Source organism: Actinomadura sp. 9N407, assembly GCF_044326315.1.
In the GTDB taxonomy this organism is placed as follows: Bacteria; Actinomycetota; Actinomycetes; order Streptosporangiales; family Streptosporangiaceae; genus Spirillospora.
Window position 1 is genome coordinate 1 of record NZ_JBIRAW010000041.1, and the last position, 84,130, is coordinate 84,130.

The 84,130-nt window shown below is 70.0% G+C and carries 77 protein-coding genes and 4 pseudogenes; 50 read left to right on the forward strand and 31 right to left on the reverse strand.

What is annotated here, in order from left to right; all coding sequences use genetic code 11:
- Nucleotides 1-337: 337 nt before the first annotated feature.
- Nucleotides 338-745 (forward strand): hypothetical protein, encoded by a 408-nt coding sequence (locus tag ACH34Q_RS40900; RefSeq protein WP_395988582.1) that lies wholly within the window; start codon nt 338-340, stop codon nt 743-745.
- A 139-nt stretch (nt 746-884) separates the two neighbouring features.
- Here the strand turns inward: ACH34Q_RS40900 and ACH34Q_RS40905 are convergent, their stop codons facing one another.
- Complete coding sequence (locus tag ACH34Q_RS40905; protein WP_395988583.1) at nt 885-1,262, reverse strand: YybH family protein; 378 nt, start codon at nt 1,260-1,262, stop codon at nt 885-887.
- A 222-nt stretch (nt 1,263-1,484) separates the two neighbouring features.
- Here ACH34Q_RS40905 and ACH34Q_RS40910 point away from each other — a divergent pair, with 222 nt between their 5' ends.
- Nucleotides 1,485-3,038, forward strand: coding sequence for an FAD-dependent monooxygenase (locus ACH34Q_RS40910; protein WP_395988584.1), 1,554 nt, complete (start codon nt 1,485-1,487; stop codon nt 3,036-3,038).
- 64 nt (nt 3,039-3,102) lie between these two features.
- On the opposite strand, the gene ACH34Q_RS40915 is transcribed toward ACH34Q_RS40910, so the two are convergent.
- Nucleotides 3,103-3,513 (reverse strand): DUF2795 domain-containing protein, encoded by a 411-nt coding sequence (locus ACH34Q_RS40915; protein WP_395988585.1) that lies wholly within the window; start codon nt 3,511-3,513, stop codon nt 3,103-3,105.
- A 127-nt stretch (nt 3,514-3,640) separates the two neighbouring features.
- On the opposite strand from ACH34Q_RS40915, the gene ACH34Q_RS40920 reads away from it, so the two are divergent.
- The 3 genes from ACH34Q_RS40920 to ACH34Q_RS40930 all read left to right on the forward strand — a co-directional run bounded on the left by ACH34Q_RS40920 (nt 3,641) and on the right by ACH34Q_RS40930 (nt 6,520).
- Nucleotides 3,641-4,564 (forward strand): endonuclease/exonuclease/phosphatase family protein, encoded by a 924-nt coding sequence (locus ACH34Q_RS40920; RefSeq protein ID WP_395988586.1) that lies wholly within the window; start codon nt 3,641-3,643, stop codon nt 4,562-4,564.
- A 175-nt stretch (nt 4,565-4,739) separates the two neighbouring features.
- On the forward strand, nt 4,740-6,236 hold the full coding sequence (locus ACH34Q_RS40925; RefSeq protein ID WP_395988587.1) for a pyridoxal phosphate-dependent decarboxylase family protein: 1,497 nt from the start codon (nt 4,740-4,742) through the stop codon (nt 6,234-6,236).
- 95 nt (nt 6,237-6,331) lie between these two features.
- On the forward strand, nt 6,332-6,520 hold the full coding sequence (locus ACH34Q_RS40930) for a DUF5302 domain-containing protein (RefSeq protein WP_395988588.1): 189 nt from the start codon (nt 6,332-6,334) through the stop codon (nt 6,518-6,520).
- Between the two features lie 54 nt (nt 6,521-6,574).
- Here the strand turns inward: ACH34Q_RS40930 and ACH34Q_RS40935 are convergent, their stop codons facing one another.
- Nucleotides 6,575-7,198 (reverse strand): pyridoxamine 5'-phosphate oxidase family protein, encoded by a 624-nt coding sequence (locus tag ACH34Q_RS40935; RefSeq protein WP_395988658.1) that lies wholly within the window; start codon nt 7,196-7,198, stop codon nt 6,575-6,577.
- Between the two features lie 295 nt (nt 7,199-7,493).
- On the opposite strand from ACH34Q_RS40935, the gene ACH34Q_RS40940 reads away from it, so the two are divergent.
- Nucleotides 7,494-8,972 (forward strand): aldehyde dehydrogenase, encoded by a 1,479-nt coding sequence (locus tag ACH34Q_RS40940; RefSeq protein ID WP_395988659.1) that lies wholly within the window; start codon nt 7,494-7,496, stop codon nt 8,970-8,972.
- An 18-nt stretch (nt 8,973-8,990) separates the two neighbouring features.
- Here the strand turns inward: ACH34Q_RS40940 and ACH34Q_RS40945 are convergent, their stop codons facing one another.
- Nucleotides 8,991-9,668 carry a MarR family transcriptional regulator gene (locus tag ACH34Q_RS40945; RefSeq protein ID WP_395988589.1) on the reverse strand — a complete coding sequence of 226 codons (678 nt, stop codon included), beginning with the start codon at nt 9,666-9,668 and terminating at the stop codon, nt 8,991-8,993.
- A gap of 298 nt (nt 9,669-9,966) precedes the next feature.
- Here ACH34Q_RS40945 and ACH34Q_RS40950 point away from each other — a divergent pair, with 298 nt between their 5' ends.
- The 11 genes from ACH34Q_RS40950 to ACH34Q_RS41000 all read left to right on the forward strand — a co-directional run bounded on the left by ACH34Q_RS40950 (nt 9,967) and on the right by ACH34Q_RS41000 (nt 23,196).
- The gene (locus ACH34Q_RS40950; protein ID WP_395988590.1) at nt 9,967-10,464 is read left to right on the forward strand and encodes a cupin domain-containing protein; all 498 of its coding nucleotides are present in this window, start codon (nt 9,967-9,969) and stop codon (nt 10,462-10,464) included.
- A gap of 3 nt (nt 10,465-10,467) precedes the next feature.
- On the forward strand, nt 10,468-11,415 hold the full coding sequence (locus tag ACH34Q_RS40955; RefSeq protein WP_395988591.1) for a PDR/VanB family oxidoreductase: 948 nt from the start codon (nt 10,468-10,470) through the stop codon (nt 11,413-11,415).
- An 84-nt stretch (nt 11,416-11,499) separates the two neighbouring features.
- Complete coding sequence (locus tag ACH34Q_RS40960; protein ID WP_395988592.1) at nt 11,500-12,891, forward strand: recombinase-like helix-turn-helix domain-containing protein; 1,392 nt, start codon at nt 11,500-11,502, stop codon at nt 12,889-12,891.
- A complete protein-coding gene (locus ACH34Q_RS40965) occupies nt 12,888-13,811 on the forward strand; it encodes a VOC family protein (protein WP_395988593.1) in 924 nt (307 codons plus the stop codon). Before ACH34Q_RS40960 ends, ACH34Q_RS40965 begins: the two co-directional genes overlap by 4 nt.
- Nucleotides 13,808-14,587, forward strand: coding sequence for a 3-oxoacyl-ACP reductase family protein (locus ACH34Q_RS40970; RefSeq protein ID WP_395988594.1), 780 nt, complete (start codon nt 13,808-13,810; stop codon nt 14,585-14,587). Before ACH34Q_RS40965 ends, ACH34Q_RS40970 begins: the two co-directional genes overlap by 4 nt.
- Nucleotides 14,588-14,719: 132 nt before the next feature.
- Complete coding sequence (locus tag ACH34Q_RS40975; RefSeq protein ID WP_395988595.1) at nt 14,720-15,502, forward strand: SDR family oxidoreductase; 783 nt, start codon at nt 14,720-14,722, stop codon at nt 15,500-15,502.
- Nucleotides 15,495-17,294, forward strand: a complete 1,800-nt coding sequence (locus ACH34Q_RS40980) for a thiamine pyrophosphate-binding protein (protein ID WP_395988596.1) — start codon at nt 15,495-15,497, stop codon at nt 17,292-17,294. Before ACH34Q_RS40975 ends, ACH34Q_RS40980 begins: the two co-directional genes overlap by 8 nt.
- Nucleotides 17,295-17,404: 110 nt before the next feature.
- On the forward strand, nt 17,405-18,082 hold the full coding sequence (locus ACH34Q_RS40985) for a dienelactone hydrolase family protein (RefSeq protein ID WP_395988597.1): 678 nt from the start codon (nt 17,405-17,407) through the stop codon (nt 18,080-18,082).
- Nucleotides 18,083-18,374: 292 nt separating this feature from the next.
- Nucleotides 18,375-19,907, forward strand: coding sequence for an MFS transporter (locus ACH34Q_RS40990; RefSeq protein WP_395988598.1), 1,533 nt, complete (start codon nt 18,375-18,377; stop codon nt 19,905-19,907).
- Between the two features lie 429 nt (nt 19,908-20,336).
- Nucleotides 20,337-21,908, forward strand: a complete 1,572-nt coding sequence (locus tag ACH34Q_RS40995) for a substrate-binding and VWA domain-containing protein (RefSeq protein WP_395988599.1) — start codon at nt 20,337-20,339, stop codon at nt 21,906-21,908.
- 445 nt (nt 21,909-22,353) lie between these two features.
- Entirely contained in the window at nt 22,354-23,196 is an 843-nt protein-coding gene (locus ACH34Q_RS41000; protein ID WP_395988600.1) for an amidohydrolase family protein, read from the forward strand.
- A gap of 177 nt (nt 23,197-23,373) precedes the next feature.
- Here the strand turns inward: ACH34Q_RS41000 and ACH34Q_RS41005 are convergent, their stop codons facing one another.
- The 3 genes from ACH34Q_RS41005 to ACH34Q_RS41015 all read right to left on the reverse strand — a co-directional run bounded on the left by ACH34Q_RS41005 (nt 23,374) and on the right by ACH34Q_RS41015 (nt 26,534).
- Nucleotides 23,374-24,651, reverse strand: coding sequence for a VOC family protein (locus tag ACH34Q_RS41005; protein WP_395988601.1), 1,278 nt, complete (start codon nt 24,649-24,651; stop codon nt 23,374-23,376).
- A complete protein-coding gene (locus tag ACH34Q_RS41010; RefSeq protein ID WP_395988602.1) occupies nt 24,644-25,216 on the reverse strand; it encodes an RNA polymerase sigma factor in 573 nt (190 codons plus the stop codon). The genes ACH34Q_RS41005 and ACH34Q_RS41010 overlap by 8 nt, the downstream gene beginning before the upstream one ends.
- Before the next feature lie 304 nt (nt 25,217-25,520).
- Nucleotides 25,521-26,534, reverse strand: coding sequence for a sulfite exporter TauE/SafE family protein (locus tag ACH34Q_RS41015; protein WP_395988603.1), 1,014 nt, complete (start codon nt 26,532-26,534; stop codon nt 25,521-25,523).
- Nucleotides 26,535-26,928: 394 nt separating this feature from the next.
- On the opposite strand from ACH34Q_RS41015, the gene ACH34Q_RS41020 reads away from it, so the two are divergent.
- A complete protein-coding gene (locus ACH34Q_RS41020; RefSeq protein WP_395988604.1) occupies nt 26,929-27,552 on the forward strand; it encodes a TIGR03086 family metal-binding protein in 624 nt (207 codons plus the stop codon).
- Nucleotides 27,553-27,673: 121 nt separating this feature from the next.
- Here the strand turns inward: ACH34Q_RS41020 and ACH34Q_RS41025 are convergent, their stop codons facing one another.
- The 3 genes from ACH34Q_RS41025 to ACH34Q_RS41035 form a co-directional block, all read right to left on the reverse strand.
- Entirely contained in the window at nt 27,674-28,714 is a 1,041-nt protein-coding gene (locus ACH34Q_RS41025) for an MBL fold metallo-hydrolase (protein ID WP_395988605.1), read from the reverse strand.
- A 107-nt stretch (nt 28,715-28,821) separates the two neighbouring features.
- Nucleotides 28,822-29,766, reverse strand: coding sequence for a hypothetical protein (locus ACH34Q_RS41030; RefSeq protein WP_395988606.1), 945 nt, complete (start codon nt 29,764-29,766; stop codon nt 28,822-28,824).
- Nucleotides 29,767-29,775: 9 nt separating this feature from the next.
- Nucleotides 29,776-30,357: a TetR/AcrR family transcriptional regulator gene (locus ACH34Q_RS41035; RefSeq protein WP_395988607.1), complete on the reverse strand. Its 582-nt coding sequence runs from the start codon at nt 30,355-30,357 to the stop codon at nt 29,776-29,778.
- 278 nt (nt 30,358-30,635) lie between these two features.
- Here ACH34Q_RS41035 and ACH34Q_RS41040 point away from each other — a divergent pair, with 278 nt between their 5' ends.
- The 4 genes from ACH34Q_RS41040 (at nt 30,636) to ACH34Q_RS41055 (ending at nt 35,041) form a co-directional block, all read left to right on the forward strand.
- Complete coding sequence (locus ACH34Q_RS41040) at nt 30,636-31,022, forward strand: LLM class flavin-dependent oxidoreductase (RefSeq protein ID WP_395988608.1); 387 nt, start codon at nt 30,636-30,638, stop codon at nt 31,020-31,022.
- Nucleotides 31,019-31,546 (forward strand): hypothetical protein, encoded by a 528-nt coding sequence (locus ACH34Q_RS41045; RefSeq protein ID WP_395988609.1) that lies wholly within the window; start codon nt 31,019-31,021, stop codon nt 31,544-31,546. Before ACH34Q_RS41040 ends, ACH34Q_RS41045 begins: the two co-directional genes overlap by 4 nt.
- Before the next feature lie 105 nt (nt 31,547-31,651).
- A complete protein-coding gene (locus ACH34Q_RS41050) occupies nt 31,652-32,485 on the forward strand; it encodes an ABC transporter ATP-binding protein (protein WP_395988610.1) in 834 nt (277 codons plus the stop codon).
- Between the two features lie 6 nt (nt 32,486-32,491).
- A complete protein-coding gene (locus ACH34Q_RS41055) occupies nt 32,492-35,041 on the forward strand; it encodes an ABC transporter permease (protein WP_395988611.1) in 2,550 nt (849 codons plus the stop codon).
- Nucleotides 35,042-35,294: 253 nt separating this feature from the next.
- Here the strand turns inward: ACH34Q_RS41055 and ACH34Q_RS41060 are convergent, their stop codons facing one another.
- Entirely contained in the window at nt 35,295-35,771 is a 477-nt protein-coding gene (locus ACH34Q_RS41060; protein WP_395988612.1) for a GNAT family N-acetyltransferase, read from the reverse strand.
- Nucleotides 35,772-35,862: 91 nt separating this feature from the next.
- On the opposite strand from ACH34Q_RS41060, the gene ACH34Q_RS41065 reads away from it, so the two are divergent.
- On the forward strand, nt 35,863-36,498 hold the full coding sequence (locus ACH34Q_RS41065) for a TetR/AcrR family transcriptional regulator (protein WP_395988613.1): 636 nt from the start codon (nt 35,863-35,865) through the stop codon (nt 36,496-36,498).
- Nucleotides 36,499-36,951: 453 nt separating this feature from the next.
- Nucleotides 36,952-38,268 carry a DUF222 domain-containing protein gene (locus ACH34Q_RS41070; protein WP_395988614.1) on the forward strand — a complete coding sequence of 439 codons (1,317 nt, stop codon included), beginning with the start codon at nt 36,952-36,954 and terminating at the stop codon, nt 38,266-38,268.
- A 24-nt stretch (nt 38,269-38,292) separates the two neighbouring features.
- Here the strand turns inward: ACH34Q_RS41070 and ACH34Q_RS41075 are convergent, their stop codons facing one another.
- A complete protein-coding gene (locus ACH34Q_RS41075) occupies nt 38,293-38,733 on the reverse strand; it encodes a VOC family protein (RefSeq protein ID WP_395988615.1) in 441 nt (146 codons plus the stop codon).
- Nucleotides 38,734-38,810: 77 nt separating this feature from the next.
- Nucleotides 38,811-39,431 (reverse strand): MepB family protein, encoded by a 621-nt coding sequence (locus ACH34Q_RS41080; RefSeq protein WP_395988616.1) that lies wholly within the window; start codon nt 39,429-39,431, stop codon nt 38,811-38,813.
- A 125-nt stretch (nt 39,432-39,556) separates the two neighbouring features.
- Here ACH34Q_RS41080 and ACH34Q_RS41085 point away from each other — a divergent pair.
- Nucleotides 39,557-40,451, forward strand: a pseudogene (locus tag ACH34Q_RS41085) (IS982 family transposase).
- A gap of 153 nt (nt 40,452-40,604) precedes the next feature.
- On the opposite strand, the gene ACH34Q_RS41090 reads toward ACH34Q_RS41085, so the two are convergent.
- Nucleotides 40,605-41,105, reverse strand: coding sequence for a DUF1348 family protein (locus tag ACH34Q_RS41090; RefSeq protein WP_395988617.1), 501 nt, complete (start codon nt 41,103-41,105; stop codon nt 40,605-40,607).
- A gap of 93 nt (nt 41,106-41,198) precedes the next feature.
- Between ACH34Q_RS41090 and ACH34Q_RS41095 the strand changes: the two genes are divergently transcribed.
- The 3 genes from ACH34Q_RS41095 (at nt 41,199) to ACH34Q_RS41105 (ending at nt 43,940) form a co-directional block, all read left to right on the forward strand.
- Nucleotides 41,199-42,236, forward strand: coding sequence for a GlxA family transcriptional regulator (locus ACH34Q_RS41095; RefSeq protein WP_395988618.1), 1,038 nt, complete (start codon nt 41,199-41,201; stop codon nt 42,234-42,236).
- Between the two features lie 273 nt (nt 42,237-42,509).
- On the forward strand, nt 42,510-42,827 hold the full coding sequence (locus tag ACH34Q_RS41100) for a hypothetical protein (protein WP_395988619.1): 318 nt from the start codon (nt 42,510-42,512) through the stop codon (nt 42,825-42,827).
- Nucleotides 42,828-43,334: 507 nt separating this feature from the next.
- Nucleotides 43,335-43,940, forward strand: a complete 606-nt coding sequence (locus ACH34Q_RS41105; protein ID WP_395988620.1) for a hypothetical protein — start codon at nt 43,335-43,337, stop codon at nt 43,938-43,940.
- A gap of 321 nt (nt 43,941-44,261) precedes the next feature.
- Here the strand turns inward: ACH34Q_RS41105 and ACH34Q_RS41110 are convergent, their stop codons facing one another.
- Together ACH34Q_RS41110 and ACH34Q_RS41115 are read right to left on the reverse strand one after the other, a co-directional pair.
- Entirely contained in the window at nt 44,262-44,609 is a 348-nt protein-coding gene (locus ACH34Q_RS41110; protein WP_395988621.1) for a hypothetical protein, read from the reverse strand.
- The gene (locus ACH34Q_RS41115; protein ID WP_395988622.1) at nt 44,588-45,019 is read right to left on the reverse strand and encodes an ATP-binding protein; all 432 of its coding nucleotides are present in this window, start codon (nt 45,017-45,019) and stop codon (nt 44,588-44,590) included. The genes ACH34Q_RS41110 and ACH34Q_RS41115 overlap by 22 nt, the downstream gene beginning before the upstream one ends.
- A 235-nt stretch (nt 45,020-45,254) precedes the next feature.
- Between ACH34Q_RS41115 and ACH34Q_RS41120 the strand changes: the two genes are divergently transcribed.
- Nucleotides 45,255-45,998: a Scr1 family TA system antitoxin-like transcriptional regulator gene (locus tag ACH34Q_RS41120; RefSeq protein ID WP_395988623.1), complete on the forward strand. Its 744-nt coding sequence runs from the start codon at nt 45,255-45,257 to the stop codon at nt 45,996-45,998.
- Nucleotides 45,989-46,174, forward strand: a complete 186-nt coding sequence (locus tag ACH34Q_RS41125; protein ID WP_395988624.1) for a DUF397 domain-containing protein — start codon at nt 45,989-45,991, stop codon at nt 46,172-46,174. The genes ACH34Q_RS41120 and ACH34Q_RS41125 overlap by 10 nt, the downstream gene beginning before the upstream one ends.
- Before the next feature lie 859 nt (nt 46,175-47,033).
- On the opposite strand, the gene ACH34Q_RS41130 is transcribed toward ACH34Q_RS41125, so the two are convergent.
- The gene (locus ACH34Q_RS41130) at nt 47,034-47,501 is read right to left on the reverse strand and encodes a hypothetical protein (RefSeq protein ID WP_395988625.1); all 468 of its coding nucleotides are present in this window, start codon (nt 47,499-47,501) and stop codon (nt 47,034-47,036) included.
- Between the two features lie 176 nt (nt 47,502-47,677).
- A pseudogene (locus ACH34Q_RS41135) lies at nt 47,678-48,219 on the reverse strand (transposase); the annotation flags it as partial.
- 62 nt (nt 48,220-48,281) lie between these two features.
- Between ACH34Q_RS41135 and ACH34Q_RS41140 the strand changes: the two are divergent.
- The gene (locus ACH34Q_RS41140; RefSeq protein ID WP_395988626.1) at nt 48,282-48,854 is read left to right on the forward strand and encodes a PadR family transcriptional regulator; all 573 of its coding nucleotides are present in this window, start codon (nt 48,282-48,284) and stop codon (nt 48,852-48,854) included.
- Nucleotides 48,855-49,110: 256 nt separating this feature from the next.
- The gene (locus ACH34Q_RS41145; protein WP_395988627.1) at nt 49,111-50,268 is read left to right on the forward strand and encodes an epoxide hydrolase family protein; all 1,158 of its coding nucleotides are present in this window, start codon (nt 49,111-49,113) and stop codon (nt 50,266-50,268) included.
- Nucleotides 50,269-50,742: 474 nt separating this feature from the next.
- Here ACH34Q_RS41145 and ACH34Q_RS41150 read toward each other — a convergent pair whose 3' ends face one another.
- The gene (locus tag ACH34Q_RS41150; RefSeq protein WP_395988628.1) at nt 50,743-51,405 is read right to left on the reverse strand and encodes a DinB family protein; all 663 of its coding nucleotides are present in this window, start codon (nt 51,403-51,405) and stop codon (nt 50,743-50,745) included.
- Nucleotides 51,406-51,516: 111 nt separating this feature from the next.
- Between ACH34Q_RS41150 and ACH34Q_RS41155 the strand changes: the two genes are divergently transcribed.
- Nucleotides 51,517-52,101: a hypothetical protein gene (locus tag ACH34Q_RS41155; RefSeq protein ID WP_395988629.1), complete on the forward strand. Its 585-nt coding sequence runs from the start codon at nt 51,517-51,519 to the stop codon at nt 52,099-52,101.
- Between the two features lie 492 nt (nt 52,102-52,593).
- Here ACH34Q_RS41155 and ACH34Q_RS41160 read toward each other — a convergent pair whose 3' ends face one another.
- From ACH34Q_RS41160 to ACH34Q_RS41175, 4 genes and pseudogenes are all read right to left on the reverse strand, one after another.
- Nucleotides 52,594-54,066, reverse strand: coding sequence for a peptidoglycan D,D-transpeptidase FtsI family protein (locus ACH34Q_RS41160; protein WP_395988660.1), 1,473 nt, complete (start codon nt 54,064-54,066; stop codon nt 52,594-52,596).
- A gap of 100 nt (nt 54,067-54,166) precedes the next feature.
- On the reverse strand, nt 54,167-54,391 hold the full coding sequence (locus tag ACH34Q_RS41165; RefSeq protein ID WP_395988630.1) for a hypothetical protein: 225 nt from the start codon (nt 54,389-54,391) through the stop codon (nt 54,167-54,169).
- 102 nt (nt 54,392-54,493) lie between these two features.
- Nucleotides 54,494-54,997 (reverse strand): annotated as a pseudogene (locus ACH34Q_RS41170) (DUF6596 domain-containing protein); the annotation flags it as partial.
- A gap of 287 nt (nt 54,998-55,284) precedes the next feature.
- Nucleotides 55,285-55,698, reverse strand: a complete 414-nt coding sequence (locus ACH34Q_RS41175) for a DUF664 domain-containing protein (RefSeq protein ID WP_395988631.1) — start codon at nt 55,696-55,698, stop codon at nt 55,285-55,287.
- Between the two features lie 225 nt (nt 55,699-55,923).
- On the opposite strand from ACH34Q_RS41175, the gene ACH34Q_RS41180 reads away from it, so the two are divergent.
- The 3 genes from ACH34Q_RS41180 (at nt 55,924) to ACH34Q_RS41190 (ending at nt 57,464) form a co-directional block, all read left to right on the forward strand.
- Nucleotides 55,924-56,598 (forward strand): HAD family hydrolase, encoded by a 675-nt coding sequence (locus tag ACH34Q_RS41180; protein ID WP_395988632.1) that lies wholly within the window; start codon nt 55,924-55,926, stop codon nt 56,596-56,598.
- 177 nt (nt 56,599-56,775) lie between these two features.
- Complete coding sequence (locus ACH34Q_RS41185) at nt 56,776-57,273, forward strand: hypothetical protein (RefSeq protein WP_395988633.1); 498 nt, start codon at nt 56,776-56,778, stop codon at nt 57,271-57,273.
- Nucleotides 57,258-57,464, forward strand: a complete 207-nt coding sequence (locus ACH34Q_RS41190; RefSeq protein ID WP_395988634.1) for a DUF5988 family protein — start codon at nt 57,258-57,260, stop codon at nt 57,462-57,464. The genes ACH34Q_RS41185 and ACH34Q_RS41190 overlap by 16 nt, the downstream gene beginning before the upstream one ends.
- Before the next feature lie 176 nt (nt 57,465-57,640).
- Here ACH34Q_RS41190 and ACH34Q_RS41195 read toward each other — a convergent pair whose 3' ends face one another.
- Nucleotides 57,641-58,969, reverse strand: coding sequence for a M20/M25/M40 family metallo-hydrolase (locus ACH34Q_RS41195; protein WP_395988635.1), 1,329 nt, complete (start codon nt 58,967-58,969; stop codon nt 57,641-57,643).
- A gap of 446 nt (nt 58,970-59,415) precedes the next feature.
- Between ACH34Q_RS41195 and ACH34Q_RS41200 the strand changes: the two genes are divergently transcribed.
- The 8 genes from ACH34Q_RS41200 (at nt 59,416) to ACH34Q_RS41235 (ending at nt 68,881) form a co-directional block, all read left to right on the forward strand.
- On the forward strand, nt 59,416-61,035 hold the full coding sequence (locus ACH34Q_RS41200; RefSeq protein ID WP_395988636.1) for an ABC transporter substrate-binding protein: 1,620 nt from the start codon (nt 59,416-59,418) through the stop codon (nt 61,033-61,035).
- A gap of 6 nt (nt 61,036-61,041) precedes the next feature.
- Nucleotides 61,042-61,968: an ABC transporter permease gene (locus tag ACH34Q_RS41205; RefSeq protein ID WP_395988637.1), complete on the forward strand. Its 927-nt coding sequence runs from the start codon at nt 61,042-61,044 to the stop codon at nt 61,966-61,968.
- Between the two features lie 118 nt (nt 61,969-62,086).
- A complete protein-coding gene (locus ACH34Q_RS41210; protein WP_395988638.1) occupies nt 62,087-62,998 on the forward strand; it encodes an ABC transporter permease in 912 nt (303 codons plus the stop codon).
- A gap of 140 nt (nt 62,999-63,138) precedes the next feature.
- Nucleotides 63,139-64,149 carry an ABC transporter ATP-binding protein gene (locus ACH34Q_RS41215; RefSeq protein ID WP_395988639.1) on the forward strand — a complete coding sequence of 337 codons (1,011 nt, stop codon included), beginning with the start codon at nt 63,139-63,141 and terminating at the stop codon, nt 64,147-64,149.
- A gap of 22 nt (nt 64,150-64,171) precedes the next feature.
- Nucleotides 64,172-65,203, forward strand: coding sequence for an ABC transporter ATP-binding protein (locus ACH34Q_RS41220; protein ID WP_395988640.1), 1,032 nt, complete (start codon nt 64,172-64,174; stop codon nt 65,201-65,203).
- An 88-nt stretch (nt 65,204-65,291) separates the two neighbouring features.
- Nucleotides 65,292-66,155 (forward strand): spermidine synthase, encoded by an 864-nt coding sequence (locus ACH34Q_RS41225; protein ID WP_395988641.1) that lies wholly within the window; start codon nt 65,292-65,294, stop codon nt 66,153-66,155.
- Between the two features lie 157 nt (nt 66,156-66,312).
- Nucleotides 66,313-66,510, forward strand: a complete 198-nt coding sequence (locus ACH34Q_RS41230; protein WP_395988643.1) for a hypothetical protein — start codon at nt 66,313-66,315, stop codon at nt 66,508-66,510.
- A gap of 397 nt (nt 66,511-66,907) precedes the next feature.
- A complete protein-coding gene (locus tag ACH34Q_RS41235) occupies nt 66,908-68,881 on the forward strand; it encodes a SpoIIE family protein phosphatase (protein ID WP_395988645.1) in 1,974 nt (657 codons plus the stop codon).
- A 116-nt stretch (nt 68,882-68,997) separates the two neighbouring features.
- On the opposite strand, the gene ACH34Q_RS41240 is transcribed toward ACH34Q_RS41235, so the two are convergent.
- Nucleotides 68,998-70,134 carry a hypothetical protein gene (locus ACH34Q_RS41240; protein ID WP_395988646.1) on the reverse strand — a complete coding sequence of 379 codons (1,137 nt, stop codon included), beginning with the start codon at nt 70,132-70,134 and terminating at the stop codon, nt 68,998-69,000.
- A gap of 366 nt (nt 70,135-70,500) precedes the next feature.
- Nucleotides 70,501-71,646, reverse strand: a complete 1,146-nt coding sequence (locus ACH34Q_RS41245) for an acyl-CoA dehydrogenase family protein (RefSeq protein ID WP_395988647.1) — start codon at nt 71,644-71,646, stop codon at nt 70,501-70,503.
- A 57-nt stretch (nt 71,647-71,703) separates the two neighbouring features.
- On the opposite strand from ACH34Q_RS41245, the gene ACH34Q_RS41250 reads away from it, so the two are divergent.
- Complete coding sequence (locus tag ACH34Q_RS41250) at nt 71,704-72,387, forward strand: TetR family transcriptional regulator (RefSeq protein ID WP_395988648.1); 684 nt, start codon at nt 71,704-71,706, stop codon at nt 72,385-72,387.
- 11 nt (nt 72,388-72,398) lie between these two features.
- Here ACH34Q_RS41250 and ACH34Q_RS41255 read toward each other — a convergent pair whose 3' ends face one another.
- The 3 genes from ACH34Q_RS41255 to ACH34Q_RS41265 form a co-directional block, all read right to left on the reverse strand.
- The gene (locus ACH34Q_RS41255; RefSeq protein WP_395988649.1) at nt 72,399-73,229 is read right to left on the reverse strand and encodes a DUF4253 domain-containing protein; all 831 of its coding nucleotides are present in this window, start codon (nt 73,227-73,229) and stop codon (nt 72,399-72,401) included.
- A 142-nt stretch (nt 73,230-73,371) separates the two neighbouring features.
- Nucleotides 73,372-73,542 (reverse strand): hypothetical protein, encoded by a 171-nt coding sequence (locus tag ACH34Q_RS41260; protein WP_395988650.1) that lies wholly within the window; start codon nt 73,540-73,542, stop codon nt 73,372-73,374.
- A gap of 52 nt (nt 73,543-73,594) precedes the next feature.
- Nucleotides 73,595-75,973 (reverse strand): FtsX-like permease family protein, encoded by a 2,379-nt coding sequence (locus ACH34Q_RS41265; protein ID WP_395988651.1) that lies wholly within the window; start codon nt 75,971-75,973, stop codon nt 73,595-73,597.
- A 9-nt stretch (nt 75,974-75,982) separates the two neighbouring features.
- Between ACH34Q_RS41265 and ACH34Q_RS41270 the strand changes: the two genes are divergently transcribed.
- Together ACH34Q_RS41270 and ACH34Q_RS41275 are read left to right on the forward strand one after the other, a co-directional pair.
- Nucleotides 75,983-76,477 (forward strand): response regulator transcription factor, encoded by a 495-nt coding sequence (locus ACH34Q_RS41270; protein WP_395988652.1) that lies wholly within the window; start codon nt 75,983-75,985, stop codon nt 76,475-76,477.
- A 97-nt stretch (nt 76,478-76,574) separates the two neighbouring features.
- Nucleotides 76,575-78,956, forward strand: a complete 2,382-nt coding sequence (locus ACH34Q_RS41275) for a penicillin acylase family protein (protein ID WP_395988653.1) — start codon at nt 76,575-76,577, stop codon at nt 78,954-78,956.
- Here ACH34Q_RS41275 and ACH34Q_RS41280 read toward each other — a convergent pair.
- Nucleotides 78,937-79,626, reverse strand: a complete 690-nt coding sequence (locus ACH34Q_RS41280; protein ID WP_395988654.1) for a TetR/AcrR family transcriptional regulator — start codon at nt 79,624-79,626, stop codon at nt 78,937-78,939. The genes ACH34Q_RS41275 and ACH34Q_RS41280 overlap by 20 nt on opposite strands.
- 98 nt (nt 79,627-79,724) lie before the next feature.
- On the opposite strand from ACH34Q_RS41280, the gene ACH34Q_RS41285 reads away from it, so the two are divergent.
- Both ACH34Q_RS41285 and ACH34Q_RS41290 read left to right on the forward strand, forming a co-directional pair.
- Entirely contained in the window at nt 79,725-81,308 is a 1,584-nt protein-coding gene (locus ACH34Q_RS41285) for an ABC-F family ATP-binding cassette domain-containing protein (protein WP_395988655.1), read from the forward strand.
- A 33-nt stretch (nt 81,309-81,341) separates the two neighbouring features.
- On the forward strand, nt 81,342-82,262 hold the full coding sequence (locus ACH34Q_RS41290; RefSeq protein WP_395988656.1) for an alpha/beta hydrolase: 921 nt from the start codon (nt 81,342-81,344) through the stop codon (nt 82,260-82,262).
- On the opposite strand, the gene ACH34Q_RS41295 is transcribed toward ACH34Q_RS41290, so the two are convergent.
- Nucleotides 82,254-83,285 carry a LysR substrate-binding domain-containing protein gene (locus ACH34Q_RS41295; protein WP_395988657.1) on the reverse strand — a complete coding sequence of 344 codons (1,032 nt, stop codon included), beginning with the start codon at nt 83,283-83,285 and terminating at the stop codon, nt 82,254-82,256. The genes ACH34Q_RS41290 and ACH34Q_RS41295 overlap by 9 nt on opposite strands.
- 485 nt (nt 83,286-83,770) lie before the next feature.
- Between ACH34Q_RS41295 and ACH34Q_RS41300 the strand changes: the two are divergent.
- Nucleotides 83,771-84,130, forward strand: a pseudogene (locus ACH34Q_RS41300) (RNA-guided endonuclease TnpB family protein); the annotation flags it as partial.

Sequence of the window (84,130 nt, forward strand, 5' to 3'; positions counted from 1 at the left end):
CTGCGGAAACGATCGGCCCGCACCGAACAACACCTCGATCTGCGCACGCTCGGCACTGGTAAGACGACGTCCTGGCACAACAAGATCCTTTCAAAGACCTCGTTGCAACAGACACTAGAGACCACCCCAGGGCCAGAGGCGAACACGCCACGAGTCAACGGAAGCCAGCGGTACGGCTCACTCCGACAAGTACACTCATCACCGGTGCCGATCACCCCGGCGAGTGCCTGGTCCGGACGAGCCACTTTTGCGAAACGGATTGTCGTTGACTTCGGGGAGTTTCTCGCAGAGACCGCCGCGGGGCGCGACGGGTTTCTGGGGCCCTGAGTCCGCGCCGTTGCCCGAGACCGATCGCCGGACATTCGCGCAGGTCTGCCACGCCGCGGCACGGCAGTTGCATGCTCGGGTGGACAGCATCAGAGAACCGGGCGCGACTCTCAATTTCCACATCGCGGTCCTCGTCCGTGATGAGTACCGGATCGCGATCCTCTGCCATCAGCACCTGCCGCTCCTCGCACTCGCCGTTCCGCCCGCGGACCGCGACATGGAGATCACCTTCATCGACGATGCGGATGCCGCGGCGGCCCTGAGATCACTGACCTCGTTCAGCCTGCTGAGCCGAGCGGAACTCGGCACGCCGCTGGCCCGAACCGACCTCTCCGCCCTGGCCGACGCTGAGCTCGAGCAGGTCGCTTACTGGAAGCCCCACACCATGGGCGGACTCCTCTTCAACTACTGGGATTGACGTCCACGCCTGAGGGCCCCCATGGCCGCAGTGCCAAGGGGGCGGGTGGCCTTCGGATGTGACCGAGCCCACGCGCCCCTTGTCGGCCCGCTGCGATGGTGGACTAGCCGCCTCTGGTCGGTGGTGGCTTTGGAGTGGGCTAGTGCCCGTCGGGCTGGTCCGGGGCGAAGGGCCACTCCTCGAACCGGATGCAGCGGCCGTCGGCGTCGAACCGCAGGATCCATAGGTCACGCCAGCGCGCGGGGGCGTCGGCCAGGTAGTCGACCTCGATCCGCACCACCGCCGTGTCGCCGTCGACGGCCACGATCTCGCTCGTGATCGTGAACGGCTCGTCGGGGCCGTCCCGCTCGGCGTCCCACCACGGGCGGAGCCGGGACAGGCCCACGATCGGGTGCGCCCACGGTGACGGCAGGTACGACACGTCCGGCGAGAAGAGTTCGGCGAGCGGCTCGGTGCCGGACGTGCGCCACGCCCGCTCGTACCCGGCGACCCACCGTTCGACGGCATTTCTGTCCATGCCCGCCATGGTGCCAGCCGATCGCCCCGGCCTCCCGATGGGTTCCCTGCGGACGGTCGGTGATGTGCGATCACATCGCCGGCTTCCGTTGAACGGCGCGCCGGGGCATTGCGGAACGGGTCCCGCCGGGGAAGATTGAGATCTCGAGCCGATCGGACCCGAGACGACCGTGCGCGGCCACCGGCAGGTGCGAAACGCGGCTTCGTGGGAAGGGACCCGACCATGGCCGTCGAGAGGGAGAGCGATATGGCGCCCGCCGGTGACGTGCTGATCGTTGGAGCGGGGCCCACCGGGCTCCTGCTGGCCGGAGACCTGGCGGCCGCCGGGGTCCGCTGTACGGTGCTGGAACGGCGCACCGCCGAACTCAACCTGACCCGGGCGTTCGCCGTGCACGCCCGCACGCTGGAGCAGCTGGACGCCCGGGGTGTGGCGACGGAACTGGTCCGTACGGGCAGGCGGGTACCGGTGCTGCGGGTGTTCGGCTCCATCACGCTCAACCTGTCCCGGCTGCCGGGGCGCTTCCCGTACGTGCTGATCACGCCGCAGTACGAGACCGAGCGGGTCCTGGAGGAACGGGCCCTGGACGCCGGCGCGCGGATCGCCTGGGGGACCGAGCTGGTCGGCCTCAAGCAGGACGCCGGCGGCGTGGACGTCCAGGTCAAGGACGCCGACGGTGCCGAGCGGACGCTGCGTGCCGCCTACCTCGTCGGTGCCGACGGGGCGCGCAGCACGGTACGGCGGCTGCTGGGCATGCCGTTCCCCGGCCGTTCGGTGGTGCGTTCGGTGATGCTGGCCGATGTCCGGCTGAACGACGCGCCCCGCGAGGTGCTCACCGTGGGGGCCGTCGGTGACGCGTTCGCGTTCGTGGCGCCGTTCGGGGACGGCTGGTACCGGGTGATCGCCTGGAACCGGCATCACCAGGCGCCCGACTCCGAGCCGGTGCACATGGACGAGATCCGCGAGGTCACCCGGCGCGCCCTCGGTACCGACCACGGGATGCACGACCCGCGCTGGACCTCGCGCTTCCACAGCGACGAGCGGCAGGTCCCCGCGTACCGGAAGGGCCGGGTGCTGCTGGCGGGCGACGCCGCGCACGTGCACTCGCCGGCGGGCGGGCAGGGCATGAACACCGGCCTGCAGGACGCGGCGAACCTGGGCTGGAAGCTGGCCGCCGACCTGCACGGCTGGGCACCGCCGGGCCTGCTGGACAGCTACCACGACGAGCGCCATCCGGTCGGCCAGATGGTGCTGCGCGGCAGCGGTGCGCTGCTGCGTGCCGCCCTGCTCGAGCCGCGCGCGCTGCGGGCGGTCCGTGTCGCCGTCGCGCGCGTGGCGACCGGGATCGGGCCGGTCGAACGGCGCCTGGCCGGGGCCGTCTCGGGCATCGACATCCGGTATCCGGCACCGCCGGGGGCGCACCGGATGACCGGCCGCCGCGCACCGGACGTCCGGCTCGCGGGCAAGCGTCCGCGCCTGTACGAGGCGTTGCGGGACGGGCGGTTCGTCCTGGTCGTGGCGGCCAACGACCCTGCCGTGACGTACCTGGCGACCAAGCGCTGGGCCGATCGGGTGCACTGCGCGGTGGCGGGTGGCGCGACCCGTACGACCGCGCTGGTCAGGCCCGACGGCTACATCGCGTGGGCCACCGACGAGACCGCTCCCGACCGGAGGGCCGCGGCCATCAGGGAGGCCCTCACCCGCTGGTGCGGCCCTCCGGCCGAGCTGCCGTCCCATCTGGCTTCTCGGGAGAGTCCCTCCAAAGAGCAGCGGACCTGAGCGGGCTCCTTCCCTGCGAGCGCTCTGCTCCTTCCCTTGCGAGCGTTCCAGGAAAGGGAACGTCCTAGTAGCGGCGTTCCTCGCGGCCGTAGCCGAGTTCTTCGGCGACGTCGGCCAGGTTCTCGTATTCGCGGTCGGGCAGGCTTTCCAGCGCGGAGACGGCGGTTTCGGGTGCCTCGCCACCGGCCAGGTGCTCGATCAGGTCGTTCGGCCGGGCGGGGTAGCGGACGCCCGCCAGGGAACGCGCCAGCGCGCTGCGCTCATCGACGTCCCGCGTGCTCATCCCGGGTGGCGAGCCCTCCCGGCCCGCGCCCTCGGCCCTGGCCGGGTCCCACACCGGCTCGTCGGTGGTGGGCTCGGGCTCCTTCCACTCCTGGGCGTGCGTGGAGTGGCCGCCCTGGACCATGCCCTTGGTCTCGTGCCCCAGTTCGTCGTCCACCTTGGGGCCGTGCTTATCGCTGCGTTCCTGATCCATATGTCCGTCCCCCTCTGGTGTCTGCCCCTTGCGATGTGGTCGTTCCCGCGCGGCGGGGGATAAACAGAACCGAGATCGGCTCGGTGTCGCGCGGACGTCCGGTGCGCGTTCCGGTGAGGAGGCCGTCATGTCCCTGCGGGAACGGCTGGTCGCGCGCCGCCGGCTCCCGCCGGTGCTGCTGTCCCTCGCCGTGCTGTCCCTGGCCGTCCTGGCGTCCGGCGCGATCGCCGTGTCCGACGGGACACCGCCGCCGGACACCGGTGACACCCGGGTGCGCGTCATGACCTACAACCTCCGCCAGGACATCGATCCGCCGCCCCGGGACTGGCCGTCCCGGCTGCCCCTGGTGGAACGGGTCGTGCGCAGGCACGCCCCCGACCTGCTGGGTGTCCAGGAGGTGCTGTGGGAGCAGGTTCGCGGGCTGGACGGCGCGCTGCCCGGCTACGACTGGATCGGCATGGGACGCAGGGGCGGCACCCGGGACGAGTTCGCGGCGATCCTCTACCGAGCGGACCGTTTCGAGGTCATGGACTTCGACCATTTCTGGCTGTCCGCGACGCCGGCCGTGATCGGCTCGTCCACCTGGGGCAACACCTATCCCCGCATGGTCACCTGGGCGCGGTTCCGCGACCGCCGCGACGGGACGGTCTTCTACCACCTCAACACCCATCTGGATCATCACTCCGGCTACGCGCGGGTGAAGAGCGCGCAGCTGATCCTGGACCGGGTCCGCGGCTTCCAACCCGGGGTACCGGTGCTGCTCACCGGTGACTTCAACACGGCGGCGGGCGAGAGCGAGACGTACCGCATCCTGACGGGGACGGACGCGTTCACCGACACCTGGAGGACGGCGGGCAGGCAGGGCCCGGTCCACAACACCTTCGGCGGCTGGCGGACGCCGGTGCCCGGGGGCGACCGCATCGACTGGATCCTGTCCCGGGGCGCCGTGACGGCGAGCTGGACCGGGATCGACCCGTACCAGAGGGACGGGCTGTATCCGTCCGACCACTACCCGGTGATCGCGCACCTGACGATCGGCGATGGACGCTGATCGCCGTATGTCCTGCTATTGATATACGAGCCCGTGGATGGACGGGCCCGTGGACGGACGAGGTCGTCGATGGGTGAGCTCATTGACATGCGAGCCCATTGACATACGAGCTCATCGACAATGCGAGCCCATCGACAATGGGCGGGCGGCGTGGCGGACGAGGCGGGGAGACGGCGTGAGCGGGCACATGACGCCGGAGGAGTTCCGGCGGTACGGCAAGCAGGTCATCGACTGGATCGCCGACTACCAGGAGAAGATCGAGTCGTATCCGGTGTTGTCGCGGGCACGGCCTGGCGAGGTGCTGGCCGGCCTGCCCGAGCATCCGCCGGAACGGGGCGAGGGCTTCGAGGGCGTGCTGGCCGATCTGGACCAGGTGATCATGCCGGGGATCACGCACTGGCAGCATCCGGGGTTCTTCGCCTACTTCCCGGCCAATGCCAGCGGCCCCGCGATCCTGGGTGACCTGCTGTCGTCCGGGCTGGGCGTCCAGGGGATGCTCTGGGCCACCAGCCCCGCCTGCACCGAACTGGAGACGCGGGTCGCCGACTGGCTCGCCGAGCTGCTCGGCCTGCCCGAGGCGTTCCGCGGGAACGGCGTCATCCAGGACTCGGCGTCCAGCGCCTGCCTGGTGGCGGTCCTGGCGGCGCTGCACCGTGCCGGAGGCGGGACTCCGCCCGCGCAAGGCGGGCTGGTGGGGAGGCACACCCTCTACATCAGCTCCCAGACCCATTCGGCGCTGGAGAAGGCGGCCCGGATCACCGGGATCGGGGCGGACAACGTCCGCGTCGTGGACACCGACCCGGACACGCTGGCGATGGATCCGGCGCATCTGGACGCGCTGATCGCCGAGGACCGGGCGGCCGGAGCCGTGCCGGTGCTGGTGTGCGCGACGATCGGGACCACGTCCACGACCGCGATCGACCCGGTACGCGCGATCGGTGAGGTGTGCGACCGGCACGGGGTCTGGCTGCACGTGGACGCCGCGTACGCGGGAGTGGCGGCGGTCTGCCCCGAGCTGCGGTGGATCAACGACGGGCTCGGCGAGCACGTCGATTCCTACTCCACCAACCCGCACAAGTGGATGCTCACCAACTTCGACTGCAACCTGCTCTATCTGGCCGACCGCGGGCCGATGGTCGACGCGCTGTCGATCCTTCCCGAGTACCTGCGCAACCAGGCGACCGCGTCAGGGGAGGTCATCGACTACCGTGACTGGCAGATCTCGCTGGGCCGGCGGTTCCGCGCGCTGAAGCTCTGGTCGGTCATCCGCTGGTACGGGGCGGAGGGCCTGCGCGAGCACATCCGTACCGGCGTAAGGCTCGCCCAGGAGCTGGCCTCGTGGATCGACGCCGATCCGGGCTTCGAGGTGCTGGATCACCACCCGTTCGGGCTGGTGTGCTTCCGGCCACGGTGGGAGGGGCTGCCGGACGGTGAGGCCGACGCGGCGACACTGCGGATGATGGAGCGACTCAACGCGTCCGGAGCGCTTTACCTGACCCATGCCAAGCTTCCCGGCGGCACCCGTGCAGGGCTTCCGGACGGCAAGGCGGGCGGGCGCGTCCTGCTGCGGATGGCGATCGGGGGGCCTGCCACGACGGAGTCCCATGTGAGGGACGCCTGGCGGCGGATCCGGGACGAGGCGTCCGGCTCCGCCGCCGTCGCGGCCACATGATCGAAATATGGACCGATCTCACAAAGATCATGATGCGCGCTCCCTGGCCCGGCATGCGAGGCTAGGGAGTGTCCCAAGGAGAGCGGGAGGTTGACATGGCCGACTCGGCAGGAGAGCCAGAAGGTACCGAGGACGACGTGAAGCGCAGGTTCAAGGAGGCCCTGGAGCGCAAGCAGGGGGCCGCCAAGGACAAGAGCGCGGGCGGGGCCGGCAAGACCTCGAAGGTCCGGGGGACGCACGACCGCGCCGACCATCAGCGCCAGTTCCGCCGCAAGAGCGGCTGACCGGGCGATCCGCCGTCCGGGCCCCCGCGTCTCGTACGCGGGGGCCGGGCGGCGTCAGCCTTTGTAGAGCTTCTTGGCGTACTCGGTGCCGTAGTAGCGCTCCAGGTCCTCCAGGCTCTCCTCGACCTGCTGCATCTCCTTGACCAGGCGGGCGTGCGAGGGCATCGCGTCGGGATCCCAGGTCTCGGGCTTCCAGACGGCCGAGCGCATGAGCGCCTTGGCGCAGTGGAAGAAGATCTGCTCGATCTCCACCACCAGGGCCAGGATCGGCCGGTGTCCCTTGACGACCATGTCCTCGAAGAACGGCGCCTCGCGGACGAGCCGGGCCCGGCCGTTGATCCGCAGCGTCTCGCCGCGTCCCGGAATCAGGTAGAGCAGGCCGACGTGCGGATTGGCCAGGACGTTGTGGTACCCGTCGGCCCGCCGGTTGCCGGGGCGCTCGGGGACGGCGATGGTCGTGTCGTCCAGGACGACCGTGAACCCGGGCGGGTCGCCCTTGGGCGAGACGTCGCAGTTGCCCTCGGCGTCGCTGGTGGCGATCAGGCAGAGCGGCGAGAGGGACAGCCACTCGCGGTCCCGGTCGTGCAGGCGTACCCGCTCCTTGGTCAGCGCCCGTGGCATGGGCTCACCGAGCAACTCCCGCAACTCGGTCGCCGACGTGATCTCCGTGATCTCCATGGACTCCGGCGGCCCCGTGAATTCCGCCGATGCCGATCCCTTCGACTTCATGGGATCTGCCGTCTCCGTGGGCTCCGTGGGCTCCGTGAACTCGTGTGCAAGCGTCACCGGGTTCCTCCGCGCTCGGGGCGGCCAGATTATCGCGGGCTCGGCTGGACAGCGGGCCACGGGTCCCGATAAATCTTAGTTATAAGATAAATTGCCCTGCTACGTGCGGTTCTGAGATGCGGCACCACTGAGACAGCGGCACCACTGGGACAGCGACGTGGCTGGGACATGGAGAGGTGAGGTGGCGATGACCGGAGTGTTCGCCGATGAGATCCTGGTGGGCGGCCGATGGCGGCCCGGATCGGGCGCGCTCATAGAGTCCAGAAGCCCGGCCACCGGCGAGGTGCTGGCCCGGCTGCACGGCGCCGATCCGTCCGATGTGGACGAGGCCGTACGGGCCGGGGCCGCCGCCGCGGCCGACCCCGGCTGGCGCGATCTGCCGCCGCATGAGCGGGCCCGGTACCTGGTCCGGATCGCCGATCTGATCGCCGAGCGGGCGGACGAGCTGGCCGCGCTGCAGACCGCCGACACCGGCAAGTCGATCAACGAGACCCGGGCGCTGGTGGCCAGCGCGCAGGGCACGTTCCGCTACGTCGCCGCCGCGCTGGAGACGATGGAGGACGCCCTCACCCCGCCGCGCGGCCCGTACCTCACGATGAGCGTGCACGAGCCGATCGGTGTGGTCGGGGCGATCACGCCGTGGAACTCGCCGATCGCCAGCGACGCGCAGAAGATCGCGCCCGCGCTGGCGGCCGGGAACGCGGTGGTGCTCAAGCCGGCCGAGTGGACTTCGCTGGTCTCGCTGGCGCTGGGACGGCTGATCGGCGACGCCGGGCTGCCGCCGGGCCTGCTGTCGGTGCTGCCCGGCCCGGGCCGTACGGTCGGGGACGCCATCGTCCGCCATCCAGGCGTCGGCAAGGTGTCGTTCACGGGCGGCACCGCGACCGGGCGCGGTATCGGCGCGGCCGCGGCCGAGAAGATCATGCCGGTGTCGCTGGAACTGGGCGGCAAGTCCCCGACGATCGTGTTCCCCGACGCCGACCGGGAGCAGGCGATCGCCGGGCTGCTGTTCGGGATCTTCTCCTCGTCCGGGCAGAGCTGCATCGCCGGTTCACGGGTCTTCGTCCATGCGTCCGTCTACGACGAGGTGCTGGATGAACTTGTGGCCCGGACCGAGAAGCTGCGCGTGGGCCCCGGCACCGACCCGGCGACCCAGGTCGCGCCGATGGTCGCGCACGCGCACCGCGACAAGGTGGCCGCGATGGTGGAGCGCGCCGTGGCGGCCGGCGCGCGGCTGCGCTGCGGCGGGCGGATCCCCGAGGGCGACCCGTACGAGAAGGGCGCCTACTACCTGCCCACGATCCTGGACGGCGTGCCCAACGACGCCGCGATCTGCCAGGAAGAGATCTTCGGCCCGGTGCTGGTCGCGCTGCCGTTCGAGGACGAGGCCGACCTGGTGGTCCAGGCCAACGCGTCGGTGTACGGGCTGGCCTGCGGTATCTGGACCGGCGACTACCGGCGGGCCTGGCGGGTGGCGCGCCGGATCGACGCGGGCACCGTCTGGATCAATACCTACAAGCAGTTCAGCATCTCCACCCCGTTCGGCGGCTTCAAGGAGAGCGGCCTGGGACGCGAGAAGGGCCGGGACGGCATCCGGGGGTACATGCGCCAGAAGAGCCTCTACTGGGGCCTGGACGAGAGTCCGCTGCCCTGGGCGAACGCGTAGGCGAGGGACCCGCCCGCGTCAGGCCGGAGCGGCTTCGGCCTCACTGGCCCTGCCGGTGTCCCCAGGCGTGGCGGTGCCTTCGGGCTCGAGAGCGGCGCCGGGCTCGCGCGGCTCGGTCTGGGCGGACGGCTCGGTCTGGGCGGACGGCTCGGCGCGCTCGGCCGTCTCGGTGGGCTCGGCCGTCTCGGCCAGTTCGAGGGAGCGTTCGAGGCGGCCGAGCAGCCGGGCGAGCTGGCGCTGCTCGGTCTCCGACAGCCCGGCCAGCATTTGTCGCTCGTTGGCGAAGTGGTCGGACACCACCGCGTTGGTGAGATCCAGGCCGCGTTCGGTGAGCCGGGCGTAGACGACGCGCCGGTCACCCGGGTCGCGCTCGCGTACGATCAGCCCGGCCTTCTCCAGCCGGTCCAGCCGGAGCGTCACGCCGCCGGTGCTGACCAGCGAGATGCCCGCGAGTTCGCCGGCGGTCTTGCGGTACGGGGGACCGCTGCGCAGCAGCGTGGCCAGGACGTCGAAGGCGGCCATGTTGATGCCGTGCCGGTCGAAGATCTCGCCGAGCAGCATCGAGTAGCGCAGGAAGCCGCGGTGCAGGCGGCCGAAGACCGCCAGCCCTGACACGTCCACGTCGGGCCGTTCCCGCTGCCACTGCTCGATGATCAGATCGACGGTGTCGGGCCGGTCCGCGGCCTTGCGCGCCATCTCGCTCCCGTTCCCATGGTCCCGTGTCGACGTCCTGATGTCGACGTCCCGATGTTGACGTCCGGTGCGGACGCCCCAGTGCGGACGCCCACTGCGGACTCCCCGTGTGGATGTCCCAGCGGGGATGTCCAGTGTGGACGTCCCAGGGCGCCGAGCGTGAGTGTCTCAGCGCCAAGACAGATTCTAGTGGCGGTACCGCCCAGGGCATTGCGCCGGGAAGTGGCTGAGTGCTAAAACAATCCCCATACATCTTGGCACTCAACTATTTTCCCCAGTTCAGCAGAGGAGTGGGACCGTCATGACCGATCTGGACCAGTTGATCGACGGCTGCATCGCGAGCAGGGAGAGCCGGCTGGAGGACTGGGACACGCTGGGGTTCCAGGCGAAGGCGGGGGAGGAGTTCAAGCGGGCGCAGGTCCGCTACATCGGCTCGGGTGCGACCGGGGATCACGAGACCGATGCTCGGATCCTGCCGTCGGAGCACTTCACGTTCTCCAACATGCGGCTGCCGGTGGGCGCGATCGGTCCCGAGCACACCCACCACGATGTGGAGGAGGTGTTCTTCGTCCTGGAGGGTGAGCTGGAGGTCACCGTTCATGACGTGGCGGATGGGACGCGTACGGCGTCGCGGGTGCTGGGGTACCGGGATCTGATCCGGGTGCCGGCGGGGGTGCCGCGGAGTCTGCGCAACGCCGGTGACACCGATGCGCTGTTCTGCGTGGTGATCGGGGCGCAGAAGCCGCAGCTGCCGACCTACCCGCCGACTTCCCCGATGCACGGCATCACCCGGGACTGACCGATGGCACGGCTGCGGCTCATCCGTTCCACCTGGCTGGCCGAGGACATCGTCCAGCTGGAGTTCGCCGATCCGGCCGGCCCCGACGCGGGGGCGGAGCTCCCGGCCTGGGAGCCGGGTGCCCACCTCACCCTCCGGCTACCCAACGGGCAGGCCCGCGAGTACTCGCTGTGCGGCGACCCCGCCGACCGCACCAGGTACGCCGTCGCCGTCCAGCGCGATGCCGCCTCCAGGGGAGGCAGCGCGTGCGTGCACGAGCGGCTGCGGGTCGGCGAGATCATCGAGGTGGACGGCCCGAAGAACAACTTCGCGCTGGAGGAGGCCCCGGCCCACGTCCTCATCGCCGGGGGCATCGGCGTCACGCCCGTCAAGGCGATGGCCGAGGCCCTGGACGCCCGAGGCTCGGACTGGCGGCTGTTCTACTGCGGCCGGTCCAGGGCGAGCATGGCGTTCACCGGCCTGCTGGAACGGCTCGGCGGCGGCTCGGTGACCCTGCACGCCGACGATGAGTCGGGCGGCCCGCCCGACCTGGACAAGGTGCTGGCCGGGATCCCGGACGGGGCGCTGGTCTACTGCTGCGGCCCCGAACCGCTGCTGGCCGCCGTCGAGGCCGCGATCGACGACCCGGCGAGGCTGCGCGTGGAACGGTTCCGCGCCCCCGAGACCCCTGCGGCCGACCCGTCCGGGGACGTCCCGTTCGACGTCCGCTGCGGTGACCGCCGGTTCACCGTACGGCCCGGCGCGTCCATCCTCGACACGCTCCGCGCCGGCGGCCTCCAGGTGCCCTCGTCCTGCGAGGAGGGCATCTGCGGTACCTGCGAGACCCGCGTGCTGGCGGGCGAGCCCGACCACCGCGACCACCTGCTCACCGACGACGAACGGGCCTCGGGGGAGTCGATGATGCTCTGCGTCTCCCGTTCCCGCGGCCCCGAACTCGTCCTCGACCTCTGACCCGCCCCCGCCCCCGCCCCTGCCCCTGGCTTCACCCTCTGGCTACACCACCCCTCACCCGCCCTAGAAGGGAGCTCAGCGCTCATGGCCCTGCGACTGCGGCCGGTACAGGCCCGCGAACACGAGCCGACCAGCTACGAGAACGCGCTCGCCGACGAACTGGAGGCCATCTTCGGCACGGGCGTGCACGACCTGCCCGGCCTGGTGACCGCGCTGAACGAGACCGGCGTACGGCCCTCCGACGGCACCGACTGGACCGCGGAGGCGTTCGCCGCCGAGATGGCCAGGCTCGGCGAGAAGGAGCACGTCCCGTTCCCCGCCGAAGGCCAGGCGGGGCGCACCGCGGCGCACGGCGGTGGCGGCACCGCCAAGCACCCGTCCGGGAACGCGGCGCTCGACACCGCCGACGGCCTCGTCCACCTGGGGCTGCGCAACCGCTGGTACGCGCTGTGCCGTTCGGAGGAGGTCAGGCGCGGTCAGCTGACCCGGCTCGAACGCGTCGGTGAGGAACTGCTGCTGTGGCGCGATGCCTCCGGGACGGTCCACGTCCAGGAGGACCGCTGCCCGCACCGGGGCGCCCGCCTGTCGCGCGGCGTGCACATGGGCGACCGGATCGCCTGCGAATACCACGGCGTGCAGGTCGACGCGGAAGGCGTGGTCGTCTCCGTTCCCGGCAGCCCGGGCTGCGCGCTGGAGGGCAAGCAGAGCCTGCGTACGTTCCCCGCCGTGGAGCACGCGGACGCGGTCTTCGCCTGGTTCGGCGACCCGGAGGGCGGCGAGCCCGCCCCCTTCGTCCTGCCCGAGGGCATCGGCGGCGAGTGGGACCAGTTCCTGTCGTACGTGGAGTGGGACGCGCCCTGGGTGTACTCGCTCGACAACCTCATGGACCCCATGCACGGCGCGTTCCTGCACCGCAAGTCGCACTCGATGGCGGGCGGCAAGCGCGAGGCGGTCTTCCAGGTCCGCGACACCGACACCGGGTTCGTGTTCGAGAAGGTCGACCAGGCCGGACTCAACTTCGACTGGTCGGAGTGGATCGACACGGCGATGCAGTGGGTGCGCCTGGAGATCCCGTACCCGCAGACCGCCGGACCGGGCGGCGCGTTCCGGATCGTGTGCACCGCCACGCCCATCAACGAGACCCAGCACGCCGCGTTCTTCTGGCGCTGCCGCAAGGTCCAGGGCTGGGAACGCGACGTGTGGCGCTTCCTCTACAAGACCCGGCTCGAGGAACGGCACTGGGCCGTACTGGAGCAGGACCGCCTGATGGAAGAGGCCATGCCGCTGGACGCCTGGAGCCGCGAGAACCTCTACCAGCACGACCTGGCGCTCGTACGGCTGCGCCGCCTGGTCCGGGGCGAGGCGCGCAAGCAGATCGCCGCTCGCGAGCAACGCGCCTCCGCCCAGCCGGACGCGCCCGGTACGCCCGCAGCGCCCACTGCGCCCGCCGCGACGGGAACGGCGGTACGGGCATGACGCCGGCGGAGCCCATCGCGCGGCTGCGCTCGCTGCGTTCGGTCGCGCTGCGCACGCCCGAGGCGAAGAAGGCCGCCGAGTTCTACCAGGACGTGTGGGGCCTGGACGCCGTCGAGGACGACGGGGGTGTGGCCTGGCTGCGCGGTACCGGGCCGGAGCACCACATCCTGGAGGTCCGCGAGGCCGACCGCAACGGGCTCGGCAAGATCGCCTTCTCCGTCGGGACGCCCCGCGAGGTGGACGACGCGGCCCGCCGGCTGGAGGCGCTGGGCGTCCCGCTCGCCGCCGAGCCGGGCCGGCTGGACCAGGCCGGCGGCGGGTACGGGCTGCGCTTCGCCGACCCCGAGAACCGGCTGATCGAGCTGTCCACCGAGGTGGAGGCCGTCGTCCCGAGGGACCCCGACGGCCGGGAGGCGGTACCGCGCAAGCTCGCCCACGTCGTTCTCAACACCGTGGACATCGACGCTGCCTGCGCGTTCTACACGACCGTGCTCGGCATGCGGGTCTCCGACTGGTCCGAGCACCAGATGGCGTTCCTGCGCTGCAACTCCGACCACCACGTCATCGCGTTCAACCAGGCGGAGTGGACGTCGGTGAACCACATGGCGTACGAGATGCCGTCCATCGACCACTTCATGCGCGGTATCGGCCGGCTCAAGCACCAGGGCGTCACGCCGCTGTGGGGCCCGGGACGGCACGGGCCCGGCAACAACACCTTCGGCTACTTCGCCGACCCGGCCGGGCTGGTCTGCGAGTACACCTCCGAGGTCGAGCAGGTCGAGGAGGACGCCTGGCTGTGCCGGGTGTGGCGCCGCGTACCGGAACTGTCGGACCTGTGGGGAACGGCGGGTCCCCCGTCCAAGGACGTCCGCACGCACATGGCAGGGATCCCCGACCCCGGCGGCTGGTGGGCACGGTGAGCCCCGCGGTCTCGGGCGGCCTGAACGGCTTGAACGGTCTCGACGGGAAGCTCGTCGTCGTCACCGGCGCGGGACGCGGCCTCGGGCTGGCCATCGCCCGGGCCGTGGGCGAGGCCGGAGCCCGGGTGGTCATCGCCGAACGCGATCCCGACCGGGCCGAAGCCGCCGTCGCCGACCTGACCGGAGCCGGGATCGAGGCTCACCGCGCCGACACCGATGTCGCCGACGAGGCCTCGGCCGCCCGGCTGGCGGAGGCCGTCGCGCCGCTGGGCCCGGTGCACGGGCTCGTCAACAACGCCGCACTCGCCGACGGCGTGGGCGGCAGGCCGTTCTACGAGATCGACCCGGCCCAGTGGGACGCGGTCATGACCGTCAACGTCCGCGGCACCTGGCTGGTCTCGCGCGCACTGTGGCCGCTGCTCGCGCGGCCAGCCCGGATCGTCAACCTGTCGTCCGACGCCGCCTTCTACGGGTCACCGAGGCTGGCCCACTACGTGACGTCCAAGAGCGCGATCATCGGCATGACCCGGGCGATGGCACGCGACGCGGGCCCCTACGACGTCACCGTCAACGCCGTCGCCCCCGGCCTCACCCTCGGGGAGGCCGCCGGCCACATCCCCGAAGAACGGCACGAGCTGTACCGGCTCAACCGTGCCCTGGCCCGCCCGCAGGAGCCCGGCGACCTCACCGGCGCCGTCCTGTTCCTGCTGTCGGACGCCGCCGCGTACATCACCGGGCAGACGCTCGTCGTCGACGGCGGCTTCGTCCTCAACTAGCCCTGCCAGCTACAACATGCCTGCCAGCTGTAACTAGCCCTGTCAGCTGTAACTAGCCCTGCCCACTTCAACAAGCCCTGCCCACTTCAACAAGCGCTGTCTGCTGCAACAAGCGCTGTACCTAGGAGACTCATGGACCTCGGACTGGCCGGGCGCGCGTATGCCGTCACCGGCGCCAGCTCGGGCGTCGGCCTGGCGACGGCGGCGTTGCTGCTCGCCGATGGTGCTCACGTGGCGGCCTGCGCCCGCGACGCCGGCCGGCTCGCCGCCGCGCTGGATCCGCTGCCGCGCGCCGGGGGAGCGCGGGTGTACGCGCGGTCCTGCGATGTGCTCGACGGCGACGCGGTGACCGCGTTCGTCGGCGGCGCGGCGGAGGCGCTGGGCGGGCTCGACGGGGTGGTCAACAACGCGGGCCGGTCGCTGATGGCGCCGGTGGGCGAGACCACCGAGGCGCAGTGGCGCGAGGAGTTCGAGCTGAAGATCTTCAGCGTGCTCCATCTCGTCCACGCGGCCGAGCCGTACCTGCGCCGCTCGGACGCACCCGCGATCGTCAACGTGAACGCGATCCTCTCGCGCCAGCCCGAGTCCCGCCTCGGCGCGACCTCGGCGGCGCGCGCGGCGCTGCTCAACCTCACCAAGACGCTCTCGTCCGATCTGGCCCCGATCCGGGTCAACTCGGTCTGCCTCGGGCTGATCGACACCGGTCAGTGGCGCCGCCGCTACGAGTCGGCGGGCACGGGCCTGTCGTACGAGGAGTGGAGCGCCGAGCTGGCCGCCGCGCGCGGTGTCGCGCTCGGCCGCCTCGGCCGCGCCGAGGAGGTCGCCCATCCCATCGTCGCGCTGCTGTCGCCGCGCGCGTCCTACATCACCGGGTCGTCCATCGACGTCGGCGGAGGAGTCGCCAGGTATGTCTGAACGATCGAACGGCGGTGACCTGCTCGTCCAGGTCCTGCGCGCGTACGGCGTCGGCACCGTCTTCGGTGTGGTCAGCGTCCACAACCTGCCGCTGGTGGAGGCGGTGGAACGGGACCTGCGCTTCGTCGCCGTCCGGCACGAGGCCGCCGCGGTGAACGCCGCCGATGCCCACGCCCGCGTCTCGGGCGGCCTCGGCTGCGCCCTGACCAGTACCGGAACCGGCGCCGGCAACGCCGCAGGCTCGCTGATCGAGGCCCTGTCGGCCGGAAGCCGCGTCCTGCACGTGACCGGCAACATCGACAGCGCCTACCTCGGCCAGGGACGCGGCGTGATCCACGAGACCAAGGACCAGCTCACCATGCTGACCGCGGTCTCCAAGCACGCCGAGACCGTGCCGTCCGCCGGTGCGGCCGCCCGGATCCTGTACGAGGCCGCCGCAACGGCGCTTGCGCTGCCGCAGGGACCGGTCAGCGTGGAGTGGCCCATCGACCTCCAATACGCCGCACAGAGCCTTCGATACGCCGCACAGAGCCTTCAATGCGCCGTACAGAGCCTCGATGGCTCTCCCGCGTCCTCGGCCGAGCCCGACAACGCTTCCGAGGGGCAGGCTGAGGGGCTCGCGGAGGCGGTGGAGGCGCTGGCGGTGGCTCGCCGGCCGGTCATCTGGGCCGGTGGCGGTGCCCGTACGGCCGGGGCCGAGATCAAGGCACTCGCGGAACGGCTCGGAGCGCCGATCCTCACCTCCAACGCTGGGCGCGGGACCGTATCCGAAGATCACGAGCTGGTGGTCGGGAACTTCGCCGCCCATCCCGCCGGACAGGCGCTGCTGGCCGACGCGGACCTCCTCCTGAGCGTGGGCACGCACTTCCGGTCGAACGAGACCAGGCACTACAAGCTCGAACTGCCCGTACGGCACGTACAGATCGACGTCGATCCCGCCGCCCTCGGCCGGGCCTACCCGATCACGACCGGCCTGTGCGGCGAGGCGTCCCGGATCCTGGCCGACCTCCTGGCCGGTCTTTCCTCTGCTCTGCCCTCTGTTCTCGCTTCCGATCGCTCCGCCGATCTTTCCGCCGATCTTGCCCCCGATCTTTCCGCTGATCTCCCTGCCGGTCTCTCCGCCGATCCCCCCGCAGAAGCGGCAGCCGAGGAAGGCTGGCGGGCGCGCGCCGTGGACGGCCGCCGGATCGTACGGGAGAGGCTGCGCGCCGACATCGGGCCGTACGCGAAGATCAACGACGCGATCCGGTCGCATCTGGATCCCGCCTCGCCGATCGCGCGGGACGTCACCATCCCCTCCAGCCAGTGGGGCAACCGGCTGCTGCCGATCCTGGATCCGGCCACCAACGTGTTCCCGCTCGGCGGTGGCATCGGGCAGGGGCTGGCGATGGGCATCGGCGCCGCGACGGCTCGGCCGGACGTGCCCACGCTGGTGATCGCCGGGGACGGCGGCCTCTCCGTCCACCTGGGCGAGCTGGCGACGCTGGCGCAGGAACGGCCCTGGCTGGTGCTGCTCGTCTTCAACGACGGGGGCTACGGCGTGCTGCGGAACATGCAGGACGTTCACATGGAACGGCGCTCCGGCGTCGACCTGTTCACGCCCGACTTCGAGGCGCTCGCGCGTTCCATGGCCATGCCGTATGCGCTCGTCCAGGACGCCGGCGCCTTCGAGGAGGCGTTCGGCAAGGCCGTCGCGGCCCGCGAGCCGTACTTCCTGGAGGTGGACGTGACCTCGGTCGGGCCCACCCCGGTGCCTTTCGTGCCACCGGTCCCCATCCCTAAGGCGGGGTGATGGGACACCTTTCCCATGGCCCGGCCAATAGAGGACGCCGGGTCCTGCAGACGGCCGCGCCGCTTTTCGTACGAGAGCCATGGCCCGGTGTCCCTGTACGGGGCGGGGTGGTGGTCCTGCACGACGTCCTCGGAGTCACCGAGCACGCCGAGGACGTCTGCCGCCGCCTGGCCCGGGACGGCTGGCTGGCGGTCTCCCCGTACCTCTACTACAAGCGCGGCGGGCCGGCCTTCGACGCGGACGATCTGTCCGTGGCCCGCAGGGAGATGGAACGTCTCCGTGCGGACGACCTCGCCGTCGACCTCAACGGCGCCGTCTCGTACCTCCGGGGTAAAGGGCTCACGGAAAGCGGCCCCACCGGTGGGGGCCTCACTGGCGGAGGACTCACCGGCGGGGGCGTCACTGGTGGAGGCGTCTCCCGGGTGGCCGTGGTGGGCTTCAGCATGGGCGGCTACCTGGCCACCTGGGCGGCGGCCCATCTGGACGTGACGGCCGCTGTGGCGGTGAGCCCGTCCGGGGCCGGGGAAGCGCCCTGGGATGGACTGCCGCCCTTAGAGAAGCTGCTGGCCGGGCGTCACGCCCCCTGGCTGGGGCTGCTGGGGGAGAGAGATGAGCAGACGATTGCCACGGTACCGGTGGATTCCGTGGTGACGGTCCCTGGCGCGGCGCACGGGTTCTACCGCGCCGGTCTCGCTCCCGCGCTCTGGCAGCGCATCGCGGCATTCCTGGATCAGGCGCGTATCGAAGTCCCGGCCCAGCGGTGCTCGCCTGGCGGCTCGCACCCCTGACCGTGCCTTGGGTGAACGCGACATCGCTTTGCGATCTGCCCGGGGAGGCTCCCCTTCGGCGTCGCCTCCCCGGGCAGGTAGCGCGCTCGCGCGGTGGCTGAGGCACGCACTGGGGGAGACCGAACCGGTCGGGTACACCAATTGGTTACGACCAAGTTATTGACCACCAAGATTCTTGGCGCTTAGTCTCTCTCGAAACGTGAGTACGGGCGCCTCAATGGCGCCCCACCTGGGGCTTCCCTCCCGCACGAGGTCCCGGGTGCTCGCCGTGATGAGGCAGGATGGAGCACGTATGACCGTCGTCTCAAGCACACCCCCCACGGTGGCGTCCATCGCCGCCCGGCTGGAGCGGCTGCCCACCTCGCGCTGGCATGTCAAGGTGCGGACCCTCATCGGCGCGGTCACCTTCTTCGAGGCGTTCGACCAGCTGCTGGTCGCCTCCGCGCTGCCACTGCTGATCAAGGAATGGCATCTGAGCACCGCCCAGGTGACGCTGGCGATCACCTCGGGCTCGGTCGGCATGCTGGTGGGCGCCCTGGTCTCCGGCTGGCTGGCCGACCGGGTCGGCCGGGTCAAGATGGTCGCGTTCGGCGTGCTGCTGACCGGCCTGTCCAGCCTGGCGATCGCGTTCGCCCCGGGCTTCCTGTGGCTGATCGCGCTGCGCTTCGTCCAGGGGCTCGGCATCGGCGGCGAGGTGCCGGTGGCGGCGACCTATGTCAGCGAGATCGCCAAGGCCCGCCATCGAGGCCGGTTCGTGCTGCTGTACGAGCTGGTCTTTCCGGCCGGCCTGTTCACGGCCACGGTCGTGGCGGCCTGGGTGGTGCCCAACTGGGGCTGGCGAGCCCTCTTCATCATCGGCGGCATCCCTGCCCTGGCCATCGCGTTCATGCAGCGCGGCGTCCCCGAGTCGCCCCGCTGGCTGGCCTCCAAGGGCCGCCTGAACGACGCCGACCGGGTACTGAACGGCATCGAGGCCGACGTCTCCCGTACCGCGGGGCCCCTGCCCGAACCAGAGGCAACACCGAAACCAGAGGCAACACCGAAACCGGAAGCCACAACCGAATCGAAGGCCGCGCCCGCACTCGCGAAATCCCCCGCCGACGGCATCCCCGACCGGCCCTCTGCCCGAACCCCTGCCCGGACCCCTGATCGGCCTCCTGGCCAGGCCCCCGACCGGGCATCCGACGGCGCCGCCCCGCCCCGGACGACGCTCCGCGACCTGGTCTCCGGCGTCTATCTGCGCCGTACCGTGGTGGTCTCGGCCCTCTGGTTCTTCGGCTACTTCGTCAACTACGGCATCACAGCCTGGCTGCCGACCCTCTACACCAAGGTCTTCGAGATCCCCCTCGACAAGGCCCTGCACTACAACCTGTGGACCAACGCCGCCGGCTTCCTCGGCTGCCTCACCGTGGCGCTGTTGGTCGACAAGGTCGGCCGCCGGGTGGCGCTCGCCTTCGGCCTTGCCGGGGCGGCGGCCTCACTGGGGACGCTGGCGGCCCTCGGCGCCGTGTCGGCCGGCCAGGTGGCGGTGTGGGCCTCGGTGGCGGCGTTCTTCGTCTTCGCCACCAACGTCTCGCTCTACCTCTACACGCCGGAGTTGTACCCCACCCGCAGCCGCGCCCTCGGCTGCTCGATGGGCGGGGTCTTCAACCGGCTGGGCGTGATCATCGGTCCGATCGTGGTCGGCAACCTGGTGGGAGCCGGCGCGAGCGCCGCCACGATCTTCGCGGTGCTCGGCGCGGTCGCACTGGCCGGAGCCGTGGCGGCCCTGTTCGCCGTGGAGACACGAGGCCGGACGCTGGAGGAACTCTCCCCGGAGGTCTGATTCGGATCGCTGCCACCGAATCGGCCAACCCGCGCAACGCGGCCCAGGAGAACCCCTGGGCCGCGTTTGCGTGGCACCTCTGGGGCTGGTGCCCCAACCTGGCTGGAATGTCGTTCGGCACGCGATGCGAAAGAATTGGTATAGGGAAACCATCGAAATTCTTGACAGCCACTCGCGCCTCCGACTTAATTGACCAGAGGATCAAGTCGACCCACGGCTTAATTCGACTCGCACACAGCGCCACAAACAGCCCAACCCAGCCCACCGCGCACTGCACATCGCTGCACACAGCCGAACTCGGCACTGCACATCCCATGGCATGGACGGCATGGCATGGCATGGCATGAACACTGTCCTGCACTGGATACCGCACGGCACTGAACTCCGCACTGCACTGCACTGCACATCGCTCCGCACAGCGAGGATCCGATGCGCGAACGCCCCCTTGTCACCATCACGGCCGCGGTCGGCGGCCTGGTCCTTCTCTCGGCCGTGGGGGTGTATGCGTTCTCCCGGATCGCCGGTTGCGCCGCCTATGGTGCGGTCACACTCGATGTCGCGGCAGCGCCCGATATCGCGCCCGCCATCGCCGTGGCCGGAGAGCGATTCAACAACGCCCGTCATCGCGTCGACGGCGAATGCGTCCGCGTGCGGATACGTGCCGCCGATCCGGCCGCCATGTCGCGGGTGCTCATGGGGCAGAGCAAGGCCCCGAGCAGGCCCGATGTCTGGATCCCCGACTCGACCCTCTGGACGTCCCTGGTCCGCACGTCCACGCGCGGTGGGCGGCCCTTCGAGATCCGGCCCACCTCCGTCGCGTACACCCCCGTCGTCCTCGGCATGGCCAAACCGGGCGCCGACTCCTGGAACGCCCTGCTGAGACCCGCCGCCGAGGCCGAGCGCCGGCAACTGCCCGACCCGTCCCACAGTGCCGTCGGCATGGCCGTCCTGGCGGTCGCCGAACGGCTCCTGGCCGACGCCCCGGACCGCGTGGTGGCGTTCACCAGCCTGGCCCGGGCCATCCGCGAGAGCAGCGTGCCCACGGTGAACGCGGCGTTCACCGGCGGCAGCGGCCCGGTGGTCGCCACCGAGCAGGCGATCCTCGACCACAATCGCCGCGTCAAGACCCGCCAGGCCGCCGCCGTCCATCCCCGCGAAGGCACGCTGTGGCTGGATTACCCGTTCACGATCACGACCGATGACGGTACCCGCCGCCGTACCGCACGCCAATTCGAAACGGCCCTGCGCGGTAAGGACTCCAAGGCGGACATACGCGCACATGGATTTCGCAACGACCTGAAACCACCACCCCAGGTACTGCCCCTTCCCACGGACGTACGGCGCCTCCTGCAGTCTTATGCGCGCCTTTCCCTTCCCACCCGTCTGCTGGTGCTGTTCGACATCTCCGGCTCCATGGGTGAAAAGGTCGCGCCGGGCGTGAACCGCCTCCAGGCCACCGCGCAGGTCGCCCAGGGCGGCCTGCAACTGCTCGCCAACGACAGCGAGCTCGGCATCTGGGCGTTCTCCACGGAGCTGGCCGGCGAACAGGACTGGATCGAGCAGGTGCCGATGGCGCCGCTCGGCGAGCGGATCGGCTCGGTCACCCACCGCCAGCGCATCCTGTCCGAACTGGGACGGCTGCGGGTCAAGCGCGGCGGCGACACCGGCCTGTACGACTCGCTGCTCGCCGCGTTCCGGATGATGAAGCGCACCTACCGGCCGGAGATGGTCAACACCGTCCTGCTCTTCACCGATGGCCGCAACGAGGACGACAACGGCCCGAGCTTCTCCGACACCCTGGCCGACCTGCATCTGGAGTACGACCCGGCCCGGCCCGTCCAAGTGATCCTGCAGGGCTACGGCGACAACGTCGACGTCGGCGACCTCGAACAGCTGGCCAAGGCCACCCGCGGCATCGTTCAGGTCGCCCGTACACCGGAGGAGAGCCAGCGCCTCCTCCTGGAGGCCATGTCCCGCCGAGTCTGCACCCCCAACTGCTAGGCAGTGTTTCTGAAGACCCGGCCCAGTGCACTCGCCTGGCGGCTCGTTCCGTGACCGGTTCTTGTGCGAGCGCGGCATCGCTTCGCGATCTGGCCGGTGAGGCTCGCCTTCGGCTTTGCCTCCCCGGCCAGGTAGCGCGCTCGCGCGGTGGCTGAGGCCACTTTGAGACGGGCCCTAGCCCCTCCCCACTGCCAGTGCTCCTCACTGCCGGTGCTCCTCGCCTTCCACCATGTCTCGCCTCCGAGCGCTACTCGAACGCCCGCATGACGCCCCGCCCGCATCACGCCCCGCCCACCTGTCGCCGATCCCTCCGAGCGCGCCGCCCGGACCGACCATCACTCCCGATCCTCTGATATGCCCGATCCCTCCGAGCCGCTACTGTCATGGCTTCTGGGGTAAACATCGCTTCTGGGATAGACGCTGCTTCTGGGGCAAAGGGGAGACGGTGACTGATTTCGAGTTCGTGGACTCCCACGTCCACTTCTGGGAGCCCACCAGGCACGGGTGGTACACCGCGCTGCGTGACTTCGCGCCCGACCTTTACCGCGACTACCTGCCCGCCGACCACGTCGCCGATGCCGCGGGAGTCCACCTGACCGGCATCGTGCACGTGTCGGCGACCACCGCGCCCCGGGCATTCCTGGACGAGACGCGCTGGCTGGACGAGCTGCACAGGAAGACCGGCGTTCCGAACGCCCTCCTCGGGACCATCGACCCGCACGGCCCGTTCGAGGACATCGAACGGGACCTGCGGGCCCAGGCCGAGAGCCCCGCGTTCCGCGGCATCCGGGTCCTGGCGGGCCTGGACCCGTCCGCCGAGGACACCGCACGCCTCTTCGCGCTGCTGGGGGACAACGGCTGGATCTTCGACCTCGTCGCCCACCCCGGCGACGTGGACGGCTTCGCGCGCGCCATCGAACGGGCCCCCGGCACCACGTTCGTCCTGGAGCACACCGGCTGGCCTTCGGGCGAGGGCTCCGAAGAGTTCCGTCACTGGCAGGAAGGCGTCACCCGCCTGGCCGCCCTCCCCAACGTGGACTGCAAGCTCTCCGGCCTCCCCATGGCCCTCGGCACCATGGACGCAGCCCGGCTGCGTCCCTGGATCGAGACCTGCCTGGATCTCTTCGGAGTCGAGCGTTGCTTCTTCGGAAGCAACTTCCCCGTCGACGGCCTCGCCGGTACCTACGCGGAGATGATGGAGGCGTACCAGAAGATCACTTCCCAGCTCTCAGTGGAGGACCGCCGCGCCCTCTTCGCCACCAACGCCCGCCGCCGCTACAACATCTAGGCTGCTGTGTTTCCAAAGCCCCGGCCCACGGTGCTCGCCTGGCGGCTCGCATCTGACCGGTTCTCGTGCGAGCGCGGCATCGCTCCGCGATCTGCCCGATGACGCAGCAGATTGAGGCGTCGTCGGCACGGCGGGCCGCAGGTGGGACCCAATGGGCCGCGGGTGGGTGAGGGCTGTTCAGAAGCTGTTCAGGTAGAAGCGGGTGCCTTGGTCGTCGGTGCATTCGGCGAGGGCGCCATAGGGCTGGTGTTGCGGGTCGGAGGCGGTGCCGCCGGCGGCGCGGACTCGGGCCACCGACGTGTCGATGTCGGCGACCGCGTAGATGGGGACGGCGGTCGGGCGGTCGTGGCCGCCGTGCATGCCGGTCATGGGGCGGACCTCCTCGCCGTGGACGCGGACCGACCAGCCGTCGACGACGCTCCCCGGGACGAACGTCCAGTCCAGGACCGTGCTGAAGAAGGCGCGTGCGCGGGTGGAGTCGGGGACCTCCAGGGTCAGGTACGTGACCTCGCCCGATGCGGGGGTGGGGGAGGCCGATCCCGGCTCGCCGCTGTCCTCGTACACCGCGAAGGCCAGGCCCTGGTCGTCGGTGCACATCGAGATCCGGCCGTACGGCTCCTGTTGCGGCTCCTCGGCCTCGCCTCCGGCGGCGCGGACGCGGTGGACCGCTTCGTGGACGTCGTCGACCGCGAAGCACAGGAACAGCGTGCGGTGGTCCTGGCCGCCCTGGACACCGATGTGCTGGCGCAGGCCTTCGACCTGGCGGCCCTCGGGAACGCTGCCCGGGGCGAAGCGCCAGTCCAGGACGGATCCGTAGAAGGCGGTGGCCCGTTCGGCGTCCGGAAGCCAGAGGGAGACGTAGCCGATGTCGCCATGGCGGGGACCCGAGGTGGGTGAAGTGATCATCCAGCGGTGGCCGAACGGGTCGGTGATCACGCCGTTGCGGCCGTGCGGGTAGTCGGCGACGGGACGGGCGAGGCCGGCGCCCTCGTCGACGGCGCGGGCGACGACCGCGTCGACGTCCGGGACGGTGAGGTAGACGGACTGGCTGGGGCCGCCGCGTGTGCGGGGGGCCAGCAGATCGAGCTCGGGCCACTCGTCGGCCAGCATCAGGATCGAGTCGCCGACGGCCAGCTCGGCATGCCCGAGCCGGCCGTCCTCCATCATCACCGGCTCGCCTTGCGGGTGGGCACCGAAGACCCGTGCGTACCAGCCGAGAGCGCGCCGGCCGTCGTCGACGCAGAGGTACGGGGTGAGCGATCGGATCTCCGCCTTGCGGGCGGATGCGGTGCCGGTGGCCGTGGTCTCGGTGTCGCCGGTGGTCGTGGTGTCCATGATGTCTCCCGTGGGTCGCAGCAGCGCCTGGCGCACGCGCTCGCGTAGCCGGGCGGCGAAGATCGGATCGGGGTCGGCCGGGGTGATCGGCGCGCGGAGGGCCTCCAGCGGGTCAGCCATCGCGGCCCTCCTTTCCAGGGCGGTACTCGTCTCCAGAGCGGTGCTCGTCTTCAGGGCGGTGCTCGTCGTAGGCGCGGCGGAACGCGGCCCTGGCCCGTACCAGCAGGGCCTCGGTGGCGTGCAGGGTGCGCCCCAGATGGTCGGCGACCTGCGGCACCGGCAGCCCGTCCAGGTAGCGCAGGGTCAGCGCGGCCTTGTGGTGCGGGCCCAGCGTGGCCAGGACGTGCCGGGCGACCAGCGCGTCCAGATGCTCGTCCCAGGGGTCCTCGGTGCCGGACCGGCCGCCTTCGACCGCACGGAGACTTCGCTCCTCGCGTGCCGCGCGGCGCCAGTGGTCGGCCAGCTTGTGCCGGGCCACCCCGACCAGCCAGGCGGCCGACAGCGCTGGCGGGACGTCCTTGCGTACGGCCTCGACCGCGGCCAGGAAGGTCTCCGCGGTGAGGTCCTCGGCCAGCGCCCGCCGCCCGCATCGGGACAGCAGGTAGCCGTAGACCTCGGGCAGCGCCTCGTCATAGAGCGCGAGTAGCGCCGGGCCCGGGTCCGGCACGACCTCCTGCCTCCCCATGCCCCTCCATCGTGTGGCGGCCCGCTTCTCCGACGGGCGGGGACGGAGTTTCTTCTACCCTTCCGTTTCCACCTGGGGGTCTTCGTTCCACCAGTTCTGCATCCTTTCCGCTCGTTTCCTCCTCTCCGCCCTATGCTCTGAGCTCCAGGCTTCCCCCAGCTCCAGGCCTTCCCCTGAGCTCCAGGCCTTCCCCCAAGCCACTGGTTGCCCTCAATCCTGTGCTCCCTCGGTGAGGTGATCCAGCGGCGAGGGCCAAGCGCCTGCGGTCACGGAACCGCGGAGGCACGCAGATACGCAGATGCGCCTAACGGAACGAGATGGCTCCGGGGTAGTGGCCAGAGGCGCAGGTGAAGCCGAGGCGGCCGGGTTCGGGCGTGCCCAGGTCGAGGCGGGTGTCGCCGGTCTCGGGAAGCATCCGTTCCAGGCCCTTGGACGGGATGGTGAACGCGCGGGTGCAGCCGCGGTTGCCGTGCGTCCGTACGACCAGGACCGTGCGTACCCCCGAACGGGCCGTCACGAGCGCGGGCCGGTAGCCGCGGTCGGCGGCGCCGATGGTGATGACCTGGGTACCCGTGCTGTCGGTCATGACGTTGCGGGCGGTGGCGGCGCCGGCCGGCCCGGGCAGCCAGCCGCCCAGCCGGAGCCCGGACAGCAGCGTCCAGCCCGCGACGGCGACCAGGGCGACGCCGACGAACGCCGTCAGCCGCCCGCGCAGGACGGCCATGCCGCGTCCGAGACCCATGCCGAGCAGGGCCGCGACGGGTGCGGTGCCCAGGACGAAGCCGGCCATCACGGCGGCCCCCGCGAGCGCGGAACGTGAGGTGATCGCCAGCAGTTCGGTAGAGAGAGTGACCCCGCAGGGCAGCAGGACCGTGGCCGCGCCGAGTGCCGCGGGCCGGCGCGTCCGTGCGCGGCGCGGGGGAGCGGTAGCACAGTGTTCCGCTCCTGTGCCGGGTTCCGCTCCTGAGCAGTGTTCCGCTCCTGAGCCGATTGTCGAACGGTGGAGCAGGCGGCGGGCCGGCGGGAAGCCGAGCAGGTCCAGCGCGAAGACGAGGATCACGGCGGCCGCGGCGAGCATCAGCGCGGCCCGTGCTCGCGGACCCGGCTGTACGGCGGCGCCCACGATGCCCAGCAGGGCGCCCAACGCCGTATGGGTGACGAGCTTCGCCGTCAGGAAGGCCGTGACCGGGACGGCGGGACGCGGTGCGTCGCGCACCGCCCCGGTCAGCAGCCCCAGCTGGACCGCCGCACACGAGCCGCCGCCGGCCAGCAACCCGGTCCCGGCGCCCGTGAGGAAGAGCACGGCGGCGTCGCCCATCAGGGTCCCCGCTCCTGTCCGGCCTATTCGCGGCCCTGTCCGCCGGTGTCAGCCCTGCTTGTAGTAGCTGTGCTTGTAGTGGCTGTGCTTGTAGTAGCGCTGCCGGTGTATCCGGCTTCGTGCTCGTCGGAAGGGTGCCACGTACTGCTCCTTTCCGGGGCGATCCCCCGGCACTCGGGATCCTTACCCTCAGGTGCCGTACATGTCATGGCGGCGGACCCAGTGGAAGATGCCCTCCTCTTGGCGTCCCACGCAAAGGCGATGTTGTCCTGACCCACCTGTACGGACCAGGCGCGTTACGCGAACTCATCGCCACATACGAAAATCTTTTCGAACGCCGCCATCCGATGAGTTCCCTTACGCGACGGGGTCAGTAAGCGCGAAAGGAGCCTGCATGATGATGAGTGAGCGGGACGCGACGGCGCTGCAGAGGTACGGCGTGGGGCTACTGGAACGAGCGGTGGCCTTCACGCTGGAGACCCTGGACGCGCCGCCGCCGTTCACCGCGCGGGACCTTTACCGACCCACACCCTGCGAGGGCTGGGACCTGGGGATGCTGCTGCAACACATGGACGACTCGCTAGCCGCACTGCACGAGGCCGTGAGCACGGGTACGGTCCAGTTGTTTCCGCACCCGGGTGAGTGTCCGCAGGATCTCGTGGGCGCCGTACAGGACGGTGCCGTACGCCTGCTCGAGGCATGGCGCGACGCCGATCGCGCCGACCGCGTCATCACAGTGGCGGGCTGCCCAATACGGGCGGGGGTCGTGGCCGGTACGGGGGCCGTCGAGTTGGTCGTGCACGCTTGGGACGTCGCCTGGGCCCGGGGTGGCGAGGCCGAGATTCCGGCCCCGCTCGCGGAACGGCTGCTGCGCCTCACACCGCTGCTCGTACCCGGTCACGCCCGTTCCGGCCTGTTCGCGCCACCGATCGCGGCATCTCCCGGGTCCCCACCCAGTGACCGGCTGATCGCCTACCTCGGCCGCGACCCGCGCATGGCCCATGCTCGTACGGCATAGGGCGCGCTCGCGCTCCGTACGGCGAGGTCGGGCTTGTACGGCCAGGTCACGCTTGTTCGGTCAGGTCAGGTTGTTCGGCCAGGTCAGGTTGTACGGCGAGGCCGGGGCACGTGCGGTGAGGTCAGGCGCGGACGGCGTAGGTGCGGACGCCGCCTGTCTCCGCGGAGTCCAGGACGCCCTGGTCGACCAGGACGTCGAGATGGGCGTCGATCTCCAGGATGGCCAGCATCTGGCTGAAGCCGTCCAGCTCGTCGAGCTTCTTCTGGCGACGGGTCCACGGCATCGCCCGGGCGACCTCGTACGCGGTCGCGTGACCCGCTCTGACCTGGGCCGCGGCGACGTTCAGCCGGGCCTCGTGGTGCTTGATCAGCTCGTCGATCCGGACGTGCGTGCTGGCGGTCACCGCGCCGTGCGCGGGCAGCAGCAGCGTGTCGGGCATGTCGCGGACGAGCCGCAGCGAGTCCAGGTAGCTGCGCAGCGGCTTGGGCTCTGGCGCGGCCTCCAGGCCGATCGACGGCGAGATGTGCGGCAGTACGTGGTCGCCCGAGAACAGCAGGCCGGCGTCGGCGTCGCGGAGCACGATGTGGCCCCGGGTGTGCCCGGGCGTGGCGAACACGTCCAGGCCCCGGCGCTTGAGCGCGATCCGCTCGCCGTCGTCCAGCCACCCGTCGGGCGTGCCGTCGGGCCAGTCGCCCTCGCGCTCGCCACGGTCCCAGCTGAGGACCTCATCGGCCAGGTCGGCGGCACCGCAGCGGCGCAGCAGTTCGGCCTGGCCGGAATGGCTGGGGCCGCCGGCCGCGGCGGTGGCCTCGATCGATGGGCGCTCGCCCCGGCCGATCCTGACCCGGGTCCCGAACGACTGGCGGAGAGTCAGCGCCTGCGAGTAGTGGTCGCCGTGCGCGTGCGTCACCAGGAACTGGCTGACGTCCTCCAGCCGGTGCCCGAGCGTGCGCAGTGCGGCGCCCAGGGCGGCGCGGCTGTCGGGCATCGCCCAGCCGGAGTCGACCAGGACCGGTCCTGCGGGGTCGTCCACCACGTAGACGTTGACGGAATGCAGGGAGGGGATGGGGAGTTCCAGCGGGATCCGGTGCACGCCGGGGGCCACCGGGTGCGCCCCCGGCTCGGTCCAGTCCGCCGGTTGCTCAAAGGCCGGTACCGCCACCGCGCGCCCCCTCGATTTTAGAATCACGTTCGGGAGAACGGTACTTCATGAGTGTTTCCGCTTTGTACGCCGGGGTCCGGGATCGGGGTGCTTCCCGGCCGGCGTGATCACTCGTCCTGGACCTTGCGGCGCGCCTTGGCGGCCGCCTCGGCGGCCTGGTCACGCCGGTGCTCGACCTTCTCCAGGTGCCGCTCGGCCGTCTCCTGGCGCCTGATCGCCTTGTCCAGTTCCCGGCGCAGCCGTCCAGCCTCCGCGTCGGCCGACTTGCGTTCCTCCTGGGCGTCATAGACCTCCGCCTCGCGTTCCGCCAGTTCCCGATCGGCCTCCTCTGCCTTCTTGCGCGCCCGCTCGACCGCCGCGGCGGACCTGCGCGGCCGTTCCTGCCTTTCCGGCTCTGCCTTTTGCTGTGCCTCTTGTTGTGCCTCTTGCTTCTCTGCCTCTGCCTCTGCCTCTGCTTCTTGCTCTTGTTCTGTCGCTCGCTCCCGCCGGACCCCTTGCTCTGCCTTCTGTCCTGCCCCTTGCCGTGTCTCAGCTTTCGCCTTCTTTTGCCGGGGAGCCGGCGAGGCTTGCGGCGCGGGGAACCCGGCCGGGACGAATCCGGTATGGCTCCGCGGCTGGGTCAGACGGCCCTGCCTGACCTCGTCCGCTACATCGGCGTCCACGGTCGCGGCCTGCAGGGTGTCCTCGACCTCTCGTACGGCGGGGTCCCGCAGCGGATGGCCGCCCTCCTCGGCCAGCTCCCGTGCCCTCCGTACCAGCAGCGCCACCAGCTCGCCGCGCCGCTGCTCCAGCCCGCCGATGCTCCCGCCCGACGACCACGCCTCGCGCATCTGCGTACCGACGTCCAGGAGCCACCCCAGCTCCTCCCCGGCGGAACGGGACAGCAGGTTGACCGCCCAGGCGGGCAGCGTCGGCCGGCGCAGCGCCCCGATCTTCTTCGCGAGCGCGGCGTCGCCCGCCGTCTTGGCCTCCTGTACGAGGCGCTTGCGCGTGTCCATGAAGTCGTCCGGGGCGACCCCGTAGAGATCATGGGCGGCGCTGGAAAGGTCCACGTGCCGGTCCTACCCGCGCAGGGCGTCCAGCACGAGCCCGAGCAGCCGTTCCGGTCGTCCGGAATCGGCGCCGTCCTGCCCCCTGGTGGCGAGTGCGACACCGACGACGAGGTCGATCATGTCGACGGCCGAGACGTCGGCGCGGGCGGTTCCCGCGCGCTGGGCCCGGTCGAGCAGCCCGGCGGCGGCGTCCCTGATCGCCTGGTGGCAGTCCATCCCGAGATCCGCGGTCTCCTCGGCGATCAACCGGCCGGCCAGGCCGTGATCGGTGCTCGCGTGCGCCAGGAACGCGCGCAGCCACTCGGTCAGTGCCTCGTCCGGCGGCGCGGTGTCGCGAAGCTCCGCGGCCCGGGCGCTCAGCCGCTCGATCCGGTCGGCGAGCACCGCGGCCTGCAGTGCCGCCCGGGTGGGGAAGTGCCGGTAGAGCGTTCCAGGGCCGATGCCCGCGCGCCGGGCGATCTCGTTCAGGGACGCTCCGGGCCCTTCGGCGGCGAAGGTCTCCCGGGCGACCTCGACGATCCGCTCCCGGTTGCGCAACGCGTCCGCGCGCGGTGTCCGTCCCTGTCCGGGCCGTCTCTGTGGTGCCGTCATCGGCCCGGTCCCCTCTCGCCGTCATCCGTTGCTGTCGATTGTTGCGGTCGTCCTCCGGCCGCCTGACCCGTCCTCGCCTGGCCAACCCCGGCTGGCCGATCTCGCCTGTCCAACCTCGCCTGGCCAATCCCGGCTAGCCAAACGGAGAGGTTCTCCGTATCGTAGCCGACATCAACCGGAGAACCTCTCCGGTTAAGTGCCTGTGAGGGCTGAACGCGCGGGCGGATTAAGGCCCGAGCGGTCACGAATCACGATCGAAGTGTTCGAGGAGAGCGACGATGACCGATGATGTACGCCGCGGCCTGGGCCGTGTCGGGGTGTGGACGTTCGCGTTCGAGGGGCAGCCGGCCGGGCGGGTCCGCGAGGCGGCGGCCGAGATCGAGGAACTGGGGTACGGGGCGCTGTGGTTCGGTGAGGCGTTCGGCCGGGACACGGTCGGGCAGGCCTGGCTACTGCTGTCGGCGACGAGCCGCATGGTCGTCGCATCGGGCATCGCCAACATCGCCTTGCGGGACCCGATCGCCATGGCCACGGCCGAGCGCACGCTGGCCGAGGCGTTCCCTGGCCGGTATGTGCTCGGGCTCGGCGGCCACCGCGTGGACGACACCCCCGGCCAGTTGGACGGCTACACGCTCCCTCCCTGGGCCGCGCGGTCGCGACCATGACCGATTACCTGGACCGGATGGACGCGCTGCCCGTCCACTCCGTACCGCCGGAGGTCCCGCCGCGCCGGGTCCTGGGAGCTCTCGGCCCGAGGATGCTGGATCTGGCCGGCCGCCGGACGTGGGGAGCGCATCCGTACTTCGTTCCCGTGAGCCACACCGTACGGGCCAGGGCGATCATGGGCCCGGACACGTTCCTCGGAGTCGAGCAGGCCGTCGTCCTGGACACCGATCTCGACCGGGCGCGGGAGGTGGCGCGGGCGCATGTCGGCGGCTATGTCGAGGCGGCGCCGCACCAGACCGCGAACCTGAGGCGACTCGGCTTCGGCGACGCCGATCTGATCGGCGGGCCGAGCGACCGGCTGGTGGACGAGATCGTCGCGTACGGGGACGCCGAGACGATCCGCAAGCGCGTCCTGGAGCATCTGGACGCTGGTGCCGACCACGTGTGCCTGCAGGTGCTCACCGCCGACCCGGCCGCACTACCGCTGCCCGAATGGAGGGAGCTGGCGGCCGCCGTCCTCTGAACGGCAAGTCCCTGACGGCCGAGTCTCTGAAGGCGATTGAGGTCTTGCCCGACCGCGCGTACAGGCGGACAGTCGCAGATGGGCGGCGGAAGGGCGAGGAGACCCATGGGACAAGAGGAGCAGGAGGCCCCGGACGCCCCACGGGCGGCCGTGGGGGCGGGCGCCGCGCGGGCCGTCGGGATCAGCAAGGTGTACGGGGCGGGCGATACCGAGGTCAGAGCCCTGGACGGGGTGACGGTGGCGTTCCCCGAGGGCCGCTTCACCGCCGTGATGGGGCCCAGCGGCTCGGGAAAGTCCACGCTGCTGCATTGCATGGCCGGGCTCGACCGGGTCAGCGGCGGCGAGGTATGGATCGGCGACACCGAGCTGAGCCGGCTCTCCGACCGCAAGCTGACACTGCTGCGCCGCGAACGGGTCGGGTTCGTGTTCCAGGCGTTCAACCTGATCCCCACCCTCACCGCAGAGGAGAACATCGAGCTGCCCCTGTCGATCGCCGGTGAAAAACCGGACCGGAGCTGGCTCGAGCGGGTCGTCGCGCAGCTGGGTCTCGGCAAGCGGCGAGGGCACCGTCCCACCGAGCTGTCGGGCGGCGAGCAGCAGCGGGTCGCGGTCGCCCGCGCGCTGCTGTCGCGGCCGACGATCGTGTTCGCCGACGAGCCGACGGGCAACCTCGACTCCCGTACGAGCGCGGAGCTGCTGACGTTCATGCGGCGCTCGGTGGACGAGTTCGGGCAGACGATCGTGATGGTCACCCACGATCCGAGCGCCGCCGCGTACGCCGACCGGGTGCTGTTCCTGGCCGACGGCCTGATCGTCGAGGAGATGGAAGGCCCGACGGCCGAGAAGGTCCTGGACTTCCTCAAGGACCTCGACCACGGGACTCTCGACCACGGGGACGCCGACTACAGGGACGCCGACCACAGGGACCTCGGGGAGTGATGCGGCATGTGGCGGTTCACGTTCCGCAGCCTGCTGGCCCACAAGCTGAGGTTGGCGCTCACCGGGCTCGCGATCGTTCTCGGGGTCGGCTTCGTCGCGGGCACCTATGTGCTCACCGACACCATCGACAAGACGTTCTCGCAGCTGTTCACCGACGTCACCAAGGGCATCGACGTCGCGGTACGCGGTAAGGAGTCGTTCACCACCCAGGGCATGGAGAACCGGACTCCGGTCCCCGACGCCGTGCGCGACCGGATCGCCGGGGTCGAGGGCGTCCAGGCGGCCGAGGGCAGCGTGGTGGGGTACGCGCAGTTCATCGGCAAGGACGGCAAGCCGGTCACGACGGGCGGGGCACCGACACTCGGGCTGTCGGTCTACACCACCCCCGAGCTCCAGCGCTCGGTCTCGCTGCGCAGCGGTCGGCTGCCCGCCGGCCCCGGCGAGGTCGTGGTGGACGTCCGCACGGCGGAGAAGCAGGGCTTCAAGGCCGGTGACCGGATCCGGATCCTGTTCCAGGGACCGCCACGCGAGTTCACCGTCACCGGCCTGGTGGGCTTCGGCGAGGCCGACAACCTGGCCGGCGCGACGCTCGCGGGCTTCGATATCGGTACCGCGCGGCAGGTGCTCAACCGGCCGGGGGTCTTCGACGAGATCGACGTCGTCGCGGCGCCCGGGGTGAGCCCCGAGGAACTGCGCGACCGGATCCGCGCCCGGCTCGGCCCGTCCTACCAGGTGCTGACGGGGGAGGAGTTCGCCGAGGAGAACGCCCGCGCGGTCGGCGCGTTCACCGGATTCATCAACATCGCGCTGCTGTCGTTCGCGTTCGTGGCGCTCTTCGTCGGCTCGTTCATCATCGTCAACACCTTCTCGATCATCCTGGCCCAGCGCGCCCGCGAGCTGGCCCTGCTGCGCTGCCTGGGCGCCTCCCGCAGGCAGCTGCTGTGGTCGGTGCTGACCGAATCCGCGCTGGTCGGGCTGGTGGCGTCGCTGATCGGGGTCGGCGCCGGCATCCTGATCGCGCTCGGCCTGCGGGAGCTGTTCGCCGCGCTCGGCGGCGACCTGCCCACCACCTCGCTCCAGGTCAGGCCACGTACGATCATCGTGGGACTGGCCGTCGGGATGGTGGTCACCGTTCTGGCCGCGCTGCTGCCCGCCCTGCGGGCCACCCGCGTACCGCCGGTCGCCGCCGTCCAGGAGGCGACGATGGCCGCGCCCGCCCGGATCGGCAAGGTACGGATCGCGCTGGGAGCCGTCCTGTCCGCGGCCGGCGTCGCGCTGCTGCTGGCCGGCCTGTTCACCGGCGGCGCCGGCAACCCGCTCGCCCTCACCGCCGCCGGCGCGGTCGTGATCTTCCTCGGTATCGCCGTGCTCAGCCCGCTGATCGCCCGCCCGCTGTCCCGCGTGCTGGGCTGGCCGTTCGCCCGCTGGGCCGGGCAGCCCGGCAAGCTCGCCCGGCAGAACGCGATGCGCATCCCGCGCCGGACCGCAGCCACCGCCGCCGCGCTGATGATCGGTCTGGCGCTGGTCAGCCTGGTCACGATCCTGGCCGCGTCGATGAAGGAGTCGGTGACCCGCGTCCTGGACGAGACGGTCGCCGCCGACTACATCCTGACCGGCCCGTCCGGCGGCATGGCCGGCTTCAGCCCCGATGTGGTGGCACGCCTGTCGGCGCTGCCCGAGGTCGAGGCGGCCGCCGGACTGCGGCCCGGAGCGTTCAAGCTGGACGACGGCAGGACGCAGGGGCTGATGGGCGTGGACCCGGTCGCCTACGCCGGTACGGTCCGTACCGAGTCCACGTCCGGACGCCTCGCCGACCTGGCCTCGGGCGGACTGGCCATCAGGGAGGACACCGCCGAACAGCACGGCTGGAAGGTCGGCGACACCGTCACCCTGCGCTTCCCCGTCGGCGGTCCCGAACGCCTCCCGATCAAGGCCATCTACGAGGACAACCAGCTCAACGGCGCGTACCTGCTCGCCATGCGCGACTTCCAGCGCCACTACGCCGACCAGCTCGACGTCTTCGCGTACGTCAAGGCCAAGCCGGACGTCACACCCGCCGCCTCCCGCGCGGCCGTCGACCGCGTCGTCGCCGCGTACCCGGGAGTCGAGGTACGCGACCAGGCCGAATACAAGAAGACCCAAGCCGACCAGATCGACCAGATCCTGATCCTCTTCTATGTCCTGCTCGCGCTAGCCGTGGTCATCGCGTTCATCGGCATCATCAACACCCTCGCCCTGTCCGTCCTGGAACGCGTCCGCGAGCTGGGCCTGCTGCGCGCCGTCGGCATGACCCGGGGCCAGTTGCGCGCCATGATCCGCTGGGAGGCCGTCATCATCTCGGTGCTGGGCGCCGTCCTCGGCCTGGCCATCGGCGTCTTCTTCGGCTGGACCATGGTCACCTCCCTGGACGAGGAGGGCATCACCGAGTTCGCCCTGCCGGTCGGTACCCTGCTCGCCCTGGTGATCGCGGCGGGCCTGGTCGGCTTCGTCTCCGCCGTCCTGCCCGGCCGCCGCGCCGCCCGCATCGACGTCCTGAGAGCCATCACCACCGAGTGACCTGCAGCCATCACCACGGAGTGTCCTACGAACGGAGCCACCTACGAACCGAGCGACCTGCAACCAGGTGACCGACGAGTGAGGCGACCTGGCAATCCGATGACCTACGAGCGCGGCGACCTGGCAACCCGGCGACCCCCGGCGACCTGGCAACCCGGTGTCTTGGAAACTCGGCTCTGCCAACCGGCGACTCTGCGAGCCCGACCTGGTTACCAGACCATCTGGTTACCCGACCACCTGGTAACCAGGCGGCCTACAACGAGCGCGACCAGTGCTGGCCGACGAGGTCATGGCCGAAACTCCGATGCGGTTCCTCGTCGACCAGCTCGAATCCGGCGGCCTGGTAGATCCGCCGCGCTGACACCAGCACGTCGTTGGTCCACAGGGTGATCTCCCGGTATCCGGCCTCCTGGGCGAACCGCAGGCACTCGTCCACCAGCCGGGATCCGATGCCCAGCCCGCGAGCGGACGGGTGCACCAACAGGATCCGGAGCTTGGCCGTCCCCTCGCCGCCGTCGACGCAGAAGACGCATCCCACCCGCCGTCCGTCCACCTCGGCGATCCAGGCCGCCTCCCGTACGGGATCGTTCTGCTCGGCGTAGTCGGCGACGATCCGAGCCACCAGGGCCTCGAAGCCCCCGTCCCATCCGAACTGCTCCGCGTAGACCTCGCCGTGGGCCTGCACCACCCACCCGAGGTCACCGGGCTCGCCCAGCGGCCGCACCGTCACCGGCGTACTTGTCACCTGAGTTCTGCCGGTAGTGCGCATCCTGCACCAGCTCCCACTGACACGACTGTTTCAGTACGGCTACGGTAACACCATGGCCAGCGACGAGCCCGTCCCTTCCGCACGCCGTACCGAACTGCTCGAACGCGCCTACCGATACGCGCTCGAGCACGGCCTCGCCGAACTGTCGCTGCGCCCGCTCGCCGCGGCGATCGGCTCCAGCCCCCGCGTGCTGCTCTACTTGTTCGGTAGCAAGGACGGCCTCGTGCGCGCCCTGCTGGCTCGTGCCCGCACCGAGGAGATCGCCCTCCTGGACGGCCTCCGCGACCGCGCCGGCCAACGCCCCATCGGCTTGGAGACAGCGGCCGATCAGCTCTGGACCTGGCTCGCCGCCCCAGCCCGCCGACCGCTGCTCACCCTGTGGGTCGAGGGCTACAGCCGTTCGCTGCTCGGCAGCGACGGCCCCTGGGCCGGCTTCGCCGCCGCCAGCGTCGACGACTGGCTGACCGTCCTCGCCGCGACCCAAGCTCCCGGCGAACGCGCCACGGCACCAGGCGAACAGCACCGCACCCTCGTGCTGGCGATCCTCCGGGGCGCCCTGCTCGACCTTCTCGCCACCGGCGACGAACAACGCACCACCGCCGCCGTCCAAGCCCAACTCGCCGCCCTGCGCCCGACCCGATCTCGCAAGGCGTCCCGCCCGACCACGGCCGAAAGTCCCCGCCGCTGAGGGCTCCCACCGTCTGAGGGGTGCATTCCCCGCCCTGCTAGGCCACCTGGTTCGCCTGCCCCACCGCTCCCGGGCCCTCGGCGCAGGTGCGCGCCGAATCAGGCGGAGAGTCGGCAATCAAGTACTCCCGGACGATCAATGAAATACGCCTTGCGATCAAGAAACTACTCTAGGTAGTCTTAGAACGTGAGTTCGAGAGTGATGGATGTGGAGTCGCTGACCACCGGTGAGCTGGTGGCCGCAGCGGCGTCGATCGCCGCCGAACTCGCCCGCCGCGGGCCTTCGGCCGCAGAACTCATTTCAGAGCGCATCTCAAAGCCGACCCCAGAATCCATCTCAGAGTCGATCTCAGGGTCCGTCTTAGAGTCACGCGCGGAGCGAGGGATGGAGTCCGGATCAAGGCCCGGCTCGTGGCCTGGTTCGGGGGACGATCAAGGGGCTGGTTCGGGGTGGGTGTCGGCGGCGGTGTGCCTGGAGTGGGCCGAGACCCTGGTCCGTGCCGCCGATGTGCAGGAGGGCTTCCTGGCCCGTTTGATCGCCGTGGTGGAGGCATCCGGTGAGATGCGCCGGTGGGGCTATCCGTCCGCGCAGGCGTGGCTGCGGTCCCGCCTGGGGATGCGTGATGCCCGCGCCAAGGAACGCGTCCTGCTCGCGCGCCAGTTGCCACGGCTGCCCGAGACCGCGGAACGGCTGGCCGACGGCACCCTGTCCTGCGGATACGCGGTCGCGATCGTTCAATCGGTGGCCCGCCTCGACGATGACGACTGCGCCAAGGCCGAGACGCTGCTGCTGGCCATGGCCGACGACGGGTTCTCGGCGGGGAAGGTCGCGGCGTTCGGGTCCCGGATCCGGGATGTGATCGCCGAACGCGACGGCACCGACCACGCCCCCGACGACGCCGCACGCGGCTACCAGCGCTCCTGGCTCACCTCGACGCGGTCCCTGGACGGCGGCCGGTATATCAAGGGCTGGCTGAACGCTGAAGACGCCGCCGTCCTCGACGGCACTTTAGGGCCGCTGGCCAAGCCTGCCGGTCCCGAAGACCTGCGCGATCTGGCCGAACGCACCGCCGCCGCCCTCACCACCGTCCTGTCCGGCGGCCATCACACCACCAAGGTCACCCTCATCTGCGATCTGGACACCCTCACCGGCGGTGACACCCCGACGCGGCTGCCCGACGGCACCCCGATCCCCGCCGCACAGGCACGCCGGATCGCGCTGTCGGCCGGGGTGTCGCCGCTGCTGCTGGGATCTGGTGGTCTCCCGTTGTATCTGGGGCGGCGGGCCCGGTTCGCCAGCCCTGCCCAGCGCCGCGTCCTGGAAGCCCTCTACCCCACCTGCGCCGTCCAAGGCTGCGAAGTCCCCGGCACGCTGGCCGAGGTCGACCACGTCGACGGATGGGCCCTGGACAGTGGCGCCACCGACATCGACCGCCTCACCCTGTGCTGCGGATGGCACAACCGCTGGCGCCACACCAACCCCCACCAAATCAGCATCGAAACAGACGAAAACGGACGATTCGTCTACCGACTCCTGCCTCCGCCCGACCGACACACCGGCTATAAGGCACCACCGTGGACGCAACAGAACGACCGCGACCGTCCGGCGGCGAACATCCCTGCTCAACGCACAAGCCCAGCGACTTCCGCCAGACGAATTCAACGCCTGTATCGGTCAACGAGATCCCGCCGGACCGAGATGGCCGGGCCGCCCAACGAACCGGAGGAATCGGGTGACACGCAAACTCCGTACCGATGGCGCACCGCCTGACAGCATCCACGGCCAAGGCGTGTTTCAAAATCCAGGGTTGCCGTCGCCTGTGGTTGATTGCGGCGATGTGGTGCGGGGCCGATGGGCCCGGACATCTACGGGGCGTCCATCGGGATCGCGAGCCGTCATCGTCCATTGCGTGGGCAGTGTCTCGATCTGCCCGACCGGCCACCCGCCGACCCGGATTCGTTCGCGAACCTCACACAGTTGCGCGTACGTTCCTACTCGCAGCCCCCATCCCGCCCGGTTCAGGGGGTCGAGATCAGCGGTGGAGGCGGTAGCGGTTTCGACTATCATCAGGTGGTCGGCCCCGCCGACATCGATGACGGCGATCCGTGGATCGGCGGGAGTCGCAGCGCGCTCGAATGCGAGCCTTGCTCCGAGCATCTCTGTGTAGTAGGCCACGAGCCGGTCGAGGTCGGTCGTGGATAGTGTCAGATGATTGATTCCGAGCAGATCGTGCATGATCGACTGAGCGTAGTCCAGCCGCTGGACGGTGCCTAGACGAGCCATTCCGAATGATCAGCGGTCGTAGGCGGCGATCAGTGGTCGTGTGAGGGGCTGGCTGATCTTGTGGTGATGCCGGGGCCGTCCTGTGGGTGGTAGAGCTCTTGGGCATGGGCCGAGTCGATGGGCCCGTCTTGGTCAAGGTGCAAGAAGTGGTCCAGTTGCCACGCCTGCGAACTGCCGGCTTGGCGGTTGGTGGTGGTCACCCAGGGCGGGTAGACGCGGAAGGCTCGTTTGCCTCCGGAACCGTGTACTGACACGACACCGCGTCGGCTGAGCGTGTCCATGGGAAAGACGAACTGGCCGAAGTGGTGATGGTCGCGGGTGCTGATGACGAAGAGATCGACGGGGTCGGTGGCGTCGAAAGGCTGGATGGGCCCGCCCGGGGCTCTCTTCCACACGGTGACGAACTGGCCGACCTTGGTGGGGGTCGTTCTGGCTGCGCGGAAGCGGATGGCGAGGCCGTCAAGGGTGAAGGCGTGGGCGGCGTAGTCGGCGCTCTCGGCTTCGGGGACCGGCTGCGAGCAGGTGAACCCGCAAGCGTCGTAGACGAGCACTTTCGCCGCGATGAGGTCTGTGTGAACCGGGGTGGTGTCCGACCACGGTTCGAGGCCGGTGGGGTAGGGATCGGATGAACACTCGCGGTTCGACGTCATTCGGTCACCCTGTCACGGGTGCTTGGACGGTCACCGGCTCGACCCGGGGGGTGTGGCTCTCGTCGCGCCGATCCGAATACTGACGTTGTGCCCGGAACGCAGGACAGGACGTCCAAGATCGTTGTGTGACGAACAACCTGGACGCCCTGCTGGCCGCGCTGTACGTGGAGATCGACGACGAGATCGGAGGCGCTAGGTGGCTGGGCCGACCTCCGCGGCTGATGGACTCCGAGCTCGTCTGCCTCGCTGTCGCGCAGGCGCTGCTGGGCTGTACCTCGGAGTCGCGGTGGCTGCGGTTCGTGGACTCCCGACTGGGGGCGATGTTCCCGTACGTGCCCAGGCAGCCGGGCTGGAACGAGCGGCTGCGGGCCGTGCTGCCGGTGGTCGAGAAGGCGATACGACTGCTGGCGGTGGACACCGGCTTCTGGTTCGACAACCACTGGATCGTCGACTCCACGCCGGTGGAGTGTGGCCGCTCGCGCCCGACGGTGAAGCGGTCAGGCCTGGCCGGCTGGGCCGGATAAGGGTACTGCGCCGGCCACAGCCGCTTCTTCTGGGGCCTTCGCCTGTTCCTGGTGTGCACCCCGTCCGGGATGCCGATCCTGTGGCCGTTGGCGAACCCGAAGATCGGCGAGCGTGAGGTACTGACGGCGATGCTGGACCGCGAACCGGAGACGGTCACCGGCCGGCCGGGGCTGCTGGTGATCTCCGACAAGGGCTTCGCCTCCAAGGGGTTCGAGGCCGGCCTGGCCCTGCGGGGGCGTCGAGTTGCTGCGGCCGTCGTTCAAGCGGGAGAGGAATCGCAAGAGCGAGGGCCTGCTGAAGTCGGTGCGGCAGTTGATCGAGTCGGTCAACGACACCCTCAAAGGGCAACTCGACCTGGAACAGCACGGCGGGCGGACCTTCGAGGGCGTCGCCGTCCGCGTTGCCCAGCGCATCCTCGCGATGGCCGCGGCGATCTGGCACGACCACAAGACCAGCCAGCCAGTCACACGCTCGCTCATCGCCTACGACCACTGATCACATCGGAATGACTCGTCTAATACCAGGCCGATAGCGCAAGTTCCATGGCGCTAGGCCGGTAGCGCTAGGCCGGTAGTGCTAGGTCAGTAGCGCTAGGTCAGTAGCGCTAGGTTAATTACATAAGGCCAATAGCGCGTAGCGTCGATAGGTCTAGGCCAAGGGAATCGATCGTCCGCGCTCCTCTTCTGGACGGGGACCGAAGATGCGCCTGTCGGCCTCATCGATACGGATGTCGTTGATGCTGGCCTCGCGCCGGCGCATCAGTCCTTCGGCGTCGAACTCCCAGAGTTCGTTGCCGTAACTGCGCCACCATTGGCCAGCGGCGTCATTCCACTCATAATGGAATCGCACCGCCATCCGGTTCTCGCGGAATCCCCACAGTTCCTTGCGGAGTGCGTAGTCCTGCTCCCGCTCCCATTTCCGGGTGAGGAACTCGATGATCTCTTCCCTGCCGGTGATGAAGTCGCCTCGGTTTCGCCAGACCGAGTCGGGGGTGTAGGCGAGCGCCACCCGCTGCGGATCGCGCGTGTTCCACGCGTCCTCGGCCGCCTGGACTTTCTTGCGGGCGTCCTCTTCGGTGGTGAACGGAGGTACGGGCGGGCGGGACATGGTTGGGGCTCCACGCTCTCGTGTAATGCGGTCGGTCGTCATGGCTCCAGCGTCGCGCCCGCGAACGTCCCCTCCCATGTCCATCTGGCCATGATCCCCACACATATGGACATGAAGGATCGGTACCCTGGGGCCGTGTCGAGGAGAAGCGTGACGGTCCTGGCCTACGAGGGCGTCCGGATGATGGACGTGACCGCCCCGCTGGAGGTGTTCAGCACCGCGGCCGGACTGGGCGGCCGGTATGAGACGGCTCTGTGCACGCCCGACGGGGAACCCGTCACGACGGCCGCCGGCGTCCGGCTGATGCCGACCACACCGGTGATTGCCATGGGGGAGACCCACACCCTGGTGGTGCCCGGGTCACCGGAGTTCCCGCGCGTCCCGGCGCCCGCCGGGCTTCTCGACGCGATCGCCTCTCTGTCCGGTACATGCCATCGCATCGCCTCCGTCTGCACCGGCGCGTTCGCTCTCGCACAGGCGGGTCTGCTGGACGGCCGGCGGGCGACCACCCACTGGCGGCACGCGGCGACACTGGCCCGCGTCCATCCCAGGATCACGGTCGAGCCCGACGCGATCTACGTCCGGGACGGGGCGGTGCTCACCTCGGCCGGCGTCACCGCCGGTATCGACCTCGCTCTGGCCATGGTCGAGGAGGATGAGGGGGCCGACCTGGCTCGCGAGGTGGCCCGCGACCTCGTGGTGTTCCTCCAGCGGCCTGGCGGCCAGTCCCAGTTCTCCGTGGCCTCCCGTACGCCGCGGCCCCGGCACGACCCTCTGCGGGGTCTGCTCGACGAAATCGTCGCCGCCCCCGCCGGCGACCATTCGCTGCGGGCCATGGCCGCGCGGGCGGGGATGAGCGTCCGGCACCTCACCCGGCTCTTCCACCAGGACGTCGGCAGTACCCCCGCCGCCTACGTCGAGTCCGTACGCCTGGAGGCGGCGCAATCGCTCCTGGAATCGGGTGAGACCGTCACCGGGGCGGCGCAGCGATCCGGGCTCGGCAGCGACGAGTCCCTCCGCCGCGCCTTCCTGCGCCATCTGGGTGTGACCCCTTCGGCCTACCGGGCGCGCTTCCGTACCGCGCTGTCCAAGGGCCCCCACCGTCCGGTCTCGCGATCGGCGCCGCACTCCGCCCTCATGGATAGACCTGCTGCTCCAGTCCGCGCGAGTTAGTTCAACTGCCCTTGAGCCTCTGGTCTTCGCATTCACCCTGGCCGCCGCTGATGGTGATCAGTCGCGCACGGTCGATGACCGGCGGCGGGACTCGGCATGGTCGGCCCCGCAGCCGGAATTGATCGGTGCCGCCAAGGTGGCTAGCCTGATCGCCGTGCGGCCGGGACGTGGGAGCCGCAACGATCGCGTGAGGCTGGAAGAGGCCCGACCACGGGGCCCCGACCACGGCAAGCTGCTCGACCACCCCGCCATGGAGTTGGGAACCGACTGACGATGAGCGCGGAAGAGGATTTCAAGCAGGTCGGTGCCGAAATGGCCGACCTGGGTGTATGGATCTCCAGCATGATGGGGAGTCCCGCGCTCAAAGATCATGCGGGGAAGGTGTTCGCGAGCCTGCAGCGCGACCACGCGATGGTGTTCCGGCTGGTGAGGGATACCCCCGAACATGCGGCCGCGCTCAAGCTGCCCGGGGCGTCCCTGTTCGACCCGTCGGGGAAAGGCCGGGAGATCAAGGACTGGGTGGTCGTGCCCCACTCCTCGGCCGAGAAATGGACGGATCTGGCAGAGGCCGCCCTCAGCCGCCCACGCTGATCAGTAGGTGACGTCGAACGGCCTGACGGCGGACGCCTGAGCCCGCCTTCAACCTTCCAGACCTCGCAACCTTCCGGGCACTGACGCCACCGGTTCTCGCAATGCCGCCGGGCTCTGTGATGTGGCGAACGGAAGTCGGCTCCACCTTCGCGTTCCGTGCGGCCCCGGCCGGGCTCGTCCGGCACGGTGAGTTCCAGCGAGTTCTGGCCTCACCTCGTCATCGAGGCCTGCTGTCTCGCATCCCAACGGGGCAAGGATGGCACCTGCTGTCCCAGCTCACGAAGTCGGCGCGATGTCATCAAGTCGGACCCGCTCGGCTGGCCTGCAGCGCTCAAAGCCGTGCCACGTTGGCCGGTCTGCGCATCCCCCCTTCGGGGGAACGGCCCCCGTCCGTGTTCCCCCGGAGGGGGATCAGATTCCCTCCAGTGGGTGGTGATCATGCCCGGCACAGTTGCGATCTTTGGTGTGGATCGGGCAGCCAGGCCCGCCGGACCAAAGGGATCGACAATGACTGCTCAGATCGATGCGCCAGTGACCGTCGGGCGGGTGCGTACCGCGTGGAGAGGCGCCCACGCCCCAGTGGCCGGGGTGCCCCGCTGGGCACGGATCGCCGCATACACCGTTCCGCTCACTGTGCTGCCCTCCGGCCTCTGGCGGATCGCGGGCATCACATTCCATCTGCCCATCGACATCAACGAGGGCGGCCACGGGTCCGGCGACCTTCCGTCGTGGCTGCCGATGGAGCTGTACGTCGTGCTGCTGTCGGTGCTCTCGGAGTTGCTGGCGTTCACCGCCATCGGCTTGATCGCCAGGTGGGGAGAGGTCTTTCCGCGCTGGATCCCGGGCCTGGGCGGCAGGCGGGTACCGACGCGCGCCGTCGTCGTCACCGCCGCGCTCGGCGCCGCGGTGCTGACGGTCGTGTGGACCGTCGGCTTCGTCGCTCTGTTCGCCGGAGTCACCGTCACAGGTGAGCCGACTCCCGCGGACTTCCCCACACAAGCAGGCGGCTGGCAGGCCGCGATCTTCTACCTCTGCTACCTCCCGCTCCTGCTGTGGGGTCCACTGCTCGCCGCCGTCACCTTCGCCTACCACCGGCGTCGCCGGAACCACTGACCCTTTGGCCGTCAAAGGAGCCACTGAGGAAGGGGCCCTCCGCAACCGGCCTGGCTGGGTGGGGCCACAACTCGCACGAACATGAATCAGCGTCACCTCAGTGGAGCCGGAGATCACTGAGGACTGGGGCCGGCTTTCGTTCGCACAACCAGGCTCTGCCACACGGGTCTGACCCACACGCCACCGGGCCATTGGGGATCGCTCGGAATGGCCCCTCCCGAGGAGTCGGCATCTGGCCGCGGCAGCCTCCTTGCTCCGGCGTTCGAACGGAGACCGCCGCGTCCCCGATCTTGCCGGCAAACCGCGTGTTGTCGGCGTCCGCTAGGACAGCAGCCGTCGGCGGAGCCGCTCGTCGAGTTGCTCGGCGGCCTCTCGGGGGACCCCGCACAGATGGAGGAAGCCACGAGCGGCCCGGCCGTCCACCGGCTCGAAGTGGTACGACCAGGAGCCGTCGAAGCAGGGACGCCGATGAGCCGTGACGGTCACGGCCCTGGCCTCCTGACCGTGGGCGTAGGCCCGGAGCGCGGGAGGTGACTGCTCGTTGAGCACCGTGACCTGCCAGCCTTGGCGCCCGATCTCGGCCGCCAGCTCGTACAGATAGCGGGACGCCCGGTGATGGCCTGGGAGAAGTCGCCGGCATGCCTTCATCAGGGTGCGAGACGTGCCCATACGACCTTGCCTCCTCCCTCGATCGGGCGGACGCCCCAGGCGGCGGTGATGTCGGCGATCGTCGGCAGCCCCCGGCCACCGGTCGAGGCGTGGTTCTCCGGCAGAACGGTCGGCTGCCCGTCACCCGAGTCGTAGACCTCCAGTAGGAGAAGGCCGTCCCGCGCGCCGACCGACAGCCGGACGATGATCGTTCCCTGTCCGTAGCGGTAGGCATTGGTGACCAGTTCCGAGACCACCACACGTGCCAGGTAGTCATCGGGAATGTCCCATTTGGCGAAGATTTCCGCCACGAATCGGCGGGCCTGCAAAGGGGCTTTGTCGGTTGACTCCAGGATGATGGTAGGAGTTTCGGTCTGTGGTACTTCTGCCCGGTCTGTGTAGATCTCCCGGGCGGAATGCGCGTCCATCATGGCTGTGACCTTTGGAACAGTGTCCGAATGGGCTGGTTGAATCATGCGCCCTGTGGCACGCTGAATTCGGAAAAGGTAGTACGGCTGGCCAAAGCCGATCCGTCTCAACTCGCCCCCAGCCATCAATGGCCATCGCTGGTCATCACTGGCCGAAACGAAACGGAGCAGTTCCCATGCCGCAGCGACCGAACGACCTCCGCCCTGGGAGTCTCCCGAGACCCTCTTCGGGAGCGAGTTGCGTCACTACAGGGAGGCCGCAGGCTTGAGTTGCACCCAGCTCAGCAACAAGATCCCGTTCGCCAAGAGCACGATCAGCGCCGTCGAACGCGCCGAAATGCGCTGCGACCGCAGCCTGCCCGTGGAAGTCGACAAGGTCCTCGACACGCGCGGCGCCCTCACCCGCCTATGGGACGGCCTGTTCAAACACCTCGGCGCCATCCCCGCTTGGTTCACGGACTGGTACAAGCACGAGCCGGAGGCCATCAGTGTAAGAAGTTTCCAGCCGCTCGTCGTCCCAGGACTAGTGCAAACGCCGGACTATGCACGTGCCCTTCTGAACGGAAATGAAGCAGCGGTAGAAGCCAGAATCGCACGGCAGAGCCTCCTTGTACGAGAAGAGCCTCCGCCGCCGAGTTTGATGTACGTCCTCGATGAGTCGGTGCTCCACCGCGACATCGGTGGCCCGGACGTGATGCGTGCGCAGTTGGAACACCTGGCCGCCGTCGCATCGCATCAGGTGAGGATCCAGATCGTCCCCAGCGTGAACCACGGTGGACTGACAGGAGCCTTCTTCGTAGGTACGCTGGCGGGTGGAATCGAGTTGGCATACAGGGACGCAGAGATCCGGGGAGAGACCACGGCTGATCGCGAAGACATCACGCGCCTCAGTGAGACTTTTTCGTTGATCCAGTCACAGGCCTACCCGCAGAATCAATCAATCGACCTTATAAGGAAAGTGGCGAAAGAACGATGGACGTGAACCGCCCACAGTGGCGCAAGGCATCCCGCAGTTCGAACAACGGTGGCGACTGTGTTGAGCTCGCGGCCTTCGCTGATTCCGTGGCCCTGCGTGACAGCAAGGATCCGGACGGGCCCAAGCTTCGACTCGTCCGAAGTGACTTCCGGGGATTTGTAACGGCGGTCAAGAATCTCTAGTCCGGTGACCACGACGATCCCGCCGTGCCGCTCGCTTCCGTTGACTCGTGGCGTGTTCGCCGCTGGCGGTGGGGTTTCAGGCGAACACGCCACGAGTCAACGCGCCGGGTACGCCGGTGGACGCGGCCATTGATCATCTGGCGTGCTGAATCGTTGCTCCGGCCGGAATGAGCGAGGATCCGGTCTTCCCCCCCGTTCGATCACACCTGTGGTGCGCCGAACGGTGCGGCTTGCGGGTGGCGTCGTTGTGCAGGACCAGTTATGCAGGACCCGATGGGCAGCCGGATACGGTACCGCTCGCCTTCGAGTACGACGGGACCTACTTCTGGGGCGGCGGGTCAGGCCCATCGGTGGTGGATACCCGAAAATTCCGCAATGTCGGAGCTGGGAATCACGAGGTTGCGCTGGTGGTCGATGACCTGGTGTCGCTCGACCCGTTCGTTGCGCGGGGGATACGTTTCTGCGGGGGATACGTTTCTACGGTGAGGCCGAGGGGCCGGTCGAGCGCGTCGGGATGGTCGGCCCGGGCCATTATCTGCGTATCACTCCAGCCGTTTCGTGGAGCTGGAAACTGGCGGGCGAGTTCGTCGGCGGAACCTGGTACGAGACACGGCGCACCGCCCACCAGCCATCGGCTCCGCTGGGGCCTGTTCCGACGGGATGAGCGGCGCCGTGTAGCGGAGCTGGAAGTCCGTGCAACTGAGCTGAAGTAGGGGGCCGACTCCGGCTGAATCTCCTGTCATGCGCGCTCGGCAGCACGGTGACGGGGCAGCACGGTGACGGGGCAGCACGGAGGGCGGAACCGAAGTGGCAGCCGTCCGGCGGTGGTGTGCCTGATGCGCGCCCGCTCGGCGCGGCCCTACGAGTAGACCGTGGCGCCGGTCGCCGTGACGAACTGGGCAAGTGCCTGTTCCGCGCGGTTCGCGTCTCGATCGGCCTGCTCTGCCGTTTCCGCGTCGTGAACCTGCTCGGTGATCGCGAACGCTCGCTCAGCCAGCTCCACGATCTGTGGATCGCGGGCCGCCAGCTGGACACGGAGCAGATCGTAGGCTGCCGTCGAGCGGACGCGAAAGGACTGCGCGTGCGATTCTAGAGTGGTTGGGGAGCCAGGTGCCTCAAGACGCCGACGGACGTAGTCGCATTCGGCGCGACGGTAGTACGAGAGCCCATTGGCGAAGGCGTCGTAGGCGGCGACTCGGTCTTCCCGTTGTTGCCGCTCGCGGCGTCGCTCAATGCGACGAAACAACCACCATTGCGTTATGGAACCGGCCAGAACACTGAGCAGAAAGAGCAACGCGCCGGCAACGTTGCTTCCACTGAGACTCATGGCGCTAGTGGATCACAACCCGCTGCCGATTTCCTAGCCTCGCCGTTTCGGTTGGGGTTGCTGGGGTGCTGGGCGGGGTTGTTTTGGGGCTGGGTCGGCCGGTGGGCATGGTGGCGGCCCGACGCGGGGTCGGGTTCTCCAGGGTCCTTGGGTCGGGGGTGGGCGGGGACGGCAGGTCAGCTGGCGGGGCGGGGTAATGCGGCCGGACGGCGGAATGCGGCGGCGAGTTCATGCCGCCGGGGCCAGGTCATCGATATTCGCAAGCGCAGGCGGCGGCCGCCTCGGCTGATTCGGGCGGCGACGTGCAGGAGCCGGTAACGCAGTTTCTTGGGTTCGGCAGTCGCGAGCTCGCCGTCCAGCAGGAGGACGCGGGTCCAGGCCAGGAGGTCGATTGCCGCGAGGCTGAGTTCGAGCCAGGCAGCGTTGACACCGAAGCGGCGGGAGGGAAAGCGACCGAAACCGGTGGTCTTGCCGCACCGGATGTGGTCCTCGACGGTGGCGTGTCCCTGGTGGCGGACCTCAAGGAACTGAGCCGAGCCGGAGGTGAATGGGGTGCCGGTGAGGAAGACCTGGTGCCGCAGGCCCTCGGCCTGATCGAACAGTGACAGCTCTGGGCCCCGGGATGGGGACGTTCCCGCCGAACGATGATGCGGGTGCCGTCCGGATAGCCGGCAAGGTCGACCATGCCGGTCAGCTCGGCGACCTCGGCCCCGGCACGTGGTCGAACACCTCTCCCTCGGCCAGTTTGACGCGCGAGATTACTCATGCGAGAGTAATCGCATGTCCTCGATCCGGCTGTTCATCCTGTCCTCCTTCGCCACACATGGCGAAATGCACGGTCACCAGGTCCGCACGCAAGCCGAGCAGGAGTACGTCCACCTGTGGACCGACATCTCCGTGGGCAGCGTGTACGGCGCCATCAAACGCCTCGCCGGCGAGGGCCTGCTCGAAGAAGTACGCAGCGAACAGGACGGCAATCGACCGGCACGCCAGATCTACGCCATCACCGCGGCAGGACGTGACGTCCTCGCCGAGCTCCGCCACCGGAGCCTGCGGGACATCTGGTGGAAATTCGACCCCTTCGACCTGGCGCTGACCCGCGTCGACCCGGACACACTGACCGATCTGCCAGAGGTCCTCTCGGCACGCCTGGCGGCGGTGCGCGACCTGCTCGAACAGACGAAAAGGGTGAACGCGGACGCCCTGGAGCATGTATCGGTGAGCGAGAAATGGGCGCTGCGCCACACCGAATACCGTCTCCAGGCCGAGGTCAGCTGGCTGGAAGACCTCATCGCCGCCGCACCGGACATCGTCGCCGACGAGCAATCAGGGGTAAAACCCACGCGAGGGTAGCCTGCCGTCGCACCTGGTGTACGCCGTCACCGCGGCCGGACGTGACACGCACGCTCGCCCAGCCTCGTCCTCTGCGCCTCGGCCACCCCGGCCGACGTCCGTCCCGTTCAACGCGCCGCTCACCCATGTCCGGCCGCGACACCGTCGCCTGCAACCAAGGCCGCAACCCGGCCAAGTCCCGACCCCCACCCACGGCCCTGCTCACACCGAACGAGACGGGGCTCGATCAACCATGTCCACTCAAGGGAGAACACCAGTGTCCGAACAGATCCGCCCCTTCACCCTGTCCGTGCCCGAGGAACAGCTGACCGACCTGCGTGAGCGGCTCTCCCGCGTCCGGTGGCCCGAACGCGAGACCGTCCCCGGCACCGGCCAGGGACTGCCGCTCGCGAAAATCCAGGCGCTCAGTGACTACTGGCGCGCAGGCTACGACTGGAGGGCCGCGGAGAAGACCCTCAACGACTTCGGCCAGTTCACGACCACCATCGACGGCCTCGACATCCACTTCCTCCACGTCCGCTCACCGGAACCCGACGCACTCCCGCTGGTCATGACCCACGGGTGGCCGGGCTCGGTACTGGAATTCCGCAAGGTGATCGGCCCACTGACCGACCCCGCCGCCCACGGAGGCGACCCGCGTCACGCCTTCCACCTCGTCATCCCCTCGCTGCCGGGGTTCGGCTTCTCCGGAAAGCCGGCCGAGTCCGGCTGGGGATACCCCCGTATCGCCGACGCCTGGATCACCCTGATGGACCGCCTGGGATACCGGCGCTGGGGCGCCCAGGGCGGCGACCTCGGCGCCGCGGTCACCGACGAGATCGGCCACAAGGCACCGCCCGGCTGCGTCGGGCTCCATCTCAACTTCACCATGATCCAGCCGACCCCCGAAGAAATCGCCGACGCCACCCCGGACGAAAAAGCAATGCTGGAACGCGCCGGCGCCTTCTGGGAAAAGAAGGCGAGCTACCTGGGCATGCAGTCCAACAGCCCGCAGACCATCGGCTACTCCCTCGCCGACTCCCCGACCGGGCTCGCGGCCTGGATATACGCGCTGTTCCAGGACATCTGCGAAACACCGGGGAACGCCGAAGCCTCCTTGTCGCCCGACGAGATCCTCGACAGCATCATGCTCTACTGGCTGCCCAACACCGGAACGTCCGCGGCCAGGATGTACTGGGAGATGATGCAGACCGGTTGGTGGCCGCCGGCAACAACCGACGACCCCATCACCGTACCGACGGGATTCAGCATGTTCCCCGCCGAACCCATGCGGAAGTCACGGCGCTGGGTGGAACGCCGCTACAGCAACGTCATCCACTTCAACGAGCCCGACAAGGGCGGCCACTTCGCCGCTCTGGAACAGCCCGACCTCTTCGTCGACGAGATCAGGGAAAGTTTCAGCACCCTACGCTGATCCTCCAGCGCCGGTCGTTTCCCCATCAAAACCCTCCAGGAGCCAATCCAGCTCTCCTGGACAAAGACACGTCGGAACGCCGCTTCTATCCCATGGATTGACGGCAGGGGCTCCAGTAACGGAGCCCTGAGACGAGTCTGTTCCTGCGCATGACACGTGCCGCGTTCGAGAATCCCGGTGCCGCGCGGCCGCCGGCCCCCGCAGCACAGTTGTGAAGGCACCGGTCAGCCGGCTGCCTCGACGAGGTTAACCAGCAGACGGACCCGGCGCGGCTGACCACCCTCCGCCTGTCGGCCGAGACGACAACCTTGGGACGCGACCCGCGTAGTGCGCACGTAGAAAGTGCCTTCCCGCTGCAGTGAGAAAAGCCCTGCACAAGCCTCATCACCCCACCTCAGACGGCACTTTCGCCTTTCCTCTCCTGATCCGGAAACGGCCGCAACTGAAACGCGCGGGCTAGGGTGCGTTCTTCGATTACGGGCGGGGATCTGGACTCGCGGAGGGATCGGGGTTCCGGCCGTCCAGTTGATGCAGGTCATGCGCAGTCGCGTTTCGGGCGGCTTTGTCAGCCGCATGTTCCAGTCGGCTTCGGTGGTTGTCCCACCATGCCGAGTCGCCTGGCGCCATGCTGGCGTTTTGCTTGTTCGTCCCCACGGCACCGTCTGTGAGTTCTCGGATGATGTCGGCGTGCCCGGCGTGCCGGTGCGTATCAGCGATCACGCGCACGACGGCATGGTGCAACGTCACCTTGTCCCTGTCGTTGGGCCACCAGGGCACTCGGCCGATCGTGTCCAGCGCCAGTGCGTCGATCGTCGCGTCCGCGTGGGTCCATGCCCGGTGGTAGAGCGCGACGATGTGCTCGCGTGACTCGTCGGCGGTGGCCCACATGTCCGCGTTGGGATCGGCACCGTCTTCGACCCAGGGCAGCGGCTCGCCGGAGGGCCGCCCGAAGGTGTCGCCGAGGTAGCCCAGCTCCACGGTGGCCGCGTGCTTGACCAGGCCCAGGATGTTGGTGCCGGTCGGCGTGAACGGGCGGCGCACGTCGTACTCCGTGAGACCTTCGAGCTTCCACAGCAGCGCATCCCGGGCGGCCTGCAGGTAGAAGTGCAGGTCGGTCTTGGGATCCGATGCGGTCATGGGGCCATTCTGCCGCTCCGGTGATCACGCAGTTCGATCGGGACGGAGGCTGCCCGATCGTGCGGGATAGCATCAAGGGCCACCGCCGGGGCTTCAGGAACGGGAGACTCTGTGACAGGTTCGCCTGGCGAAGCGCATCACGTGGGCCATTCGACCGCCGGTCCCCGCGCACGGAGACCGGGAGCGTTCAAGACGGGCGTCACCCTGCTCGTTCTATCGGCTTTTGCCTACGGTTTCTTGGAATTCACGGGCGAAGGGCAATCGGGCGTTCTGAAGATGACCGTCGGGACGTCCGTCTTGGCGGCCATGTACGGGGCATTCGTCCTGTGGGTCGTCAGCGGTAGCCAGCATGCCAGGACAGCGATGCTCAATGCCGTCATCGTGATGTGCACCTGTCGGTTGATCTGGGTTCATGGAATAGAAGGCCTGGCCGCCTACTCTGTCGCGCTGGTCACCTCGATCGTTGGAATGGTGCTGCTGTACGTGCCGAAAAGCAAGTCGTACATCGCCGCCAGGGAGTCGTACATTGCCGGGCTGCAAGTCCGGAGGTTGTTCGAGGAGCGCGGGAAGGACGGTGAGCGCCTGCACATCGTGTACGGGATCGCCGACATACTCGGCATGAGTCCGAAGGCGGTTTACCTGCATCTCGACGTCGACCAGCGGAGGCAACCGCCCCGGTCGCTGGACGATGGGTGATCGGATACCGACGGCGCATTGACGGCGAGAGGGCCGCGCCTACTTTCGCACGCGGAAGCGGAGCGTCGTGACGGCGCCCGACCGGGTGTTGCTGAAGGGCTCCAGGTCGATCCTGTCCAGACTCGGGGGCGAGAAGCGAACGCCGTCGCCGAGTAGCAGCGGCAGGACGTACACCAGGATCGTCGTCGACGAGCCCGCGCTGCAGGCACTGGGCGGCCACGTCGGTGCCGAGGATCTCCAGGTTCCTGTCGCCCGCGGTGCTGCGTGCCGTGACAACGGCTTCCTCGAGTTCACAGGTGAGGAATGTGACGGCAGGGTCCGGCTCGTCGGGAGGTCTGTGGGTGAGGATGAACTGTGCGCCCCCGTCGTAGGAGGTGTCCTGCGCTCCCGTCGTAAGCGCATCACGTCCTGTCGCCGCCGTCATCGAGAGGGGCAGGAACCAGACGCTGTCAGTGACTTGCGCCGAGCTTCGTCAGTGGCGTGTCGGCCCGCTCACTCGCGCAGCACCGCCTGCATGATCGCGCCGGCCACCGGCCCGGCCGCCCCGCCGCCGCTGCCCTTACCTTCGGTGATGACGGCGAAGGCGTATTTGGGCTTGTCCATCGGGGCGAAGCCCATGAACCAGCGGGCGTTGGGGTTGTCCCCGCCCTGCTCGGCGGTGCCGGTCTTGCCGGCGATGTTGAACTGCGCCAGGTTCTTGGCGGTGCCCTCGGTGACCACGGCCCGCATCATGTCGGCCAGCTGGTCGGCCGTGTCCTCCTTGATCGCCTGGGCGAACCGGGTGGGTTCGGCCTTGTAGAGCTCGCTCTGGTCCTGGGCCCTGACCTTCTGCACGAGGTACGGCTTCATGATCTTGCCGTCGTTGGCGACCGCGGAGGCGACCATCGCCATCTGCAGCGGGGTGGAGCGGACGTTCTCCTGGCCGATGCCGGAACGGGCGGTGCCGTCCTGGCCGGTCTGGATGGTCTCGCCCGTCTTGGCGTTCTTGATCGAGACCGGCACGTCACTTTCAGTGGCGTACAGGTCGGGCTCGATCTCCACCCGCTTGTTGAAACCGAACTTGCTGGCGCCCTGGTTGAGCCGCTCGATGCCCATCTGCATCGCCAACTCGGCGAACGTGGTGTTGCAGGACTCGGCGAACGCGCCGCGCAGGCTGGCCGAACCGGCGCACTCACCCGTGTCGTGCGAGTTGCGTAGCGGGCTGTTCGATTCCGGCAGGACAAGCCGGCCGGTGTTGACCCGGCTGCTGCTGGTGAGGTTGTTCTGTTCCATCGCGATGGCGGCGGTGACCGTTTTGAAGGTGGAGCCGGGCGGGAAGGTCTGGCTCATCGCGTTGTCGATCAGCGGCTTGATCACGCCGGGTGTGTTCTCCAGCTGGACCAGCCGCTTGCCGCCGGGGATGCCCTTCTGCGGGGTGACCTCGTTGGGGTCGAAGGAGGGGTAGGAGGCCAGTACCACGATCGCGCCGGTCTCGATGTCGATCACCGCGGCGCCGGCCCGCCGGGACGTGCTGCCCTTGAGCCGGTTGTAGGCCAGTGTCTGGGCCTGGGTGTTGAGGGCGAGTTCGACGTTGGCGCCTTCGGCCTTCTTGCCGATGAAGGTGTCGAACCAGCGCTGCTGGGTGATTCGCTTGTCCTTGCCGCCCAGCAGCGAGTTGTAGGCCATCTCGACCTTGGAGGCGCCGCCGTTGAAGAATCCGGTGGTGGGCGAGAAGATCAGCCCGTCCTTGTAGGTGCGGCCGTATTTGGGGTTGTCCTTGCCGGTCAGGTCGGACTTGGCCAGGACCTGGCCGCCGGCGGTGATCTGCCCGCGCGGGGAGTTGAACACATCGGCGTACTGCCGGGCGTTGTTGCTGTCGGTGCGCAGCGCCTCCGCCTGGCTGCCCTGCACGTAGTTCAGCTGGGCCATCAGCCCGAAGAACAGCAGGAGCGCGAAGATCGCGACCCGGCGCAGCGGCTTGTCCATGTTCACTGGGTCATGCCCTCATTCCGAATGGCTTGCGGAGCGGGCTTGCGCGCGTCGTGGCTCATCCGCACGAGGATCGCGATGAGGATCCAGTTGGCCCTCAGCGAGGAACCGCCCTGGTGCGGCAACCCGTCGCAGACCCAAGGACCGGACGGTCAGCGCTTGAGCGCCCGGAACTTCTGAGCAGCGCGGTGATCTTCTCATAGTCCGCGTCGCCGTTCAGTTCGGTCAGCAGATCGTCCGGGCACAGTTCGTAGAGTTCCCCCCACCAGCGGCGTGCCTTGGTGTCCCAGATCCGGTAGCCGCCCGGCACTCCTCTGGCCACGTACCGTCTCCTGCTCACCGGCTGCCTCCGAGACGTCGTGCTCTGGGGTGGAGCGTGCTCTGAGGCGGGGCCGCGGTTCGGTGTACGCCTGTCGCATGCCGCTCAACCGTGCAGCCGCGCGTTGAGCCGTGCGGCCTGTCGTGTGAGGTGTTCGCGTTCGGGGAGGCTGGGCGCCGATTCGGCGGCTTCGGCGTAGAGCCGTGCCGCGGTCACCGGGTCGCCGTCACGCTCGTGCAGGTACGCCTTGACGGCGGTGTGGCGGGGCAGGGCGGGGTCGAGTCCGGCCAGGGCGGCCAGGCCGGCCCGGGGGCCGTCCGCCTCACCGACCGCGACGGCCCGGTTGAGGCGCGCCACCGGATTGCCGGTGAGGCGCACCAGTTCGTCGTACCACTCGACGATCTGCACCCAGTCGGTCTCCTCGGCCGCCTGGGCGTCGGCGTGGAGCGCGGCGATGGCGGCCTGGGCCTGGAACTCGCCCAGGCGGTCGCGGCCGAGGGCCGCCTGGAGCACCTCGACGCCCTCGGCGATCAGGCGGGTGTTCCACAGGCCGCGGTCCTGCTCGGCGAGGGGCACCAGCCTGCCGCCGGGACCGGTCCGTGCGATTCTAGAGTGGTTGGGGAGCCAGGTGCCTCAAGATGCCGGCGGACGTAGTCGCATTCGGCGCGGCGGTAGTACGAGAGCCCATTGGCGAAGGTGTCCTAGGCGGCGACTCGGTCTTCCCGTTGTTGCCGCTCGCGGCGTCGCTCAATGCGACGAAACAACGACCATTGCGTTATGGAAGCGGCCAGAACACTGAGCAGGAAGAGTAACGCGGCGGCAGCGTCGCTTCCACTGAGGCCCATGGCGCTAGTGGATCACAACCCGCTGTCGATTTCCTAGGGTGCGTTCTTCGATTACGGGCGCGGATCTGGACCCGCGGAGGGATCGGGGTTCCGACCGTCCAGTTGATGCAGGTCACGCGCAGTCGCGTTCCGGGCGGCTTCCTCAGCCGCATGTTCCAGCCGGCTTCGATGGTTGTCCCACCATGCCGAGTCGCCCGGCCCCACGCTGACGTTTCGCTTGTTCATCCCCACGGCACCGTCTTCGACCCAGGGCAGCGGCTCGCCGGAGGGCCGCCCGAAGGTGTCGCCGAGGTAGCCCAGCTCCACGGTGGCCGCGTGCTTGACCAGGCCCAGGATGTTGGTGCCGGTCGGCGTGAACGGGCGGCGCACGTCGTACTCCGTGAGACCTTCGAGCTTCCACAGCAGCGCATCCCGGGCGGACTGCAGGTAGAAGTGCAGGTCGGTCTTGGGATCCGATGCGGTCATGGGGCCATTCTGCCGCTCCGGTGATCTTCGTTGACCTGGCGGGAGGATCGGACCGGGTCGTTTGAGACGGGGTTGTCCGATCGCGCGGGACCTCGTCTTTCGGAAAGCGCTTGTCTTTCGGGAAGTGCTCGTCTGTCTGGACGTGGTCGCGTGTCTGGACGGTGGCCGTGTCGGGCGGCCGCATGCTGCGAGCGGATCCGCGACTCGCCACAGTAGGGTCGAAAGGTGATCAAGGCCGTGCTGTGGGACGTCGACGACACGATCTTCGATTTCACCGGCTCGGACCGGGCCGGGTTGCTGCGCCACCTCGAGGCGGAGGGGCTGCCTTCGGACGAGGCCGCGTTCGAGCGGTGGGGCCGGATCACCGCGATCGGGTACGGGCGCCTTGCCGCCGGAGTAGTGACCTACGACCAGCAACGCCGCGAGCGCGTCCGCACGTTCCTGGACCGGCCGCTGGGTGATGCCGAGGCGGACGCCTGGTACGGCAGGTACGAGGCGCTGTTCGAGGCGGCCTGGTCGGTGTTCCCTGACGTGGCGGGGGTCCTGGGCGCGCTTCCGTACCGGCAGGGGATCCTGTCCAACTCCAGCACCGTCCACCAGGAACGCAGGATGGCGGCTCTGGGGCTGCGCCATCACTTCGAAGTGCTGCTCTGCTCCGACGGGCTCGGCTGTGCCAAACCACAGCCCTCGGCTTTCCTGGCCGCGTGCGCGGCCCTGGATCTGCCGCCCGCCGAGGTCGCCTATGTCGGCGACAAGCTCGACGTGGACGCTGTGGGCGCACGGAACGCGGGCCTGCACGGCATCTGGCTTGACCGGGCGGGACCGGCCGCGCCGGTGCCGGAGGGCATACACCGGATCTCCTCGCTCGAAGAGCTCCCCGCGGTGCTGGCCCGCTGCTGAGGGGCATGGGCGCCGCTCCGGCCGGACGCCGGACATGGCGTGTTTCTTCTGAGTCGTCTTCCATGGTGTGACATTTCACAATCCTTCGGCGCTGGGGTGAGGAGAGAGCAGGGAGGGGTTCACGGGATGTCCGAGGGCGTCGGCGGTTATCTGGTTGTGGGCAGGAACGACAGGCCGTTGCCGGATCTGCATGTGCTGCGGCCGTTCCTTCCGGCGGTGACCGCGAACCGGCTCCGGGGCGATGGCTGGCAGGTCTGCGAGCTGGACGGGGACGCCGACATCGCGGACAGCGTGTCGCTGCTGGTCGACATCGCCGCCGCGACGTACGCGCCCGCGCTGCTGGCCTCGGTCGTGGACGGGGAGCACGCCGCCGTGGAGGGCTTCAGCGGGCTGAGCGGCTACTGGCGGACGTCGCTGGCCGGTGGGCCGGCCCCGGGTCCGCTGCCGGTCGGGGAGGTGGCGCGGCACCTGGTGGACTGGGCCGCCGCGGCACGCCGTACGGTCGATGCCGAGCCGATCACCGAGTTGCTGCGGGCGCCCGCGCCCCAGCGGGTGGACGGTGCGTTCGAGGAACTGCTCTCGTTGCTCGGCCTGGCGGGTACCGCAGATACCACTCCGGAGACATTGGACGGCCGCGCCGGCTGTGTGACGATCCGGAGATGGACACTCGGCTGAAGGCCTTCCTCGAAGGTGGACCGGCGGATCTCCCCGAGCGGATCGTGGGGATCACGCCGCCCGGTGTGGAGCTCAAGTTTCCGTTCCGCGGCGGGTACGAGCACTTCAGGGTGACACCGCGGCACCACGACACCCCCGAGGGCCGGCTCCCGGTCTTCGTCTGGTCGGGGCGGACCGCCACTGCCAAGTAGGCGCGGACGGCCCGGAGGCCTCCGCGGAGGCGCCGCGGAGGCGTTGCGGAAGCGTCTAGGAAGCGTCGCGGAGGCGCTGTAGAGGCGTTGCGGGCCGGTGACCAGGTCGCGTTCGCGGTCGGGCGCGACCCGGTTCCGTTGTGCGTCGCGCCGGTCGGGCCGGGACGCGCGCACGGTCAGCGGGTGTCCAGGAAATGGTCGAGGACGCGGGTGCCGAAGCGCAGGCCCTCGATCGGTACGCGCTCGTCCACGCCGTGGAACATCCCCAGGTAGTCCAGCTCCGGGCCCAGCATCAGCGGGGCGAAGCCGTAGCTGGTGATGCCGATCCGGTTGAAGGACTTGGCGTCCGTGCCGCCGCCCATCACGTACGGGACGGGGTACGCGGCCGGGTCCTCGGCGAGCAGGGCTCCGGCGAGGGCCGCGAAGGTGGGGCCTGCGGGGTCGGCGGCCGGGGCCTGCTCGTAGTTGATGAACTCGCGGGTGACCTTCGGGCCGAGCAGCCGGTCGATCGTGGCCAGGAACTCCTCGCCGGTGCCCGGCAGGTAGCGGCCGTCGACCTGGGCGTGCGCGGTGCCGGGGACGACGTTGACCTTGTAGCCGGCGTCCAGGCGGGTCGGGTTGGCCGAGTTGCGGATCGTGGACTCGAACAGCCGGCCCGGCGCCCCGAGGCGGCGCGCCTCCTCGTCGAGGCGGTCGTGGTCGAGGGCGGTGCCGAGCGCGCCGGCCAGGCCGTCCAGCAGGGCGCGCACGCCGGGCGTGATCCGTACCGGCCACTCGTACGCGGCCAGCCGGGAGACCGCGTGGGCCATTTCGGCGACCGCGTTGTCGGGCGCGGGCTTGGAGCCGTGCCCGGCGGTGCCGCGCGCGGTGAGCTTCATCCACATCGTGCCGCGCTCACCGGTCGCGATGGGGTAGATCCGCCGCTCGCCGCCCGCCGGCACGCTGAAGCCGCCCGACTCGCTGATCGCCTCGGTGCAGCCGGTGAAGTAGTCGCGGTGCTCGCGCGCCACGTACCGGGAGCCGAAGTCGCCGGTGCACTCCTCGTCGGCCAGGAACGCCAGCACCAGGTCGCCGCGCGTACGGCGGCCCTCGCGCAGCCGCTGCCGTACGACGGCGAGGGTCATCGCCAGGCTGCCCTTCATGTCGACCGCGCCACGGCCCCACACGCACCCGTCGCGGACCTCGCCCGAGAACGGATGGACGGTCCATTCGGCGGGATCGGCCGGGACGACGTCGAGGTGGCCGTGCACCAGGAACGCGGGGTGGGACGGGTCGGTGCCGGCGATCCGCGCGAGCACGCTCGACCGGCCGGGCGCGGACTCCACGATGACGGGATCGGCACCGGCGTCGTCCAGGAGGGCCGCGACATGCTCGGCGGCGGGCCGTTCAGGATCGGCGTCGCCCTCGCCCCGGTTGACGGTCCGGATGCGGATCAGGTCGGCGCACAGTGCCGCGACCTCGCCGGCCGCGCCGAGGCCCTGGTCCCGTACCCGCGGTTCGGTCATCTTCTCCCCGCCTTCCGATTCCCCGGCCTCCCGATGGGCCGGGGCTGGAACCCATGTGCTGCTGGGACGCCTGTGCTACTGGAAACCCGTGCTGCTGGAAACCATGTGCATTTCCGGTGGTATTTCGGCCGATTCCGAAAGGTTCCTTCGATTTTCGGGATGGGCTGACCTGTTGTGACGGCCATGATCATTGCGAGATGGTCTCGATCCGATGAAGAATCGCCAGTGGCGTACCCAAACGCCGCCAACGGTACAACGCTGCCTGCAACGCGCCGGGACGCCTCGCCCGGCCCGGATGAAGCCGACATCAGGGGAAGTGACATCGGGAAGAGGACATCAGGGAAGCGGCCTCGGGAGAAGCAGGCATCGGGGAAAGCGGGCATCGGGGAAAGAGGCATCGAGAGCAGCAGGCATCGGGGAAGCCGACATCGGGTGAAGGAGGACGCATGATCATCCTGAGGGGCGCGCGCCGGAGCGCCGCAGCGCTCACCGCGATGGCGCTGGTGGCGTCGGTCGGGGTCGTGAGCTGTGGCGGCGCCGACGGAGGCACCGGCGACGGGACGTTCACCGTCGGCCATACCGAGCCCGACCATCTGGTGCCGGGCAACACCACCAGCAGCTACTCGTTCAGCGTGCTGAGCGGGCTGTTCGACAACCTGGTGGGACTGACCAAGGACGGCAAGCCGGTCATGCAGGCCGCCCAGTCGGTGGAGAGCGAGGACCAGAAGGTCTGGACGATCAAGGTCAAGCCCGGCCAGAAGTTCCACAATGGCGAGCCGGTCACCGCCGGCAGCTTCGCCGATGCCTGGAGCAACGCCGCGTACGGGCCCAACGCCTACGAGGCCAACGACTACTTCTCGCAGGTCAAGGGGTACGACGAGCTCAACCCCGAGGACGAGGGCGCCAAGCCGAAGGGCGACAAGCTGTCGGGGCTGAAGGTGGTGGACGACACCACGCTCGAGGTCACGCTGAACGAGCCGTTCAACCAATTCCCGCAGCTGCTCACCTATCCGGCGTACGCACCGATGCCCAAGGCCGCCTTCCAGGACCTCAAGGCCTTCGAGAACCAGCCGATCGGCAACGGGCCGTACCGGATCAGCGGCAAGTGGACCCGCAACCAGCCGATCAAGCTCGTCCCGTTCGACGGTTACACCGGGCCGCGCAAGGCTCGGAACAAGGGCGTGACCTGGAAGCCCTACTCCAGCGCCGACACCGCGTACACCGACCTGCGGGCCGGGAAGCTCGACGTGATGCAGACGATCCCGGCCGCCAAGGTGCCCGAGGCCAAGCGCCTGCTGGGTGAACGGTTCCTGCCGCGCAAGATGGGGACCATCGACTACCTGGGCTTCCCGATGTTCGACAAGCGGTTCGCGAGCGCCGACCTGCGCAAGGCGATCTCGATGGCGATCGACCGCAACGGCATCAACAAGGCCGTCTACAACGGCGACTACATCGTGGCCGACTCGCTGCTGCCCGCGATCATCACCGGGCACCGGCCGAACGCGTGCGGGCAGCTGTGCACCTACAACCCTGCCGAGGCCAAGAAGCTGTACGACAAGGCGGGCGGCTTCAAGGGGACGCTGGAGCTGTACTTCTCCAACGCGCAGCCGACGTACTACCAGTGGATGCAGATCGTCGCGAACTCGCTGAAGCAGAACCTCGGCATCACCGACATCCAGTTCCGGCAGGTTCCGGCCGCCGACTACTTCGGGATGCTGTCGCGGCGCGAGGAGAAGGGCCCGTACCGGCAGAACTGGGAGGCCGACTACCCCAGCGCCCAGAACTACCTGCAGAACATGTGGGGCAGCACCGGCAACAAGATGGGCTGGGAGACCACCAAGGAGAACAAGGAGTTCGACGCCCTCATCACCAAGGGCAACGCGGCCGGCACCGAGCCGGAGGCGCTGAAGTTCTACCACCAGGCCGAGGACCTTGCCATCCGCGAGATGCCGCAGATCCCGCTGTGGACATGGGCGGGCCAGGGCGGCCGTTCGGACCGGGTCGACAACGTGACCATCACCCCGTACGCCAGCGGCCTGCTGGCCCACGAAGTGACGGTGAAGTAAGCACCGATGTGGCGCTACGTCCTCCGGCGGCTCCTGCAGTCGATCCCCGTCTTCATCGGCACCACACTGCTGATCTACGTGATGGTGTTCGCGCTGCCGGGCGACCCGATCCAGGCGCTCGCCGGGGACAAGCCGATCCCCGAGTCGGTGCAGCGGACGCTGCGCGAGCGCTACAACCTCGACGACCCGCTGCTGGTCCAGTACGGCAAGTACATGCTGGGCCTGCTCCAGGGCGACCTCGGGGAGAACTACACCGGCCAGAAGGTGTCGGAGATGCTGTCCGGGCGGTGGGGCGTGACGATCCAGCTCGCCCTCACCGCCTGGATCTTCGAGCTGCTGGTCGGGATCGGGCTCGGCGTGTGGGCCGGGCTGCGCCGCGGCAAGCTGGCCGACACGCTGGTCCTCGGCGGCACCACCCTGATGATCGCCGTCCCGGTGTTCGTGCTCGGCTACACCGCGCAGATCCTGCTCGGCGTGCACTGGCAGATCTTCCCGACCGCCGGGACCGACGACGGCTGGCCGCTGAGCTACCTGCTGCCCGGCATGGTGCTGGGCTCGCTCGGGCTCTCGTACGTGGCGCGGCTGACCCGGACCAGCCTCGCCGAGAACCTGCGCGCCGACTACGTCCGTACCGCCCGCGCCAAGGGGCTGACCCGGACACGGGTGGTCGTCCGGCACACGCTGCGCAACTCGCTGATCCCCGTGGTGACCTACCTCGGCGTCGACTTCGGCGTGCTGATGGGCGGCGCCATCGTCACCGAGGGGATCTTCAACCTGCCCGGCATCGGGCAGCAGGTGTTCCAGTCCATCCAGCTCAAGGAGGGACCGGTGGTGGTCGGCGCGGTCACCGTGCTGGTGCTGATCTTCCTGCTGGTCAACCTGATCGTGGACGTCCTGTACGGAGTGCTGGACCCGAGGATCCGCTACGAATGAGCCCGCCCGAGCAAATGAGCCTGCCCGAGCAAACGAGGCCGCCAGAGCGAACGAGGCCGCCAGAGCGAACGAGCCCGCCAGAGCGAAGTGAGCACGCCGGAGTGAACGAGCGCGAGCGATGGTGACGATGAAGGACGCGGACGGCCCGGCGGCGGCCGAGGCCGGCGGCCTCGTGGTCGGGCGTACGGCCTCGCTGTGGCAGGACGCCTGGCACGATCTGCGGCACCGCTGGGTGTTCTGGTGGGCGACGGCGGTCCTGCTGCTGGTCGGCCTGATGGCGGCCGTGCCCGCCCTGTTCACCGACCGGGGCAAGAACGAGAACTGCGACCCCAACCTGACCCGGCTCCCGCCCGGCGGCGAGCATCCGTTCGGGACCGACCTGGCGGGCTGCGACTACTTCGCGCACGTGGTGCACGGTGCCCGCCCGACGCTGCTGATCGGCGTCGCGGTGACACTGTTCGCGCTGCTCATCGCGATGGTGTTCGGGATGCTGGCGGGCTACTACGGCGGCCTGCTGGACACCGTCGTCGCCCGGATCACCGACGTGTTCTTCGGGCTGCCGTTCGTGCTCGGCGCCACCGTCATCCTGGTCGCGTTCCCCGGGCACGGCATCGGCGCGATGACGCTGGTGCTGGCGCTGCTCGGCTGGACCACCATGATCCGGATCATGCGGGCCCAGGTGATCGCGGTGCGCGGCGCCGACTACGTCCAGGCCGCCCGGCTGCTGGGCGCCTCCGACCGCCGGATCATGATGCGGCACATCCTGCCCAACGCGATAGCTCCGGTGATCGTGGTGGCCACTTTGAACGTGGGGAACGTGATCTCCGGCGAGGCGACGCTGGACTTCCTCGGTGTCGGGCTGCAGTACCCGCAGGTCTCCTGGGGACTCCAGCTCAACCTGGCGCAGTCCTACTTCGTCGACCATCCCCATCTGCTGCTGTTCCCCGCGGTGTTCCTGTCGGCGACCGTGCTCAGCTTCCTGATGCTCGGCGACGCCGTCCGCGACGCCCTCGACCCGAAACTCCGGTGACCATGGCCTCCGCAGACGAGCCGCCCCCGGTTCCCGCATCGTCCCCGGTTCCCGCATCGGCTCCGGCTCCGGTTCCCGCAGACGGGCCCCCAGGCCGGCCCGCAGACGGGCCCGCAGGAGGGCACGTCCCGCTGCTGGTGGTGGACGACCTGCACGTGGAGTTCCGCGTGCGGGGCCAGGACATCCGGGCGGTGAACGGGCTCTCGTACACTCTCGCCGAGGGGGAGACGCTCGCGATCCTGGGCGAGTCCGGATCGGGCAAGAGCGTCGCCGCGCAGGCGGTGATGGGCATTCTGGACACCCCGCCCGCCCGCGTCACCCGGGGCTCGGTACGGCTGCGCGGCCAGGAACTGCTCGGCCTGCCCGAGCGGCGCCGCCGCGAGTTCCGCGGCGACCGGATCTCGATGATCTTCCAGGACGCGCTGACCGCGCTCAACCCGGTCTACACCGTCGGCGCCCAGATCAGCGAGATGTACCAGGTGCACCGCGGGATGCGCCGCAAGGAGGCTAGGAGCAAGGCCGTCGAGCTGATGGAACGGGTCCGCATCCCGTCGGCCAGGGAGCGGCTCGGCGACCATCCGCACCTGTTCTCCGGCGGCATGCGCCAGCGCATCATGATCGGGATGGCGCTGGCACTGGAACCCGACGTGCTCATCGCCGACGAGCCGACCACCGCGCTGGACGTCACCGTCCAGGCACAGATCATGCGGCTGCTGGCGGATCTGCAGGACGAGCTCCGCATGGGCCTGGTCCTCATCACCCACGATCTCGGTGTGGTCGCCGGGGTCGCGGACCGGATCGTGGTCATGTACGCGGGCTCGGTGGCCGAGCAGGCGTCCGCCCGGGACCTGTACGCCCGGCCCGCCCACCCGTACACCGCCGGACTGCTGGCTTCGGTCCCACGGCTCGATCGTGCCCCAGCGGGGGAACCGTCCTCCGCGTCCCACGGCAAGAACAGGCGGGGCGGTGAACGCCTCGTACCGATCAAGGGGACGCCGCCCAACCCGGCCGCGCTGCCCTCGGGCTGCCCGTTCCGGGCCCGCTGCCCCCGCGCCGAGGCGGTCTGTGCCGACGAACGCCCGGCGCTGATCGAGGTGGCGCCGGGCCACTCCGCCGCCTGCCACTTCGCCGAGGAGGTCCACCGTGGTTGATAAGCGCGTGGTTGATAAGCGCGTGGTTGACAAGCGCGGGGTTGATGAGCGCGAGGCCGGCAGCCTCATCCTTGAGGTCGAGGACCTGGTCAAGCACTACCCGGTGCACCAGGGTGTGGTGATCAAGCGCGAGGTCGGCCGGGTCAAGGCCGTCGACGGGGTGAACCTGGAGCTGCGCCGGGGCGAGACCCTGGGCGTCGTGGGGGAGTCGGGCTGCGGCAAGTCCACGCTCGCCCGGCTGCTGCTGGCCGGCGAGCGTCCCACGTCCGGCACCGTACGGTTCGAGGGCCGCGACATCTTCGAGCTGCCGCGCCGCGAGCTGCGTGCGATGCGCCGCCGGATCCAGATGGTGCTGCAGGACCCGTACTCCTCGCTCAACCCGAGGATGACCGTCGGTGACATCGTCGGCGAGCCGTTCGCCATCCACCCCGAGGTGGCGCCCAAGGGGGAACGGCGGGCGCGTGTGCAGGAGCTCCTGGAGCTGGTCGGGCTCGATCCCGACCACGTCAGCCGGTACCCGCACCAGTTCTCCGGCGGGCAGCGCCAGCGCGTCGGCATCGCCCGCGCGCTCGCGCTGCGTCCCGACGTGATCGTGTGCGACGAGCCGGTCTCCGCGCTCGACGTCTCCGTCCAGGCGCAGGTGATGAACCTGCTGGAGGACCTGCAGGAGGAACTGGGGCTCGCGTACGTGTTCATCGCCCACGATCTGGCCGCCGTCCGGCACATCTCCGACCGGATCGCGGTCATGTACCTCGGCAAGGTCGTCGAGACCGGCGACGGGCACCGCATCTACGAGCATCCGACCCACCCGTACACGCAGGCCCTGCTGTCGGCGGTGCCCGTTCCCGATCCCGAGCTCGCGAGCCTGGACCGGCAGATCATGCTGGAGGGCGAGCCGCCGTCGCCGCTCGACCCGCCGTCCGGCTGCCGGTTCCGCACCCGCTGCTGGAAGGCCGAGGACGTCTGCGCCCGGGAGGAACCGGCGCTGGTGGAACGGGACGGCTCGGCGCACCCGAGCGCCTGCCACTTCGCGGCCGGACGCGCATCGGTGTAGGACCGGCCCCTACAGCTGGAAGCCCGTGCCGCTGGAAGCCCGTTCAGCTGGGGAGCCGTGCAGCTGGAGAGCCGTACAGTTGGGGAGCATGGCACGGAAGGCAAGAGGAGCGCGGCTCAAGCCGGACCGTCACACCGTCGGCTCCGGTGAGGCGGAGCTGCTGCGCGACCCCGACCGTGACGGCGGCTGGGTGCTGTGCGTGGGCGGCGTGCCGCAGTCGTACGTGGACTTGAACGATCCGACCTACCTCGACTTCGAGTACATGCGGCTGATGGGCGATGTCGTCGACTGCCTGGCGCCGCCGGCGATGGCGCTGGACGCGGCCCACATCGGCGGGGCCGGCTGCACGCTGCCGCGCTACATCGCCGCGACGCGGCCGGGCTCGCGGCAGGTGGTGTTCGAGCCGGACGGTCAGCTCGTGGGGCTGGTGCGCGAGCGGCTGCCGGTCAAGAACGTCCCCGGGCTCAAGATCCGGATCACCGACGGCCGGTCCGGGACCGCCGCGCTGGCCGACGGGGCCGACGACCTCCTGGTGATGGACGCCTTCGCGGAGGCGTCGATGCCGGTCGAGCTGGCCACTCGCGAGTACACGCTGGAGGCGGCGCGGGTGCTGCGTCCCGGCGGCGTCTACCTGATGAACGTGGCCGACGGGTTCCGGCTGGCCTACGCCCGGCGGGTCGTGGCGACCGTACGGTCGGTGTTCCGGTACGCGCTGCTGCTCGGCGAACCGGGCGTGCTGCGCGGCCGCCGGTTCGGCAACCTCATCATCGCCGCGTCGAGCGAGCCGCTGCCGGTCGGCGAGCTGACCCGCCGCGCCGCCGCCGGAGCCGTTCGCGCGCGCCTGATGGCAGGGGACGAGCTGGGCGGCTTCTGCGCGGGCGCGGCCCCGCTGCGGGACGGCGAGGACGTCGAGGCGCCGGTACCGCCCCCGCAGGTCTTCGGCCGCCCCTGACCGTGGTTCCCGTCGGGCGATCTGCTCGCCGCGCGACGGCTGGTGGTAGCCGCCCAAAGGCGGCCGCCCAGAAGGCCGGCAGAGCGGCCGGTAGGGCGGCTGGCAGGAAGGCCGGCAGGGCGCCGGTAGGGGCCCGCATCTGGTCTTCATCTCGATCGTGGGGGTGGATCGCCACCCCTTTCGCTATTACCGCACCGAATATGCCGTGGAACGGTTCATCGAGGGCTCGGGGCTGCCGTACTCGATACTGCGTGCGACGCAGTTTCACGAGCTCATCGCGCAGGTCCTGGGCGCCGCCGCGGCCGTGCCCGGGGGTGATGCCGCCGCCGGCCGGCTTTCGCTTTCAGCCGGTTGACGTGGGCGAGGTCGCCGAGCGCATGGTCACGCTGGCTTTGGGTGAGGCCGCCGGGCGGGCCGAGGACATGGGAGGGCCTGAAGCCCTGTCCATGGAGGAGCCGGCGCGCGTATCTGACCGCATGCGGACGGTGACGGGCGCTGCTGCCGGTACGGTTTCCTGGCGCCGTCTCCCGGGCCTTTCGCGGCGGCGCGCACCTGGCGCCCGATCACGCGACCGGCTCGGTGACTTGGGGGAAAGTTCCTGGCCGGACGGGACTTCTGACAATGCGGGAAACGCCTGGACACGACCGGTTCTGTCAGGTGGGGTGCACGTACTTCGCTGATCTGTCTCGAAGACGCGCGCAATGTCCCATAATTGAGCGATGCAGTCGTCCACCCGAATTCTGATTCTCGGCATGGATGCGTCCGGCAAAATCCTGCAGTTCGACCGCAACGCCGCGGCCGTGCTGGCCGAGAATCCCGAGGACCTGCTGGGTGCGCGCCTGGGCGAGGTGATCACCGGGGCGCAGGACCCGCTGGACGAGGCCCTGCGGTTCGAGCGCGAGCGCACCACGATGCTCACGGTCGAGACCTGGCAGGGCGCCACCTACGACGCGGTCGTCACCGTGCATCCGATGAGCGGGAGCACGCCCGACCTGGCCGCGCTGGCGGTGATCCGCGTCCCGGTGCCGCTCGCCGACCGGTTCCTCGACCCGGCGGTCATCCGGCGCGCCCTGCTGGAGGACTCGCTGCCCCGGCTGGGCGCCACGCTCGACCTGGAACTGCTGGCGCGCGGCCTGATGAGCGTGCTGGTCCCGCATTTCTGCAACTCCGGCGGCCTGCTGCTGATGGAGAGCATGGTCGGCGACGACGAGCCGCCGCCGCAGTCGCAGGTCGAGGACGGCTCGCCCCCGCTGCGCCGGATGGCGGTCGCGTTCGACGACGGCGACCAGTCCTGGGACGCCACGTTCCCGACCGGCGAGGTCTTCACGTACCCGCCCGGGACCCCGTACGTGCGGTGCATGGAGACCGGCTCCCCGGTGCTGGTCGGCCTCGGCGGTGAGGGCGCCGCCCGGATCGCCGACAACTGGCGGCGGCCCCCGGTGGCCGACCTGCTCAAAGGCGCGTCGATGCTGATCCTGCCGATCTTCGTCGACGGCGCGATGCTCGGCTTCTTCGTCTGCACCCGCAACGTGGCGCACCGCCCGTTCGACGCCTACGACATCGAGATCGGGATGGAGTTCGCCAGCCGCGCGGCGATCTTCATCGAGAGCGCCCGCAAGTACGGGCGGGAACGCGCCACCGCGCTCACCCTGCAGCGCAGCATGCTGCCCACCGGGCTGTCGGCGCCGTCCTCGGTCGAGGTCCACCACCGCTACCTGCCGGGCAGCCGGCTGATCGAGGTCGGCGGCGACTGGTACGAGTCGATCGCGCTCCCCGGCGCCCGCGTCGCGCTGGTCGTCGGGGACGTGGCCGGGCACGGTGTCCGCGCCGCGGTGACGATGGGCCGGCTCCGTACCGCCATCCACACCCTGGCCGCGCTGGAGCTGCCGCCCGCCGAGGCGCTGGAACGGCTCGACTCGCTGATGCAGACGCTCGGCGAGCGCGAGCCGCACTTCGCGACCTGCGCCTACGTCGTGTACGACGCGGTCAGCGGGCGCTGCGAGGTGGCCAGCGCCGGGCACCTGCCGCCGCTGCTGGCCCCGCCGGACGCCGACGCCGCGTTCCTGGACGTGCCGCCCGCCCCGCCGCTCGGCGTCGGTGACGGCCCGGTTGTCACCCGCGAGTTCACCGTTGAGGACGGCACGCTGCTGTTCCTCTACACCGACGGGCTGGTGGAGAACCGGTCGCGTGACATCGACGACGGCCTGGCCCGGCTGCGCCGCACGTTCTCGCGCGGTGCCGCGGCCCGGCCGCTGGAGGAGCTCTGCCAGGCCACCCTCGACGGCGTCTTCGACGACCAGCACCGCGACGACATCGCGATGCTGCTGGCCCGGCTCAGCCGGATCCCGGCCGACGACCACGTCGCCTGGGAGCTGCCCGCCGATCCGGCCGCGGTCCGGCGGGCCCGCGGGCTGATCCGTACCCGGCTCGGCGACTGGGGCCTGTCGGAGCTGGCGCCGTCCACCGAGCTGCTGGCCTCCGAGCTGGTCACCAACGCGCTGCAGCACGCGGGCGGGCGGATCACCGTCCGGCTCGTACGCGAGGGCGGGCTGGTGTGCGAGGTCTTCGACTCCTCCGACGGACGGCCGAGGATCCGGCACGACGAGGGCGCCGGGATGGCCGAGTCGGGCCGCGGCCTGCACGTGGTCGGCCGGCTGGCGAACCGCTGGGGCGTGCGCCGTACCGCCGGCGGCAAGGCCGTCTGGGCCGAGCAGGAGCTGCCCTAGTCCGGCCCTGACCCGCCCCGACCCGCCGCCGGCGGGTGCCTGACGCCGTACGTGCCTGGCGCAGTGCGTGTCTGCGCACTACATGTCTGCGCACTACGTGTCTGCGCCGTACGTGGCTAGCGCAGTACGGAGATGTGCACGTGGTCGTAGTGGTTCTGGGTGATGCTGCCGCGGTCGCCCATGGGGCGCCAGCCTCCGCCGCGGATGTTCCAGATGTGCTGCTTCCAGATGACGTAGGAGATGCCGAGCCGGCGGGCGTTGCTGATCGCGTACTGCGCCACCTGGTCGCCGTGCCGCATCGCGCCCGCGCTTGGCATCCGGCCGCCGCTGCTCTCCATGAAGTCGCAGGCCCGGCCGTGGCCGTGGTCCTGCGCGTCGGCGCCGCTGCGGTAGCAGCCGATGGTCGGGAACGGGCCGAACATCCCGTCGATCTCCAGCACGAGCGTGCGCAGCGTCGCGGTCATCATGTTGCCCGTGATCGGCGATCGGGCCGACCGGACACCGTCCGGCCGCTCGGTGACGCGCGGCTGCCTGCGCGTCTTCTGGGACGCCGGGATGTTCGCCGGGGCGTTGAGCCGGGCGATCCTCGTACCGGCGGGCAGGATCCGCTTGAGCTGCTTGGACAGCGCCTTGGCGTCGGCCTTGGGCGCGCTCACCACCAGCGCGTTGCCCTGCGGCATGCCGAGGGCGCGCGCCTTCTTCCTGGAGACGACCGCGTCGACGTCGCCGATGCCCATCGCCGCGTACGCGCCCACACGGACCTGCCCGGGCTGGTCGCTGCGGCCCGCCTGGACGACGCCGCCGAGAGGGAGCGAGCCGTCCTGGCTCATGCTGAACGAGACCGCCAGCGCGCCGGTCGCGACCGTCTGCCACAGCTGGTCGGACTCCGCTGACTGGGCCGGGGCGAACGAGCGGAACGACGACGGGTCCACACCCATCAGCCCCATCCGGCGGCCCCCGACCTGTGCGCGCGCGGCGTCCACCACGGTGACGCCCTTGACGCCCTTGAGGCGCCGCGTACGGTCCACGACGGCGGCGGGGATGGTTCCGCTACCGGCGATGAGGAGATGGGGCGTGTGGCGCTTGGTGAGGGGCGCCACCACCGGCGCCTGGGGCGCCGCGCCGCCGGCGACCGAGACCAGCCGGTCGTCACCCGCCCTGTCGCCCTCGCCGTCCAGCCGCCCCGAGGCGACCACCACGACATCGGTGACCAGTGTGACGGCCAGGGCCATCCCGACGGCCGCCGGAAGCACCCGGCCACCCAGCGGGCGACCCGTTCCGCCGCGCGCTCTCACCGAATGCGCGCCCTCCCTGCCTGAACCGCGCCTGCCCGTCCAGCCCCTGCCTGACCCGCCCGTGCCTGACCCGCCCGTGCCTGACCCGCCCGTGCTTGACCCGCCCGTGCGCACCCGCGCCTCCGTCCTGACTCAGCGTGCCCGGCGGAGGCGAGGAGGGGCTCGCCGCCGATCTGCCCGTGCCTACCCGGCTGTCGTACGCCTGCGCTCCGTTGTACGACCGTGCCGTCTTGTACGACCGTGCTGTCTTGTAACCACGCGGCCTTGTCCGACTGCGCGGCATATTAGGCCGCATATTAGACAGCCGGGCCAATGCGCCGCCAGTCAGAGTCCGGCGGCGCGCCCGATGATCTCCTTCATGATCTCGTTGGAGCCGGCCCAGATCCGGGTCACCCGGGCGTCCATCCAGGCCCGCGCCACCCGGTACTCGCGCATGTAGCCGTAGCCGCCGAACAGCTGCACGCAGCCGTCGATGATCTCGTTCTGGATCTCGGAGGTCCACCACTTGGCCTTGGAGGCGTCCTCGGTGCTCAGCTCGCGGGTCAGGTGCGCGGCCAGGCACTGGTCGACGAACGCCTGCGCCACGTCCAGCTTGGTGATCAGCTCCGCGACCAGGAACTTGTTGTGCTGGAACGCCCCGATCGGCTGCCCGAACGCCTTGCGCTCCTTGACGTACTCCAGGGTCTCCTCCAGCACCCCGCGCGCGTGTGCGAGGTTGCCGATGGCGCACGACAGCCGCTCCTGCGGCAGGCGCTCCATCATGTGGATGAAGCCGCGGTCCAGTTCGCCGATGACGTTCGCGTCCGGGACCCGGACACCGTCGAAGAACAGCTCGGACGTGTCGGCCTCGGGCTGGCCCACCTTGTCGAGCTTGGTGCCGCGCGAGAACCCCGGCATGTCCGCCTCGACCCCGAAGAGCGTGATCCCCTTGGCGCCCTTCGCCGGATCGGTCTTGGCCGCCACGATGATCAGGTCGGCATGGCCGCCGTTGGTGATGAACGTCTTGGAGCCGTTGATCACCCAGGCGTCGCCGTCCCGGACCGCGGTGGTCTTCAGCGCCGCCAGGTCCGAGCCGCCGGACGGCTCGGTCATCGCCATCGCGGTGATCAGCTCGCCGGTGCAGAACCCCGGCAGCCACTTCTTCCTGGCCTCCTCGGTGGCCAGTTCCAGCAGGTACGGGGCGCAGATGTCGACATGGATGGACACGATCGAGTTGTAGGCGGCCGCGACCCGGGCCAATTCCTCGCCGACGACCGCGTTGAACCGGAAGTCGCCGGCGTCCTGGCCGCCGTACTCCGCGGGTACCTGCATGCCGAGGAAGCCCTGCCGGCCCGCCTCCAGCCACACCTCGCGCCTGAGCATTCGCTCAGTCCGGATGTCCTCGTCCAGCGGCACCAGGGTGCGCTCCACGAACTCTCTGACGGACTCGCGGAACAGCTCATGATCGGGTTCGAAGACGGTACGGCGCATCGGGACCTCCCAGTCGGTTGCGCGCCAGTGTACTGAGCGATCGCTTAGGATCGTTGCGTGACTCCCACCGAGGAACCAGGCCCCGATGGGGCGGGCCCAGATGTGACGGGCAGAGACGCAACGGGCACGGGCGCGTCCATGTGGGCCGATGTCGCTCCCGGGGCGTCCCGGCGGCTGCTGCTGTCGGCGGTGGACTCGTTCGCCGAGCTCGGTTACCACGGCACCTCGACGCGCCATATCGCCGCCGGTGCCGGGATGAGCGCGGGCGCCCTGTACGTCCATTACAGGACCAAGGCCGATCTCCTCTTCCAGATCGCGCTGACCGTCCACGAGTCGGTTCTGGCCGCGCTCGGGCAGGCACTCGCGGACGCCGCCGGGCCCGGTCACGGCCCGCGTGTGCGCGCGCTCATCTACGCCTTCGCCCGCTGGCACGCCCGGCACCATCTGGCCGCCCGCGTGATCCAGAACGAGTTGGGTGCGCTGGGGCCCGAGCATGCCGCGGAGATCGCCGGGCTGCGCCGTACCGTACGGGCCCTGATCCGCGACGAGGTCCGGGCCGGGGCGGCGGCGGGGGAGTTCGACGTCGCCGACGTCGAGGGCACCGCCCGCGCGCTGGCCTCGCTGGCCATCGACGTCTGCCGCTGGTACCGGCCGGAAGGCCCCCGTACACCCGACGAGATCGGCGCGCTGTACGCGCACCTGGCGCTGCGCATGCTCCAGGGGAGTGACGCCGGCCGGTGACTAGCGGGCGGTCAGTCCCACCAGAACGACCACCAGGTCTTGCCGCGGATCTCCTCCGCGTAGCCGGCGAGGGTGCCCGGGCCTTGGAACAGGATGTCGGGGCAGAACGCCCAGTGCTCGGCCGCCACGTGGACGGCGTGCCGGGTCGTCACCGGGGGAGCGGCCACGCTCAGTTCGAGGGTGTTGAAGCCCAGGCCGATGACGCGCGCCCCGAAACGGTCCTCCCAGCTGCGGACGACCGCCGCCAGGGGTGCGGCCCACTCGTTGTGGTTGAGCGCGCCTTGCCAGCCCATCGCGGCCAGGGCGTCGGCGCCCCGATCCACGGCGGCCAGGCCGAGGGACATCTCCCGGCGAGCGAGCACCCGCGCATGCCGGTCGGCCAGCTCGCCGGGGTCGTGCATCAGTGTGCCGACGGCCGCGGGCCCGGGGCAGTGCAGCCCGAACGGGGCCAGGTCGTCGGCGTCGTCCTCGGTGGCCTGCTCGGACCAGTCGGCCCACACCTCGTACATGAACGCGCCGGGCGCGTAGTTGGCGATGTCGGTGACGGGCTCGGGCGCCACCTGCCCGGCCGCCCAGGGCTGGTCGGTCTCGTCCAGCAGCACCGGCCAGAGCCCCGACCGGGGATGCTCGGCCCGGACCTGGGCCCACAGCTCGCCGGTGACCGGCTCGTCGCTGACCCAGAACGCGGGGCGGCGCACCGCCTGGTGCTGGGGGTAGCCGGGATCCGGCCACACCACGTCCCCGTCGGGCAGCCCGACCGACAGCGTCCGCTCGACGGACCCGTCGGCGAACAGCCGTGGAAGGTGGCCCGGCAGATCGTGCCGCAGCTCTAGATCGTCCATCTCCCGCCGTTCCGGTACAGATCATGCCAACAGGGATCTTGGCACTCCGGGAGATGTTAACGGCGACGGCCCGGCCCGGGGGACGTCACGCCGGGTTGCCTATGGGCGACCGCCGGGCCGCCGGTCACCGCCGGGCCGGCGATCAGCCGTTCCGGCGCCTGCGCACCAGGTAGTCCACCGCCAGGGCCAGCATCCCGGCGCCGGTCAGCGCACTGATCACGATCTGGTACCAGGTGCCGTTGGCCAGCACGCCGATGGTGACGTTGACGAGCAGGAGCACGGTGAACAGCGTCCAGCGCTTGCCGTTGTCCATGGATTGCCTTTCGTTCGGTTCAGCTGGGATCGGTTGATCGGTTGATCTGGGGTCAGAGGGTGTCGGTGAGGGCCCGGCGCAGGAGGAGGCGTGCGGGGAGCATGGTCGCGGCGGTGCCTGAGCCCGCGATGAAGAGCAGGACGAGCGCCGCTTGCAGGGGCGGTACGGACGGCAGGGGAAGACCGGTGACGGCGGTGGCGAAGGACATCAGCGTGATGGCGGCGATCAGGGCTCCCGCGGCCAGTCCGGTGCCGAGGACGATGGCCGCCTCCAGCCGGACCGCCCGCAGTACCTGCCGCCGGGTCGCGCCCGCCGCCCGCAGCAGCGTCAGCTCGCGGCCCCGGCCGGCGGTCGCCAGCGCCAGCGTGGTGACCAGCCCGATGACGATGAAGCCGAAGATGGCCGCGACGACCACGTAGCTCATGAAGCTCTGCAGCCGCAGCTCCTGGGACAGGTGCGCACCGAAGGCGTCGGCCGTCACGACGCGGGCTCCGGCGTAGCGGGCCGCGACCGAGCGCAGGTCGGCGTCGCCGGCGACGAGGACGTGGTCGTCCAGCGTGGACGAGGCGTGCGCGGCGACCAGGTCGCGGGGGAGCAGCACGTCGCCGAGGCCGAGTCCGCGCTCGTAGATCGCGACCACGCGCGGCCTGATCCGGGTGCCGTCGCCGAGCCACAGCGGCTTGATGGCGCCCACCTCGGTACCGCCCGCCACGTCCCGGCTGAGCGCGACCGCCGTGCCGCGCAGATCGGCCAGCCGGCCGGAGACGACACCCGGGTCGGTCGTACGGTCCAGGCCCTCGGTGCTCACGCCACGGGCGGGCAGTGACCGCAGTTGCTTGTCGCCGAGTTCGCTGACCGCCATGACGACCGTCGTGCGCTTGACGGCGGTCGCCGCCGTCACGCCCGGCGCGTTCCGTACGACCCGTACGGCCTCCGCGGGCAGTCCGGGACCGGACGACATCAGCACCTGCCCGGCGCGGGTCGCCTCGCGGGCCTGGACGTCCGTCGCCCGCATGAGCGTGGACTGGACGAACAGCTGCGTTCCCGCGAACGCCACGGCCAAGGCCACCAGCGTCAGGATCGCGCCCGCGCGCATCGCCGTCGCCCCCGCCGCGTGCGCGGCCAGGTGACCCATTCGCGGGTCCAGGCGGCGTACGGCGCCGCCGAGCGTCCGGGCGCCGAAACGCGCGATCACCGGGCCGAGGAACGCGGTCGCCACGATCAGCGAAACGACCAGGCCACCGATCGAGGCGGCCGCCGTGGAGCCCGAGGTGAACGAGGACACGCCCAGCGCGTTCGCCCCCAGCACCAGGAAGACCACGCCGGTGGCCTTGCGCCAGCCGGGCAGCTCGGCGCGTTCGGCGGCCGCCTCGCCGAGTGCCTGGATCGGACGGATCCGCGCCAGGCGCAGCGACGCCAGGAGCGAGGACAGCACCGCCGCCAGCAGCACGACCAGGAACGCGGCGAGCGCGGGCGCCGGGCTCAGGGACAGGCCGAAGCCGTCCAGAAGTACCCCTTTGCGGGCCATCGCCGTGTGCATCACGGCGCCGAGGAGCAGGGAGAGCGGACCGCCGATGAGGCCCGCCGTGACGGCCGTCCGGGCGTTCTCCCGGACGATCGCGGCGCGGACCTGCCCGGACGTCATGCCGATCGCGCGGAGCAGCGCGAACTCCCGGGCGCGCTCGCGGATCGTCAGCGCGATCAGCCCGCCCACCACGACCAGGGCCGTCAGCACCGCCACGCCGCCGAAGGAGGCCGCCATCTCGATGACGCCGGGCCTGGCGGCCGCCACGTCCAGGTTCTCGGCGTCGCCGCGCTCGTCGCCGGTCGCCACCTTCAGGCCCGGCGCGGCCTTGCGCAGCTCTCCCTCGTCCAGTTCCCGGTCGGCGAAGACCAGGAGCGCGTCGGCGCGGTCGGGTGTCTGCGCGAAGTAGCCGCGGGACGTGACCAGGCCGGTCACCAGGTACGGACGAGGAGCACCGTCGATCTGAAGTCTCGTCCACGCGCCGACCTCGATCCCGGCGGAGCGGGGGAGGGCGACCTCGTGCGGTGCCCGTGGCCCGCGGCCGGAGCGCAGGTCGGCCAGCGGGCTCCAGTTGTGGCCGGTGAGGGACGCTCCGCCGACCGGCATGACGGGGAACGACACGTCCGCGACCACGGCCTCCACACCGGGGACCCGCTTGAGCCGTTCCGCGGCGTCGACCGGTACGCGGGCCCGTTCCGTCGTGGGACGGCGCTGCGTCTCGGGCTTGGACCCGGGCGACTTGATGCGCGTCGACACCGTCTGAGGGGCACTGACGACGGCCGCAGCCGACGCGTACCGTTCGACCGGCGCATGGACCCGCAGCGCCGACTCCAGCAGCACCCCGCACGAACCGACCAGCACGGCGGCGAACGCCAGCGCCACGAAAACGCCGTGCCGCGCCTTCACACTCCTGGGATGCGTTCGAGGACGCGGTTCGAGTCTCACCTGGTCGAACGTAGATCCGCGGCCGGCCGCGCACATGGGCGTGCACTCCCGGATCCATGGTGTAGCCAGGCCCGCGCCGAGGCCCTCGAAGCCCACGCCGCCGAGCTGCTCGCGGGCGGCGCCGGAGGAATCGGCTACCTCCTCAAGGACCGGGTCGGCCGCGTCGAGGAGTTCCTGGACGCCCTCCAGCGCGTCGCCGCCGGCGGCACCGCGCTGGACCCCGAGGTCGTCGCCCAGCTCATGACGAGCCGCCACGACCCGTTGCGGACCCTCACGCCGCGCGAGCGCGAGGTCCTGGGACTGATGGCGCAGGGCTTGGACAACGCCACCATCGCCACCACGCTCGTCCTCACCGAGCGTTCGGTGAGCAAGCACATCGGCGCCGTCTTCACCAAGCTCGGGCTCCCGCAGTCCGACTCCGGGCACCGCCGGGTCCTGGCGGTCCTCGCCTACCTCAACTCCTGACCAGGCCCCCGACCGGCAGCTGCCCGACTCGCGGCTCTTGTCACCGGTCGTGTTCTGTGTCACTTTTGCGGAGCCTCTTCGTGATCAAGGAGCGTCCATGCCGCGTACCGGTCTGCGCCGTCTGGGGACCGTGTCGGTCCTGCTCGCCGCCACCCTCTCGCCCGTCACCTCGTCGGCCGTCGCCGATGGACGCGGTGGGAACGATCTCCGCGGCGGGAAGGGGATGTCGGCGACGATCCGCTACACCGAGTACGGGATCCCGCACATCGTCGCCCACGACTACACGGGCCTGGGATTCGGTACGGGCTACGCGGCCGCCAAGGACAACCTGTGCGTGCTCGCCCAGGGCATGGTGACGCTGCACGGGGAACGTTCCCGGTACTTCGGGCCGCAGGCCGCGCCGGACGGATCCCTGTCCTCGGCCGGGACGAACCTGGCCAGCGACATGTTCTTCACCGCGATCAACGACAGCAGGGTCGTCGAGCGGCTGGCCGAGCGTCCAGCGCCGTACGGTCCCAGCCGCGAGGTCCGCGAGCTGGGCCGCGGCTGGGCGGCCGGCTACAACAAGTACCTGCGCGAAGAGAAGATCTCGGACCCGGCGTGCAAGGGCGCCCCGTGGGTGCGTCCCATCACCGAGCTGGACGTGTCGCGGCGCGGGTACGCGCTGGCGATGCTCGGCGGTTCCGGCCGGATGGCCGACCAGCTGGCCACGTCCAAGCCCCCCGCCGCCGCTGATCAGAAGCAGCCGCAGCAGGCCCAGAAGATCGACACGGCGAAGGTCGCCGCCGAGGCGCGCGCGCTCACGGCCGGGGCCGACATGGGCAGCAACGCGATCGCCGTGGGACGCGGCGCGACCGCCGACGGGCGCGGATTGCTCCTGGGCAACCCGCACTATCCCTGGCAGGGCGGCCGCCGCTTCTGGCAGATGCACCAGACCATTCCCGGCAAGCTGAACGTCAGCGGCGGCGCCCTCCTCGGCTCGACGTCGGTGTCCATCGGGCACACCGGCACGATGGCCTGGAGCCACACCGTCGCCACGGGCGTCCCGTTCACGGTGTCCCAGCTCCAGCTGGTGCCCGGCGACCCGACCTCGTACGTGGTGGACGGCCGCACGGAGAAGATGACGCAGCGGCGCATCACCGTTCAGGCCAAGCAGCCCGACGGTTCGGTGAAGCCGGTCGAGGGGACGCAGTGGCGGACCCGGTACGGCCCCGTCGTCACGTCGCTGGGCTCCGTCCCGCTGCCCTGGACGGGCCAGAACGCCTACGCGCTGAACGACCCCAACGCCGCCAACCTGCGGATCGCCAACACTTCGCTGGAGCTGGGCAAGGCCAGGACGACCGACGACGTGATTCGCGCGCTCAAGCGCACCCAGGGCATGCCGTGGGTCAACACCCTGGCCGCCGACTCGCGCGGCAAGGCCGTCTACGCGCAGATCCAGGTGCTGCCCAACGTCACGAACGACTTCGCCGCGACCTGTAACACCCCGATGGGCAAGGCCGTCTTCGCGGCGTCCGGCGTAGCGATCCTGGACGGCGCCAAGTCGTCCTGTACTCCGGGCAGGGCCTCGGGCACGTTGCAGTCCGGCATCCTCTCCCCGGACCGCTACCCGGTGCTGGAACGGCGCGACTACGTCACCAACTCCAACGACAGCCACTGGCTCACCAACCCGGACCGGCCGCTGGAGGGCTTCGACCGCATCATCGGCAACGAGCGGACCGCCCGTTCCCTGCGGACGCGCAGCGGGCTGGTCGCGGTGGAGGACCAGCTGAAGAAGGGCGAGTTCACCCGCAAGGCCATGCAGGACCTGGTGTTCGCCAACCGCAACCACGCCGGCGAGCTGGCCGGGGACGACACCGTCGCGATGTGCCGCCAGATGCAACTCGGCAAGGCCTGCGAGGTCCTGGACCGCTGGGACCGTACGAACAATGTCGACAGCCGGGGTGCGCTGCTGTTCGACCGCTACTGGCGCAAGGCCGCCGGCGCGCAGGACCTGTGGCGCGTCCCGTTCGACGCCTCCGACGCGGTGAACACTCCGCGCGGCCTCAACACCGGCTCGGCCACGGTCCGCAAGGCCCTGACCGACGCCATCGCCGAGCTCGCGTCGTCCGGGATCCCGCTCGACGGGAAGCTGGGCGACCACCAGTACGTGACCCGCAACGGCGAGCGGATCCCGATCGGCGGCGGTACGGAGTCGCAGGGCATCCTCAACAAGATCGAGGCCACCTGGACCCCCGGCAAGGGCTACACCGAGGTCGCCCACGGCTCCAGCTACGTCCAGGTGGTCGCGTTCGGCCGCGGCCACTGCCCCGACACCCGGACGCTGCTGACCTACTCGCAGTCCTCCGACCCGACCTCCCCGCACCACGCCGACCAGACCCGCCTGTTCGCCCGGAACGGGTGGGTCACCGAACGCTTCTGCGAGCAGGACATCCGTCGTTCGCCAGAGCTGAAGATCGTCAGGCTTCGCGGCCGGTAGCGTGCGGGGCCATGCCGTCCAGGAGGTAGACCAGGCCCTGGTCGAACGCGGCGTCCCAGTCGTTGCCGCTGGGATGGCCGTGTTCGGCGAGGCTCGGATACAGGTCACGGTCGCGGCGCAGTAGCTCGTCGGCGGCCGCGCGCTCCGCGCCCTCGTCCCCGCCGTCCCGCATGAGCGCGGCGCCGATGACGTAGTTGGACAGCGCGTAGGCGGCGGCGACGAGCCGCGGGCCCTGGAAGCCCGCGCCCTTGAGCGTGGCGTGCATGAACTCGGTCCGCGCCAGCACGTTCGGGCCGAGCAGCGGGCGGTTCAGCAGCGCCGCCGACCACGGGTGGCGCAGCATCGCGGCCCGCCATTCGCCGAGCAGCGCGGTGATGCCCTCCCGCCAGCCCCGGCCGGGGTTGTGCTCGGAACCGTGCTCGGCGCTGTGCTCCGGGATGCGGGCCTCGCCGAAGATCGCGTCCAGCGCCAGGTCGAGGACGTCGTCCTTGGTCTTGACGTGCCAGTACAGGGTCGTGGACCCGGTACCGAGCCGCTCGGCGAGGCGGCGCATGGTCAGGCGCTCGTACCCCTCCTCGTCCAGGAAGGCCACCGCCGCCTCCACGATGCGGTCGCGGGTCAGCGGCGGGGTCCCGCGCCGGGGACGGTCTTCTCGTAGCCACACGCTCATGGGCGGATCCTAGAGTCTTCTAGTACGTTGGTCGAGTCACCGGATCAATGGTCCAGTCCGAGTCCCGCGAGTGGGTGGGCGCGTCGGCGGGAGGAAGCGTGGGGCATGTCGAAGTCAGCCGCCTGACCTACGCGCTGCCCGACGGGCGGCCGCTACTGGACGACGTGTCGTTCCGCATCGGCGAGGGCGTGAAGGCCGCCCTCGTCGGGCCGAACGGGGCCGGGAAGACCACGCTGCTGCGGCTCATCGCGGGTGACCTGCGCGCCATCGACGGCGTGGTGACGAGTACGGGCGGGCTGGGCATGATGCGGCAGTTCATCGGGAGCGTCCGGGACGGCAGGAGCGTGCACGACCTGCTGCTCTCGGTGGCTCCCGAACGGGTCCGTACAGCCGCCGAGCGGCTTGCCGCCGCCGAACGGGAACTGGCCGACGACGAGAGAACGCAACTGGCCTACGCGCAGGCCATCGCGGACTACGGCGACGCGGGCGGTTACGACATCGAGGTCGTCTGGGACACCTGCGCCATGGCCTCCCTGGGACTGCCCTACGACGAGGTGAAGGGACGCGAGGTCACGACCCTGTCCGGGGGCGAGCAGAAACGGCTCGTACTGGAAGCGCTGCTGCGCGGCCCCGACGCGGTACTGCTGCTGGACGAGCCCGACAACTACCTGGACGTGCCGGGCAAGCGATGGCTCGCGGAACGACTGAGGGGTGTCAGCAAGACCGTCCTGCTGGTCTCCCATGACCGGCAGCTTCTCGCCGACGTCGCCGACCGCATCGTGACGGTGGAGTCGGGCGACGTGTGGGTTCACGGCGGCGGGTACGCGGGCTACGCTCAGGCCCGGCGCGAACGCACCGACCGGCTGCACGAGCTGCGCCGCCGCTGGGACGATGAGCACGCCAGGCTCAGGCGGCTCGTCCACACACTGCGCCAGCGGGCCACCAACAATGACGCGGTGGCCTCGTCCTATCAGGCGGCCCGTACGAGGCTGAAACGGTACGAGGAGGCAGGCCCTCCGCGTAGCGCGCCCAAGGAACAGAACGTCCGGATGAGACTCCGTGGCGGCCGTACGGGCAAGCGCGCGCTGGTGTGCGAGTCGCTGGAGCTGACCGGTCTGCTGCGGCCCTTCGACACCGAGATCTGGTACGGGGAGCGCGTGGCGATCCTCGGCTCCAACGGGACGGGCAAGTCGTCGTTCCTACGGCTGCTGGCGGGGGAGCCCGTTCCGCATTCGGGGACCGTACGGCTGGGAGCGCGCGTCGTCCCGGGATACTTCGTCCAGACGCACAGCAGGCCCGACCTGCATGGGCGGACCCTGGCCGAGATCGTGATGAGCGAGCACGCCCTCGTTCGCAACGACGCCATGGCGGCGCTCGCGCGCTACGAGCTGGCGCCCGCCGGAGCGCGCCCGTTCGAGACCCTCTCCGGTGGCCAGCAGGCGCGGTTGCAGATCCTGCTGCTGGAGCTGTCGGGCGCGACCCTGCTGCTCCTGGACGAGCCCACCGACAACCTCGATCTGGCCAGTGCCGAGGCCCTCCAGCAAGGACTGGAGGGCTTCGCGGGCACCGTCCTGGCGGTCACGCACGACCGATGGTTCGCCGCCGACTTCGACCGCTACCTCGTCTGCGGAACGGACGGCCGCGTCCGCGAGTCCGGCGAGCCGGTGCACGACGCGGTTTGATCTTTTTGGGCGGGTGCGGGCAGGGTGAGCGGTATGGATCTGCACGACTGGCCTGGTCATGAGCTCACCGACGCCGAACTCGACGTCGCGTACAACGTACGAGCCAAGGCGGGGGACGAGCTGTTCCCCCGCCACATGGCCCGCTACCGCGAGATGTCGGACGCGGCGGTCGACGGCCTGCCCGGCCGTCCCGGCATCGTGTACGACGACGCGAGCGGCGAGGCGCTGGACGTGTGGGGCATCGAGAACATTCGGGGTGGCGAGAGCACAGGTGGCGAGAGCACCGGAGGCGAGGGCGGGCGGCTCCGGCCGGTGTTCGTGTTCGTCCACGGCGGCTACTGGCGGGCGCTCTCGCGGGCCGACTCGGCGTTCATGGCCCGGATGCTGGACGGCGACGGCGTGGCCACGGTCGTCCCCGACTACACGCTCGCGCCGGAGGCGACGCTTGAGGAGATCGTCCGGCAGGTCCGGGCATCGATCGCCTGGGTGTACCGGAACGGCCGCGAGTACGGCCTCGATCCGGATCGGATCGTGGTCGGCGGCAGTTCGGCGGGCGGCCACCTGACCGGGATGACCATGGTCGGCGGCTGGCAGGACGCGCTCGGCCTGCCGGCGGACGTCGTCAAGGCGGCGATGCCGTTCAGCGGGCTCTTCGACCTCCGCCCGCTGCAGCGGGTCTACGTCAACGAGTGGCTCGGCCTGGACGTGGAGCGCGCGGCGGCGATGAGCCCGGAGCTCCTGCCGGCTGGGCACCGCTGCCCCGCCGTGGTCACGGTGGCCGAGCACGACGGCACCGGATTCCTGGGGCAGTCCCGCCGCTTCCACCGCCACTGGGGCGGCTCCGCGGAGCTGATGGTCGTACCGGGACGCGACCACTTCGACGTGGTCCTGGACCTGGCCGACCCGGCCTCCCAGGTGAGCCAGGCTCTGCTCGGCCTCATCCGCTCAGTCTGAGTCCGCCGGATCTGAAGGTTCCACAGGGCCTGAAGGTTCCACAGGGCCTGAAGCCGCTGCAGCGACACTGCCCGAGGGGCCGCGTCCGTCCGCGATCTGTGCCGACAGCTCGGCCGCCTGCTCCTGCAGGTGGTCGAGCATCAGCCGTGCCGAGGGCGTCGGCGGGCGGCGGGCGGGCAGGGTGACGCCGACCGGGCGCCGTACCGGGTCCAGCGACACCGGCAGCGGCGCGATCCCGGCGCCCGCGCGCGCCACCAGCTCGGGCAGCGCCGCGATCGTGTCGGTGTCGTGGACGAGGGTCCGCACGGTCAGGATCGAGGTGCATTCGACCAGGTCGGTGGGCAGGGGCAGGTCCCGGTCGCGGAAGACCTGCTCCAGCTCCTGCCGGAGCGCGGTGCGTTGCAGCGGCAGGACCCAGGGGTAGTCGAGCAGGTCGGCCAGGCACAGGTCCGGCCGTGTCCGGGCGGGGTGGCCGGCGCGGGCGACCAGCCGTACGGGCTCACTGTAGAGGTCGATCTGGCGCAGCTCGGGGGCGTCCTCGATCGGGTTGAGCCGGCCCAGGACCAGATCGATCTCCCCGTCCATCAGCCGCGGGACCAGCGCGTCGAACGTGGCCTCCTGGACGATCACGGTGATCCCCGGCCGGTCCCGCTTGAGCGCCGCGATCGCGCGCGGCAGCAGCACGTTCGAGCCGGCCAGCAGGGTGCCGATGGTGACCGTGCCGACCGCGCCGTCGGCCAGCCCGGTGATCCGCTCCCCGGCGCGCCGCAGCTCGGCCAGCACGGAGCGGGCGTGCTCGACGAACGCCTCGCCGAACAGCGTCGGCGTCATTCCGCGCGGTCCCCGGGTGAACAGCTCGACGCCGAGGATGTGCTCCACCTCGCGCAGGCTGCGGGTGACCGCCGGCTGGGCGAGCCGCAGATGCTCGGCGGCGCGGAGCACGCTGCCCTGGTCGGCGACGGCCACGACCAGGACCAGATGGCGGAGCTTGAGCCGTCCGTTGAGCAGGTCGATCTCGCGCATAGTGACTTATTATCACAGAATAGACATACCGTGACGGCAGATATGGACGTGATGGTTATGCATCGCTGATCGGTCGCCGCGACGCTATATCCGTCCAGGTATAGCGCGATGGACAAACGTTATTAGTGCGATATGGCACTGTCCGCCTAGTGTTCCGGAACACAGTCCGGCGGAACACAGCGCCGGTGGACTGTCCAGTGAGAGGGCGACACACGTGGGCACGGGTACGGACACTAAGCCGCGGAACCGCGCGGTGGCGGCGAGCTTCGTCGGCACCGCGATCGAGTGGTACGACTTCTTCATCTACAGCACCGCCGCGGCCCTGGTGTACAACGAGTTTCTAGCGGGGAGTTCGGTTCCTTGAGGGGCGGAAGAAATCGCTTGCGGGCTGACCGGGCGTGCCAGCGCCGCCGCCCAGACCAATGCTGGTCGGTCTTGCCATTGAACTCGGTCGGTTCGGTGCCGGACTCGGTAATGTATCGACCGTGAAGCTGGTGGTGCAGGTGAAGCTGCTGCCGACGGCTGAGCAGGCGTCGGCATTGAGCGCGACTCTGCCCGCCTGTAACGCGTTGGCCGACCGGGTGTCGGCGGCCGCGTTCGAGAAGAGGGTGTTCTCCCGTGCCGGGCTGCAAAAGCTGGTCTATGCGGAGTTGAAGGCGGCGGGGTTGTCGGCGCAGCCGGCGTTGCATGTGATCCGTAAGACCGCCGACGCCTACAGCACGCTGCACGCCCAGATCGGCGCCGGGCTGCTGGGTGGTGAGCGGTCCGGGCGGCGCCGCAGGGCCGAGTCCAAGCCGATCACGTTCCGGCCCGATGCGGCCCAGCCGTTCGACGACCGCTGCCTG

What these genes read in the sequence shown, in the direction of transcription:
- ACH34Q_RS41035 (WP_395988607.1), bottom strand. Translation starts at nt 30,357, where the DNA reads ATGACGGCACCACAGAGACGGCCCGGACAGGGACGGACACCGCGCGCG.
- ACH34Q_RS41270 (WP_395988652.1), top strand. Translation starts at nt 75,983, where the DNA reads ATGCGTTCGAGGACGCGGTTCGAGTCTCACCTGGTCGAACGTAGATCC.
- ACH34Q_RS40955 (WP_395988591.1), top strand. Translation starts at nt 10,468, where the DNA reads ATGGCACGGCTGCGGCTCATCCGTTCCACCTGGCTGGCCGAGGACATC.
- ACH34Q_RS41200 (WP_395988636.1), top strand. Translation starts at nt 59,416, where the DNA reads ATGATCATCCTGAGGGGCGCGCGCCGGAGCGCCGCAGCGCTCACCGCG.
- ACH34Q_RS40910 (WP_395988584.1), top strand. Translation starts at nt 1,485, where the DNA reads ATGGCCGTCGAGAGGGAGAGCGATATGGCGCCCGCCGGTGACGTGCTG.
- ACH34Q_RS40945 (WP_395988589.1), bottom strand. Translation starts at nt 9,668, where the DNA reads ATGGCGCGCAAGGCCGCGGACCGGCCCGACACCGTCGATCTGATCATC.
- ACH34Q_RS41160 (WP_395988660.1), bottom strand. Translation starts at nt 54,066, where the DNA reads ATGGACAAGCCGCTGCGCCGGGTCGCGATCTTCGCGCTCCTGCTGTTC.
- ACH34Q_RS41090 (WP_395988617.1), bottom strand. Translation starts at nt 41,105, where the DNA reads ATGACGACCGACCGCATTACACGAGAGCGTGGAGCCCCAACCATGTCC.
- ACH34Q_RS41260 (WP_395988650.1), bottom strand. Translation starts at nt 73,542, where the DNA reads ATGGACAACGGCAAGCGCTGGACGCTGTTCACCGTGCTCCTGCTCGTC.
- ACH34Q_RS40905 (WP_395988583.1), bottom strand. Translation starts at nt 1,262, where the DNA reads ATGGACAGAAATGCCGTCGAACGGTGGGTCGCCGGGTACGAGCGGGCG.
- ACH34Q_RS41010 (WP_395988602.1), bottom strand. Translation starts at nt 25,216, where the DNA reads ATGGGGAGGCAGGAGGTCGTGCCGGACCCGGGCCCGGCGCTACTCGCG.
- ACH34Q_RS41295 (WP_395988657.1), bottom strand. Translation starts at nt 83,285, where the DNA reads ATGCGCGAGATCGACCTGCTCAACGGACGGCTCAAGCTCCGCCATCTG.
- ACH34Q_RS41195 (WP_395988635.1), bottom strand. Translation starts at nt 58,969, where the DNA reads ATGACCGAACCGCGGGTACGGGACCAGGGCCTCGGCGCGGCCGGCGAG.
- ACH34Q_RS41130 (WP_395988625.1), bottom strand. Translation starts at nt 47,501, where the DNA reads ATGAGTCTCAGTGGAAGCAACGTTGCCGGCGCGTTGCTCTTTCTGCTC.
- ACH34Q_RS40940 (WP_395988659.1), top strand. Translation starts at nt 7,494, where the DNA reads ATGACCGGAGTGTTCGCCGATGAGATCCTGGTGGGCGGCCGATGGCGG.
- ACH34Q_RS41050 (WP_395988610.1), top strand. Translation starts at nt 31,652, where the DNA reads ATGGGACAAGAGGAGCAGGAGGCCCCGGACGCCCCACGGGCGGCCGTG.
- ACH34Q_RS40950 (WP_395988590.1), top strand. Translation starts at nt 9,967, where the DNA reads ATGACCGATCTGGACCAGTTGATCGACGGCTGCATCGCGAGCAGGGAG.
- ACH34Q_RS40935 (WP_395988658.1), bottom strand. Translation starts at nt 7,198, where the DNA reads ATGGAGATCACGGAGATCACGTCGGCGACCGAGTTGCGGGAGTTGCTC.
- ACH34Q_RS41125 (WP_395988624.1), top strand. Translation starts at nt 45,989, where the DNA reads ATGGACGTGAACCGCCCACAGTGGCGCAAGGCATCCCGCAGTTCGAAC.
- ACH34Q_RS41150 (WP_395988628.1), bottom strand. Translation starts at nt 51,405, where the DNA reads ATGACCGCATCGGATCCCAAGACCGACCTGCACTTCTACCTGCAGGCC.
- ACH34Q_RS41275 (WP_395988653.1), top strand. Translation starts at nt 76,575, where the DNA reads ATGCCGCGTACCGGTCTGCGCCGTCTGGGGACCGTGTCGGTCCTGCTC.
- ACH34Q_RS40990 (WP_395988598.1), top strand. Translation starts at nt 18,375, where the DNA reads ATGACCGTCGTCTCAAGCACACCCCCCACGGTGGCGTCCATCGCCGCC.
- ACH34Q_RS40995 (WP_395988599.1), top strand. Translation starts at nt 20,337, where the DNA reads ATGCGCGAACGCCCCCTTGTCACCATCACGGCCGCGGTCGGCGGCCTG.
- ACH34Q_RS41075 (WP_395988615.1), bottom strand. Translation starts at nt 38,733, where the DNA reads ATGCACGATCTGCTCGGAATCAATCATCTGACACTATCCACGACCGAC.
- ACH34Q_RS41210 (WP_395988638.1), top strand. Translation starts at nt 62,087, where the DNA reads ATGGTGACGATGAAGGACGCGGACGGCCCGGCGGCGGCCGAGGCCGGC.
- ACH34Q_RS41190 (WP_395988634.1), top strand. Translation starts at nt 57,258, where the DNA reads ATGGACACTCGGCTGAAGGCCTTCCTCGAAGGTGGACCGGCGGATCTC.
- ACH34Q_RS41255 (WP_395988649.1), bottom strand. Translation starts at nt 73,229, where the DNA reads ATGGACGATCTAGAGCTGCGGCACGATCTGCCGGGCCACCTTCCACGG.
- ACH34Q_RS41235 (WP_395988645.1), top strand. Translation starts at nt 66,908, where the DNA reads ATGGATGCGTCCGGCAAAATCCTGCAGTTCGACCGCAACGCCGCGGCC.
- ACH34Q_RS40965 (WP_395988593.1), top strand. Translation starts at nt 12,888, where the DNA reads ATGACGCCGGCGGAGCCCATCGCGCGGCTGCGCTCGCTGCGTTCGGTC.
- ACH34Q_RS41065 (WP_395988613.1), top strand. Translation starts at nt 35,863, where the DNA reads ATGGCCAGCGACGAGCCCGTCCCTTCCGCACGCCGTACCGAACTGCTC.
- ACH34Q_RS41110 (WP_395988621.1), bottom strand. Translation starts at nt 44,609, where the DNA reads ATGGGCACGTCTCGCACCCTGATGAAGGCATGCCGGCGACTTCTCCCA.
- ACH34Q_RS40930 (WP_395988588.1), top strand. Translation starts at nt 6,332, where the DNA reads ATGGCCGACTCGGCAGGAGAGCCAGAAGGTACCGAGGACGACGTGAAG.
- ACH34Q_RS41245 (WP_395988647.1), bottom strand. Translation starts at nt 71,646, where the DNA reads ATGCGCCGTACCGTCTTCGAACCCGATCATGAGCTGTTCCGCGAGTCC.
- ACH34Q_RS41045 (WP_395988609.1), top strand. Translation starts at nt 31,019, where the DNA reads ATGACCGATTACCTGGACCGGATGGACGCGCTGCCCGTCCACTCCGTA.
- ACH34Q_RS41080 (WP_395988616.1), bottom strand. Translation starts at nt 39,431, where the DNA reads ATGACGTCGAACCGCGAGTGTTCATCCGATCCCTACCCCACCGGCCTC.
- ACH34Q_RS41175 (WP_395988631.1), bottom strand. Translation starts at nt 55,698, where the DNA reads ATGACCGCATCGGATCCCAAGACCGACCTGCACTTCTACCTGCAGTCC.
- ACH34Q_RS40980 (WP_395988596.1), top strand. Translation starts at nt 15,495, where the DNA reads ATGTCTGAACGATCGAACGGCGGTGACCTGCTCGTCCAGGTCCTGCGC.
- ACH34Q_RS41115 (WP_395988622.1), bottom strand. Translation starts at nt 45,019, where the DNA reads ATGATGGACGCGCATTCCGCCCGGGAGATCTACACAGACCGGGCAGAA.
- ACH34Q_RS41140 (WP_395988626.1), top strand. Translation starts at nt 48,282, where the DNA reads ATGTCCTCGATCCGGCTGTTCATCCTGTCCTCCTTCGCCACACATGGC.
- ACH34Q_RS41015 (WP_395988603.1), bottom strand. Translation starts at nt 26,534, where the DNA reads ATGGGCGACGCCGCCGTGCTCTTCCTCACGGGCGCCGGGACCGGGTTG.
- ACH34Q_RS40915 (WP_395988585.1), bottom strand. Translation starts at nt 3,513, where the DNA reads ATGGATCAGGAACGCAGCGATAAGCACGGCCCCAAGGTGGACGACGAA.
- ACH34Q_RS41005 (WP_395988601.1), bottom strand. Translation starts at nt 24,651, where the DNA reads ATGGCTGACCCGCTGGAGGCCCTCCGCGCGCCGATCACCCCGGCCGAC.
- ACH34Q_RS41040 (WP_395988608.1), top strand. Translation starts at nt 30,636, where the DNA reads ATGACCGATGATGTACGCCGCGGCCTGGGCCGTGTCGGGGTGTGGACG.
- ACH34Q_RS41225 (WP_395988641.1), top strand. Translation starts at nt 65,292, where the DNA reads ATGGCACGGAAGGCAAGAGGAGCGCGGCTCAAGCCGGACCGTCACACC.
- ACH34Q_RS41105 (WP_395988620.1), top strand. Translation starts at nt 43,335, where the DNA reads ATGACTGCTCAGATCGATGCGCCAGTGACCGTCGGGCGGGTGCGTACC.
- ACH34Q_RS40975 (WP_395988595.1), top strand. Translation starts at nt 14,720, where the DNA reads ATGGACCTCGGACTGGCCGGGCGCGCGTATGCCGTCACCGGCGCCAGC.
- ACH34Q_RS41280 (WP_395988654.1), bottom strand. Translation starts at nt 79,626, where the DNA reads ATGAGCGTGTGGCTACGAGAAGACCGTCCCCGGCGCGGGACCCCGCCG.
- ACH34Q_RS41055 (WP_395988611.1), top strand. Translation starts at nt 32,492, where the DNA reads ATGTGGCGGTTCACGTTCCGCAGCCTGCTGGCCCACAAGCTGAGGTTG.
- ACH34Q_RS40920 (WP_395988586.1), top strand. Translation starts at nt 3,641, where the DNA reads ATGTCCCTGCGGGAACGGCTGGTCGCGCGCCGCCGGCTCCCGCCGGTG.
- ACH34Q_RS40960 (WP_395988592.1), top strand. Translation starts at nt 11,500, where the DNA reads ATGGCCCTGCGACTGCGGCCGGTACAGGCCCGCGAACACGAGCCGACC.
- ACH34Q_RS41020 (WP_395988604.1), top strand. Translation starts at nt 26,929, where the DNA reads ATGATGATGAGTGAGCGGGACGCGACGGCGCTGCAGAGGTACGGCGTG.
- ACH34Q_RS41205 (WP_395988637.1), top strand. Translation starts at nt 61,042, where the DNA reads ATGTGGCGCTACGTCCTCCGGCGGCTCCTGCAGTCGATCCCCGTCTTC.
- ACH34Q_RS41100 (WP_395988619.1), top strand. Translation starts at nt 42,510, where the DNA reads ATGAGCGCGGAAGAGGATTTCAAGCAGGTCGGTGCCGAAATGGCCGAC.
- ACH34Q_RS41290 (WP_395988656.1), top strand. Translation starts at nt 81,342, where the DNA reads ATGGATCTGCACGACTGGCCTGGTCATGAGCTCACCGACGCCGAACTC.